Origin of the sequence: Streptomyces sp. NPDC020489 (assembly GCF_044386545.1) — a bacterium.
Classification (GTDB): domain Bacteria; phylum Actinomycetota; class Actinomycetes; order Streptomycetales; family Streptomycetaceae; genus Streptomyces.
This window is the reverse complement of sequence record NZ_JBIRUZ010000016.1, coordinates 1-114621: the sequence shown is the minus strand read 5'-3', so window position 1 is coordinate 114621 and position 114621 is coordinate 1. Positions and strand designations below refer to the sequence as shown.

108 protein-coding genes and 3 pseudogenes (1 of these 111 only partly in view) are annotated in these 114621 nt (G+C 70.1%); 22 read left to right on the top strand and 89 right to left on the bottom strand.

From position 1 onward, the window contains the following. From ACH41F_RS34575 to ACH41F_RS34500, 16 genes are all read right to left on the bottom strand, one after another. Positions 1 to 912 carry the 5' portion of a DUF2637 domain-containing protein gene (locus ACH41F_RS34575; protein WP_391238068.1) on the bottom strand. Its footprint begins 546 nt before the window's first position, so 912 of the gene's 1458 nt are visible here — the first part of the coding sequence; its start codon is at positions 910 to 912; its stop codon lies beyond the left edge, outside the window. A gap of 196 nt (positions 913 to 1108) precedes the next feature. Continuing rightward, positions 1109 to 4948, bottom strand: coding sequence for a LysM peptidoglycan-binding domain-containing protein (locus ACH41F_RS34570; protein ID WP_391238071.1), 3840 nt, complete (start codon positions 4946 to 4948; stop codon positions 1109 to 1111). 5 nt (positions 4949 to 4953) lie between these two features. After that, positions 4954 to 5391, bottom strand: a complete 438-nt coding sequence (locus ACH41F_RS34565) for a hypothetical protein (protein ID WP_391238074.1) — start codon at positions 5389 to 5391, stop codon at positions 4954 to 4956. Between the two features lie 12 nt (positions 5392 to 5403). Further along, the gene (locus ACH41F_RS34560; protein ID WP_024126723.1) at positions 5404 to 5841 is read right to left on the bottom strand and encodes a TadE/TadG family type IV pilus assembly protein; all 438 of its coding nucleotides are present in this window, start codon (positions 5839 to 5841) and stop codon (positions 5404 to 5406) included. Further along, on the bottom strand, positions 5838 to 6260 hold the full coding sequence (locus ACH41F_RS34555) for a TadE/TadG family type IV pilus assembly protein (RefSeq protein ID WP_024126722.1): 423 nt from the start codon (positions 6258 to 6260) through the stop codon (positions 5838 to 5840). The genes ACH41F_RS34560 and ACH41F_RS34555 overlap by 4 nt, the downstream gene beginning before the upstream one ends. Continuing rightward, on the bottom strand, positions 6257 to 6454 hold the full coding sequence (locus tag ACH41F_RS34550) for a hypothetical protein (RefSeq protein WP_024126721.1): 198 nt from the start codon (positions 6452 to 6454) through the stop codon (positions 6257 to 6259). The genes ACH41F_RS34555 and ACH41F_RS34550 overlap by 4 nt, the downstream gene beginning before the upstream one ends. 27 nt (positions 6455 to 6481) lie before the next feature. Next, positions 6482 to 7381: a type II secretion system F family protein gene (locus ACH41F_RS34545; RefSeq protein WP_391238080.1), complete on the bottom strand. Its 900-nt coding sequence runs from the start codon at positions 7379 to 7381 to the stop codon at positions 6482 to 6484. Then, positions 7378 to 8307 (bottom strand): type II secretion system F family protein, encoded by a 930-nt coding sequence (locus ACH41F_RS34540; RefSeq protein WP_391238083.1) that lies wholly within the window; start codon positions 8305 to 8307, stop codon positions 7378 to 7380. The genes ACH41F_RS34545 and ACH41F_RS34540 overlap by 4 nt, the downstream gene beginning before the upstream one ends. Then, positions 8304 to 9869, bottom strand: coding sequence for an ATPase, T2SS/T4P/T4SS family (locus ACH41F_RS34535; protein ID WP_391238086.1), 1566 nt, complete (start codon positions 9867 to 9869; stop codon positions 8304 to 8306). The genes ACH41F_RS34540 and ACH41F_RS34535 overlap by 4 nt, the downstream gene beginning before the upstream one ends. Continuing rightward, entirely contained in the window at positions 9866 to 10687 is an 822-nt protein-coding gene (locus tag ACH41F_RS34530) for a hypothetical protein (protein ID WP_024126717.1), read from the bottom strand. The genes ACH41F_RS34535 and ACH41F_RS34530 overlap by 4 nt, the downstream gene beginning before the upstream one ends. Next, entirely contained in the window at positions 10687 to 11373 is a 687-nt protein-coding gene (locus ACH41F_RS34525) for a flagella basal body P-ring formation protein FlgA (protein WP_062189818.1), read from the bottom strand. Before ACH41F_RS34525 ends, ACH41F_RS34530 begins: the two co-directional genes overlap by 1 nt. Before the next feature lie 19 nt (positions 11374 to 11392). Continuing rightward, the gene (locus tag ACH41F_RS34520) at positions 11393 to 12295 is read right to left on the bottom strand and encodes an ATP/GTP-binding protein (protein ID WP_391238090.1); all 903 of its coding nucleotides are present in this window, start codon (positions 12293 to 12295) and stop codon (positions 11393 to 11395) included. Positions 12296 to 12312: 17 nt separating this feature from the next. Next, entirely contained in the window at positions 12313 to 12891 is a 579-nt protein-coding gene (locus tag ACH41F_RS34515; RefSeq protein ID WP_062189820.1) for a hypothetical protein, read from the bottom strand. Between the two features lie 523 nt (positions 12892 to 13414). Further along, a complete protein-coding gene (locus ACH41F_RS34510; protein ID WP_024126712.1) occupies positions 13415 to 13945 on the bottom strand; it encodes a hypothetical protein in 531 nt (176 codons plus the stop codon). 309 nt (positions 13946 to 14254) lie between these two features. Continuing rightward, entirely contained in the window at positions 14255 to 15226 is a 972-nt protein-coding gene (locus tag ACH41F_RS34505; RefSeq protein ID WP_391238094.1) for an MBL fold metallo-hydrolase, read from the bottom strand. A gap of 68 nt (positions 15227 to 15294) precedes the next feature. Further along, a complete protein-coding gene (locus tag ACH41F_RS34500; protein WP_391238097.1) occupies positions 15295 to 16167 on the bottom strand; it encodes a helix-turn-helix domain-containing protein in 873 nt (290 codons plus the stop codon). Between the two features lie 98 nt (positions 16168 to 16265). Here ACH41F_RS34500 and ACH41F_RS34495 point away from each other — a divergent pair, with 98 nt between their 5' ends. The 3 genes from ACH41F_RS34495 (at position 16266) to ACH41F_RS34485 (ending at position 19411) form a co-directional block, all read left to right on the top strand. Beyond that, complete coding sequence (locus tag ACH41F_RS34495) at positions 16266 to 17135, top strand: helix-turn-helix domain-containing protein (protein ID WP_391238100.1); 870 nt, start codon at positions 16266 to 16268, stop codon at positions 17133 to 17135. Between the two features lie 43 nt (positions 17136 to 17178). Continuing rightward, a complete protein-coding gene (locus ACH41F_RS34490; protein WP_391238103.1) occupies positions 17179 to 17883 on the top strand; it encodes a 3-oxoacyl-ACP reductase FabG in 705 nt (234 codons plus the stop codon). Between the two features lie 283 nt (positions 17884 to 18166). Then, a complete protein-coding gene (locus ACH41F_RS34485) occupies positions 18167 to 19411 on the top strand; it encodes a hypothetical protein (protein ID WP_391238106.1) in 1245 nt (414 codons plus the stop codon). A 107-nt stretch (positions 19412 to 19518) separates the two neighbouring features. On the opposite strand, the gene ACH41F_RS34480 is transcribed toward ACH41F_RS34485, so the two are convergent. The 18 genes from ACH41F_RS34480 to ACH41F_RS34395 all read right to left on the bottom strand — a co-directional run bounded on the left by ACH41F_RS34480 (position 19519) and on the right by ACH41F_RS34395 (position 33081). Further along, positions 19519 to 19893 (bottom strand): hypothetical protein, encoded by a 375-nt coding sequence (locus ACH41F_RS34480; RefSeq protein ID WP_205383886.1) that lies wholly within the window; start codon positions 19891 to 19893, stop codon positions 19519 to 19521. Continuing rightward, positions 19886 to 20791 (bottom strand): hypothetical protein, encoded by a 906-nt coding sequence (locus ACH41F_RS34475; RefSeq protein ID WP_391238110.1) that lies wholly within the window; start codon positions 20789 to 20791, stop codon positions 19886 to 19888. Before ACH41F_RS34475 ends, ACH41F_RS34480 begins: the two co-directional genes overlap by 8 nt. Before the next feature lie 89 nt (positions 20792 to 20880). Continuing rightward, positions 20881 to 21018 (bottom strand): hypothetical protein, encoded by a 138-nt coding sequence (locus ACH41F_RS34470; protein ID WP_234315795.1) that lies wholly within the window; start codon positions 21016 to 21018, stop codon positions 20881 to 20883. Between the two features lie 102 nt (positions 21019 to 21120). Beyond that, entirely contained in the window at positions 21121 to 22101 is a 981-nt protein-coding gene (locus tag ACH41F_RS34465; protein ID WP_391238113.1) for a hypothetical protein, read from the bottom strand. A 126-nt stretch (positions 22102 to 22227) separates the two neighbouring features. Next, a complete protein-coding gene (locus tag ACH41F_RS34460; RefSeq protein WP_391238116.1) occupies positions 22228 to 22584 on the bottom strand; it encodes a hypothetical protein in 357 nt (118 codons plus the stop codon). A 168-nt stretch (positions 22585 to 22752) separates the two neighbouring features. Next, positions 22753 to 23202 (bottom strand): hypothetical protein, encoded by a 450-nt coding sequence (locus ACH41F_RS34455; protein ID WP_031062098.1) that lies wholly within the window; start codon positions 23200 to 23202, stop codon positions 22753 to 22755. Positions 23203 to 23315: 113 nt separating this feature from the next. Further along, entirely contained in the window at positions 23316 to 23705 is a 390-nt protein-coding gene (locus ACH41F_RS34450) for a hypothetical protein (protein WP_031062100.1), read from the bottom strand. 49 nt (positions 23706 to 23754) lie between these two features. Further along, positions 23755 to 24381, bottom strand: coding sequence for a TetR/AcrR family transcriptional regulator (locus ACH41F_RS34445; protein ID WP_051791945.1), 627 nt, complete (start codon positions 24379 to 24381; stop codon positions 23755 to 23757). A 181-nt stretch (positions 24382 to 24562) separates the two neighbouring features. Beyond that, entirely contained in the window at positions 24563 to 24706 is a 144-nt protein-coding gene (locus ACH41F_RS34440) for a hypothetical protein (RefSeq protein WP_391238121.1), read from the bottom strand. Positions 24707 to 24981: 275 nt separating this feature from the next. Next, positions 24982 to 25443 carry a hypothetical protein gene (locus ACH41F_RS34435; RefSeq protein WP_391238124.1) on the bottom strand — a complete coding sequence of 154 codons (462 nt, stop codon included), beginning with the start codon at positions 25441 to 25443 and terminating at the stop codon, positions 24982 to 24984. A 102-nt stretch (positions 25444 to 25545) separates the two neighbouring features. Next, positions 25546 to 27306, bottom strand: coding sequence for a hypothetical protein (locus ACH41F_RS34430; protein ID WP_391238127.1), 1761 nt, complete (start codon positions 27304 to 27306; stop codon positions 25546 to 25548). Between the two features lie 320 nt (positions 27307 to 27626). Next, positions 27627 to 28580, bottom strand: a complete 954-nt coding sequence (locus ACH41F_RS34425) for an SAV_2336 N-terminal domain-related protein (protein ID WP_391238130.1) — start codon at positions 28578 to 28580, stop codon at positions 27627 to 27629. A gap of 343 nt (positions 28581 to 28923) precedes the next feature. Beyond that, positions 28924 to 29583, bottom strand: a complete 660-nt coding sequence (locus ACH41F_RS34420; protein ID WP_391238133.1) for a hypothetical protein — start codon at positions 29581 to 29583, stop codon at positions 28924 to 28926. 75 nt (positions 29584 to 29658) lie between these two features. Next, on the bottom strand, positions 29659 to 30564 hold the full coding sequence (locus ACH41F_RS34415; protein WP_391238137.1) for an N-6 DNA methylase: 906 nt from the start codon (positions 30562 to 30564) through the stop codon (positions 29659 to 29661). Next, entirely contained in the window at positions 30561 to 31118 is a 558-nt protein-coding gene (locus ACH41F_RS34410; RefSeq protein ID WP_391238139.1) for a hypothetical protein, read from the bottom strand. The genes ACH41F_RS34415 and ACH41F_RS34410 overlap by 4 nt, the downstream gene beginning before the upstream one ends. A gap of 51 nt (positions 31119 to 31169) precedes the next feature. After that, positions 31170 to 31532, bottom strand: coding sequence for a hypothetical protein (locus ACH41F_RS34405; RefSeq protein WP_024126692.1), 363 nt, complete (start codon positions 31530 to 31532; stop codon positions 31170 to 31172). Between the two features lie 75 nt (positions 31533 to 31607). Further along, positions 31608 to 32180: a hypothetical protein gene (locus ACH41F_RS34400; protein WP_384995759.1), complete on the bottom strand. Its 573-nt coding sequence runs from the start codon at positions 32178 to 32180 to the stop codon at positions 31608 to 31610. A 730-nt stretch (positions 32181 to 32910) separates the two neighbouring features. Then, a complete protein-coding gene (locus tag ACH41F_RS34395; RefSeq protein ID WP_391366188.1) occupies positions 32911 to 33081 on the bottom strand; it encodes a hypothetical protein in 171 nt (56 codons plus the stop codon). A 283-nt stretch (positions 33082 to 33364) separates the two neighbouring features. Between ACH41F_RS34395 and ACH41F_RS34390 the strand changes: the two genes are divergently transcribed. The 6 genes and pseudogenes from ACH41F_RS34390 (at position 33365) to ACH41F_RS34365 (ending at position 45287) form a co-directional block, all read left to right on the top strand. Then, positions 33365 to 34519, top strand: coding sequence for a hypothetical protein (locus ACH41F_RS34390; protein WP_391238143.1), 1155 nt, complete (start codon positions 33365 to 33367; stop codon positions 34517 to 34519). Next, positions 34516 to 37752 carry a helicase-related protein gene (locus ACH41F_RS34385; RefSeq protein ID WP_391238146.1) on the top strand — a complete coding sequence of 1079 codons (3237 nt, stop codon included), beginning with the start codon at positions 34516 to 34518 and terminating at the stop codon, positions 37750 to 37752. The genes ACH41F_RS34390 and ACH41F_RS34385 overlap by 4 nt, the downstream gene beginning before the upstream one ends. Next, complete coding sequence (locus tag ACH41F_RS34380) at positions 37749 to 40469, top strand: DUF1156 domain-containing protein (protein ID WP_391238149.1); 2721 nt, start codon at positions 37749 to 37751, stop codon at positions 40467 to 40469. Before ACH41F_RS34385 ends, ACH41F_RS34380 begins: the two co-directional genes overlap by 4 nt. Before the next feature lie 49 nt (positions 40470 to 40518). Then, a complete protein-coding gene (locus tag ACH41F_RS34375; protein WP_391238152.1) occupies positions 40519 to 43521 on the top strand; it encodes a DUF499 domain-containing protein in 3003 nt (1000 codons plus the stop codon). Between the two features lie 347 nt (positions 43522 to 43868). Next, positions 43869 to 44132 (top strand): hypothetical protein, encoded by a 264-nt coding sequence (locus ACH41F_RS34370; protein ID WP_030589949.1) that lies wholly within the window; start codon positions 43869 to 43871, stop codon positions 44130 to 44132. A gap of 34 nt (positions 44133 to 44166) precedes the next feature. After that, positions 44167 to 45287 (top strand): annotated as a pseudogene (locus tag ACH41F_RS34365) (IS630 family transposase). Positions 45288 to 45414: 127 nt separating this feature from the next. Here the strand turns inward: ACH41F_RS34365 and ACH41F_RS34360 are convergent. The 28 genes and pseudogenes from ACH41F_RS34360 to ACH41F_RS34225 all read right to left on the bottom strand — a co-directional run. Next, the gene (locus tag ACH41F_RS34360; RefSeq protein WP_391238156.1) at positions 45415 to 46083 is read right to left on the bottom strand and encodes a hypothetical protein; all 669 of its coding nucleotides are present in this window, start codon (positions 46081 to 46083) and stop codon (positions 45415 to 45417) included. Continuing rightward, complete coding sequence (locus tag ACH41F_RS34355) at positions 46080 to 48647, bottom strand: tyrosine-type recombinase/integrase (protein WP_391238159.1); 2568 nt, start codon at positions 48645 to 48647, stop codon at positions 46080 to 46082. Before ACH41F_RS34355 ends, ACH41F_RS34360 begins: the two co-directional genes overlap by 4 nt. Beyond that, a complete protein-coding gene (locus ACH41F_RS34350; protein WP_398838964.1) occupies positions 48644 to 49690 on the bottom strand; it encodes a tyrosine-type recombinase/integrase in 1047 nt (348 codons plus the stop codon). The genes ACH41F_RS34355 and ACH41F_RS34350 overlap by 4 nt, the downstream gene beginning before the upstream one ends. 240 nt (positions 49691 to 49930) lie before the next feature. After that, entirely contained in the window at positions 49931 to 50224 is a 294-nt protein-coding gene (locus ACH41F_RS34345) for a hypothetical protein (protein ID WP_391238165.1), read from the bottom strand. An 86-nt stretch (positions 50225 to 50310) separates the two neighbouring features. Continuing rightward, positions 50311 to 51069, bottom strand: a complete 759-nt coding sequence (locus tag ACH41F_RS34340; RefSeq protein ID WP_391238168.1) for a DUF6884 domain-containing protein — start codon at positions 51067 to 51069, stop codon at positions 50311 to 50313. After that, complete coding sequence (locus tag ACH41F_RS34335) at positions 51066 to 51428, bottom strand: hypothetical protein (protein ID WP_391238170.1); 363 nt, start codon at positions 51426 to 51428, stop codon at positions 51066 to 51068. Before ACH41F_RS34335 ends, ACH41F_RS34340 begins: the two co-directional genes overlap by 4 nt. Next, positions 51425 to 51874, bottom strand: coding sequence for a hypothetical protein (locus ACH41F_RS34330; RefSeq protein ID WP_166630412.1), 450 nt, complete (start codon positions 51872 to 51874; stop codon positions 51425 to 51427). Before ACH41F_RS34330 ends, ACH41F_RS34335 begins: the two co-directional genes overlap by 4 nt. A gap of 315 nt (positions 51875 to 52189) precedes the next feature. After that, the gene (locus ACH41F_RS34325; RefSeq protein WP_391238174.1) at positions 52190 to 52876 is read right to left on the bottom strand and encodes a hypothetical protein; all 687 of its coding nucleotides are present in this window, start codon (positions 52874 to 52876) and stop codon (positions 52190 to 52192) included. Between the two features lie 128 nt (positions 52877 to 53004). After that, on the bottom strand, positions 53005 to 53613 hold the full coding sequence (locus tag ACH41F_RS34320) for a hypothetical protein (protein WP_391238177.1): 609 nt from the start codon (positions 53611 to 53613) through the stop codon (positions 53005 to 53007). A 161-nt stretch (positions 53614 to 53774) separates the two neighbouring features. Then, positions 53775 to 54770 (bottom strand): DUF4007 family protein, encoded by a 996-nt coding sequence (locus ACH41F_RS34315; protein WP_391238180.1) that lies wholly within the window; start codon positions 54768 to 54770, stop codon positions 53775 to 53777. A 13-nt stretch (positions 54771 to 54783) separates the two neighbouring features. Beyond that, positions 54784 to 55137, bottom strand: coding sequence for a hypothetical protein (locus ACH41F_RS34310; protein ID WP_391238182.1), 354 nt, complete (start codon positions 55135 to 55137; stop codon positions 54784 to 54786). Positions 55138 to 55186: 49 nt separating this feature from the next. After that, the gene (locus ACH41F_RS34305) at positions 55187 to 56203 is read right to left on the bottom strand and encodes an N-6 DNA methylase (RefSeq protein WP_391238184.1); all 1017 of its coding nucleotides are present in this window, start codon (positions 56201 to 56203) and stop codon (positions 55187 to 55189) included. A 144-nt stretch (positions 56204 to 56347) separates the two neighbouring features. Next, positions 56348 to 56713: a hypothetical protein gene (locus tag ACH41F_RS34300; RefSeq protein WP_391238317.1), complete on the bottom strand. Its 366-nt coding sequence runs from the start codon at positions 56711 to 56713 to the stop codon at positions 56348 to 56350. A gap of 134 nt (positions 56714 to 56847) precedes the next feature. After that, entirely contained in the window at positions 56848 to 57150 is a 303-nt protein-coding gene (locus ACH41F_RS34295) for a hypothetical protein (protein WP_391238187.1), read from the bottom strand. Between the two features lie 60 nt (positions 57151 to 57210). After that, entirely contained in the window at positions 57211 to 57678 is a 468-nt protein-coding gene (locus ACH41F_RS34290) for a hypothetical protein (protein WP_391238190.1), read from the bottom strand. A 147-nt stretch (positions 57679 to 57825) separates the two neighbouring features. After that, the gene (locus ACH41F_RS34285) at positions 57826 to 58059 is read right to left on the bottom strand and encodes a hypothetical protein (RefSeq protein WP_391238193.1); all 234 of its coding nucleotides are present in this window, start codon (positions 58057 to 58059) and stop codon (positions 57826 to 57828) included. A 92-nt stretch (positions 58060 to 58151) separates the two neighbouring features. Further along, complete coding sequence (locus ACH41F_RS34280) at positions 58152 to 58355, bottom strand: hypothetical protein (protein ID WP_391238196.1); 204 nt, start codon at positions 58353 to 58355, stop codon at positions 58152 to 58154. Between the two features lie 45 nt (positions 58356 to 58400). After that, positions 58401 to 58826 (bottom strand): GNAT family N-acetyltransferase, encoded by a 426-nt coding sequence (locus ACH41F_RS34275; RefSeq protein WP_391238199.1) that lies wholly within the window; start codon positions 58824 to 58826, stop codon positions 58401 to 58403. A gap of 156 nt (positions 58827 to 58982) precedes the next feature. Continuing rightward, positions 58983 to 59540, bottom strand: a complete 558-nt coding sequence (locus ACH41F_RS34270) for a hypothetical protein (RefSeq protein ID WP_166630422.1) — start codon at positions 59538 to 59540, stop codon at positions 58983 to 58985. A gap of 287 nt (positions 59541 to 59827) precedes the next feature. Then, positions 59828 to 60982, bottom strand: a complete 1155-nt coding sequence (locus ACH41F_RS34265) for an Eco57I restriction-modification methylase domain-containing protein (protein WP_391238203.1) — start codon at positions 60980 to 60982, stop codon at positions 59828 to 59830. 24 nt (positions 60983 to 61006) lie between these two features. After that, the gene (locus ACH41F_RS34260) at positions 61007 to 62368 is read right to left on the bottom strand and encodes a hypothetical protein (RefSeq protein WP_391238205.1); all 1362 of its coding nucleotides are present in this window, start codon (positions 62366 to 62368) and stop codon (positions 61007 to 61009) included. A gap of 66 nt (positions 62369 to 62434) precedes the next feature. Beyond that, a complete protein-coding gene (locus tag ACH41F_RS34255; RefSeq protein WP_391238208.1) occupies positions 62435 to 62893 on the bottom strand; it encodes a hypothetical protein in 459 nt (152 codons plus the stop codon). Further along, positions 62890 to 63876 (bottom strand): hypothetical protein, encoded by a 987-nt coding sequence (locus ACH41F_RS34250; protein WP_391238211.1) that lies wholly within the window; start codon positions 63874 to 63876, stop codon positions 62890 to 62892. Before ACH41F_RS34250 ends, ACH41F_RS34255 begins: the two co-directional genes overlap by 4 nt. 61 nt (positions 63877 to 63937) lie before the next feature. Then, positions 63938 to 64543, bottom strand: coding sequence for a hypothetical protein (locus tag ACH41F_RS34245; RefSeq protein WP_391238213.1), 606 nt, complete (start codon positions 64541 to 64543; stop codon positions 63938 to 63940). Continuing rightward, on the bottom strand, positions 64540 to 64890 hold the full coding sequence (locus tag ACH41F_RS34240; RefSeq protein ID WP_391238215.1) for a hypothetical protein: 351 nt from the start codon (positions 64888 to 64890) through the stop codon (positions 64540 to 64542). The genes ACH41F_RS34245 and ACH41F_RS34240 overlap by 4 nt, the downstream gene beginning before the upstream one ends. A gap of 188 nt (positions 64891 to 65078) precedes the next feature. Then, positions 65079 to 65849, bottom strand: a complete 771-nt coding sequence (locus ACH41F_RS34235) for a hypothetical protein (RefSeq protein ID WP_391238217.1) — start codon at positions 65847 to 65849, stop codon at positions 65079 to 65081. 14 nt (positions 65850 to 65863) lie between these two features. Further along, positions 65864 to 66604: a hypothetical protein gene (locus tag ACH41F_RS34230; RefSeq protein WP_398838956.1), complete on the bottom strand. Its 741-nt coding sequence runs from the start codon at positions 66602 to 66604 to the stop codon at positions 65864 to 65866. 171 nt (positions 66605 to 66775) lie between these two features. Beyond that, a pseudogene (locus ACH41F_RS34225) lies at positions 66776 to 67234 on the bottom strand (HU family DNA-binding protein); the annotation flags it as partial. Positions 67235 to 67541: 307 nt separating this feature from the next. Between ACH41F_RS34225 and ACH41F_RS34220 the strand changes: the two are divergent. Further along, positions 67542 to 69137 carry an ADP-ribosylglycohydrolase family protein gene (locus ACH41F_RS34220; protein ID WP_391238222.1) on the top strand — a complete coding sequence of 532 codons (1596 nt, stop codon included), beginning with the start codon at positions 67542 to 67544 and terminating at the stop codon, positions 69135 to 69137. Positions 69138 to 69441: 304 nt separating this feature from the next. Here ACH41F_RS34220 and ACH41F_RS34215 read toward each other — a convergent pair whose 3' ends face one another. The 22 genes and pseudogenes from ACH41F_RS34215 to ACH41F_RS34110 form a co-directional block, all read right to left on the bottom strand. Continuing rightward, a complete protein-coding gene (locus ACH41F_RS34215) occupies positions 69442 to 70656 on the bottom strand; it encodes a hypothetical protein (RefSeq protein ID WP_391238225.1) in 1215 nt (404 codons plus the stop codon). 404 nt (positions 70657 to 71060) lie between these two features. Beyond that, entirely contained in the window at positions 71061 to 71834 is a 774-nt protein-coding gene (locus tag ACH41F_RS34210; protein ID WP_391238228.1) for a hypothetical protein, read from the bottom strand. A 407-nt stretch (positions 71835 to 72241) separates the two neighbouring features. Further along, positions 72242 to 72688 carry a hypothetical protein gene (locus ACH41F_RS34205; protein WP_391238230.1) on the bottom strand — a complete coding sequence of 149 codons (447 nt, stop codon included), beginning with the start codon at positions 72686 to 72688 and terminating at the stop codon, positions 72242 to 72244. A gap of 316 nt (positions 72689 to 73004) precedes the next feature. Then, entirely contained in the window at positions 73005 to 73412 is a 408-nt protein-coding gene (locus ACH41F_RS34200) for a hypothetical protein (RefSeq protein WP_391238233.1), read from the bottom strand. Between the two features lie 183 nt (positions 73413 to 73595). Then, complete coding sequence (locus ACH41F_RS34195) at positions 73596 to 74066, bottom strand: hypothetical protein (protein WP_391238237.1); 471 nt, start codon at positions 74064 to 74066, stop codon at positions 73596 to 73598. A gap of 20 nt (positions 74067 to 74086) precedes the next feature. Next, a complete protein-coding gene (locus ACH41F_RS34190) occupies positions 74087 to 76330 on the bottom strand; it encodes a hypothetical protein (protein WP_391238239.1) in 2244 nt (747 codons plus the stop codon). Then, on the bottom strand, positions 76330 to 78948 hold the full coding sequence (locus ACH41F_RS34185) for a hypothetical protein (RefSeq protein ID WP_391238242.1): 2619 nt from the start codon (positions 78946 to 78948) through the stop codon (positions 76330 to 76332). The genes ACH41F_RS34190 and ACH41F_RS34185 overlap by 1 nt, the downstream gene beginning before the upstream one ends. Further along, complete coding sequence (locus ACH41F_RS34180) at positions 78948 to 79349, bottom strand: hypothetical protein (RefSeq protein WP_240204735.1); 402 nt, start codon at positions 79347 to 79349, stop codon at positions 78948 to 78950. Before ACH41F_RS34180 ends, ACH41F_RS34185 begins: the two co-directional genes overlap by 1 nt. A gap of 79 nt (positions 79350 to 79428) precedes the next feature. Next, positions 79429 to 80544, bottom strand: a complete 1116-nt coding sequence (locus ACH41F_RS34175) for a DUF4417 domain-containing protein (RefSeq protein ID WP_024126644.1) — start codon at positions 80542 to 80544, stop codon at positions 79429 to 79431. Next, on the bottom strand, positions 80541 to 81884 hold the full coding sequence (locus ACH41F_RS34170; protein WP_391238246.1) for a ParB N-terminal domain-containing protein: 1344 nt from the start codon (positions 81882 to 81884) through the stop codon (positions 80541 to 80543). Before ACH41F_RS34170 ends, ACH41F_RS34175 begins: the two co-directional genes overlap by 4 nt. 36 nt (positions 81885 to 81920) lie before the next feature. Beyond that, complete coding sequence (locus tag ACH41F_RS34165; protein ID WP_234048908.1) at positions 81921 to 82955, bottom strand: replication-relaxation family protein; 1035 nt, start codon at positions 82953 to 82955, stop codon at positions 81921 to 81923. After that, entirely contained in the window at positions 82952 to 85438 is a 2487-nt protein-coding gene (locus ACH41F_RS34160; RefSeq protein ID WP_391238251.1) for an ATP/GTP-binding protein, read from the bottom strand. The genes ACH41F_RS34165 and ACH41F_RS34160 overlap by 4 nt, the downstream gene beginning before the upstream one ends. A gap of 31 nt (positions 85439 to 85469) precedes the next feature. After that, positions 85470 to 85955 (bottom strand): hypothetical protein, encoded by a 486-nt coding sequence (locus ACH41F_RS34155; RefSeq protein ID WP_391238253.1) that lies wholly within the window; start codon positions 85953 to 85955, stop codon positions 85470 to 85472. 222 nt (positions 85956 to 86177) lie between these two features. Continuing rightward, a pseudogene (locus ACH41F_RS34150) lies at positions 86178 to 87599 on the bottom strand (peptidoglycan DD-metalloendopeptidase family protein). 28 nt (positions 87600 to 87627) lie between these two features. Next, a complete protein-coding gene (locus tag ACH41F_RS34145) occupies positions 87628 to 88308 on the bottom strand; it encodes a hypothetical protein (protein ID WP_391238256.1) in 681 nt (226 codons plus the stop codon). A 92-nt stretch (positions 88309 to 88400) separates the two neighbouring features. Then, on the bottom strand, positions 88401 to 90833 hold the full coding sequence (locus tag ACH41F_RS34140) for a hypothetical protein (protein ID WP_391238259.1): 2433 nt from the start codon (positions 90831 to 90833) through the stop codon (positions 88401 to 88403). After that, positions 90830 to 93433, bottom strand: a complete 2604-nt coding sequence (locus ACH41F_RS34135; RefSeq protein WP_391238261.1) for an ATP-binding protein — start codon at positions 93431 to 93433, stop codon at positions 90830 to 90832. The genes ACH41F_RS34140 and ACH41F_RS34135 overlap by 4 nt, the downstream gene beginning before the upstream one ends. A gap of 42 nt (positions 93434 to 93475) precedes the next feature. Next, positions 93476 to 94039, bottom strand: a complete 564-nt coding sequence (locus ACH41F_RS34130) for a hypothetical protein (RefSeq protein WP_391238264.1) — start codon at positions 94037 to 94039, stop codon at positions 93476 to 93478. Then, entirely contained in the window at positions 94036 to 94377 is a 342-nt protein-coding gene (locus ACH41F_RS34125) for a hypothetical protein (protein WP_391238267.1), read from the bottom strand. Before ACH41F_RS34125 ends, ACH41F_RS34130 begins: the two co-directional genes overlap by 4 nt. 16 nt (positions 94378 to 94393) lie before the next feature. After that, positions 94394 to 95518: a conjugal transfer protein gene (locus tag ACH41F_RS34120; protein WP_391238268.1), complete on the bottom strand. Its 1125-nt coding sequence runs from the start codon at positions 95516 to 95518 to the stop codon at positions 94394 to 94396. Further along, positions 95515 to 95781, bottom strand: coding sequence for a hypothetical protein (locus tag ACH41F_RS34115; RefSeq protein WP_031048149.1), 267 nt, complete (start codon positions 95779 to 95781; stop codon positions 95515 to 95517). The genes ACH41F_RS34120 and ACH41F_RS34115 overlap by 4 nt, the downstream gene beginning before the upstream one ends. Before the next feature lie 183 nt (positions 95782 to 95964). Then, the gene (locus ACH41F_RS34110; protein ID WP_391238271.1) at positions 95965 to 96918 is read right to left on the bottom strand and encodes a hypothetical protein; all 954 of its coding nucleotides are present in this window, start codon (positions 96916 to 96918) and stop codon (positions 95965 to 95967) included. 302 nt (positions 96919 to 97220) lie between these two features. Here ACH41F_RS34110 and ACH41F_RS34105 point away from each other — a divergent pair, with 302 nt between their 5' ends. Then, positions 97221 to 97352 (top strand): hypothetical protein, encoded by a 132-nt coding sequence (locus ACH41F_RS34105; RefSeq protein WP_391238274.1) that lies wholly within the window; start codon positions 97221 to 97223, stop codon positions 97350 to 97352. A 1060-nt stretch (positions 97353 to 98412) separates the two neighbouring features. On the opposite strand, the gene ACH41F_RS34100 is transcribed toward ACH41F_RS34105, so the two are convergent. The 3 genes from ACH41F_RS34100 to ACH41F_RS34090 form a co-directional block, all read right to left on the bottom strand. Beyond that, positions 98413 to 100065 carry a hypothetical protein gene (locus ACH41F_RS34100; protein WP_391238277.1) on the bottom strand — a complete coding sequence of 551 codons (1653 nt, stop codon included), beginning with the start codon at positions 100063 to 100065 and terminating at the stop codon, positions 98413 to 98415. Positions 100066 to 100782: 717 nt separating this feature from the next. Beyond that, positions 100783 to 100911 carry a hypothetical protein gene (locus ACH41F_RS34095; protein ID WP_391238280.1) on the bottom strand — a complete coding sequence of 43 codons (129 nt, stop codon included), beginning with the start codon at positions 100909 to 100911 and terminating at the stop codon, positions 100783 to 100785. Positions 100912 to 101092: 181 nt separating this feature from the next. Then, positions 101093 to 101869 (bottom strand): GntR family transcriptional regulator, encoded by a 777-nt coding sequence (locus ACH41F_RS34090; protein WP_391238283.1) that lies wholly within the window; start codon positions 101867 to 101869, stop codon positions 101093 to 101095. Between the two features lie 146 nt (positions 101870 to 102015). Here ACH41F_RS34090 and ACH41F_RS34085 point away from each other — a divergent pair, with 146 nt between their 5' ends. The 11 genes from ACH41F_RS34085 to ACH41F_RS34035 all read left to right on the top strand — a co-directional run bounded on the left by ACH41F_RS34085 (position 102016) and on the right by ACH41F_RS34035 (position 110733). Continuing rightward, entirely contained in the window at positions 102016 to 102654 is a 639-nt protein-coding gene (locus tag ACH41F_RS34085) for a WhiB family transcriptional regulator (RefSeq protein WP_391238320.1), read from the top strand. Next, positions 102651 to 102938, top strand: a complete 288-nt coding sequence (locus ACH41F_RS34080) for a hypothetical protein (protein WP_391238286.1) — start codon at positions 102651 to 102653, stop codon at positions 102936 to 102938. Before ACH41F_RS34085 ends, ACH41F_RS34080 begins: the two co-directional genes overlap by 4 nt. Then, positions 102935 to 104479, top strand: coding sequence for a DUF2637 domain-containing protein (locus ACH41F_RS34075; RefSeq protein WP_391238289.1), 1545 nt, complete (start codon positions 102935 to 102937; stop codon positions 104477 to 104479). The genes ACH41F_RS34080 and ACH41F_RS34075 overlap by 4 nt, the downstream gene beginning before the upstream one ends. 61 nt (positions 104480 to 104540) lie before the next feature. Then, complete coding sequence (locus tag ACH41F_RS34070; protein WP_391238293.1) at positions 104541 to 104714, top strand: hypothetical protein; 174 nt, start codon at positions 104541 to 104543, stop codon at positions 104712 to 104714. Continuing rightward, positions 104711 to 105757, top strand: coding sequence for a hypothetical protein (locus ACH41F_RS34065; RefSeq protein WP_391238295.1), 1047 nt, complete (start codon positions 104711 to 104713; stop codon positions 105755 to 105757). The genes ACH41F_RS34070 and ACH41F_RS34065 overlap by 4 nt, the downstream gene beginning before the upstream one ends. A gap of 8 nt (positions 105758 to 105765) precedes the next feature. Next, entirely contained in the window at positions 105766 to 106206 is a 441-nt protein-coding gene (locus tag ACH41F_RS34060) for a hypothetical protein (protein ID WP_024126623.1), read from the top strand. Then, complete coding sequence (locus tag ACH41F_RS34055; RefSeq protein WP_391238299.1) at positions 106203 to 107030, top strand: hypothetical protein; 828 nt, start codon at positions 106203 to 106205, stop codon at positions 107028 to 107030. The genes ACH41F_RS34060 and ACH41F_RS34055 overlap by 4 nt, the downstream gene beginning before the upstream one ends. Before the next feature lie 278 nt (positions 107031 to 107308). Then, entirely contained in the window at positions 107309 to 107545 is a 237-nt protein-coding gene (locus ACH41F_RS34050) for a hypothetical protein (RefSeq protein ID WP_024126621.1), read from the top strand. 218 nt (positions 107546 to 107763) lie between these two features. Next, positions 107764 to 108345, top strand: coding sequence for a hypothetical protein (locus tag ACH41F_RS34045; RefSeq protein ID WP_024126619.1), 582 nt, complete (start codon positions 107764 to 107766; stop codon positions 108343 to 108345). Between the two features lie 32 nt (positions 108346 to 108377). Continuing rightward, on the top strand, positions 108378 to 108902 hold the full coding sequence (locus tag ACH41F_RS34040) for a hypothetical protein (RefSeq protein WP_024126620.1): 525 nt from the start codon (positions 108378 to 108380) through the stop codon (positions 108900 to 108902). Between the two features lie 841 nt (positions 108903 to 109743). After that, entirely contained in the window at positions 109744 to 110733 is a 990-nt protein-coding gene (locus tag ACH41F_RS34035) for a hypothetical protein (protein WP_354755221.1), read from the top strand. 1413 nt (positions 110734 to 112146) lie between these two features. On the opposite strand, the gene ACH41F_RS34030 is transcribed toward ACH41F_RS34035, so the two are convergent. After that, positions 112147 to 112530 carry a hypothetical protein gene (locus tag ACH41F_RS34030; protein ID WP_024126615.1) on the bottom strand — a complete coding sequence of 128 codons (384 nt, stop codon included), beginning with the start codon at positions 112528 to 112530 and terminating at the stop codon, positions 112147 to 112149. A 504-nt stretch (positions 112531 to 113034) separates the two neighbouring features. Next, complete coding sequence (locus ACH41F_RS34025) at positions 113035 to 113661, bottom strand: hypothetical protein (RefSeq protein ID WP_391245519.1); 627 nt, start codon at positions 113659 to 113661, stop codon at positions 113035 to 113037. Between the last annotated feature and the right edge of the window lie 960 nt (positions 113662 to 114621).

Sequence of the window (114621 nt, the reverse complement as noted above, 5' to 3'; positions counted from 1 at the left end):
CTGCGGCGTGATGGCCGGCGCGGACGCCGAGGCAGCGGGTGGGGCCACTGCGGCCACCGGAGCCTCTTCGGCCTTCCCGACGGCGATCTTCGGGGCGCTGGCCAGCGCGTTGACCGGCACCGCGCCGACTGCGGCGGTGTCCACGATGGCGGCCGAGTCGGCGCGCTCCACGGTCACCTCGGCCGCGGCGGCGACCGGTCGGGGGCGCTGGGAGCCGATCACGCGGACGTTGTCGACGGTCGCCAGGAGCTCGGTCCGCCACGCCTTCCACATCTTGACCGGCGCGCCGATCGGCCAGGGCAGCCACAGCAGCAGGCTGTAGGCCCGCTCGCTGTCGGCCTTGCGGCGCTTCTGCCGGCCCATGATGACCTGCTCGATCTTGTACAGCAGCATCTCGAGCAGGATCGCGTACACCAGCGGCGGGACCACCGCGAGGAACGCACTGCCGGCTCCCGACCCGGGGGCGTGGAGCAGGTTCATCGCCGCCGAGGCCGACACGAAGGCGAGCAGAAGGATCCGCGTGATCGCTGAGGACCGCAGCGTCAGGGCCTCGAAGAAGCGGATGAGGGAGAGGCTGAGGGCACCGGCGTCCAGGAGCAGCGCGAAGCCGGTTGCCGCGTCCCAGTCGCCGCCATTGTGCGCGTGGGCGTACTCGCGCTGCGCCCCGAAGGAGAGCCAGGCAGCGATACCGGCGAGCACGAACATCATCAGGCAGCCGATACCGAGCGCTATCACGGCGAGGCGGCGCTGCCAGGCGTTGCGGCGCTGGAGGGCGAGCGCGGCGCGCTCCTCGGTGGTGGCGTTCTGCTCCGCGGCCCTGCGGCGGCTGCCCAGCAGCAGGGCGACGGCTGTCGCGGTCCCGATCCCGGCCACGGCAAGACCCGCGGACAGCGCCCACTGGAAGGTGGTCATCGGCGGCCCCCTTCCCTGGAGCGTGCCGCGGGGATGGCGGGCCCGGCGGGCGGGACGGCGGCGTGCTGCCGACGGCGGCTCATGTGCGCGGTCTCCTTCGTCGGATGGTCGGCCGAAGAGGCCCCTCGCTCTCTACAGGTGTGATCGAGCGGTGCGGTGTGACACCGGAGGTCGGTGAATTTCGAGCGGGTCGTGGTCATGAGGCCGCAGACCCCAAAGTGGGCTTGTTCCTCTCGCCCTTGAGGAGCGTGCGCAGCAGGCCACGGGTCTCGGGCGATGAGTCGACGCCCTCCTCGGCGTTGATCCGGGCCAGTTGGGCGGCGGCGCGCTCCAGGCCCTCGCGGTCGCCCATCTCGTGACAGATCGTGAAGAGGTCCCGGTAGAGCAACTCGCTCTGGGAGTCCACGAGCATGCCCTTGGTGACAGCTTGGGCTGCCGCCCGGTAGTCGCGGACCTGGCGGCGGCGTTCGGCGAGCTCGTGGGCGACGTCGACGATCGCGCTGATCATCTCCTGGATATCGGCCTCCGCCCAGGCGTACTTGGAGGGGTCGATGTCCGCGAAGGGCCGGCCGCGCACGAGAGCCAGGGCGTGGGCGAGGGCGACGTCGGCGTCCTGCCCGTCGTGGTGCATGCCCTGCTGGTACAGCTCTTTGAAGCGGTCCCAGTCGGAGGTGACGGCGGGGCCGAGCCGGTAGATGCCGTCGGTGACCGCGGGAAGATAGGCGCTGCGGGGGTCGTCGGCGGGGACGTGAGGGTTGGGGCCGAGCCAGGAACGTAGCCGCGACATCGCGGTGTTGCGGGTGCTGGAGGTCTTGCGCAGCCCGGGCCAGATCGCGTTGTCGAGGTCCTGGCGGCCCAGGCCCGGGTGCAGCACGAGCCAGGCGGCGATCTCCATAAGGTGGTTGCGCCGGTTGCTGCCCACCCGGCCCTGCGCGCCGGCCAGTGTCACCGGGCCGAGGACCTGGATCTGGGGGTCTTCGGGCTCGGCCGGCGGGGTGGCCAGCGCGGCCAGCACGGTGGAGGTCGCGGCGCTGGGACGGGGGATGATCCGCGCTTCGGCCGCTGTCGCGGATGTCGTGGTCTCGCCGAGCGCGGCCGCGGTCAGGCCGGACGCGTCCTCGTCCTGGTCGCCGGTCATGGCCGAGTCCCCTTCCTGCGTCTCCTCCTCGTCCGGGCCGTCGCCGAGCGCGTCGGCGGACAGACCAGAGCCGACCTCTTCTTCGTCGGGCTGAAGCGGCGAGTCGTCATCGCGCTCGCCGAGCACTTCGTCGAGGACCTTTTCGAAGTCCTGCTTCGGTTCGGCGGTGTCCCACACCTCGGCACCCAGCGCGGACGCCTCCTCGGGGTCTTCTTCCTCAGCGGGCTCGGGCGTCTCCCAGCCGGTGGGCTCGCCAGCGGAGTTGCTGTCGGTGTCGTCGTCGACCGGCTCGTCGAGGGCGGGGGAGCCCGCGACCGCGGGGGAGAGGGCGCTGCCGTCCTCCTCCTGCCAGTCGTCGCCGCTGCCGGTCAGGGCGTCGTCGGGCGTCCGAGCGGCGGAGAAGCCGGTGAAGCTCGGCACAGCGGTCGCCAGGCCGCTGCCCTGGGCGGCGACCGCGGTCACCGCGGGAACGGCAGAGGTCTCCGGAGCGAGCGCGGAGCCCTCGCCGACGGTGAAGGCGGGGCGGGGACCATTGGAATCGGCCGGGCCGGTGTGACCGGTCCACGCCGGCGGGGGGACGTCGTCGGTGCGGCTGGAGGTGGCGATCAGTTGGACGAGCCGGTCGTAGGAGTCGGCGTCCAGGTGCTGGAGCTTGACCGCGAGGTCCAGGTCGGGCAGTTCGACGAGGGTGCCGGGCTGGGCGGGCAGGGTCCAGGCGCCGGGCAGGTCGAGTTCGCCGCCTGCGGCGGTCACGACCGCGACCGAGGTGCGGGGCCGGGAGGCGAGGAGGTCCTCGAGTTCGGCGGCCGCCGCGCCGGTGGGCGGGGCGGTGGCGATGAGGATGCGGGGGATCCAGGTGTCGCCGCCGTCCTCGACCAGCCGGGCGGCCCGCAGGTGGTCGTGGCCGCCGTCGGTCAGTGCCTGGCGCTGGAAGGCGTCGTGCGCCTGGAGGTCGCTGGTGGCCGGGCCGAGATCAGCGTGGTGCTCGATCTGGTCGGGGTAGAGGTGGTGCAGGTCGCTTCCGGCGCCGGCGAGGAGGACCTGGGTGTCGGGCGCCAGCTGGGACGAGGCGAGTTCGACGGCGAGGGCGAGCATGACCGCGCGAACGTCGGCCGGGCTGCCGGCCAGACGCAGCAGGCCGATGGCCTCCAGGTTGACCAGGACCGCGTCGCCGTCCTCAGTCTCGCCGAGACTGACCAGGGCGGGGTAGGGCACCGTGATGTCGGCGGCCTCGTCTTCGTTGAGGAGGGCCGCGTCGCGGGCGGGGCACACCCACACCGTCGGGTTGTCCTCATGCTCGGTGAACGGCGCGACGGGCGGGGTGACGGCGGCCAGGTGGAGCTCGATGCCGCGCGCGGTGATGCGCATCGCCTCGACCTCGGGCAGAGGCCGGCCGTTCTGGCGGCAGTTCGCGGCCAGGGTACGCAGGGCGCGGTCGGCGAGCGCGGTGCCGGTGATGTCGGACGCCACGCGCAGCTGCTTCTCGAAGTCGGCGGTCGCACCGGAGGGCATCGGGATGCGCCGCTTGGGGCGCCGTCGGCGCTGCTGGTGCGCCCGTCGGGTCGCGACGACCGCGAGGACGGCCGCGGCCAGGATGCTCCCCGCCGCGGCGATCGTCCGCACGCTCGTGTCGGCGCTGTCGGCGGCCTCCGCCGTGTCGTGCGCCTCGGGCGCCTGGGTGGGCGTGCCGTGCTGCTCCCGCTCGCGGTCGGGCGCCGGGCTCTGCGCGGCCGGCGGCTCGCTCGGGGTGTCGGGGCGGGCGGTCGGCTGCCCGCCGTCCTGCTGGTCCTTGTCCGCGCCCTGGCCGCCGGGGGCCTGGTCGCTCTTCTCCCCCTTGTCAGCGCCCGGGCCCGAATCGTCCTGGGCGGGTGGCTGCGTCTGCTCGGCGTCGGGCCGCTCCTCGGCCTTGTCCTGGTCGGCGGGCTGTTCCTGTGGCGGCTGCGCCTCGTCCGGCTTCGAGTCGCTCCGGTCGCTGCCGGCTGCGGTGGGGATCTGCAGCTTCCAGCCGGGATAGATCTCGTCGGGGTCGTCGAGGGCGCGCCCGTCGTCCTGCTTGACGCCCTTGTTCGCCTCGACGATCCGGGGGTAGGCGTCGGCGTTGCCGAGCTCGTCCTCGGCGATGCCGGACAGTGTCTCGCCAACGCGGACGGTGTGGGTCTGGGCTGCGGCTTTGGAGCCGGCGGTCTGTGCCCGGGCTCCGTCCTGGTCGGCTGCCGGGTCGGGGGAGGCGTCGGCGGGCAGGCGCAGGGTCCAGCCGGGTTGCAGAACGGTGGTGTCGGCGGTGACGAGGGAGCCGTCCGCCTGGCGTACGCCTTCGTTGGCGTCGATGATCCGGTGCCACTCGATGCCGGCGCCCAGGCGCTTTTCCGCGATGTCCCAGAGGGTGTCGCCGTCCTGGACGTGGTGAACGGGGCCGTCCCAGGCCGCAGAAGTAGAGGACGCCGCTTGGGCTGCAGTGGCCGTCGCGGAGTGGGCGTCGGCGGTCACACTGGCCGTGGCCACGGTGGCGGGGGCTGCGCTGGCGGGGCTAGCCATCGCGGTGCTGGTCGGCAGCAGGACGAGGATGCCGCCGACGAGGGCGCCGGCGAGCTGCTGGGATCCGCCCAGCATGCGGATCCGGGGGGCCCGGACGTTGCGCAGCGCGGCGCCCGTCTCCAGGACGACCGAGACCACGAAGCTCAGCCAGCCGTACCAGCCGATGAGGGTGATGGCGCCCAGGAACAGCTGGCCGGAGTCGGGGCTGGTGAGCGCGGTGGTGATCTCGTCGAAGCCGGGGACGTGGTCGGGCAGGACCCCGATGCCGAGCAGGACGGCGGGCACGCCCGCCAGGAGCACGACTAGGGTCACCAGGGCGAAGAGCGCACGGACCAGGGTGGCGGCAGCACTGCGGTTTCTCATGATCGTCACCCCTTGTATACGAGGTCGGCGCTGCCGTGGCCGGTGACGGACCCGCTGGCCCCGCTGAGGAACACGGCGCGGTACGACTCGGTCACGGTCACCTCCAGGGACCCGCCGTCCTCGCTCACCCTCACCGTGCCGCTGACCCCCGCGTGGCTGAGGTAGGTCCGTGCCGCGGCGACGGCCGCGTTGCGGTCGACGGTGATGCCCTCGCCGGCGATCGCCTTGCCCGCATCGACGGCCTGGCCGCCGGCTCGGGCTGCCTCGTGCGCGACGCCTTCGGCGTGGGTGAGCGCTCGCAGCCTGCCGGCGCCGTCGTAGACGAGCGCGGCCACGGCGAAGAGCGCCACGATGGTCACGAGGGCGAACACGCTCATCGCACCCCGGTCGTTGCGCAGGGCACGACGGATCCGTTGGGTGAGGGCGAAGCGGGCGGGTGGCATGCGGTGGTCCTGTCAGCCGCGCTGGCGGTAGGAGTCGATTGACGAGGTAAAGCTGCTGGTCAGAGTCTTGGATCCGGGCAGTCCGGGCAATCCGATATCCGAGAGGTTCACCACGCAGGTCACGGTGGCGGTGGTCGTGGCGGGCTCACCGATCGGCGCGGCGAACCCGCCGGTGGAGACGGATATCGAGGTGGACGTGCACTGCAGTCCCTGCTGGCTGAGCACGCTGCGCGCCATTTCCGAGCCGGCGGAGCTGGCGGCACCGCCGGTGCGTTCCAGCGAGGCTGCGCGCGCTGCGTTGCGGGCCGCGGTGTCGACGGCGTTGTCGGCGGATCCGATCCGGCCGAACGCGATGACCAGCAGCAGCACCAGAATGAGGACGGGGAAGAGGATGACCGCTTCCAGCGACAGCGCGCCGCGGTCGTCGCGGAGTCGTTCGGCGATGGTCACCGTGCCTCCGTGATGCGCTCGGCGGCCGCGTCGGCGTGCTGGTCGATCTTGAGTTTCAGGCCGGGGATCATGGTGTCGACGTAGCCGGTGACGCGGATGGTCACCGTGGCTCCCTTGCTCCCGCTGACGGACGTGCCGGAGATGCTGCTGCCGGCCCTGGAGAGGAATTCCCGGGCCTCGGCGGTGCCGGTCCCTGCGGACGCTCCTCGTACTCGGGCGGACTCAACTCCCAGCTGCGCGGCGGACATCGCCACATTGCGTGCGTGCCACCACAGGCCGACGTGGACGACCAGCAGGATGATCAGCAGCACGACAGGGAAGACGATGAGCATTTCCAGGGACACGGCTCCGCGGTCCCGCACGTCGCGCTCGGCGAGCGCGCGGGACCAACGGCGCAGAGTCCGGCGAAGGCGGATCACTTGATCTCGTTGGCCTTCTCGTTGACCTTGGTGAGGATGACAGCAGCGGCGATCGCGGCGACGACGACGAGGCCCGCGACGATCATCATCGTCTCGATGGAGACGGAGCCTCGGTCGTCGCGGACGTTGCGCAGCCGCTCGATCCGGGCGCTGAAGAAGGTCTTCAGAAAGGTGAAGTTGGGGTCGTTGCCCATCGTGGATTTCCTTGTCTCTTCAGGGAGTTAGCTGGCCATGATCCGCGCGATCGCGGGATAGCCGATGTATACGGTCATGATCAGGACGAGCATCGCGACGGGCATCACCATTTTTTCGGAGGCCATGTTGGCCTGTGCCTTCGCTTTGGTTACCAGGGCGCCGGAGAGCGACTTGGCCTGCGCGCCGAGGGTGTCACCGACGGCTGCGCCCTCCTCACCGGCGATCGCGATGATGTCGGCCGGCGCGCCGAGTTCGGGGACGTCGAGTTCGAGGGAGAGACGCTTGAGGCCCTCCCACGGGCTGATGCCTTCGAGCTCGGAGCGGGTGATGGTGTCCCGGATCTTCGCGAAGACCCAGCCCTCGCCGACTTCCGCGGCCCGTTTCAGGGCCTGGGTGGGGGCGGCGTCCGCGGCGCGTTCGAGCTGGACGAGGCGCAGGTAGGCCTTGACGGCGTACCGGAAGTCGTCCTTGGCTTCCACGGCCTGCTGCTTGAGCTGCAGGTCCGGCAGGAGCCAGAAGACGATCGCGAGGCCGAGGCCCGCCATCGCCGGGATCGCCACGGGGAAGGGGTAGCCGGCCAGGTTGGCCAGCCCCACCGCCAGCACGGGCAGCAGCAGCCCGTACAGCGCGAGGGCGATCTTGCGTCCCAGGTGCGCGGCGGGAGACCGGCCCACGAGCTCCAACTGCTGGCGGGGCAGGCGCAGGGTGCCTTCCCCGACCGTCCGGAGCAGGAGGGCGCCGGCCTTCTCCATGAGGGAGTTGGGCTGGCTGTCGCGGTTGCGGTCGAGGTTCTCGAGCCGGGTGGCATCCATGCGGGACAGCACGTCGCCGAGGTCTGGCCGGCCGGGCAGGATGCCGCGGGCGGCGATGACCAGGCCGAGTCCGGTGACGGCGCCGCCGACAATGGCATAGGGGGAGAAGATCACGGCGCCTCCTTGGCGATCTGGCCGCCGGAGCGGTCGGCCGGCGACAGGAACCGGGGCGCCGGTTCGAGGATCGCCATGCGTCGCATCCAGATCTTGACCAGGACGAAGGCGACGGCGACGAAGGCCAGGACGAGGTGCCCGGCAACGGTGTCGTAGGGCTCGACGTAGGCGCCGGAGAACGCGGTGATTCCGAAGATCGCCAGGCAGAAGATGGTCACCCAGCGGTCGTTGGTGCGGGGCTTTTGCCGGTCGGCCTCGACCTCGCGCCGTGAGAGCACTTCATGCTGGAGGGCCTCGGCAAGTTCACGCAGCGCCTTGCTCAGCCCGCTGCCCCGGTCCTCGACGTGCAGGATCAGCAGGGCGGCGACCTCGTCGACCATCGCGTCGTTCAGCTCGTCGGCGAACGCGCGGTAGGCGTCCTGGGGCACCCATCCGGCCTGCTGGCGCGAGACGAGGAGGCGGACCTCCTCGCGGATGGCGCCCGGGACGGTCTCCAGGCTGCGCTGGATGGTGGCCTCCAGGCTGACGCCGACGGTGTGGATGTCCGACATGCGCCGCATCCACTCCTCGATCGCCTCCAGCTTGTCGATCTGTGCCCTGCCGGAACCGGAGGTGTTGAGCAGCCAGGGCAGGCCGATGACGACGGCGACGGTGACCAGGCCGCCCATCAGCCAGCCGGTGAACAGCCACACGCCAAGGCCCGCCACCGCAGAGCCGACCAGGCGTGTCTGGCCCCGGGCCCACCAGGAGGTGGGGGTTCGGGCGTCCTTGACGAAGACTGCCCGGATCTTGCGCTCCAGACGGCTGCGGCGGCGCACCGTCGTCGAGGGTGCCCAGCCGACGCCGCCGGCGACCGCCAGGGCGAGTCCGCCGACGGCGGCGAGACCGCCGAGCGCGGCGAGCAGGGATTCGAGGGTGAGCGTCACAGCGGCACCACCGTTTCCAGCGGCGCGCCCCAGCTGCCCCACGGCCGCTGCAGGACGGTGCGGTCCAGCCCGGCCCGGACGAGGTCTTCCAGGCAGCTCTGGGAGATGTTCCCGTGGGGCACGGCCCTGGGCTCACGGCGCCCGTCCTGCTCGCGGGGAGCGAAGACCATCTGGTGGGAGGGGCGGCCGCCCTCGCCGATGCCGGTGATCTCCATGACGTGGCTGACGAACCGGTGCTTGCGCCCCGGCCTGCCGTCATGGCCGACGAGCTCGGTCTCGTCGACCAGCCGTACGTAGACGACGAAGTCGACGGCCTGGGCGATGAGCCGGTAGGCCAGGGCTTCGGTCATGCCGATTCCGGCCTCCAGGCACAGGGTGGCCAAGCGCTCGATCGACAGCTGGGGGCTGCGGGCGTGCAGGGTGGCCATCGACCCGCCCTCGCCCTCGTTCATCGCGTGCAGCATCGGCACGACCTCTTTGGAGCGGACCTCGCCGACGATCACGCGCCGCAGCGACATACGCAGGAGCTGCGGGAAGAGGTCGGACAGGTTCAGCTCGCCCTGGAGCTTGCCGTCCGGGCCGCGCTCACCGTTGGACTCGCGTCCTTCGTAGGCGACGACCTCCGGGCCCTCGGGGTCCTCGTGGAGATGGAGCTCGTACTCCGACTCCAGCGTGCCCACGCGCTCGGTGCTCGGGATCTCCCGGGCCATGGCGCGCAGCAGGGACGTTTTGCCCACGCCCTGGGAGCCGACCACGATGATGTTCTTGCGGCCCTTGACCGCGGCGGTCAGGAAGTGCGCGAGCGAGGCGTCGATCGTGCCCCAGCGCACCAGGTCGTTCAGGCCCTGGCCGCGGGTGCGGTGGCGCCGGATGACGATGCTTGGCCGCGGTGTGACGTATGCCGAGGCCGCCAGGCGCGATCCGTCGGCCAGCCGGAGGTTCAGGTTCGGCGTGGCCGGCGTCAGCGCCCTTTCGCCCTGCCCCTGCATGCGCGCCAGGTGGTTGATGAGGTTGATCAGGTCGCGGTCGGTCTTCGCGATCGGGTCCCAGGTGCGGGTCGGACGGTCGGCGTAGTCGACGCGCACCTTGTCGCCGTAGATGATGATGTTCTCGACGTTCGGGTCGTCCAGGAGAGGCTGGAGACGGCCGGCGCGGAACAGCTCATCGAAGACCGCCTCGCGTACGGCACGCTCCTGCTGGGGCGTCAGGTCCGAGCCGCTGGCCGCGTACTTCGTCGCCCATTCCGAGACGACCTGCCTGATGATCGACTGTCCGCGCTGCCGGCGGTCCTGCTCGGTCATGGAGGCGTCGGCACCGGCGGCCTCGCCGATCTTCATGCTGGCCTGTGAACGCAGCTCGGCGAGAACCTCGTGACCGACCGGAAGCGCGGTCGGCGCCGCGGTGTCGGGGACCCGGACGAGGCCCTGGGGGATGCCGGCCGGAGAAACCTGCGCAGGGAAGGGGCGAAGAACCGGCGCGTCCTGCGTGGGGCTCTCCTGGAGCGCCTGGGCGAAGAGGGCGGTGTAGTCGGGGGCTGGGGTCTCCGGCCTGGTGTCGGTCATGATGCCCTCCCGGTGACCACCTGCATTCCTGCCGGCCGCAGCTGCACGCGCCGCCTGGTCACCAGCTCATTGATCGTTTGGTGGGCCGTGCGCGCGGACCGCAGAAGGGTGCGCGGCATCTTCTTGTAGGCCCCGTGCGTGAAGACGTCGGCGGTGTCGGGATCCCACGCGAGCATGCCGACGACCGGCGCCTGCAAGTGCTGCTGCACCTGGCTGGAGTTGAAGGACCCCTCCTCGATCAGCAGCAGCCCGAGCGCGTCGGAGCCCGTGCCGTGGTGGGCCAGTTCCTCCCTCAGGACCCGGATGGCGGGCGCGGCAGCCGCGATCGAGGCCTGAGTGGTGCGGACCACCATGAGGACGGCGTCGGCGCGGTGCAGCAGCGGCGTCGGGTAGCGGGTGGTGGACAGCCGGGTCTCGGACTCGGTGAGGATGCGGCCCGCGTCGATGATCACGTCGTGGCCGGTCTGGTCCATCACGCCGAGCAGCCGGGAGATGGGGTCCCAGGTGCGGTTGAGGGATGCGGCCTGCGTGGGGTCGGTCAGTCCGGGCAGGAGCATGCGCTGGCCGGTGTTGTCGCGGTCCAGGCTGACGAAGTGATGGGAGAACTCCCGTGCGAGGGTGCCCTGTCGGTCCGCGGCCGCCAGGCGGTGCAGTCCGGTGGCTGCGCTGCCTTCTCCGCCCAGGTAGCCGGCCCGGATCGTGCCGCCGGCGGGGTCGGCCTCGACCAGCAGGGAGGGCTTCGGCGACGAGAGGGCGAGCGCGAGCGCCGAGCAGGTGACGCCGCTGGACTTTCCCGATACCAGTGCGATGACCGCCATCAGCTCGTCGCCTTCAGGACGATGGCCACGTCACCGCTCGCTGCCCAGGCGGCGAGTGACGTGCTGTTCACCTCGGGCGCGGCAACGTCGACGACCACGGCGCCGTTGGCGTCGGGCGCGCCGACGCGGGACACGACGGCAGGAAGACTGTCCGGGGTGGAGCCGGCCTTGCTGGAGGAGGCTGAGGCGCTGCCGTCCTGCGGGGTGTGGACGATGGTGACCGCATCACCGGTGCGCAGCTTCTGGATGGGCAACTGGCCGGGCTTGGCGAGGATGCCCACCACCGACTTGCCCTTGGTCACGCTGGATCCGTCGCTCACCGAGTCCTCGGTGACCAGCACGCCGGCCGGCAGGTCGGATACGGCCTGCTTGCCGATGATGTCGGAGGCGTGGGAAGCGGGCAGCGAGCGCAGCTCGGTGCCGTGGGATATCTCGGTGGCCACCAGGTCCGACGCCTTGATGCTCTCGCCCGCCGCAATGGGGTGCCGGGTGGCAACGACCGAGACCTTGTCACCGGCTTCGTCGACCAGCCACACCGACACCAGGGCGCCCACGGCGGCGAGCGCCAGGCCGGCGCCGACGACCACCGGGCGTCGGCGCCGGCGTGGGGCGTCGTTGGTGATCGGCAGCAGCACAGGCGCGGAGCCCGGCTCGGAGGGTGCCGTCGGCTGCTTGGTTCGCGGCATTGTGATGGTCTTCCTTGCGCTAGTTGACAACCTGCAGCTCGCCGACGCGCGCTGTGGTGTTGGACGTACGGATCTCGTCGGGCAGCGTCCCGCTGGCACCGTTCGACGCCTGCCAGGTGACTTCCCAGGAGCTGGTCGCGGTGACGGTGAACTTCCCGCCCGGCTGGCCGGCGGAGACCTTGGTGTAGCGGTAGCCGCAGTCCGGCGAGGACTTGTCCCCGTAGGCCTTGGAGTACTTCGTGCCCGCGGTCGTGCACGTGACCGAGCCGCCGTCTCCCATGGAGTAGGTGATCTTGGTGACGCGCGCCGTGGCTGTCACCGACAGTCCCGGGACGGCGGCCGTCGCGCTGTTGGGACCCCAGGTGGTGTCGCTCTTGTTGTTCCACAGCCAGACGGGCATGCCGACGAGACCAGGGGCGTCCGGACCGGGCGAGCTGCCGATGTTCGCACCCAGCAGAGTCATCTTGTCCCGGGCCTGACGCGCCAGCACTTCGGGGTCGGGGAGGAGACCGGCGGGCGGTTCCGTCAGCCAGACGATGCCGCCGACGTCGTTGACGATGCAGTCCCTCATGTAGAAGGCGCCGGGACCCGTGGTGTCTGCCCCGTTCATGTCGGTGTGGCCCGGGCCGGACGGCGGCTGGGGATCCATGAGCTCGTAGAAGCAGCGGTCGGCCGGGTTGTACCCGGGCGCGCAGGGGATCTCGGTGTCGTCGACGAGCTTGCACATCCCGTTGCCGCTCCCGCCTCCGTCGCCCCCGCCGCTTCCTCCGCCGGTGCCGCCGCCTCCGCCTCCGCCTCCACCGGGCTTGCCGGGTGTTCCGACGTCGACGCACACGTCCACGTCGGAGCAGTGGCCGGCGCCGTTGCCCGCGTACGCGAGGCCGGCCGGCGTCAGGGCGGTCAGTACCGCAAGGACGCCCACTGTGCGGGCAGAAAGGATCAGCAGCCCTTTGTGCGATCGGCTGTGATCTTCGTGACGAACCATGTGTCGCCCTCCAGCGTGGCTTGGGACGTGACGGGGTACTTCAGGCGCTGCTCGGCGAGCTTGAGCTCCTTGCCGGAGTCCTTGTAGACGGGCTTCCAGCTGGTCGCGTCGAAGCAGTCGGTGACCGTTGCGGTCTTGCCCTTGGTGTTCACGGCGGTGACCTGAGGCTTCATCTCCGGACGGCCGGTGAACTTGATGCCCATCGACTCGTTGCGCAGGACCGACTTCTTGAGGTCGGTGGCGGCATCGCCCCTGGCGTACTTGGCCAGTTCCTCGGTGTGCAGATCTCCGTCCGCGGCCATCTTGATCTGGATCTCGCGCATGTTCGTGTACGCGGCGAGGACCTTGTCCTTCGCTGCCTGGTCCGGATCGTTGGACGGCGTCGAGGAGGCAGTGGCCGAGGGCGAGGAGGCCGTCTTCTTCTTGGGTGTGTCGGAGCCGCAGCCAGCCAGAGCGCCGGCTGCAACGGTGCACGTGAGGACGGCACCTGCGAGTCGCAGGACGTGGGTGCGGTGGTGGGTGGTCGAAGCCATCGGCAGATCCCCTTCAGGAGTCGGGTACGGGCGCTGACGCGCGCTCAGGGCGGACAAAACGCGGCGAGGTGAGTCCTCTACCGCGCTTCGCCGGCTCTGGAGATGCACGCCAGGCCAGGACCCGGCGAGCCTACGGCCACGGCGCAGGGCCAGTGCCTGGCTCCCAGCCGCGGCAGGGGCGTCGCGCCGTGGGTGAGCCACGGATGACGAGGTGCCAGCGTGTGAACAGGGCCGCTTCGCACCGAAGCCTGGATGGTCGACTCGGTCATCCACCCGGTTCCCGACCGGAGGTCGGCCGGTCGTAGCAGTGATGCGGACCCGGATGGCACGAGTCCAGCTTGTAGATGTCGCAACGCGATTTCCCCCTCGCGGTCACGGACGCCGCGTCTCCCACAACGTGATCAGTCCGAGCCTGATTCTGGCCAGAAAGATCAAGTGCAGCCAGGCCCCGTTTTTTCCGGTAGCAGCACTTCCGGTATATGCCTCTGGCGCGGGCGATTTGGAAACGCTGTGGCCAAGGACTTCACGGCTTGATCAGCAAGGCTGGCCCCGTGGCCCGCAGAGCATTCCGGGCAGCCTCCTGGTCGCCGCCGGTAATGGCGTTAAGTCGACGTTTTACGAACGGGGTGGAGGGGTGGTTCTTGCCGTAAACCGACTGCAGCAGCGTCAGCAGGGCCGTTCCGGTCCGGACGGCGTCGTGCGCGTCGGTGACGGTGAGCCAGGAGGCCGCACCGTTGCGGGCCTGCCGCCGGATTTGGTGGTGTGTGGCATCCAGAAGGCGCTGCCAGGCCGCTGCGGTGTACACCGAGACGTCGGTGGCCATGGCCGGGTATCCGGCGATCTGAGCGCAGAAGGCGACGAGCTCGAGGGCATGGAGCGTGTAGTTGTGCAGGGGGCCGTGGCTCTCGGCGAGCTCGTCGCTGATGGTCCGGGCGGCCGCCAGGGCCTCTTCGCGGCGGCCGGCGCGGAGGGTGTGGCGGAGGTCCTCGATGCGGTGGCCGAGGAACTCGGGGACGGCGGCGGGGACCGGCAAGACAATGGCTGCGCGGCTCATGAACTCTCCCTGGAGCGAGGCGGCTTCGAGTGCCGCCGCCGGGGGGCCGGCGGCGGCATCCGGAATCGAGTGCAGCAACGGCGTGCTGCTCGACCGCGCACGTCAACGGGCGTGGGAGGGCCCTCGGTGCCTGAGCGGCGCTCCCCCGTGCTTACACGGCGCGCCGACGTCGGTAGTTGACTGCTTGGGCGAGCTCGGGGGCAAGCCCCCGAGCTACGCGGGCGGTTCCTATTTCAATGATCGGAACGGAGTGGCCGCGCTGTTTCACCAGCCGGAATTCGCGCCGTGCACGGCTGCCAGGTGAAGAGTTCAGGGTGCGAGAGGGCCGGTCGACGAGCGGTCCCAGGCAATGCGTGCCGCGTTGTCCATCAGCTTCAGCAGGTCCGGGGCGGTGGTGTCCTGGTCGAGGTGGCGGTACTCCGTGCTGAGGGTGATGGCGAGCCGCTCGGGCAGGCCGAGGCCGGCGTAGCGGTCTTCCTTGATCAGGATGCGTGCGGCATCGACGGCCGTCCGGCCCTGGCCGTGCATCACATACGCCTGGTCCGCGAGGTCGTCGAGGTAGGAGATGTAGCCCCGGAGGTCGTCGGGGGTCATGAGCGGTCCGTGGCCGGGGACGATCCACTCGGGGTCGAGGTCCAGGATCTGTGCGCAGGCGGCGGCGACGCGCTCCAGTGGGCCGGCCCAGTGCGAGGGGTGGTCCCCCGCGAAGACGATGTCGCCCGCGAAGACAACGCGCCGCTCGGGCAGGTGGACGATGAGGTCGCCGACGGTGTGGGCCGGGCCGACTTCGAGCAGCTCCGCGGCTATCTCGCCGACTTCGAGGTCATGGCGTCCGGTGAACGTCGTGGTCGGCGGGAGAACCTCAATGCCCGCGAAGTCGAACTTGCCGAAATGCTCCCGGAAGTACCAGCCGAGGGGCTGGCCGGGGTCCGTGTCATGGATGAGGGTTTGCAGCTGTTCCGGTCTCGGCTCCAGGCACTGGTGCTCGAGGGCGGCGTGGGTGGCGTAGACGTCGGCGCCGGGAAGCTGCTGAAGGCCCCAGGTGTGGTCGCCGTTGGCGTGGGTGACGGCGACCCGGTCCAGCGGGACGTCCGGGCCTGCGGCTGAGCGGACCGCGGTGAGGAAGGCGTCGGTCAGGGCGGGTGTGTAGGGCGTGTCGATGACGAGGGCCTGGCCCTTGGAGACGACGAGACCGCAGTTGGCCAGGCCCCATGTTGCCTCGTGGCCGGGCTGCCAGGCGAAGACGCCGGGCGCGATCTGCTTCAGGTCAGTGGATGCCATGGGCATGCATTGTGCGTGCCGCGGCCGCCCGGAGGAAATCTCTCCGCCGAAGCGGCCGCGCGGCAGCGTCAGATGTGGGGCACGAATGGCAGGAGGAAGAACCGGGCGCCCGGGCTACCGAACGGCTGGGCGGCGCACATGGTGACGGTGCCCAGCTGGGACGGCGCATGCCGGTCGCAGCACCGGGTGCGGTGGTCCTCGGTGCCGCGCGGGGTCACGTAGCCGGCGTGCCGCATCGGCCGCGCGTCGCCGTCCGGGTGGATGTACGCGAGGCTGTGGTCTCGGTAGATCGGCCCCGCCACCGGGTCGTCGTTGACCTCCTTGTCGAGCTGCCGGAGATCCGCGTTGTCGGGGTGCGCGGCGACCGCCGTGCGCAGCTGGGCTGCGACCTGCGGTGCCCAGCGCGTGTCCCAGTCGACCAGGTGGTGCTCGCGCGCGTCCTCGCGCAGCAGCATCCACCGGATCAGGTTGCGTTCAGGCAGCTTGGGGGATCTTCCCTCAGGCTGGGGGAACATGAGCTTGAAGTCGTCGTTGGCGGCCAGCACGTTCCAGGCCACGTCGTTGATGTAACAGGGCTGTCCCGACACGCCGTTGACAGCCACCTGCCACGCCGGATCCACGTTCGTCCCAGCCATCGGGTCCATGGGGAACGGCGGCTCGTAGCCGATCGCGTAGACGTAGAGCGCGGTCCGCTCGCGCTCTTCCATGTTGAGCACCTTGGCCACGTTGTCGAGGAACTCGGTGCTCGGCTGGGACGTGTTCCCTCGCTCGAACTCGGCGTAGGTCTTCTCCGTGACGAACAGCGCCTGGGCAACCTGCGCCTGAGACAGTCCCCGTGAGCGCCGGCCCCGGCCAGTGCGCTTGGGCCAGCCGAGCTCGACCGGGTCTATCTCTCCGCGCTTCCATTGCAGCAGCTGCTGCAACGCCTCCTTCTGATTCAACTTTGCACCCTTCCCCGTGTTGCCGTCCCCGTGTCGACCCCGCGATATACCGGAAGCGCTCGCTCCTGAAATTCGAGGACCGGAAAATTCAGAGCCTGGTGAGCGGGATCTTGGCCGGGAAGAATCGCGCACTGGATCGAACCCGCGTTGTGGGAGACGCGAAGGTCCTCGACAACCGCGAGGGGGAGTTCGCGTTGCTGCATCCCGTTGCCACCCCGTCCGACCGCACGGGCGGTGCCGTGGCACGCACCATGGCGGTGCTCGGCGCGCTGATCCGTCTCGGACCGGGTGAACACCCTCTGGCTTCGGTCGCCGAGTCCGCGGGGCTTCCCGCGCCGACCACTCACCGGTATCTGCAGGCCTTGATGCGGGAGGGCGCCGTCGAACAGCGCGGGCCGCGTGCTCGCTACGCGCTGACTGACGCGCTGCACGGTCCCCCCTCATCGACACCCGCCCAGCCCCTCCAGGCCGGCCCGCCCTCTCCCGCGGTGAGGGCAGAGATCGTCACACTACAGTCGAGAACTGGTCAGGCCGCATTTGTTTACCGACCGCATCTGATCGGCACTCCGATGAGAATCTGCGCGGAACGGGCATACGGGTCACACGTTGATGAGATCCTTACATCACCTCAGATCGCTTTGCGATCTCTTGAATCAGCACCTCTGGAGGCCGACGCGGCCGGACTGGCGATCCTCGCCTGCCTCGGCTCCGTCAGCGACCACAAGATCGACATTGCCCACGTCCGTGAGGAAGGTCACGCCATCGGGCCGTCCCCGCTCCAGGGGCGAACCATGATCGCCGCGCCCATCTGGTACGGCTCGGCCGTCGCCGGCTCGGTCGCACTGCTGGCCAAGGACGCGCCCATGCGGCGCGCCGCCACCCGCGCCCGGTACGTAACTGCCGTGATGGACACCGCCGCGGCGATGAGCGGACACCTCACCCGTTCCGGCACGCGCCGGGCCAGCTGATTGACTGCAAACCCCCACGAGCACCACAGAAAGGCGCCACCCCGTGTCCCGTTCAGTCCTGATCACCGGCGGCAACCGCGGCATAGGCCTCGCCATCGCCCGTCACCTCGCCGAGGCCGGCGACCGCGTCGCCATCACCTACCGCTCGGGCGAACCCCCCGAGGGCCTGCTCGCCGTCCGCTGCGACATCACCGACACCGCCCAGGTCGACGCCGCATTCAAGGAGGTCGAGGCGCAGCACGGCCCCGTCGAGGTCCTCGTCGCGAACGCCGGCATCACCAAGGACCAGCTCCTGATGCGCATGAGCGAGGACGACTTCACCTCCGTCCTCGACACCAACCTCACCGGCGCCTTCCGCGTCACCAAGCGCGCCTCGCGCGGCATGCTCCGCGCGAAGAAGGGCCGCGTGGTGTACATCTCCTCCGCCGTCGCCCTGCGCGGCGAGAGCGGCCAGGCCAACTACGCCGCCTCCAAGGCCGGCCTCGTCGGCTTCGCCCGCTCCATGGCCCGCGAACTCGGCTCCCGCGGCATCACGTTCAACGTGGTCGCCCCCGGCCTCACCGAGACGTCCATGAGCGAGGCGCTGAGCGACGAGCAGCTCGAGAATCTCAAGACCCAGATCCCCCTCGGCCGCCTCGCCCGCCCCGAGGAGATCGCCGCCACCGTCGCCTTCCTCGCCTCCGAGCAGGCCGCCTACATCACCGGCGCCGTGGTGCCCGTCGACGGCGGCGCCGGCATGGGCCACTGACCACCGTGACCGCCCGCCACGCTGGAGTCCGATGAGCACATGATCTGACAGTGGGCAGTCCCCCGTGGGCTGCCCCGCGGCAGCAAGACCTTGGTGTGTCCAGCACCTCGGCCCGCCCGCCGCATCTCTGCCACCACCCGGCGAGTGTCCAGCTCGCCTGGTGAAGAACCCGGTCCGCAGACCGGGCAACACCGCCCCTGCCAGGGCGGATCACTTGGTTCCGGAAGAACCGCCCCACCGAAGAGGGGCTCACGCATGCCCGAAAGGAGGGCGTGCCCTGCCCATGATGCAGCATGCCCGCGCGCCGGTCCACGCCGCCGCCGCTCCACCGCGCCTTCCGCACGGACAACACCGAATATCCACAAACAACCGATACATCCTGGTCCGCGACCACGCCGACCAGGAAATCGGCACCACCGCGTCCCGCCGCACCCGGCGCGGCGACTTTCTGCGCGCCGCCACCTGGGCCATCACCCAGCGCCTGCACCCCAAAGCCGGCAACACCACACTGCGCGTCGCCCGCGACCTCGCCGCCCGCCTGAACGCCGACGGGCACGTCGCCTACTGCCGCGACACAACGTACAAGCGCCTCGGCATCAGCCGGCGCACCTTGGAGCGGCACATCGCCGTCCTGCGCGAACTCGGCCTCCTCGTCTGGGCCGTCCACGGAAGCCGGACCAACACCCGACCCGCCGGAAGCGGCGAATGGGCCGGCACCGCCACCATCTACGCCGCCGTCGTCCCGCGCGCCTGGGACGACGCCCTCGGCCACCGCGTGCGCGGCCACGGCTATCACGCCCGCCACGTCGGATTCACCGAACACGGACGCCAGTTGGCCATCACCGAAGCCCGCCGCCGCACCCGCCCCTCCCGCCGCCGTGACACCCCTTCCTGTAAGACCAACCACCCACGTCCTACAGCTGAGATGAGAGGGAAGAAGAACAACACCAGCGCGCCCCACGGCGCGAGGCCACGGCCCCGCCGCCGACACGCAGTGCCCGAGCCATACCGAGCCAGCCCAAGCCAGGCCGCACACGCCGTCTCCGTCGCCGCCTGGATACGCCCCCGGGTGCCATGGACCCAGGGCGAGGGACTGCGCCGCCTCGCCTTCGCCCTGCGGCCCTGGATCGCTACCGGCCTCTCCGCCGCCGACCTCGCCGCCGACCTGTCGGTCTGGCGCGTGCCCAGGCGGCCAGCCTCCCCGGCCAGCATGATCATGGCTCGCTGGAGCGAGACCACCGGCCACGACGAGCCCGCTGCCGACCCCTGCCGCGGCGAGGACACGCCTTGCGGGGTCCCGCCCAACGCGGCCTTTCGGGAGGCCATGGACGCAGTCCGCGCCCGCCTCACCAGGCTGTCGCCGCCCGTCGAACCGGAGCCCGAACCGCCCGGCTTCGTCATCCGCGACCGAATTCTCGCCTCGCTCGCCGAGGCGGACCGGGCCCGCCGCACGCGCACCGCCGAGCAGTGCCTCACCTTCGCCGAGTGGGAGGCCGTCTGCGACGCCAGGGAACGAGCCCCCTGGTGACCCCGCGCCGACCCAGGCCACGCACGTACGGCACGCACCAGGCCACGGCGCCGACGAGGAACCCGACCGCGAAGCTCTCGAACCGGAACACGGCGCCCCCTGCCCGTTCAGGACCCCGCCGCCGGGGCGGCATCGGGCACGGACTCCTCGACGGTCTCCCCCTGCGCCGCGCCCTCGGCGCCGCGCCGGCGCGTACGGAAGACTGCCCGCACCGACCGGAACAGGGCACGGACCAGCCGCCACAGACCGATCGCGCCGCAGCCGACCGCTGCGCCGCTGGCGCCCAGACGCGCAAAGGTCTCCAGCCAGCCGGGCCAATGCAGGTAGCCCAGCGTCAGCGACGTGCCGATCAGGCTCAGGCTGAGCACCATCAGGACGCTGCTGTGACCGATCACCCCCCAGGTACGCCTCAGTTCGGCGTAGGCCTCCGGGTTTGCCTCCCGCCACGGGACGCGCCGGTCGGTCCGCTCGTGCTCACTCATCGCTCTCTCCGCTCCTTGCAGACTGAGTTCGGTCGTCGTGAGCCCCGCCCAGGACCTCCCGGGCATGGAGCAGTCCCTCTCCCAGCTCCTCCAGTTCCAGCCGTGCGTCGTCCAGCAGTTGCCGGGGCAGCAGCCCTTCGGGCAGCGCGGGCCTGACTGGCACTACGGCCACGCGGTCGTCGCGGATCGCCGACTCCACCGCTTCCTCCCGCCGTCCGACCTCGACGGCCTGGTCGACCAGGAGCGCGAGCGACTGCGCGTATCCGAGGAGAAGGTCGCGGGCTTCCACGTTGTCCGCCGCCAGCGGCACGAGACCGGCCGCGTCCCACACCAGCCGCGGCAGCACCGCCGCCGCGCGCGCCAGCTCGTAGCGCCCGCTGCGCTCGGCGAGCATGCGCAGGCGCTGCTCGTCGGCCAGCAGCCGGTAGAAGACCGCCGCGTACGCCTTGCTCGTTTCGACGACGCGCACGCGGCGCCGGGTGCAGCGCTGGACGGCCGCGGGCACACCGGCGGCCGCGGCCATGCCGGCCGCGCCAGCCGCCAGGAGACCGGTGGCCGCCGGCAGCAGGGAGGTCGCCGGACCCAGAGCGGCGAAGGCAGTCACGGTGAACAGCGCGGTCCGGCCTACCGGGAGGGGGCGGGGAAGCTCGAGGCCTCCCAGCGTCCAGATGTACTGGGGCGGGCGGCGTCCCCATACGCTCCGGCACACCCAACGCCCCAGCCGGTGCTGCTCCGGGTCGAAGAAGCCCGCCTCGCGCAGCACACCCGCGGGGTGCGGCCCGAAGATGTCCCAGCGCAGCCACCCATCCCGGGTCCGCTCCCGTATCAGCAGCAGCGCCTCCATGGCGCCCCGAGCAGCGGCGGGGGTCGAGGCCCGGATGGCCAGCTCGGCGCGCACGGAGTGATGGAGCCGGGCGGCTTCCTGGACGGTGTGGGTCCACCGATCCCGGTCTGCATCGAAGGGCTGAGGCTGTGCGGCGGCCGGCCTCATCGCTGGCCCGCCGCAGCCGGGGCGTGAGCGGGTGCCGCGTTTGCGGTGGAGCCGGGGACGGTGAGCGGGCCGCAGGCGGAGGCGGCGGGCGCACCGGCGAGCACGAGACCGGCGGCCAGGAGGCGAGGGGCCATGTGAGGAAGTCCTGTTCGGGTCGGAGAAGGCACCGTTCACCTGCTACAGGTGCGGCCGAGGCCGCCGGTGTGACACTCCGCCCGAACTTTTTGTGGGCTCCTTCAGCCGAGCGTGCCCTCGAAGGTGACCTTGGAGCCGCCCGCGTCGATGGCCTCGACCGTCACCGGGCCGCCGGCGGCTGTCTCGGGGACGCGGAAGGAGACGGTCTGTGTGGCGGTGCGGTACGGGGCGATCGCGGCGTCGCGGTACCCGTACACCGGACGGACGGTGGCGGCCAGGTGCAGCTCCTGGCCGGTCAGGATCCGCAGGGTGGTGCCCAGGCCGGCCATCGGGTCGCCGGAGCGGTTGACCACGCTCAGCTCCAGGCTCCCGGTGTGCGAGGCACCTTCGCCGCTCACCGTCACCTTGCCCACGCGGACCTGGCCGTTCCACTGCCCCAGCGGCGTGACCGACTGCCCGGCCGGCGCACCCTGCGGCGCCTGCGGGTCCGGGGAGGCGGCGGTACCGCCTGGCAAGGTGCCTTCGAAGAACAGCAGTTCAGGCTCGGCCAGCCCTTCCTCGGTCGCCTCCACGGTCACCGTGACCGGCAGGCCCGGGGCCTGGTCGGGAAGCACCAGCTTCACATCCCTGTCGACGGAGCCGTTGGGGCGCACCTGCTGCGGCTCGTCCGTGGAAGAGGACGCGCTGCTGTCGGTGGCCTCGGCAGCGGTGCGGCCGAGAGCTCCGTAGCGGGCGGTGACGGCGGTCTGCGGCGCGGTCGCGACCTGGGCGCGCTGGTTGGCCACGGTCACCCGCGCCGTGTACGCGCTTGAGCCGGCCGGCACACCGGGCACGGCCCCGGCCGGCTGCCGCTCGAAGCCCTGCAGCGTCACCGTCCACGCCCCGTCGCCGACCGGCAGCGGCGTTCCGGGCTTCACGATGCCGTCCGGCAGCACTGTGGAGGGCGAGGGCCGTGCCGCGGGGGTGCTGCTCGTCGTCTGCCCGTCGGCCTTGGGCTTGCTGTCGGAGTCGGCGCAGCCGGAGATCAGGACCGTGCCGGCCAGGATCACGGTCGGAAGGACGTGGCGCAGGCGCGCGGGCATGGTTCCCCCTTGTCAGGTACCGGATCTCGGTCGAGGGGATCATGCCAAAACGCGTCCGGCCGGGGCCGGACGCGCTGGTGAAGGGTGTTGGTTTCCGGCCGCCCGCTCTCTGCGGAGAGCGGAAGGTCACAGGGTGATGGGGATGGGGACCAGGAAGTACTCGGTGTCGCCTACGCGGACGCGCAGCGGGTGCCCGGGCGGGAGGGTGAACAGCCGATGATGGACGGTCGCCGGGGAGTTGTGCTCGGACAGCGCGGGCTCCAGGGCGGTACGGACGGCGGCGCGGGAGGTATCGGACAGCGGGTTGCGCTCGGCGATCTCCGCGCAGTGGTCGAGCTGGGCGTCGGTCAGGTCGGGACCGAGGCCCTGGCGGAGGGCCTCGACGGCGACGGCCGGGGCCAGGACCGCCCGGTTGTGGTCGCGGCAGATGTGGCCGGGCGTGCCGTGGGGCTGGAAATGCCGGGCGGTACCGATGGAAGTCATGGGGATTCCTTGGGGAAGAGATTGTGGCTGTGCTCGCGGGTCGTCAGGTCTCGGCGATGGTCAGGGCGGGCGTCGGGGGCATCGGGGACTTCCGCTCTCACCTGGAGCGGGCGGCGGTCTGTGCCGACGACGAAGAAGAGGAGTGACGGGAGCCCTCGCACCCCGGGGCTACGCGTAGTAGCTCGCCATGATCCACTCGGGCTTGCTGGCGCGGGTCCGTAGTTCCAGCACGGACAACGCCCGCTTCAGGGCCTCGTCGTGCTGGGATGCGGCGCTCATCGACGCGGGGTCGAGCGTGAGGGGCCCGCTTTTGGGCTGGTGGACGACGGCCGCCAGGATGTGTCCGTCTTCTTCCCACCCGATCGAGTACGTCCGAAGGAGCAGCGACCCCAGGCCGTTAGCGGCCAGTCGCTCCTCCGCGGCGGCAGCGAAGTAGTCGGGGTGGTTCTCCTCGCGCATGTCCTCTGTCTCCCACGGCACGCGCGGCATCAGAAAGGATGAGCCGTCGACGTCGTCGGTGTACCGGACCAGCTCGTTCGTCAGGCCCTCCCAGTTGTCGGCCGGGCCTCCCAGGCGGTACCCGTACATCAGGGCTTCGTGATTCTCGATGGCGCCCATGGCGTTCTCCTCGGTTCGTGCCAGTGGTGGTTGGCCGGCGCTCTCGGGTCCGTCGAGGCGGCCGGTTGGGGCGCCGCCCCGGGGGGAGTGAGCCGGGGCGGGCGCGGGCCGGGTCAGTGCAAGATGAGCGGGATGACCAGGACGCCGACGTGGGGCAGGCTCATCTCGGCCAGCAGCCGGGCCGTCCTGCCGCTGGCGCTGCTCGGGTCTGTGGAGTCCAGGCGCATGGCGCCCCGGTGGGGGCCGCGCGCGGGGTAGAGGTGCACCGTGCTCTGCGGTGCGTTGCGCTCGAAGACGCTGATGGTGGCGTAGTCGAACCCTCCGAGGTTCGGGTACCGCTCGGCGACAGCCACAGACAGGGCGGCGATGAGCTCGGGGCTCGGCGAGGCGACTGAGAGGGGGAGCGGGGGGCGGCGCGGACGGATGCGCAGAGCAAGGGCGCGTATCAGGACACTGAGGACGCCGAGGCCGAAGCCGATGGCGAGGGAGACTGGCTGGATCAAGGTGGTTTCTCCGTGTTGGTTGCGAAGGGGCCGGTGTTCGGAGCGCGGGTTAGGCGGTGGTGCTGGCCACGGCGGCGTGGACGAGGCGGGCGAGTCCCTGGCGCCTCTGGTACTTGGTCAGTCCCTGGACGCTTCCGGCGCTCTCGTGCCCGGCGGCGGCGGTCAGGCCGGACACGAGGGCGTGCACGAGTTCCTTGCCTGCGCCGTCGGGTGTGGTCGTCTGGGTGGCTGCCGTCAGTGCACGGGCGATGGGCCGGGTGGCTGCGGCGTACGCCTTGACGAAGCGGGGCTCGCCCTCGGCCGCGACGGCGGTCAGCACGCGCACGACCGGAAGGTGCCCGCTCCACCCGTCGAGCACGGCGTCGACCATCCGGGCGGCGCCGGGCAGTCCGTCCGAGGACCAGGAGCCGTCCTTGAAGTCCTTGAGCGCCGCTTTCGTCTCCTTGGCCAGGAGCCCGGATGCTTCGAGGACGACGCCCTCGATGTCGGGGAAGTACTGGTAGAACGTCGCGGGCGACGTGCCCACCGCCTGGGCGATGTCCATCACCTTGATGTCGCGGTAGGGCCGGGTGGCGAGAAGCTGGATCGTCGCGTCCATCAGCTTCTGCCGTGTCTGGAGGCCGCGCTGGCTGGGCACGCGGCGGTCGGGGGTGCGGGTCACGACACGGGTGGGCACAGTCGTCTCCTGAGCTGGAGGAAGGAAGGGGGGTGGTCCAGGTCTGGGGGCGGTGCCGCCGGACCCGACGTTCAACCACATTACACATTGAAGCACGAATAAGCAACGCTCCGAGTGTGGGGCGTCCTAACGTTTCCGCCTGACCTGCACCCGCGCGGCCCTGGCGGCTGCGTCCCCGGACTCAGCGCGGACGGTGTCGGCCAACGGGAGAAGTCGGGTCGTCGCCGTCCAGTTCAACAGCGGCAGCGGCATGCTCGCTCGGAATGACGCCGACCATCAGCAGCGCGTCGGCGCAGTCGTACCGCAGCCCGAAGACGGTGAACACCTCGCCCGTGCCAGCCAGCTCGACTTGCGCAGGGGCCGGCCGGATCCAGGCCGAGGCCGACGGCCATGTCCTCCACGGCGTCGGCAAGTTTCGCCGCCTCCGGCCTGCGCCCGGGACCGGCATCGCGCAGGAAGCACCACGTGCGGAACAGGAACGCCACGGCCGAGCCGCTCGTGGTGGCGGGGGCGAAGCGCAGCATGACGGTCTCTCCTAGGACTTGCGGGGGAGGGACGTGCCGGGTGATCGCCCGGAACGGCGCGACCGCGGGGGACCTGCTACGCCTCGGACTGCGGCGGCTGCAGGGCTCGGGCGGACATGCGGTGAGTGAGGGCATGCGCGCCGGCGAACGCCGTCCCTGCGCCGAGGGCCAGGTAGTCCACCGCCCTCCCGCGTGGGACGAGTTCGTAGCCGTGGCCGTGCAGCAGCACGGTGCAGACAGCGAAAGCTCCCGCCACCAGGGCGGCGTCCAGACCGGCCGCGGCAGCGCTCCACACCCAGCGGGCGCGAGCCGGGGCGGTCTTGCGCGCGTCCCGCCTGCGGAGGGCGGCGCAGGCCCCGCTCCGGGCGAGCCGGCGCGCCTTGACGACAAGGACAGCCAGCGGGACGACGAACAGCCACATGACGGGCTGTTCCATCAGGAAGCCGCAGCCGGCGAGCAGCGCCACCAGCCCGTAGACGGTGTGCAGTGGCTGACAGCGGCGGTGCTGGACGCTGCGGGGACGGAGGTCGTCGGACATGGCTCTCCTCGGCTGAAGACGTTCGGGAGGTCGGCCCGGTGTACGGGCCGTGGGACCTGTGGCACGGGCGGGACGCGGCCCACCCGTGCCGCACGGGGACTGTTAGGCGTTCGTGTCGTGCCGGGGCGTCGCCGAGGGGCGGAGGCGGGCGCGGCGCAGCCGGTCGGACCACGGCGCGTCGGCGGGCCCAACGGGGTGCTCAGGGATGGTGATCTCGTAGTGCGGGCAGCTCCCGCGCTTTTCGGTCTCCAGGGCGGCGTGCCGGTGGGAGTTCGGGCACTGCTGCCGCTCGTGTTCTTCCCTCCAGTAGCGGACGGCCAGCGTGCGGCCGGTTCCGCCCTCGCGCGGCTCACTCGGCTGCTGCTCCCGGAAGCGCTCGCCCGCGTCCGGGTCCACCCACCAGTTCTCGACCTGGCCGGAGTCGGAAATGCCCCGCCGCCGTTCGGCATCGCGCTTGCTCGGCTTGAGCGGGTGGACCTGGTGGGCCAGGACCCGAACCGTGGACCGCTTGTGCTGGGTCAGCAGCTCCCACAGGGCCCGCACGTGGCGGAGCATCAGCTCCTGGCCGCCCTGGCGGCCCGATCCGCTCCGGTACCGCTCAGGGTTGTCCGGGTCGCGAAGTCGGGTCTCGGGATCCAGGATCTCGCCGGGGCGCGCCAGCAGGGTCTCGTAAGGCGAGAACGGCAGCTTCAGCAGCGACTCGTCGCACGTCAGGGCAGTGACCCAGGTCCAGGGGGCGTCATCGCACGCGGCCTCCACCGGCTCCAGAAGCCGGTCGGGCCGCAGAAGGAACCAGCCTTCCTCCGTCCGGGGCGACCACGGGCCCCACACGTAGCCGACGATGCGTCGCCCGTTGGGCAGAGCGAAGGGGGTGTCCAGGAACAGCATCCCGCGCGAGGCGGGGAGGTGGGCGCGATCGAACGGGGTCGTCCTTTTCTCCGCCCGCCGCACCACGCGGCGTAGCGCCATCTGGCCGAGGGAGTCGCCGATCTGGAAGAGGCGGGCGGAGGAGGCCCGGTCGGCTTCCTGCCGCAGCTGCGTCACCACAGCCGCCTCAAGGCCGTCCGGATGCCCGTAGGGCGCCAGCCGCTCACGTTCCCGCCGGTACACCTCCGCTTTCGCCCGGGCCCAGTCCAGGCTCTGCCTGTGGGCCTCCACGTACCGGCGCCGCCACGTACGGATGTGGTGCTGGTCGGGAGATTCCCAGGCCGCCTCGACCGCGCGTGCAAGACACCGGCCCGGGGTAGTTTCACCGGGGTGCAGCCCCAGCGCGCGGAACCGGCGGACCTCGGCGTCGACGTCGTCAACGACGACGTCCGGCGGGTCAATGATCATCCGCTGATGCCTGTCGTCCGGATCGAGCGCCCACTCCATGCCCGCGAGTTGGGCCAGCACCGCGCGCAACGTCTTCTCGTCGGCGCTTTTCAGGAAGTCAACTACGAGCATCTGCACCGTGTTCGCGTACGCGTCGGCCGCCGCGAAGCGCAGCATGCGCTTGACGAACCCGCCGACCGGGCCGCGCTGGCCGCTGGACAGGGCCAGCATCTGATCCGCGACCCGCTGGTCGCCGAGTGCCGCGTTCGCCAAGTGGTCGTAGATCTGGCGGAAGACGGCCATCTCCTCCTCCTCGGCGAGGACGTTGTCGATGGCGCCCCGTACCCGCGCCGAGGATGCCGGGGAGACTTCCGCCGGGACCGGCGGCCGGACCAACTGACCGGCAGCGGCATGCAGTTCCCGGTACAGCTTCAGCTGGAGCTCGCTGAGGATGAGGAGATCATTGGGCTTGACCGGGGTCCGCTTGGCGGCACGGGCCGCGATGGCCAGAAGCTCGGAATCCGACAACTCGGGCATGTTCGAGTGCATGTCATCCCTACTTGGACGCGGAGGGTTTGGGGAGAGGTCGCGGGTGCCGAGCACCAGGCGATGAAATGACAGTACACATTGGAATACGAATAAGCAACACAGCCCGGGCCTGGCCGGTGTGATCAGCGAACGTGCGTCCCGGGCTGGCCCTTCCACCCGTTGGGCGCGCAGGTGGCGACGGCCGGCGTCTTCGCGCCGGCGCCGCTGCCCGCTTTCTCGAGCAGGGCGCTCATCTCGGACCGCCCATCCGGCATCAGACGGTGCTGGATGGGCGGGGCGCGGCGAACGGCGGCGTCGATATGTGGGCGCGGAAGCCGCGCCTAGCGGAGGCGCCGCGAAACCTCCGCGGCCACGAGGGGACGCCGCGCCGACGGTTCGGCTCGCCGCAGCAGAGCCACCGTGCGGGAGAGCGAGGAACGCGGCACCGTGCGCAGCAGCACGGATGCAACGTCCTCTCGGAAGGAGTAGGTCCCGGGGGGACCGGGGACGGCACGGAGCAGGCCGCTCAGAATCACCTCGGCCAAGTGGCTCGGGCACGGGGCCGTCTCCACCGAGCGGTGCACCTGCTGCATCACCGGCAAGTGGGGGACGCCTGCGGCCAGGTGGCCCGCGAGACGGAACGCTTCGGGGGAGGCGGTGGCACGGAAGCGGAGGACCAGTTCCTCGGCAGTGAGTCTCGCCGGGGAGGCGGTCTCTTCGGCCGGGAGCGGCTGCGGAATGAAGGCGACCGCCGCAGGGACCTCGGTGCCGCCGCTGCCCAGGAGCGTGAACCAGTTCTCCAGCCAGACGGAGGAGGGTTCCAGAACGGGAACAGGGATGCTGTCCGCTCCCGCATGGGGTGTGCCGTCGTACGCCGTGAAGATCAGACCGGAGTTGGCGGATCCGGCGGCCGGGGCGTGGACGCGGCCGGGCGTCCCGGGCAGCGCGGTGCGCCGCCACATGCGCTCGGGCAGTGGCTGTGCCACCGCCACCGGTCGCACGCGCGCCCAGCTGCGCAGAGTCTCGTACCAGCGTTCCCCGGCCGGGCCGGGGTACCACTGGGGGCCGGAGCAGTCGCTGAGTACGAGGGTCACCAGCCGGTCGTCCTCGACCTGTCGCCCTCGCACCGTGCCATCGGCCGTGAGCACGGACACCGTCGCACCCTCGAAAAGGCCGTTATGGGCGAGAGACTGGCGCAGCCTCCGCAGCAGCGGCCGCCACATCGACATCGTGGGTCCGGCATCGAAGATGATCTGGAGGCGGTACGCCGGTCCGGTGTTCGTCCGTATGGTCACGTCGTCTCCTTGGGGCCTCTGTGAGGGGGCGAGGCCCGGACCGGGCGGAGGGAAAGTCGGTCCGGGCCTCGCGTCCCCGGCCGCCGGGGGGAGTGCGGCCAGGGCGAGCCGCGGGAAGCGGCTCCTTCGGAATTGGCTTGGACGGGGGCGGTTTCCCGCCCTCATGGAAGTACAGTACACATTGAACACTCATTACGCAACAAAATGCGCGCCCCATCCACTGGCGAGTCCGCCTCAAGTCCCGGCCACCGGGACGCCGTTGGTTTCATCCCTCCCGGCGACACTGGTCGCCGACGATGCCCACGAGCGGTGCGCACTCCCGCGCGCCGGCCCCTGCGGCTGGCTAAGCCAGGCCGTCCTGGGTCTGGCTCTCGATGCGGTGCAGCACGTGGGGGGCGACGAGGTCGGCTCCGCCGTCGTCCCAGCGCACGGCCTGGTAGGCGTACGAGGCGGCGCCCTCCGCCATGCCGAAGGTGCGCCCGGAGCGTTCTGTCCCGCGGGCCCGCATCACCACATGTGTCCCGTCCGCGTAGTAGGTGAGCGCGGGATCGAACATGGTCGCGGGTCGAGTCACGTCCGAGGCCAGGGGGCGGGCCCGGATCACGATGTCGGCGACCTTGTCGGCGTCGACCCCCGGAATGTCCATGCGCCGGTCAGGCTCGACCTTCCAGGACAGACCGGGGAACAGGCGGGTCACCTGTGCGCGCACCCACTGCCACGCCTCGTCCGAGGCCTCCTCGGTGGGCCCGTTCGCAGAGGAGTGCCAGCCCTCGGCACAGTCCGCGCCCTGCGCGCCGAGGAGGGCCATCACCTCGGCGCGGGTGATCTCGTCCGGGAGCTGGGTGTCGGCCTGCAAGCGGTGGACGTACCGGTGGAAGAGCTGGAAGGCCAGGGTCTCGCCGTCCAGGTGGTGGGCGTAGACGATCCGCAGGACCGTCCCGTGTCCCTCGGAGTCAGGGACCAAGGCGGCGATGGCGGGCGGCGGTGTGGTGTTGATGGCCATGAGAAGGCTCCGTTTCGTGCAGGGGTGAGGGGAGAGCGGCGGCCGGCCGCTGGATGCGGCACGGCCGCCGCGCGGTCAGGAGGGCGGAGTGAACTGCCACGGCCAGAACGGCGGGCGGGTCATGGTGGGGTACAGCACCGGCCGGGCCTTCTGCTCGGATCTCGCCCGCTCGGCGCGCTCTCGTACGGCCTCCTCCAGGAGCCGGGGACGGTTGAGGGCGTCGCCGCAGGAGACGGTCACCTGTCGGCCGAGCCTCCACAGTTGGGCGTTCACGGCGCAGCACGCGGCGTTGAGCGGGTCGAGGTCGTTGAGCCACCAGTGGTAGAGCGCGGGGTCGGTGCCGAAGAAGCGCAACGTGGCGGCAGCTGACCGGGCCATCGTCCCGGTGCCTGCAGCGGGTTCGAGGAACAGGTCACCGGGCTTGCGGTCGGTGGAGAGCACCATGTCGCCCATGAAGTTGGTGACGACGGCCGGGGTGAAGAACTCACCGGTGCTCTGCCGTTCGCTGTAGCTGCGCATCCGGGTGATGAGCAGGCCGAGGACATCGTCGGACTCGGCGCGGGCGGTGTCGGAGCAGTACTCGAGCAGCCCTGCGCGCAGGAGGATCCGGGCGTAGTCGGCCAGGCCGCGGATGTCGTTGTCGGTGGGGTGGGAGAGCCAGTCGTGGAGCGGGCGGGCGGCCTCGGTCAGGTCCGGGTCGTAGGTCCAGAACGAGTTCCAGCCGGCTCGCAACGTGTCGGCGAGCTGTTCGTCGTCGAGGGGGAGAAGGAGCGGGCCGTAGTCGGGGCCGTCCGGCCGTGAGGGCGCGGAGAGGGCGAGGGCGGCTAGGGTGCCGACCGCGATGGCCCGGTCGCTGGAGCCTCCGCGGTTGGCCGTCCACCAGGCGTGTGCGGCCTCGGCGATGGCGTGGGCGTGGTCCCGCCCGCTTTCGGGCGCCATGGCGCGGCGCATTCCGGCGGGCGGGATGCCGAACAGGGTCACGTCGCGCTCCCCGGCCCCTGCGCGATGAGGCGGTCGAGCTCGGCGACGAACGGCGGCGGGAGGGTCCGCTTGCGGCCCGGCCGCCGGGAGCCGAAGGGCCGCAGCGTCCCGGCGTGGCCGCTGGGCTGGAAGTCACTGTCGATGATCCAGGTCGGGTCTCCGGGCATCCGGGACAGGCGGTAGGCAGCCTTGTTGAGCAGCGTGCTGTGCTCGAAGAGGAGGAGCTCGGCGTACCACCCGGTGACGGCTCCGGCTTGGCGCTGCTCAAGGACCGGCACGACGCCGGTGTGCTCCAAGGAGTTGTCCTCGTCCGGGACGGTGGTGGTGAACGTCCGGGCGGCGTGCAGCGGTGCCAGGACCCGTTCAGCGGCCTGGTGGGCTTCGGGGTAGCCGATCGGGTCGGCGATCAGGCACCGTGCGGCGAGGGCGAGCGGATCCTGGGTGGCGGAGGCGGGGAGCTCCAGCGGTGCGAGCTCTCGCAACAGCGCCTCGTGACCGAGGGTGGCGAGGTACCAGTGCTGCTGGGCATGGGTGTCCGGGGGCATGGTGTCCATGGGGCTCTTCCTGTGGCGGTGGGCGCTGGCGGATGTTCCGCGCCGGGCGGGTCAGTTCGGGGGTGCGGCGTGGCGGCGGGGCCGACCGCGGTGAAGGACGATGACGGTGCCGGTCTCGAAGCCGCGTGCCAGGCCGAAGACTTCGCCCATACGCCTGCGGGTCTCGGTGCTCTGCCGCTCACGTCCGGGCACGTAGAAGCCGTCCTGGGTGAGGAGGCTGATGATCTTGGCGGTGACCTCGGCTCGGGTGACGTCGAGTGCGGCGACCCGGCCGTGCGTGGTGTAACGGCGGCTGTCGAGGCCGACGAAGGCGTCGTCGGTGCCGATGGTGAGGATCTCGTCGGGGTTGGTCCAGTTGTAGTCCGTGGCGGACACGCGGTAGTGCTGGTCGAAGGCGGGGACGATCAGTTTCATCAGGTGTGCTCCGTGGCGACCCGGCCGGGAGCGAGCGCGGCCACCGGGGCCGAACTCCTCGCTCCCGGGCGGGGCTCAGGCGCGCGCCGCCTCGGCCTCCTCGTCCTCGGCCTTGAGCTCTTCAAAGTAGTCGCGAGCGCTTTCGACCATGCCGGGGACGTCGCACCCGAAGGACTCGGCCGCGTCCAGGAGCGCCGCGAGCATGGCGGCCTCTCGCTCAGCCCCGGCGGCGGCGACGGCGCACAGGACATCGAGCTTCACGGGGTACGCCTCGCTGCGAAGTCCCTCGGCGGCCTGGTGGAGTTCATGGGCGGTGACCCGGCCGTCCGTCAGGCAGAAGACCTGAGCGACCAGATCACCGATTACGCGATCGGCGCTTTCCTGGTCGTCCACGACCTGGTCGCCGGGCAGGTTGAAGGCGATCTGGGCCATGGCCTCGGCCGCGAGGACGCCGAGCCGTACGCGCTCGGCCAGCTCGGGAACGGGCAACAGGGCCTTGGGAGCCTGCCTGTTGTAGGCCTCCAGCGCCGCGTCGGCCCATGCTGCGCGGTCCGCGAGGGTGCACTCACGTGCGGGGGTCATGTTGACGCCGGATTCCGCGGCTGCGGTGAAGCGCGCAGCCTTGCGGTCGGGGATGGACGTGTCCACGGTCGTTCCTCAGGGTGAGGTTCCAAGATGGCGGTGGCCGTGAGAGCAGCGGTACGCCGCTCGATCACGAACACCACACTACATATTGATACGTGGATACGCAACACGCTAGATGCGGGGACGGGTATCTGCCCACTTCGGGTAGGGGAGTGCGGGCATGCCGAAGACCGCCCTCGACCGCTCGGCCCGCGTACGGCCAACGGGCAGGGCGTACCTGTGAGTCCCCGGGTGCCGCTGGCGCCTGGCCCCGATCTGCTCCAGTGCGGTGCGCAGCCAGGCACGCCGGTCGGACCCCGCAGGGCGCGGCGATGCGCCCAGCGCCGCGATGCGCCGCTCGAACCCGTCGGCACCACGGTCTCCGGCGACGAACTTGGCGATCGACCGAGCCGGGAGCACCTGGCCGTCCGGCAGCACGACGATCGTCCTCGCTGTGCTGCGGCCCGTATAAGTTGCGGAAAGGGCCTGGTAGATGACCCCTAGGTGCCCTCGGGGGGAGCCGGCCGTGCGCCCGTCCGGCAGGGTCCGAAGCCGGGCGACGGGGTCCGCGTAGGTGACCACTCCCCGCACGCCGTGGCCCGCGGCCAGACGCAGTGCCCCCGCGACCGTGAAGCTCTCCCCGTTGCTCGCCACCGAGGGGGACAGGCACACCCTCGACATTTCCAGTGCCTCCGTATACGGGGTGTTCTGTGCACCGGGCGTGGCCGTCGTCGCAGGTCACATTGCGCGCCATCTATGAGTCAATGCATTGATGGATTGGGAACGTCTTCGGCCGAGCTTCGATCTCGGGCTTCCAGCCGTGGGTTTTACTCCTTCGGGTGGTCAGGTCGCCGTTGTCGTCCGCGTCGTCCTGCGAGCTGGTGACGTCGGATCGCTCGAACTCGCTGCGGTCGTGCGCGGTCACCAAATCCTCGCTGCGAGCAGAGGCGCTGGCGGCCCCAGCTACCTGCGTGGACGTCCTACCTGGCGCTTACGTCGTTATCACCAAGTCTGAAGTGAGGAGCGTGCGCCCTCGTTCGCCGGTGCCGCTATGCCTGTGGCCGGAGTGAAGCGACTGTCATATGGCCCTCGCGGCCTGCGGGAGGGGCGTCGACGCTATCGGCGAATCACGTTCCGGGGCCGATGCGGCGGATCGTCAAATACGTACGCCGGCGGCGTACCGGACAGGTACGCTGTCGGCGTACCTTATGGAGATCTCCGCGGCATACATCTTGGAGTCGGCGATGCGGGACACCGCGAGCCCGTTCGAGTTCGACGGGCCAGTCCCTCTTGACTGCATGATCAACCGGCGGGCGGAGGCCGACATGATCAGGGCATGGACCCACGAGAGCCAGCTGATGGCCCTGGTGGCTCCGCGGCGCTATGGCAAGACAAGCCTGATCCGCAAGATCGCGTCCGAGGGTGAGAAGGTCGGGCTGATGGTCGTCACCGCCGACCTCTTCGAGGTTGCCAGTCTCTCCGATCTGGTGCTTCGTCTGGAGCGTGCGTGGGCCCAGCACACACCTGAGGAGCTCCGACCCGCGGCAGGCAAGATCCTCAGCAGCGCTCAGGCCGGCGTGTCGATCTCTGGGGCTGGTTTCGCGCTGACCATGGCCGACAAGCCCACCACCGACCCGGAGCCGGCGCTGCACGCGCTGCTGGAACTGCCCGCCCAGCTAGCCCAGCACAGGCCTGGACGGATCTTGATCGTGCTGGACGAGTTCCAGTCCGTCGCCGGGGTCCCGGAGGCGCAGGCTCTGATCTGGCAGCACGCGTGGCAGCAGCGGCAGTCGGTCTCCTACCTCTTCGCCGGCGGCGGACCAGGCATGCTGTCGAGTGCGCCGGACGACAGGGAACGCTCCGTAGGGCAGATGCGGACGCTTCAGTTGGACCGGCTGCCGGCCGCGGAGCTTCGCGAAGTGATCAAGGACCGGTTCGCCGCGAGGAACCGGGACGTGTCCGATGTTGTGGACGGACTCGTGGCGGCGGGCGAGCGGCATCCCCAGAGGACCATGCTGCTGGCCCACCTGCTGTGGCAAGAAGTCCCTGCGGGGGAGCGGGCCACTACCGATGATCTCGAGGCAGCAATGACCGTGGCCCTGCGACAGGTCGACGCGGAGGCCCGCGCCACGATGAGCGGGCTCACTGTGGGGCAGCGCAAGGTATTGCGGGCGGTGGCCGAGTACGGCACGCCCATGGCGGCCCGGGCCTTGCGGGCCCTGGGGCTCCCCAAGACCACGGCCCAGAAGGCGGCCCCGCACTTGGTCGCCACTGGGCTCATCGAAGACACAGACCAGGGGTGGCGCGTGATCGATCCGCTGTTGGCCCGTTGGATCCGGACGAACTACGGGACACGCGCATGAGCATGCAGCCTGACCACGAGGTGGTGTTCGAACGCGGACAGCGAGTGCGAGTCCGGGCCGCCGGAGTGCCCGAGTTCGCTACCATCCGCTTCGCCCTTCCGGGCGACGAGCCGGGTTCATGGGACCTCATCCTTGTCGACGACCAGGACCGTCGGCACGAGGTGAACCTGACGGCCGGAGACACCCAGACCGTGCGCCCGCTGGTCAGTGATGGCCGAGCCGACTCTGCCCGGGTGCTGGCCGCCATGTGGACCCAGTGGATGTATGCGGCGGCCACGAACGCAGAGTCGAGTGCCATGGCGGCCACGCCGCTGAAGCCGTATGCCCACCAGACCACGGCCGTGTACGGCGCGATGCTGCCGCAACCGCTGCTGCGCTTCCTGCTCGCCGACGAGCCGGGCACCGGCAAGACGATCATGGCCGGTCTCTATATCCGGGAGATGCAGCGGCTGGGCCTGGTCAAGCGCGCCATCATCGTGTGCCCTGCGAACCTGGCCACGAAGTGGGTGGACGACTTCGAGCGGCTGCTGGGCGGCGGGCTGCGGCAGCTCACCTCGGCGACAGTCCGTGAGAACGCGCTGAACTCCAACGACCTGTGGGTGACCTCCCTGGAGCTGGCCGCGGTCAACCCTGCTGTGCAGGACGCTATTCGGCCGGACAAGGCCGGCTGGGACCTGGTGGTCTTCGACGAGGCACACCGGCTGACCCCGACTGCGGCCGGGTTCCATCAGGTTGGCCGCCTGCTGGCCAAAAACACCCCGCGGGCCCTGCTGATGACCGCGACCCCGCATCGGGGCAAGGAGTGGCTCTTCCGGCATCTTCTGCATCTGGTCGACCCGGAGATCTACCCGGACCCGGGTAGCGATCCCAACGTCGAGCTCAGCGCGCTCCGGCCGGGCCCGATCCACTTCCTGCGACGGATGAAGGAAGACCTAGTCGATTACGACGGCAAGACGCGCCTTTTCAAGGGCCGTACCGCCCACAACCACAGCGTTGCCCTGTCGCAGACCGAGTACGGCTTCTACCAGGCTGCGCTGGACATGGTCGACCGGTACTTCGCGCCCTCGGCCCAGCCGCTCGCCCGCATGGTCTACGGCAAGCGGGCGGCGTCCAGTCTGTATGCGCTCGCTGAGACGCTCCGGCGGCGCCACGACCACATGGGCGCCATGAGCGAGGCCGAAGCGGCCCTCATCGCCGACCGCGAGGGCCAAGGTGACGAGGCGGAGATCGACGAGGCCAAGGTCATCCACACGAGCTCGACGTCCACGCGAGCCGAGCGGGCGGCGATCAAGAACCTCGCGGACCAGATCAACGCCACGATCGGTAACCCGGCGTGGACGCCGTCGAAGTGGAAGCGGCTGACCGAGGACTGTCTAGCCAAGCACGGGATTCTCCCCGGCAACGGCGAGCAGGCCGTGGTGTTCACGGAGTACGCGGACTCCGCCGAGTGGATCGCCCGGCGCCTCGAAGCTGAAGGGTTCACCGCCCGTCTCTACTCCGGACGGCAGAGCAAGCCCGAGCGTGACGAGGTGCGCCGGGCCTTCATGCGCGGCGAGTTCCAGGTCATCGTCACCACCGACGCCGGCAACGAAGGCATCGACCTGCAGGCCGCCCACGTACTGGTCAACTACGACATCCCCTGGTCACTGGTTCGCCTCGAGCAGCGCATGGGGCGCATCCACCGCGTCGGCCAGCTCCGAGACGTTCACCTGTACAACCTGGTTGCCACCGACACACGCGAGGGCGAGACGCTCCTGCGGCTGCTGGACCACTTCGTCACCGCGGCGAACGAACTGCGCGGGCAGATGTTCGACAGCCTGTCGGCCGTCGCCGAGATCACGGGCATCGACTACGACAAGTGGCTGTCCGACCTGTACGGCAACGACGAGATCAAGAAGCAGCAGGCGATCGATGCCGCCCGCGCCGTCAAGGCGCAAGAACTCACCCGGGCGGCCCGGCAGGTGCGCGACAACGAGCGTCGCCTGGCCAGCCAGGTCGACGCAGTCGCCGCGCTGACTCTGCTCCAGCGCGACCTGTTCGCCCGGATCAACCCCGCCATCGTCGAGGCGTATCTCGACCGGCTCGCCGCCGCCGGCGTGCTGCGATCCGCCCCTACCGCGGCCGGCACCGGATTCCGGAGACTGTCGCTGACTGGCGGGGCACGGTTCCCGGCCACGCTCGGCAGCACGAGCGAGGTCCACATCGCCACCAGCGGCGACGCGGTACGCGAGGCTGCGGAAAGCATCGACGTCGGCGACACCATCACCCTCGGGCCCGGCGAACCGGGCTTCGCTGACCTGATCGGCATGGCCGAGCACGCCCTGGCCGAGGACCTGCACCAGTCCGGCGCCGCCGCCGACCCCACCAGCCTCACCCCGTACGACCTGTACGCGTACACGGCGACCATGACCGAGAGCGACGGCAAGCGCGCCAGCATCTGGGCGAGCCTGGTCAAGGTCGACGACAGCGGCAACGCCCGTCCGGTGCGGTGGGAGACCCTGGCCAACCTGGTGCCCACTGAGCACCACGGGACCGCGCCTCATCTCGCACGTGAAGGGCATGCGCTCACGACGGCCCGCGAGGTGGCCGCCGCCACGGTCACCGAGCACCGGCGGGTACGGGCCGACTGGTTCGCCCAGGCGCGCCGGGACCTGACCAACCTGCCACTGAGCCTTACCGAGGACATCGACGACCGGACCAGGCGGGTTGAGCTGCGGCGTCGTCTTCAGGCCCAGACCGCCCAGCGGCTTGACGAACTTGAACGGCTCGCGGACGTGCAGCTGACCGACCCGAAGCTGATCGGCCGGATCCGCGTCTTGGCCGCGGCCGACGTCACCGTCCAGGCGGAGATCGATGCCGAACTGGTCTCCATGCGGCACGTCCAGAACCTCCTTGAAGACGACGGGTGGACCGTGGAAGACGTCCACACGGAGAGCCGCGGCTACGACCTGGAGGCCCGCCGCAACAGCCAGATCCGGCACGTCGAGGTCAAGGGCGTGCTGGGCAGCGCGGCCAGTGACGGCATCCGGATGACCGGCAACGAGGTCCTGATCGCCACCCAGCACCGCAAGGACTACTGGCTCTACGTCATCGACCAGTGTGCCGACGGCCGGGGCCGCTTCTTCGGCGCCTACCAGGACCCCGCCACCCTTTTCGCCAACGACATGACCGGGAACGCGGTCTTCCGCGTCCCGGGCAGCAGCCTCAAGAACGCACCGGGGAGCAACACATGACCAGGATGATCGAACGATGGTTTCCCAGCGCGGAGGTGTCGGCCAACAGCGACAAGGGCTGGGGCTCCGGCAACAGCGAGATCTCCCTGTTCATGTGGTTCGCCAAGCGACCCACCGCCCAGGCCAAGGCCGCCACCATCTGCTCGCTGCTGCCGTGGCCCGATGACGCCGAGCAGCAGACTCGGCTGCAGAATCTGGTCCGGGAGGCGATGACAGGCCGCTACGCCGCTTGGAACGAGCTGCAGGCCGAGATCGCCAAGACGAATCCCGAAGGCGCGACCACGCTCGACCCGTTCTCGGGGCGGGGCATGATCCCCCTGGAGTCCGCGCGCCTGGGCGTCCAGGCGTCGGCCGTCGACTACAGCCCGATCGCGGTACTCGCCAGCCACCTGCTCACCTCCGCACCGTTCGAAGACTGGAGCGAGGAGCCCGAGCTTCCCTTCGGGGAAGAGCGGGACCACCTCCTGATGTCCCGTACCGACCGACTGCTTGGCGACCTCGAATCGCTGTTCGCGGAGATCCAGACCCGGCATGCGGCCGCCATGAGTGACGTCTACCCCCGCCACAACGGTGCCCTGCCGTGGGGCTATCTGTGGTCCGTCACGATCCCCTGCCAGGAATGCCACCACCGGTTCCCGCTCATCGGGTCCTACGAGCTGATGCCGGCCCGCGGAGACAGGGAGGCCGTGTCGTTCTACATCGACGCGGACCGGGCAACCGGCACGTGGGAAGCGGTCGTGACCCCCGGAAAGCCCACCCGCACGCCCACGCTGACCAACGCCGTGGTGAACGGCAAGAAGGTAGCGGGCAAGAGCGCGATCTGCGTGTTCTGCAACCACGTCCACCCACTCGCCGTGCACCGCCGCCTGCTGCACGAGAGACAGGGCCAGGACGCTCTGGTCCTCGCTGCAGACATCGACGCCAAGAGCCAGAAGACCTTCCGCCAGCCCACAGACGCAGAACGCGAGGCCGTCACAGCGGCCGAACGGGCACTGGCCGCGGAGCCGGCGTTCAGCCCGTTCCTGCCCGCTGTCCCGGACGAAGGCATCGCACCGGGCAACAACAACATCATCGGCCCGAGCATCTACGGGGCGAAGACCTACGGCGACTTCATGGTCACCCGCCAGACCCTGTCGTACGTACGGCTCGCCCGCATCATCAACGAGCTCGGCGACGAACTGACCGCCGCCGGAATGTCACGAGACTACGTACGGGCCCTGACCGGCTATGCGACCGCGGTCGTGGTGAAGAAGCTGCGCCGCTCCACACGCGGCGCCCGGTTCCAGAGCTCGGGTGGTGCCCGTGTCGGGGATCTGTTCGTCAACGAAGGGTCGATCACCTTCTCCCACGACTTCTTCGAGGCCGGCATCGGAGACGGTCCCGGAACGTGGAAGTCCATTGCGGACAACGTTCTAACCGCCTGCCGCAACCTGTTCTCCGACCTTCGCGGCGCACCGGCCTCCGTGCAGCGAGGAACCGCCACCGCCCTGCCCTTCCCGCCCGGCACCTTCACCGCGGTCGTCACCGACCCGCCGTACGACCAGATGATTGCGTACGCGGACGCCTCCGACGTCTTCTACACGTGGGCCAAGCGGTGCCTGCACAACACCTGGCCTGAACTCGCCATCACGGCCGATCCGCACGGCTGCCAGGACAAGAGCCAGGAGATCATCGTCAAGCGGGTACGGGGTGAAGCCCCCGACGAGCACCGCACCCGCGAGCACTACGACACCCTCATCGCCGATGCCTTCGCCCAGATGCGGCAGGTCGTCCGGGACGACGGTGTGGTCACGATCGTCTTCGGCCACGGGGAGCCCGAGGTGTGGCAGCGACTGCTGCACTCAATCGAGCGAGCCGGACTGGTGATGACCGGCTCCTGGCCGGCCAACACCGAGTCCGGTGGCCAGCAGGGCAAGGCCAACATCGAGACGACCCTGACCATGGCCTGCCGCCCGGCCCCGGCAGGCCGCCCTGCCGGCCGCAAGGGCGCCGTCGAGGCGGAGATCAAGACGGAGATCAAGCAGCGCTACCCCGACTGGGAGCGATGGGGCCTGGCGCCCGCGGACATGCTGATGGCCGCCGCCGGCCCTGCCATGGAAGTTGTGGGGCGCTACAACGAAGTCCTCGACGCCAAGGGCGAGCCCGTCGACATTTATACGTTCCTGCCGCTGGCGCGAGCCGCGGTCCAAGAGGCCATGGCGGTTGAGGTCAACCGTCAGCCGCTGGCAGCCTTCGACGCCCGCACCCGGTTCGCCCTGTGGTGGATCAGGCTCTACGGCCGTCAGGTCCAGGCGAAGTCCGAGCTGCGGTGGCAGGCGCTCGCGTCCTCCCTCGACCTGGCCTCGGTGCGCAACCTTGTCGCAGACGCCGACAAGGGCGTCCGCTTCATCACCTCCCGCGAATACAGCGGCAAGGTCGACGGGGATTCCGCTTCCATCGACGTCGCCTTGGCGCTCGCCGCAGCATCCGGCGAAGGACTGCAAGCCATGGGCCACGTGCTGGCGGCTTCCGAGCGAGGAGTCGACGACACCTACCTGTGGTCGACCGTGCAGTTCCTCGCCGACCGGCTCCCCGACAACGACCCGGACTCCATCGCCTTCACCCGCGTCCTGCGCACCCGTCCCGGAATCGGCAGCGCCGCCGAAGCCGCTGCTGCCAGCGTCCTCGAGAGCGCCCGCCGTCAGCAGGAGCAGGACGCACAGTTGAGGCTGCACTGATGACGAACACCGTACGAGCATCCATGACCACCAGCCCAGGAGACCAGCAGTGACGACGAGCGTGACACCGTGGTGGAAGGCACTGAAGATCCGCCAGGAGATCCTCAACGCCTCCGGCCAGATCGATGACGTGCAGATGTCACTGTTCCGGGCCGTCCACGCAACCGGTGCGGACCGGCCGCCGTACGCGGACGCCAGCTACTACGGCGACATCACCCACCCCACCGAACGCCTCATCGACCTGCTCACCGAGATCGCGGTCCGTGTCGGCGGCGGCGAGGACTACCTCAAGGCTCGGGCCGTCACCCGTCTCGACCAGGGCATGGGCGGCGGCAAGTCACACGCCTGCATCGGTGCCTTCCACCTGGCCTCCTCCCCTGAGGTCCTGCTGGCCACAGAACTCGGCGAGAAGGTCGCCGAGCGTGCACGTGCAAAGATGGGGCGTCCGCTCGCTCGCGACCTCGGCCAGCCGCATGTCGTCGTTCTTCCCTGCGACAACATGACCGCAGGCGCCGGAGTGAAGGAACTCGACGGGCCGGCTGTCAGCCTGCACGAAAGGTTCTTGTGGCGGCTGTTCTCCAAGGACTACGCCCTTTACGAGCGCTATCAGCCCTTCTGGAGCGACAAGCACAAGATCGCCGAGGCAATCCGGGCTGTGAACCGGCCTGTGCTGATCATCGTCGACGAGATCCTCGACTACATCGGCAACGGCCTCGACGGCAGCAACAAGCCCGACCTCGCGGCCCAGGACATGGCCTTCCTCCGAGCCCTGCTCGACACAGTCAACGACGTGCCCCACGTAGCCATGCTCGTGGTGATGATCGCTTCCGACACCGACAAGACCGCCCTGTCGGCTGCCGCCAAGGAACGCCGCGACGACCTCAACAGCCAGCTTGAACGCAACGGCCTCCCGGCCACGGTCACCGAGGTGGGAGACTTCGCCGACATCTTGCGCCGGCGACTGTTCGACACCGAGCCCGCCCGCGAGGTCCTCGCCGCGACAGCCGCACTCTACGAACCGGTGCTCACCGACCGGGCCTGGGCCAAGCACGTCTGGGAGCAGATCGGTGCTGACTGGCGACGCAACTGGTCCGACGAGGTCGCTGCCTGCTACCCCTTCCACCCCATGCTGATGGCCTTGGCGAAGGACGAGTGGAGCAGGGTCACCGGGTTCCAGCGGGTCCGCTCCACGATCCGCATCTTCGCCGCCACGGTGTATGCCCTGCAGCAGCGCGGCAAGGCCGGTGAGTGGGCGCCAGCGCTCATCGGCCCAGGCGACCTCCCGCTCTCGGACAGCACTGTTCGCGAAGCGCTCCTGGGCAGCGGCCTCGTCGAGGACGACCGCACGATCGCGAACTACCGCAGCCTCGCTGAGATCGAGATCGTCAACCACGACGGATCCACGGGAACCGCACGCCGACAAGATCTCGAGCGGTCTGAAGCCCCCTGGATCGAAGCCAATCCGCACGCGGCCGAGCGCGCGGCCACCTTCATCTTCCTGGCGAGCATCGTCGGAACCCTGCGCCCTGGACGCGGACGCGGCGCCAGCGCACCCGAGGTCAAAGCCGTCACCAGCGTGCCGGACATGCGCTACACGATCACGGATGCCGACAGCGTGGTCGACGAACTCGTCGACCAGGGCCGGGGCATAAGCGCCCTCGACATCGTCCGCGGACAGGGCAACAACAAGCCGGCCCGGTACTTCCTGTCCACCCGGCTCACCCACCGGATGCTCGTCACCAATATCCGGCGCACCATCACCGAAGACGAGCGTGACCAGGTCATCTCTGAGTTCGCCCAGAAACTGGCCAGCAACGGCCCGTTCCGCGAACTCAAGTTCCTGCCCGCCGACCTTCAGCGCACCGCGACCGAGGTCATGGCCACGAGCGGCCTGGACACCGCCCACACGACCCGCCTCATCGTGCTCGACCCTGCGCAGTTCAGCCTGCGCAACGGCATGGAAAAGTCGACCCTTGAGGCGCTCACCGTCGCGATGGGACTCGGACAGGGCGCACAGCGACTCCCCGTCCAATGGGCCAGCAGCGCGGTCTACGCGGTAGCGAACACTCAGCGCCGCAGCCTCGTACGCAGCCTGGCCGTCGAGTACCTGGCCCGGCAGAGGGCCCTGGCTGCACCCGAAGTACAGAACGACAGCGAACTCAAGACGACCGGAACCAAGGAGCTCGCCGCCGCGAAGGACCAGCTGGAGAAGGCCCTCAAGCGGGCCTACCAGCACATCGTCTTCCTCGCCCAGCCCGACCCGGACGGAGAACGCTACCTCGACGAGCTCACACACGACGACGACAACTTCACCGCCCTCAACGGCACCGCCGTCTGGAAGGCACTCGCCGCCCGGGACAAGGTCTTCGACGTAGGGGAGTTCACCCCCAGGGCCCTGCAGCACAACCTCCGCGACCAGGACTACGGCAAAACCCTCTCGGACATCCGGGCCGCGTTCTACAGCGCCCCGCGGCTGCCCTTGCTCTACGGCGGCGACCGTGACCTTCAGCAAGCCATCTACGACGCCGTCAACGAGAACCTCGTCAGCATCGTCGACGGCACGGGCACGGAAGTTGCTGTCACCGCACCCGGACAGGTCAACCTCGCGAGCACGAGCCTGCGGCTGGCGAAACCACAGCCTCGGGCATGCCCTGCGTGCAGCGAACCAGCCCACGAAGGCCCGTGTGTGACGAACAGCGCCCCGGAAGCCCCGGGTGAGGCGACCCCGAGCGGCGCAGCTAGCCCCGGCCCGTCGAACGGTCCGACTAACGACGACAGCCGAACAACTAACGGCGGCCGTTCAGACGCCGACACCCCTCCACCCGCCAAGGACAAGCAGGCGGCGTTCTCGTTCACCAGTAACCTGCTGGCCAGCGCTGACAGCGCCGACGGGTTTGCCGCACTGTTCCGGGCGTTCTACATGGCCCTGGACGAACGGCAGATCAGCTATCTGCAGGGAACGATCCAGGTCGTCCTCAACGCCGATGCCGCCGAGCAGATTCAGCAGCGCCTTCAGGAACTGGGCATCGCGGCCACCTTCAAGGAGATCTAGGCACGCGACCCGGGCGCGCCACCCAGTAACAAGGGCTGGCCATTCCAACTGCCGTCGGCAGTCGAACGAGGTCGACTGCCGACGGCACTGGTCCTGGAAATTGCCGAGGTCCCTCCGGAGGAGGGGCCTCACCTGCTATGCGGGCGGATCCGAGCCGGACTCCGTCCGCCGGGTTCGAGACGGCCGTGGTGTCGGTCAAAAGACCTCGATCAACAGCCAAGAGTTGTGGATGGTGTCTTCCGGCGCGGTGATCTCGGCGGCCGCGAGCCGGGCGTTTTCGCACACCTTGGAGGCGGTATTGGCGGACAACGGCGCGGCGGTAGCCCCCAGTGTGACAACATCAGCGCATGGGCATCTTCGACGCCATCGCGCGTGGCCTCGGTAGCCTCCGCCCGCTGTCCGACGCGGAACTCGAAGACGAGCGCGAGGCGCTGCGACAGCGTTACGTATCTAGCGGGGATGTCAACGAGGCGGACAAACTCTACGACGAGCTGCACCGTTACGACGAAGAGATGACGCGCCGTGCAAACGAGGCCTATGCCCGCGAGAACCCGAACCCACCAGAGCCCAGGCATCGCGAGCACGGGTGGTACCTGCCGAACGACGACTAGTGTCCTGCGCCAGTAGTTGATCGTTAGTAGTTGTGTGACTTCTGCTGCTGGTGCGTCAGTTCCCCGTCGGGGCCCGAAGCTGGAACCGCTGCTGCTGTCTGATGACGAGCGGGCGGAGTTGGAAAGATGGACGCGCCGGGCGACATCGGCCCAGGCCCTGGCCCTGCGGGCCCGGATCGTGCTGGCTTGTGCTGGGCCGGAGGTACCGCCGATCGTCGCGGTCGCCCGGGATCTTCAGGTCACCGCGGACACCGTCCGCAAATGGCGGCGGCGCTTCCTGGCCGAGCGGCTGGACGGGCTGGCCGACGAGCCGAGGCCGGGCCGGCCGCCCACCATCAGCGTCGACCAAGTGGAGGCGGTAGTGGTCACCACGCTGGAACAGCTGCCAAAGAACGCCACCCACTGGTCGCGCAAATCGATGGCCGAGCACAGTGGCCTGTCGAAGTCGACCGTCGGCCGGATCTGGCGGCAGTTCCAGCTCAAGCCGCATCTGGCCGACACCTTCAAGCTCTCGACCGACCCGCTGTTCGTGGAGAAGGTCTACGACGTCGTCGGTCTGTACTTCAACCCGCCCGAGGGGGCGGTGGTGCTGTCGGTGGACGAGAAGTCACAAATCCAGGCCCTGGACCGGTCCCAGCCGGTGCTGCCGATAATGCCGGGCATGCCCGAGCGGCGCACCCACGACTACGTCCGCAACGGACTGACCACCCTGTTCGCCGCCTTCGACGTCGCCACGGGCGAGGTCATCACCGCCCTGCACCGCCGGCACCGGGCGGTGGAGTTCAAGAAGTTCCTGATCCGCATCGACAAGACGGTGCCCGCCCACCTGCAGATCCACCTGATCGTGGACAACTACGGCACCCACAAGACACCCGCAATCAGAGCTGGCTCGCCAAACACCCCCGGTTTGAACTGCACTTCACTCCGACCGGCTCGTCCTGGATCAACCAGGTCGAGCGGTGGTTCGGCTACCTCGCCCACCAGATGATCCGCCGCGGCGCACACAAGACCATCCATGCCCTGGAAGCCGACATCCGGTCCTGGGTCAAAGAGTGGAACGACAACCCCAAGCCGTTCATCTGGACCAAGACCGCCGAAGAGATTCTCGACTCCCTCGCCCGCCTCTGCCGACGAATTACTGGCGCAGGACACTAGGCGGGCGTTTTCAGGCGGCGAGTAGGCGCTTCTGCACACTGATTGCCCTGGCCGAGGGTCTGCGGGAGTCGACCGAGTCGTGGGCCGGCCTGCTGCGCGACTGCCGCCGACCCGGCATGCGCGACCCTCAAGGGCCGGGAGGCTTGGAGGCTGCTGAGGCTGTTTGGGCTGGCCCCGGAGCAGCTGCGGCAATCAGCCGGCTGTTCTCGACCATCAGCCGTTGGTTGACATTGCGGAGTGCCTGCATGGCGGTCTCAGCTTGGCGGCCGGCCGCGAGTGCCGTGTCTCGTTGCTCGCGCAGTTCCTCCATCTCCGTGTCGCGCATGGAGCGGGCGTCCAGGCCGTCGCGGAGGCGGGCGCCCAGTTCGCGGGCGCGTAGCGTGCGTAGCTCGTTCTGGACTTTGTGAAGGGTCCGTTGCAGGGCGGCGTTCTGCTCCAGGAGCATGCGGTTCTCGACTTCGAGGGCTGCCTCCTTGCGTGCGGTCGCCGCTGCCGCCGCCCGCGGCCCATCTTGAGCAAGGTGCGCACGGACGGTCTCGGCTTCCGCTTTCAGGTCGCGGTGGCGTTGAAGGTACTGCGGATTGACGGCGGCCCGCCGGGTGATCTCCGCGTCGGAGAGGACCTGGCGGCTCTTGCGCATCGCGGCCAGGACGTCAAGGACCCGCTGTCGGCACTGTTCGCTGTCGGTACGCCGCCGTTGCACGGCGGCCGCCCTACCAGCATCGAGGACCTCGACCCGAGCGGCGGAGATCATCGCCTGGCCAGGCTTCTTGCGTGGGGCGGCCGGGCGCGTCATCCGGTCGTCCTTTCGATGACGATCGGGTCGACTGTCGGCTCGTCCAGACGCTGCCGTCCGGCCAGAACCGCCGCTACAGGGATGACTGTGAGGAACCGGTCCCTGGTGTAGAGCCAGGACTCCACCGTGGTCCGTTCCTCGAAGGTGAGGGAGCCGATGTCGGCTTCGCATTTACCGACGAGCTCGTCGATCTGCTGGATCTCCCTGCGCAGCAGCTCCAGGTTCGCCGCGCTCAAGGGCCCCGCGGTGAGTACGGTGCCGTAGGCGCTCTCCAGCGCAGCGAGCTGTTCCGCTTTCCCGGCGCGTAATTGGCGCAGCTCGGGCAGGTGGGTGAAGTCTGTGGTGTAGAAGGTGCAGGAGAAGCAGCGGTTGTACACCGGGCAGCCGTGCCCGTCGGCGCGGACGTTGTTCATCTCGTGGCAGCGTCCCGCGGGGACGGGCACCGAGCCGACGCCCGCGCGGATCCGGTCGGCCATATCGTCGTCGGGGGTGCGGGCGCGGATCCGGCCGCCGGTGAGGTCGAACTGGTACTTGGCGGCGATGGCGCGCACCGCTTCCACCCGCCGGGGGTGCGAGGGCCGGTAGTAGACCTGGGTGGTGGAGGGGTCCTGGTGGGCCATGAGGACTTGCAGGATGTCGAGCGGGACGCCGGCGTCGGCGCGGAGCTGGGCGTAGGTGTGCCGGAAGGCGTAGGGGAACACCCGTGCCGGGTCGAAGGGCTTGCCGTGTTCGTCGGTCACGGCGAACTGGTCGAGCCAGGTCTGAAGCCAGTAGCCGATCGTGCTGCTGTCGTAGGGCCGCTCGCCGAGCGCGTTGGCGCGGGAGCGGCGCGGGGTGGGGAACAACACCATGGAGGTCGAGCGGGGCCGTCCGTCTTCGTGGAACAGGTGCGGGGATTGGCGCCGCAGGTGGTCCTGTTGGCGGGTGATGACCTGGGCGTCGCTGGGATGGAGCGGGAGTTTGTGCCGCCGGCGGACCTTTTGCATCCAGTACGCGAGGAAGGGGTAGGACCGGCGGCGCGCCGTCCCGTCCGGGTCCTCCACGTCGATGTCGTGCCACTGAAGGCAGTCGAACTCCAGGTGGCGGAGTTCCCAGGGCCGCCGACCCACGCGCATGGCCAGCTCCACGCAGTTGCGGCGGGTCCCGGCCGGGAGCAGGGCGAGGTGGCGCTCGTCCATGAGCTGAAGGAAGACCTGCTCGGGTAAGGCGTCCTGAGAGCGCCCCTCCAGCTCGCTGGCCGTGTCGTCCTTCTCCGGGTACGGAGGCACGTCCATCTCCAGCAGATGGACATCCGCAGCATGATTGTCCGTGAGCCACGCCCGGCCGTGTTCGAGGACCTCGCGCAGCGTCTTCACCAGCTCGTAGTGGCGCACCGGGGTGACCAGCAACGGTCCGGCGCTGCGGCGGGAGGGCAGGAGGCGTTCGGCGACGATCTGCCGGACCGGGTCGTCGTCGTTGAGGAGCTGGTAGTCGCTGGTGTCGCGGGCTCGGTGCGTCATCCAGCGCAGGTAGGCGAGCATGCCGTCGCGGCCGACGTCGCCCGGCCGTCGGCCCTCGCCGGGAAGGGTGCGAAGGAACATCGCGAACCACCGGGCCGCGAAGCCGACGAGCATCAACCGTGCCGAGGAGGCGCCGCCGGCGGCGAGGCGCAGGAGGTACTGCTGGGCGAGGTGCGTAACCCAGGGAGCGTGGACATCCCCCAGATCGACGCTCCCGCCCTCGTAGCGGGGGTTGAGGATGTGCAGCCTGACCAGGGTCCGGGTGTGCTCGGTGGCCGGGTCGGCCTCCAGGAGCGGCAGGGTCCGTTGCCACAGCCGCAGGTACGTCGTCTTCGCGCCCTTGGACGGCAGTTCCGCGGCGGCCAGGTCATCGACCGCGTTGTCGCATAACCAGCGCACCGCCGACTTGACCTGGGCGGGGTTGATCCGGCCGCCCTGACGCAGCTGGGCCTCGTAGCCGCGCAGCACCTCCCGGGACCACGTCGCGACGGACGTATAGACCGCTGCTGCCGTCAGCGCCCACGCCTCGCGGTCAGGCGTCCCCGCGTTGGACCACTGCTTCTGATGGGGCAGGCATAGCCGGCTCCGCCGCACCACGGCCATGCGCGGACACACGCGGACCAGGCACTTCCCGAAGCCCGGACGAGGGGCGCGGCCCCGAGCGAGGTACTCCTCGACGGTCAGCCGGAGCATCCGGCGCTCGGAGGCGCAGCTCTTGCACAGGCCGTGGACCTCGGCGGCACGGTCGCAGCCCACCCGGCACCGGTGCTCGGCGTAGGTGCGGCGGGCGAGCGGCACGGGCGCGCTCGCACACCAGCTGTCGATGTCGCTGGGGGCGCCGGCCTCCCGCCAGTCGGACGCGCAGCGGTGGCACAGCCACGGCCAGCTCGTAGCCGGCCGGTCACACCCGGTGTGCCGACAGAGGCGCAGCGAGTGCCAGTCGGCGCCCAGAGGGAAGCGCAGCTGGAGCGGGGAGCGGTCGAGGCCATGCCGGGCCAGGTAGTCCCAGTCCGGTTCCAACCCGGCCACGGGGGCTGTGGCGGGCAGAGATGCGGAAGTCGTCATGCTGGTCCGAAGATCTTGTCGTTCACAGCCCGAGCGGCGTGGGCGACCCGGACGTCGGAGGGATTGCGGTAGACGTTCTGGCTGGCCACGTCGCGGTGGCCGAGCAGGCGCTGGAGCACGTCGCGCGCGACGTCGAGGTCGGCTGCGGTCTCGCCGAAGGTATGCCGCAGCATGTGCGGATGGATGTGCCGAATGCCCGCGTCCCGGGCAAGATCCGACACAAGATCCTGCACCCGCCGTGTACCGAGGACCTGCCCGCCCGGCTCTCCCGTGGGACCTGGGAACGACACGAAGGCCCAAGAGGCCTTGCCCGCCCTGGGGATGGTGAGACGTTCGCGCATCCAGTCGGCGTAGAGCATCACCACAGGCTCGGGCACGGGAACAACAACGGTGCCGCGGTTCTTGTTCGCCGCCCCGCGCGGATGACCGTCACGCTTCTCCAGGTGCAGGTGGGGACCCAGGCTGTATGGACAGCCCGGGACGGTACTGCCGACCGGCACGAGGTGAATGTCCTCACGCAGCAGGCCGACGACCTGGCCGACGCGCAGCGCGCACGCACCGAGCAGAGCGACCATGCAGCGGTCACGGGCGGTCTTCGCGGCACGCAGGAGGGCGGCGAACTCCTCGTGGCTGGCGGCCGGTGCCCGGCCGGAAGCATGACTCGGCCGCGGATCGACGCGGATACGCGGCTCAAGTAGCAGTTTTCCTGCCGCCGGGTGCGAAGCGGTGACGAACAGGGCGTCGACCGCCTTCGCGCTGATCCGGCGGAGGTCGGCCAAGTGCTGGTAGAAGCCGTGGATTGCCGCCAGGGCGGGGGCGAGCGTGGAGTCCTGTGGCAGCTGCCCCTGGCCACGGCCGCTCGTCAGCCGGGGCGTGGTCCGCAGCTTCATCAGGTAGTGCGGGAGCTCGGCGGCCGCGTGCTCCCGCGACAGGCCTTGTTCACCGCACCAGGCGTGGAAGCGCTTGAGGTGACCTGCGTACGCCTTTGTGGTCGATTCCGCGCGGGTCCGGCCGAAGCGCAGGTGGCAGAGGAAGCCGTCCACGTCCTCGACGACCCTCAAGGTGGGCCCGGCAAGAACCGTCCAGTAGGCCAGCGTGTCAGTGACCTCGACCCGCAGGATCTCGGCGGTCGGCCTGCCCGCAGCGAACACAAACGGAATGTAGCAGCTCGATCACTCAAAGGCATAACCGGTGGTGGAACCGTGCGCGAGTACACCAAGGGGCGCATGGATGATTCGACTCACTGGACCGCCTGCCCGAGAACGGAACGAGTCAGTCGACGCTCAGACCCGGTTCGTAGAAGGCTCCAGCGACGGGAAAACCCTGGTCAAAGCACGGCGGCTCATTGGGACGCCCAGGACGACGACACCCACCAGCAGTTGGCCGTCGACCACCTGGCCGTCGTCGCCCCCTGCGGGCTCGAGGTCCACCAGCCCGAACCGGTGGACTGCCGGCGGCCACCCCGACAGGTAGTGGTTGGCCTGGATGTACTCCCGGGCGGGCGCCTCCGCCAGCTCGACCACCTCGTAGCGGCGCCGGTCGAAGCCGCCTTGCGACGTATGGACCCACGTCGGCACACCGCGGCTCCACCGCTGAGCCCAGCCCTCGGCGCTGCCGGCAGCCATGGCCTCCCACCGAGCCGGAGCGGGCCCGAGCGGCGCGCTCACCGCTCCTGCCCGGCTTCGGCCCGCGCGGCGAGACGGATCTGGGAGAGGCGTTGTTTCATCTCCCCGATCCCGCCGGCTCCGGCGAGCGGCGCCTGAAGGTCCGGCCAGGAGTGCCGGGCGAGGGCCACGTACTTGCTGCCGGCCAGCACTGTCACCTCCGCCGACTCGATGCCGCGTTCCCGGACCTGCGCCTGCACGAAGTCCGCGCTGACGCTGTCGGGGTCGCCCACGGTGATGTCGTACGGGTCGATCTGTGTGGACAGGTCGAGGAGCCCGTGGGCGGCGGAGAGGATGTACTGGCGGCCGCCGTCCTGGAGCAGGGCTTTGGCCGTCTCCCGGCAGGAGCCGTGGAAGGTGCCGACGTACATCGCGCCGGCGGTCACGCGGCGGTCCTGCTTGGCCTTTCCGCAGCCGACGACGACGATCCGGAACCGGCCCGCGCCCTCGGCGCGGGCCCGCTGCCAGCCGTCCTCGGTCAGAGCACCGCCCCAGACGTCCAGCGCGTCCCGCGTCGCCTCCTGTCCACGAAGGACGTCGCGGCTCTGGTCCAGGCCGACGTAGCCGATGTCGGCGAGGGACGCCAGGGTCCGCAGGTTGACGGACTTGGGCAGCAGCCCGATCGGGTCCCTGGCCCCGGCGAGGAGGGCGCGGCGCTGGGCGGGGGTGATGCGGGGTGTGAAGGATCCGGCCGTACGCGGCCGGTCCGCGGCGCCTGACGTGGCCGTGGCGCTGTTGCGGGGGTGGTCGATGGTCATCGTGTTCCTCGTGATGGGGTCGGAGCCGGCGGGGTGTCGGCCCAGCGGGCGGGCAGGGTGGTGTCGCCGTCTTCCTCGCGGCGCTGGTCTTCCAGGTCGGCGGCGCGGACGCGGCTGCGGTGCCACTGCTCGGCGGTGTGGCCGCTCGGCCGGCGGCACCTTTGTCGGGGCGTGGCCTTGCACGTGGGGCAGGTCAGGGACGCCGGGCAGGTGTCGCCGATGTCCTCGCCGTCGCAGAAGCCGCAGGGCGGGGCCGTGGCCGGCAGTACGCGCCCGGCCACATCGACGAGGAGACCGGCCGCGCGCCAGGCGCGTTCCTCGGCTCTCGTCGACGGCGGCCCGAAGCTCTGGCGGTTCACGCTCCGCCTGTCTCGGCTGCCGGATCCGCGCGGACGAAGGACTCGCCCTCGGGCCAGATCGCGATGATCTTGTGGTGGGACAGGAACTCCTTGGCGACCGAGCCCGGCTCGGCGGTGAACAGCAGTGCGCGGCGGGCCGGGGAGAAGAATCGCGCGCAGTCGCTGATCACTCCGTACGCGGCGATGAGCGCCCGGTAGTGCGATCGGTGACAGGCCATCACCACCTCTCCGGCAGTCGCGTCGAAGAGGTCGGTGGACGCCAGGACGGGATCCGTGACGACGCGGTGCCGCAGGACACGGTGTCCCTTGGCCGTCAGGTGGAAGAGGTAGGCGGTCAGGACCGAGTCCTCGAAGCGGTCGGCCTCCTCGTCGTTGTCTCGGCCGGGCTGGGGGCGGGCCGGATCGGAAGGGGCCAGGTAGGCGACGTGCGGACTGTCGGTGGTCATGGTGTGGGCGCCTCCGGAGTCGGGTGAGGCGGCGCCGCGGCGACGGCGCGGCGCAGCATCCTGAAAAGAGAGGGGCAGTTGGGCGGCACGCCGTTGGTGGGGCGCATCCGCCGCGGTGCTGGGGCCAAGGGGTTCCCGGCACGGGCCGCGGGTGAGAAGACCTGAACTGGCCGACGCCATCGCGGTGGGGAACCGGCCGCGAGAGACGAGCGCTATCCCGGCGCCCACCTGCGGATGGGGGCGGGATCAGCCGCGACGGTACGTGCCCGGCCTGCCCAGGACTGGTTGAGGTCAGGCCGTAGCCGTCTGCTTCGATCACCCACCGCTCGACGGCAGCGGTGCCGCCCGGTCGAGCTTCGAGTACCGCTGGCTGACCTCGCGCGCCGAGTACGTGACCGGACGCCGGTCCTTCTCGTGGACCGTGACGACGATTCCGTCCGGAGACTCATCGAGCCCATCGACCCAGACGTACTGGAAGTACCCGCCGGCGGCGCTGTAGTGCATGAGGCGGTCCCCAGGGCCGACGGGGGCCTGGACTGTGCCGCCGGTGTACCGCTTGTAGGGCACGAGGACCTGCGGAACCCCTTCCGGCACCGCCAGGGCGCGATCGGTCAGCATGCCGGTCACGTGCTCCCTGATCAGCGCGTACAAGGCCCGGGGCGGCGGGTTCTCTGTCGCGAGTGCCACGAAGGCCAGTCGGAGCCCTTCGTCGTCTTGGGCAGGCGGGCATGCGCGGGTATCGGCGAGGGCGAGGACCTCTTCGGCGTACCGATGGGCGATGCGTCCGCAGTGCAGCTGTGCGGTGGCGGGGGAGTTCGCGGCGACGCACTCAGGACAGGTCAGGGGAGCGTCGGTGACGCGCGCCGGGTCGAGCTTCTCGTAGTGGTGGACGACCGCGTACCGGCCCGCGTCGCAGGCCACGTCAATCATGAAGCCGGTGTGGCTGTTGAGCAGGCCCTCGTGAACGGCGCCGTCGTGGCCGATGAGGTTCTTGTGGTCCATCTCGTCTCAACCGCCCCCAGGGGCGGCGTCCTCGCCTTCGGTGGGTACGTCGGTGGTTGGCTGGACGACTTGTGGTCCGGCGGCACGGGCGCGGTGCGCGCTATGGCCCCGCGCCCGTGCCGTCCGGCTCATTCGCTCAGGTAGAAGGTCACGCCACGGCACACGAAGCGGACCGGCCCCGTCGCGTTGATGGCCAGCTGGTGCGCCTCCTCCTCGGAGACCGAGCCCGGCTCCGTCACGATCTCGTCGAACCGGGTCTGGCCCTGGAGGTAGCGGATCAGCTCGTACTTGGCCTCCGGCCCGTCGAGCGGGAACGTCGACCCGCGCGGGGGGTGGTAATCGGTCAGGCCGCGCCCGACCCATCCGGCCGAGAGCCGGACCGGCGCGGGGAAGGGAACGCGGTGCGCGAGGTGCCGGGCGACGGCCTCGTGGGCACGCTGGTCCCACATCCCGTTCCAGACGTCGCTCGCGTTCTGTGCCTCCTCGTCGTACGCGGCCAGAGCCCGGCGCATGTTGAGGTACTCGTTGCCCTCCCGGAAGTGCCGGGACGTGGCCCAGTTGCCGTCCGCGTCGAAGCCGTCGTCCATCGATTGCCCGTCGTGCTGGCGGCCGACCATCCAGTGCCCCGTGGACTCCTCCACGCCGAGCCACACGCCCTCGAAGGAGCCGCGCCACGCCCGCCGCGCCTGGTGGACCACGGTCCAACCCTGGTGCTGTCCACCGGTCTTGATGCGCATGCGTGTCTCCTGGGCCTGTCTCGTCGGAAGGGGAGGGCGCGGGGCGCTCAAGCCGGGAGGCGAGCACCACCAACAAGAATCACAGTACACATAGAAACGCCAACAAGCAACGTGGCTTGTGTTCGTCTGAGCGATCCGCGCCCGCGGGAATCCGGAGTCCGTCAGGACAGGGACGAAGAACTCCCCTCCTCCGCATCACCGCTGGTGGCCGGCCGCAGGGCGGGATAGGCGCCGGCCAGGACGTCCTCGGCGAGAAGGACGGGCGGGCGCGAGTAGACGAGCGACTCCTCGCCGTCGCCGGACTGCACGACGGCCAGATCCGCATGCCTGTCCGCGACTTGATTCAGGGCACGGCGGAGGTCGGCGGTACCGGTGAGAAGGAGCCGGCCGGGCCCCAGGGGGTCGGAGGCGAGCCGCGCCAGGCTGATAGAGCCGGCCGCGGGGCTGGCGGTTCGGGCCGCGAAGTCCAGGCTCGCGTACGCCTGGACGGGCGCGGGGCAGTGGCGGCCGGCCATGCGGCGCAGGGCCACGAGGTGGCTGCGGTCGGCTGTGCGGTCGGCGGGCGGCTCGGGGTCGAGCAGGTGGAGGGTGCGGAACGGGTTGGAGAGCTCGTCCTCGATGTTCGCGGCGGTGGGGTTGCCGGGCGCGTACATGCTCACCAGGCAGGCGGTGTCCGACGCGAGTACCGACGCGGCCGGGGTCCTGTGGCCGGCCGCGTCGGCGGCGGCCGCCAAGCGCCCCTGCAGTTCCGCGCGGCTGGACCGGCTGAACGGGGAGTACCCGAAGAGATACCGCCAGGTGGGCACGTGACACGGCTCGGAGCTCACCAACCACCAGTGCAACAGCCAGAGACTGGCGTCGAGTTCGAGGTAGGGGTCGGCCCCGGTTTCCTCGTCCAGGAGCCAGTGGGCGCGGTTCGTCGGCACCAGGTCCTGGCCGTTGCGGGCGGCCAAGCCGAAGGCCTGGGACCAAAAGGCCATGGACGGGACCATGCTCTTGCCGACGCCGAGCACGACGGTCGCGTCGGGGCGGCGCAGGGCGGTCGGGTCCTGGCGCAGGGCGTCGTAGACCTTGCGGAGCCACCCGTAGCGCGGTGGGTAGCCACGGTGCCGGCCGAAGGCAGGCAGGCAGCCGGTCAGAGGAGTGCGGTTCGACACGGTGGTCCTTTGCTCAGTCGAGTGAGAGGGGGCTGCGGTCGGAAAGGGTGAGCCGGGCGACGAGACGTGCGAGGGAGTGCGCCCAGTCGGCCGGGGTGTCTGGAATGAGGAGGTCCTCGCTCCAGACGGTGCCGTCGCCGATAAGCGGCCGGCTGGTCAGCCGAACCTGGCTCGGACCGGCCGCGGCGCGGGAGAGGTCGAGTTCGTAGGACCGGGTTTCGGTGTCGATGTACCAGGACAACAGTCCCTCGGCGTCGGGACATCCGCAGGTCAGCACATACACGCTGGTACGGCTGGGTGCGGGCATGACGGCGCGCAGCGCCCGGGCTACGGCCTGGCTGTCGCTGTGGTCGTGGGTTTGTGCCACGGTTCCTCCTTCGGGCCCGGCCCACGAGGCGTGGGCCGGGGCGGGGCAGCTACCTGCTGGCCGTGAGGGCGTCCAGCAGCTGCTCGGTGGTGCGAGTGGCGATGGCGAAGCCGATCAGTTTCATGACGTCGTCGCGGTGGCGCGCCATGTCACGCTGCCGGGCAAGGGCTTCCTCGGCCAGGTCGGGCTGTGCGAGGACGTCTCCGCATCCGACGACCGCGCGGGGGCCCAGTTCCCAGACGAGGGTGTTGACGGCGGCTCCAGCGGCGGCCAGGGGGTCAAGTTCGAGCATGACCCAGCCGCGCTCTGCCGGGTCCTCGCCGTTGCGGCGCAGGTCCTGCGCTGCGGAGCGGAAGAGCCCTCCGGTTCCGGCGGCCGGCTCGAGCGCCCACTCACCGCGGTGGTGGCGCTTTCCTGTGCCGCCTTCGTCGGCCAGCATCGCGGCGATCAGATCGCTGATGTCGGGCGGAGTGTGGTACTCGCCGAGGCTGCGCCGGGAGTGATGGTGGCGTAGGGCTGTGATGACCCAGGACATCAGGTCGATCCGGGACCGCTCGGCGGGGTCGGTGTCTCCCGTGTGCCGGAGGACTCCGTGGCGCAGCGCGGCAAGGGCCACAGCACGCACGCCCGCGAGGTGGGTGTCGTGCAGGTCCTCCCTGGTCCAGTCGAACAGCGGGCGGGCGGTGGCCCAAAGGTCGGGGCGAAGGGCGTAGTAGTAGTTGGCGCTATCGGCCAGGCCGCGGACCAGGACGCGCGGGGGTTGCGCGGCGATGTACGCGGCGATCGTGTCGGCGGCCGCCGCACCGGGGGACTTCTGGGGCCACAGGGCGAGGGCCGCGACGACCCCTGCGGGGATGTCGAGACGACTGCCGCCGGCGGCGTGCCAGGCTTCGGCGACCGCTTCGCCGAGGACGGAGCCGGCGCTACGGCTGACGGTGATCGGAGGACAGTCGGTCGTACCGGCGTGCCGGGCGCAGCTCGGGGCGGTGCAGTTCCGAGCCCTGTGGGTGAGCACCTGGTCAACGGCTTCGGTCACGAGGGCGGCGGTGGAATCAGCAGCGGGCATGAGGGTTCCAGGGCATGGGTGGGTGGTGTGTTGTGGTCAGGAGCAGGAAGCCGGTGCCGGGGCCGCGAGCGGGAAGGCGTCGTCCGCAGCCCCGGACCTGCACGTTGTGGTGATGGATGGCGTAGGGGCGCCAGCCGGCTCGTTTTAGAGGACTCCGCGGCGGGCCAGCTCGGGCTCGCACAGGGAGCACGTCCCGCACGGCGCGCTTTCGGCGCATCCCGGCTGCGGGAGGGCGTCGCCCTTGTCGTCCCCACGACGGACGAACTCGGGCCACTCGCGCTCGTAAAGGAACTCCCCGGCCCACTCCCGGGACTGGAACCCGGGGATGCGCGAAGCGTCGTTGGCCGTGTCCGGCTGGGCGACCCACGTGGTGGTGCCGTCCGGGAGGGCGTGTTCCCACACGTACCCGTACGCGGTGGTGCGGTCGGCCTTGCTCACCACGAGGAACCCGCGGGTGTAGTCGTTGTGGGCGGCCTGGAAGTCGATGTGCTGGGCGAGGCCGGGCAGCATGATCACGTCTCCGGGGTGAGGGGGGTGCGGGTGGTGGAGAGGGATCCTGACCACGAGCCCGGGGCCCGCCGCCTCTTGGCGTACGGGACCGCGTGGGTTCCGGCGGAAGGGCCCCGGGCGCGTGGTCGGAAAGATCAGGTGTTCTGCGGTGCGGCGGAGGCCGCGGCGTACTTCACGCACGCGGGCATGGACTCGCGCAGATCCGGGCCGCGCAGTCCGCGGCTTCCGCGAGGCAGAAGCCCGCACTTGAGACGCTCTCGACCGTCACCGAGCCGCTTCAACACGGTGTTGGCGCAGCCTCCGCAGACGGCGGGCGGGTTGTCGAGATCGGCGCCGAGGAGCGGCACCCGAGTCGCGGGGTGTTCCCCGCGGTCGAGGTGCATGCGTATCGAGCCGCGGCCCGATCGAGCCGGGGCGGGGATCAGGGGCGTGGTCATGGTCAAGGTCCTTCCAGGTGGGATCGTTCGTGGGGGCGGCGGCACCGGGGCAGGGTTCGGCTACTTGGCCTTGCGCTGGTCGACTCGGTGGGCCTGCGATGCCGCGCGCATGACCTCGTCGAAGTCGAAGCCGAGGTTCTGGGCGTAGGCGCGCAGTTCGTTGAGCAGCACGTGCAGCGCCTTCGAGAAGGTGGGGTAGGGGTCCTCTGCCATGTGCACGCGGAGGGCGGCAGCGGCGTCGCTGGCGTGCACGTACACGTCGAAGAGGTGGTCTGCGGCGGCCGAATCGTCCGTGTTGTGGATCGGCGCGACGGACGGGTCGAGGTTCGGCATGGCGGCCAGGGGCCGTTCGTCGAGTCGCGCCTTCGCGTCGCCGTCGAGGCAGCGTTCGACGTCGGCGCGCATGTGACTGGCCAGGTGCATCAAGTCGGTGGTGACGTCCACCAGGGTCAGCCAGGCGTCGGCCCAGCCCCTCCGGTAGGCGAGAAGGGCGGCGTCTACCTCTGCCTCGTGGGCGACAGCAAGCATGGGAGGACTCCAGAGCAGTGAAGGGGTTTGTGCGGCGTGGACTCGGAGGCCCGCCAGCGATGTAATCAATCTACATACCGAAACGCGAATACGCAACATAGCGGGGAGTTGTAAACGGCGGCGCACCGGCCGCCTTGCTGGAGCCTTCTACCTGCCGGCGCCCCTGCGCGCCCGCTGCTGGGCCGGCAGATGCCGACGGGGCATCGTGCCGACGAAGACCAGGAGCGCCGTCAGTGCCACCCCGGCCGCAATGACCGCGCCGACAAGACTGGCGGGCTCCAGCACCCACACGCTGACCAGGGCGACGACTGCGCTCGGCGCGCCCCATCGCAGCGCCCATCGGACCCACGGGCTCGGGCTCTTGCCGTCGACAACCGGCATCAGTTCCTCCTTGGTTCTGGATGCCGGCTGATACCTGCATCCGTGGGTGAGTTCTGTCGCCCGGGAGGGCAGACACCCGGGCTGTGATCGGCTCAGGCGCGGAACTGCTCCCCGTCGAAGTACACGCCACGGGGCATCCGGGTGTTGGGAAGGACGCCCGAGACGACCGGGGAGGTGAGCCCCGGGACGTCGACGAAGGTCGTGTATCGGTCCAGGAGCCGGGCGGCCACCCGGGTATCGCCCCATCGGTGCCCGACCGCGTTCAGGGGGCCGAGGGCCACGTTCAGGCCGTCCATGATGGAGAAGCCGAGACCTTCGTAGTAACTCTCCAGCTCCGGGAATCAGTTGAGGGTCAGCAGTCCATAACCGGCGCGCGTGAAGCGGCGTACGGAATGCCGAATGAGTTCGGCCCCGATGCCTCGCCCGCGCTGCCCGGGATCCACCGCAACCGCGGTGACGATCGCGGTCCGTTCCGCCAGAAGGTGCGCCAGCGGCACGTCGATGCCGGGATGGTCGAAGAGCCACAGCGGAACGCCTCCGATGAGGACGCCGAGCGTCTCGCCTTCATCGTTTTCGGCCACGATCATCAGGGCCCGGAAGTGGGAGAGCGGCTCTTCCTGCGGCAGGGACAGGTTCGGCCGTACGTCCTCGAACGCGTCGGGATCGTCGGGGTTCACGTCGGCGAGGAGCCGCATGACGGCGTCCGCGTCGGTGGGCACCGCGTCGCGGAGGGTGATGCCGGGCAGGCGTGTGCGGGTGCTACGCATAGGGACTCCTGGGGCGGTATGAGGCGCGGTGCGTCGCCTCTGGGGTTGGCGGAAGGGAGGGCTGCCGGAGGGGCCTCAACGGCGGTTCGGGCTCTGAGGCCGGGCCGACCGGAGCTGAGAGCTGCCCGGGCGGCCCGGAGTGCTGTGCGAGGGACGTCAGTAGATGTGGCGGCCGTCAGGGACTGTCCGGCCGATCAGGCGCCAGGGCGGGCCGTCGTTCAGGACGCCCATCGGGCACCGATCCGGCTGGTGCGTCGACAGGTCGGCCTCGATGGCCGTGTACCAGTGCTGGGTGAGCGGGCACCGCGTTCCTCGTGCGCAACCCGGCCGCTCCGCGACGAAAACGTGGTAGACGTCCGTCGAAGTGGGGAGGGACCGGCGGAACGCGCCCGAGATGCGCTTGCCGTAAGCCGACGGGCTCTCGCTCCGGTACCGCCCCCATACCTGGATGCCGTAGACGAACTGCGTCTGGCCGCCGCGGTCGAGCCGCCAGCGCAGCACGGAGCCGTAGCGCGGGTTGTCGGGCCTGGACTCGTCCGCGCCCGCGGGCACCGCTCCGGTCATGTCGAGGACGGTCTGGCCGGTCCCGGTGAACGCCTGGGGTACGGCCAGCGCCCAGTACGAGGAGGCGTGCTTTCCCCACGGATGCAGCCTCCGCCGCCGGTACTGCGTCCCGGCCTTGCGGCGCTTTATCAGCGGCTTGTTCCGCTTCATCTGTATCAGTCCCCCGGATGTGCTGAGACGGGCGCGACGCCCGGAGCGGCGCTCGTCAAGTGGGTTGGTGTGGCGGGGCGTTGGCCCGAACTGAGAATGACAATACATAGTGAATCATAAATACGCAACATCTCAGGTGGTGGTGTCCCCGCTGCGCCGTGCGAGGTCCGCACCTGCTTGAAACCGGTCCCAGGCAAGCCGGTTGTCGACCGCGTCCTCGATCGCTCTCCAGACCAGCCCTCTCGCGGGGTCCTCCGGAACGTGGGGCTCTCCGCGGTTGCCCCGGATCACCGTGACCGTGTCGCCGACCGGTGGGCGGGCCCGTGGACGAGGATGCAGGTGGGTGTTCCGTGGCCGGGGATGTAGGCCCCGGAGGTGTCGATGATCCAGCGTGCGTCGAAGCGGGGGAGGAAATCGGTGATGTACCGCTTGCCGAACTCCCGCTTCATGAACGAGTTCGCGGTCAGCTGCGCCACGAAGCCGCCCGGGACGGCCAGGTGCTCGAGCATCAGCGCGGTGAAGGGCAGGGCCAGCGAGTACTTGCCGGCCGCCACCTGCGGGTACGCGGCGCGGACCTGGTCGCGGACGGCAGGGTCCTTCGGGGTGATGTACGGCGGGTTGGCCACGCACGCGTGGTAGGCGCCGGCGGCGAGCAGGGGCTCGGTGCGGTCCAGCAGGGAGTCGGCGGCGGCCACGTTGACGGGCCACGACGCCGGGACCTGGTCCAGGCTCACGCCGAGGACGGACGCCGAGCACGCCAGGAGCCGGTAGGCGGTCAGCGCGGCGGCGTACGCGTCAAGGTCCACGCCCGACACCGCTGCCAGAGCCCGCTCGACGGCCCGCGGCCCGTGCCCGACCGGAGCGGAGCGGCGGCCGCGGATCGGCGGGACGCGGGCCATGTGGAACGCAGCGACCGCGATGTGCCCGGTCCCGCAGGCGGGGTCGATCATCCGGACGTCGGCCGGCCCCCACTCCTCGATGGCCGGCTCCAGCGACAGGCGCAGCAGGAGGCGGGCGACCCAGGGCGGGGTCTGGCACAGGGCGCGCCCCTTGCGGGCTTCGTCGGACAGCAGCTGGTAGGCGTCACCCAGTGCGTAGCCGTCCACGCGGCGCCCGTCTTCGAGGGCGGGGTGCCGGTCCCAGAACTCCTCGATGGCGTTCCAGGCGGCGGAGCCGAGCGGCTGCTCCCACAGCGGCAGCACGGCCGGATCGGCGAGAGGGGCCAGGGCGGGGTGGCAGCCGGCGAGACTCTCCAGGGACTTCAGCAGGCCGTCCGGACCCGGCGGGCGTTCGTCGGCCGGAGCCAGGCCGTGCTCGTGGGCATGCCGGACGAGGGCCGCGGCGTGGCTCCAGAGGGCGGCCGTGCGCCGATCGCCGGTGTCGCGCGCGACCGCGGCGGTGAGTCTGTCGTAGGCGGCGGGGGGCAGGGTGCGTGTGGTCATCTCTCCTCGCAGGGGGATCGGGGACTACTGGCCGGCGGTCATCGCGGCCCAGACACCGGCGAAGCCGGAGCGGGCCTTGTCCTGCACGCCGGCCGGGGCGGTCACGTAGAAGTCCTCGACCGTGCCGTAGGTCTTGGCGTCCGGCCGGACGCGGGTGCGCACGCGGTCGATGCCAGCGCCGTGGGCTTTCGTGGAGTGCTCGACGGGGCGGTCCAGGGCCGTGGCGGCGTTGTGCAGGAAGGTGCCGACTTCGGAACGGCTGCCGGTGCGGACGGTCTTCACGGACCGGTAGACCGTGCCCTTGAAGCTGCTGTCGCGGCACTCGGGCTTGGAGCAGCGGTCGCCGTGCGCGGTGTGGCACTCGGGCCGGCGGCCGGCGGTGTAGGCGCGCTGCAACCGGTAGACCGCCCACGGCTCCTCGTCCAGCCGGGCGTTGAACTGGCCGAGCGCCTCAGCGTTCTGGTCGTCGGTGACCCGCCTGAACAGGGTGTCGTCCTTGTAGAGGGAGCTGTTGTCGTTCAGGGCCATCGACAGGTACTCAAGACGCAGCACGCGCGCGGCGAGGTCGGGGTACTTCCGCAGCCGCTTCAGGTGGTCCGGCTGGGGCGAACACACCCCAGCAAACGGGCATACCGGGCAATACGACTTGGACATGTCGATGCCGAGGCGGTCCTTGACGTAGCCCTGCACGTCCTCGCGGCCCCAGCCGAGCCTGAGCAAGGGGTAGTCCAGGGCGAAGGTCTCGTAGCCGGCCTTCTTGTTGCGCTTGGCCTGGAACTTGTTCGCCTTGACCGCGCGCTTGTACTCGTCCGCGTTGTAGCCGAAGAGCTTGCCGACGGTCTGCCCGCCCGCTCGCTCGAGCTGGAGGCGGTCGATCGTCCAAGCCTTGTGCTTCTGGCTGCATACGTGACCGCCGGCGTACTGGGGAACCGTGCCGTTCTCCTCCAGTTCGTCCATGAGCGTCCATGGACCCCGGCTGAACACCTTGCCGGGGTTCTTGGTGTCGGAGAGGACTTCGACACCTGCCGAGTCGGGGCGCCCAGCCCGCGCGACCTGCGTGTATCGAATGCCCTTCTCCCGCAGCAACGGCAGGACGTGGTTCTCGACGTCGGCGATCGTGTCGGGAAACTCGAACCCGGTCATCGCCGTCACGATCGAGAAGTCGGAGAAGTCTTCGGCGATCCCGAAGGCGGTCGGATCGTTGATGATCGCCAGGGCCAGCGCCGTCGAGTCGACGCCGAGGCCGAAGTTGAGCGACTTGTGCTTCGTCGCGCGGAAGGATGCCAGAGCCTCCGCGGAGGCGACCTCGGCCGGAGCCGGTCCGCCGGACGACGGCGTTGCGGGGACGGCATCGAGGTCGGGTTCGAACAGCGTGAGGGAAGCCATGGGCGTACCTGTGGGGGAGGGGCAGGTGCGGCTGGGAAGGGTCGCACCCGCCGGCGGACAGGAGGGTCAGGGCTGCGGCTTCGCGGCGCGTGCGGCGTCGAGGCCTGCGGGAGTGAGGTAGGGCCGGTGCTTCGGGCCGGTGCGGCCGTCGTCGCCGTCGGTGGGCTGGGGGACGCCGTCGGCGTCGCGGTACTCGACGATGGCGAGGCGGGCGAGGGCGGCGGCGGTGGGCCAGGTGACGTTCCTCAGCGCGCCGTCCTCGTCGGCGGAGTCGACGGCGGCCAGCTGGGAGTCGTTCAGGATCGACCGCCGTCCGGCGCCGGTGATGACGTACGGTCCGACGCCCTGCGCCTGCGCTGTCTCCGGCGGCAGCCGGTAGCCGTCGCCGTCGTTGCGGTAGACCAGGCCGTCGTCCAGGTAGACCTGGAGCGTCGTACGGCTGCCGTGCGATGCGAGGTGCCCCGAGGGATGTGCGCACGCGGCGCGGAGATGCTTGGGCGCCGGCGGGTAGGCGTTGCTGGTCATCGCGGGCCCTCCAGTGCGAGGACCGGTGCCGGGGCGAGCGCTGCGGCCCGCGGGTTGATCGCTGCCTTGACCTTGCGCCCGCAGCCGGGGCGCTCGCACTGCTCCGTCGCCCGGGGGTTGTGCCACTGGCAGATCGGGCAGCTCCACATCAGCCCCGCCGAGACCGCCACCGAGGAGATCACGGCCCGCTGCTCCGGGTCGGCAGCGTCCAGGAGCTGCTCCAGTACGGGGGGATGCGGGGCGTAGTGGTTGCTGTCGTCGAGGATGACGGTGTCCTCGACGACGACGCGCAGCGGCACGGTCCCGTCCGGCCGGACGACGTGCTCGGGGTCGGCGCTGTCGAGGTGGACCGAGACCCGCACCACGCCGTCCTCGGCGTCCAGGTAGCCGAAGACGAGCACGCCGGCCACCTCGATGCACGACGGCCCCTGGTCATCGGCGGCGTAGAAGACCGCGGCGCGGTTGAGGCCCTCGGCCGTCACGGCGTCGGGGAAGACGAAGTTCAGGGGAGCAATGCGGGAGCGCTGCGCCCGCCCGATCTCCTCGCAGTACAGCTCAAAGCCCTGATCGGGCACCGCATCGCCGTCGGGACCGTAGTAGAGATCGACCGCTTCGGCGTCGTCGGCCGGGGGCTCGTCGGGCACGTCGCCCTGGCCGCCCACGTTGGCCCAGCTGCCGCGCACCTGCGAGGCGAGCTCCGCGAGGGCAGCGCCTTCCGTGGCGTAGGGCGCCGTGGTGTCCTCGTGGCGGGTCCAGATGCGCAGCATCCAGACCTGCTGGCCCGGGCGAGGCCCCAGGATGGCGGAGACGGCCGGGGACCGGCCGCCGGCTGCCTCGGCGACGATCTCGGCGTGAGCGCGCTGGGCGAGTTCACGGTACTGCGGGGGCAGTTCGGCGGCGGCCAGTGAGGGGGCCAGGGCCCCTGCGATGCGCACCAGACTCTCGATGTCGGAAGGGCGGAAGCGTTCAGCGAGCACGGTCATCCTCATCGGTGGCAGAACGTGGCGGGCAAGGTGGCCCGCCAGGCGTGGAAGGGGGGAAGGGCTAGGCGCCCAGATCAAGGAGCGCCGCGACCAGGGCGAGGGCGCGCTTACGCTCGGGGGAGACCCGCACGCGGCGGATGCGCTTCGGGTCGGAAGGGAGCCGGATGCCCACGGCCGCGCCGTGTCCGTCACGGTGCAGCTCGTACTGGTCCGCTGAGAGCATCCAGGCGTCCCAGTCGTCGGCCTTGCGCCCGGCGCGCACCAGGGATTCTGCGGTGGGTGCCGTCGCGGGGCAGGAGCAGGCCGGGTCGTCGCACGGACGGCCCGCCGGATGCCGGGAGATGACGCCGCCCGAACGGTAGGTGGCTCTGGTGCCGTTGAGCATCGGGCACGCCTTCTCCGAATACATCAGGCAGGGCGGGTGGAGTCCCGGTTCCGGCGCGTACCCGATGGCCACGTCCTGGGGGCGGACCAGCACGTAGAACCACCGCTCCAGCGGCCGTTCGCAGATCTGGCACAGGCCGTTCTCGAAGGCTCGGGTGCGTTTGCCCGGGTCGAGGCCGCCGAAGACCGGCAGACCGTTGTGCTCGAACGAGACGTACGGGACGACCAGGCCGCCGTGCGTGGGACGGTGCGCGCACGCCGCGGGGATCGCCGGGGCGCTCACTGGGAATCACCGCCGGAGAGCTCCCAGGAGGGGCGGGCGAGCTCGACCAGGAAGGTGTAGGCGGCGTTGCTGGCCTGGAGCTGGCGGACGACGGGGAGCTGCCGGTACCGGCTGAGGAACTCGCCGATGGTCAGAGCGGTGTTGTGCGAGTCGTCCGGGTAGCTGCCGTGGTCGAGGGGGACCAGGCGGTCGCCCTCGTACTGCGGCCACGTGTACGCGGCGAGGAGCACGGCCTGGCTCCAGTTGTGCGGGTTGGCGCGGATCTTGACGAGCTCGGCGCCGGGCGCCAGTTCCCTGAGCGAGTCGAGGGGCGGTGTCCGGCGCGGTTGGGGGGTGCTCGGGCCCATGACGGTCTCCCAGTTCGAGGCGGGCTTCGGCGGCCCGGGGCGGTGAGATGGAGGGCTGCGGGGTTCGCCACGCAGCGGTGCAGTGGCCTGGCGGCCGCCCTCACGGCGCCGACGAGGGGCGGCGTTGGGGCTGTGGGGGAGGAGAGAGCGGCCGATCAACCAGACACGAGTACAGTACACATGGGAATCTAAATACGCAATATCAGGGCGTGGGGTGTCCGCTCATCCCCTTCGGGCACGGTGAACCGGGCCGACAGCAGCGCCGCACAGAGGTGCCGGATTCCTCCCTGCTCCCACATCGCCAGGGACTCGGGCACTGCGGCCGGCCACCACTGCACCGACACTCCGTCGCGCACCACGTCGACCGCGACTCCGTACCCGTCGTCCTTGCTCCAGTCAGCCATGCGCACGTGCGGGCTCAGCACCTCAACTGCACCCTCATGAAGGCGGATCGCCTCCTCCTTCGCGCTGCGGGCCGCCTGCCGCAGAGCCTTCGCCTGTGCGGCGGACACCGGACGGTAGACGGTGCTAGCTCCCTCGTCCTCCGCGAGGATGACAAGGGCTCCCCCCTGCGCCGCGAGCACACGATCCCGGCCGACTTCGGCGACCAGCTCGAGCAGTTGCTCCGCGGAGACGACCGTGTCGAGTCCGCTCTCGGGAACGGCGGAGGCCCGGTAGTGCCCGTTCCGCACCAAGTCCAGGGCGTGCTTGACGTCCAGCATGGCGCGGGCGAGCTCGGCGGAGCCGGGCCGCCCGTTCGCGGCATAGCGGGTCAGCCGCTGATGGACCAGGGCCGCTTCGCGCTCGTCGGGCTCGTCGAACTGGTTGGCGAGCACCTCACGCACGGCAAGGTCGATCACCTGCGCCAGGTACCCGGCGCTGAAGGACCTGCGCCGGAGCATGCGAAGCGCCGTCTGCTTGGACGAGCCGGCAGGGACGACGGCTGATGCCTGGGACACGAGGTGACTCCTCCTCAATTCGCCGGTCGCGAGCCGGGCTGGCCGATGTATGTGGTCCACGCCTCGTACTCGGCGGTGGTGAGAATCGGCGGCGGGACGATGGGGGCGCGCCCGAAGCACTGGTCACAGGCGTGTACGTCCGGCTCGGCGCCGGTGGCGTCAGTGCCGCGGCCCGGCAAGGCGGTGCCGCAGATGGGCAGGTTCGCCGGGACGGACGGGTCCAGCCGCAGATGCAGTTCGTGGCCGTGGAGGACCGGACGGACCGCGGCGACGGGCTCCGGTTCGGAGGCGGGGCCGAAATGTTCTGCCAGGAACCGCACGACAAGGGCGTGAGCTGCCTGAGCCCGCTCGTCCAGGGTTCGCGTGTCCGCCGGCGGCAGCTCGACGACCCGCAGGGATTCCCGCATCTCTGCGGTCAGGCGGTCGACGAGGACCCGCCCCTCGGCGAGGAACTGCGGGGCGTCGCCGCGGGGGTCGTCGCTGCGCTTGCCGACCCAGATCCACGACAGGGGTACGAACGCGGCGAGCTCGCTGAGGAGCCCGTACCAGCGGCTCACCGCCCACGTGGCGTAGGTGCCGCATGGCCTGTGGTGGCAGGAGCCGGCTGGCGCCTGGCAGGCGCGCAGTTCGAAGCGGAAGCCGAGCTCGGCCGCGTCCGTCCGAAGGATGCCGAGCTCCGACACACCGCCGTTCTGCCGTGTCCACCAAGCCGGTTCACCGCCTAGCAGCGGACCGGGCGCGGTGCTGCGCCCCATCCCCTGCGCCTCCGCTGAACGGGCAGAGGCCAGAGTCCGATGGGCAGAGACGACGCGGGTGCCGTCGATCACGAGGTAGTTCATCAGAAGTCTCTCCGGTCCGGCCGGGCGCGCCAGCGCCCGGCCGTCGAGCTGGGAACGCCGGGATGGAGGCCCGGCAACGGCGGATCAGGCGAGCGACTTCTTGGGGGTGGCCTTGACGGCCTTCTTCGCCGGGCCTGTCTTCTTGGCCCCCGCTCCCGACTTCTTCGTGGCGGCCTTCTTGGCCGCCGCCTTCTTCACCACGGCGGAGGCGCCGGTGAGGCTTCCCTTGGGGGCCTTCCTGACGGAGACCTCGCCGCCCTTGGGCAGCTTCTTGTCACCGCTGACGAGGTCCTTGAAGCCCTGTCCGGCCCGGAAGCGGGGGGTGGAGGTCTTCTTGACCCGCACCCGCTCGCCAGTCTGGGGGTTGCGGGCGTAGCGGGCCGGTCGGTCGACCTTCTCGAACGAGCCGAATCCGGTGACGGAGACGCGGTCTCCGGCGACGACAGCGCGAACGATGGCGTCGAGCACGTGGTCGACAGCGTCGGCGGCCTGCTGGCGACCGCCCATCTTGTCCGCGATCGCGTCGACGAGCTGGGCCTTGTTCATGGCAGAACTCCTCTAGGTGAGCGTGCACTTCGATGCCGGACGCGCGGCCGCTGATGTCCAGGGGGCGCGGTGCCGACGAAGGGAAGCGGGGCGCGTCATCCAGGACGGTCGAGCGCCTCCGACGACAGCTAAAGTACACATGGAAATAGAAACACGCAACGCTAATCGTCATGTTGACGAAAGTAGTTCGGTCGTGTCACTCTGACGTAGCGACAGCGGGTTTGAGCGCACGGCGAGTTGACGCCGCGCTCCCCGCCCCGCCCCCCCTCAGACCACGCACGCAGCACATGACCTCGGGAGAACACCCGTGAATGCCAAGCTCGTTGACCCCACGATCCCTACCCTGACCCCGGCGGCCCACCCGCTCGATGCCCACGCTACCGACCGCGCAGCCGGCGTCCTCCTCGGCGCCGCGTGCGGCGACGCCCTCGGCGTCCCCTACGAGTTCGCCCGCCGACTGGGCCCCGACGAGCAGCCCGCCATGATCGGCGGCGGCCTGGGCCCCTACAAGCCCGGCGAGTACTCCGACGACACCCAGATGCACGTCTGCATCGCCGCCGTCGCGTCCACCGGCGCCGACCTCACCAGCCCGACCGCACTCGATCAGATCGCCCGCAACTTCCACCGCTGGCGCGACGGAGGCGCCAGCGACATCGGGAACCAGACCAGCAGCGTGCTCCGCGCCGCGAAGAACCACAAGACGGGCACGCCCGCCCAGGCCATGACGGCGGAAGCCGACGCCTACACCGCCCGCACCCGGTTCAGCGCGGGCAACGGCTCGCTGATGCGGACCGGCATCGTCGCCCTCGCCTACCTGGACGACGCTGACGGAATGGTCCAGGCCGCCACCATGATCAGCTCCCTCACCCACAGCGACCCCGAGTGCGTCGAAGCGTGCATCCTGTGGTGCGCGGGCATCCGAACCGCCGTGCTGGAAGGCCACTTCGACGGAGTCCGTGACGGCATCGCGCTGCTCCCCGAGGACCGACAGGAGATCTGGCACGCGAGGCTGGACGAGGCCGAGGCGAACCCGCCCCACCACTGGACCCGCAATGGGTACGTCGTCACGGCCCTCCAGGCCGCGTGGTCCGCCATCACCAATACGCCCGTTCCCGAGCTGGCCCCGGAGCGTGGATCGTTCCCCGCCCAGCACTTCCAGCTCGCCACCGAAGCGGCGGTCCGCGCGGGGGATGACACGGACACCGTGGCCGCTATCGCGGGCGCCCTCCTGGGAGCGCGCTGGGGCGTGTCCGCCATCCCGCTCGCCTGGCAGCAGGCGGTGAACGGCTGGCCCACGATGTCCGGCCCCGATCTCGTCCGCTTGGCCGTCCTGACCGCCCGCAAGGGCATGGACGACGGTGACGGCTGGCCCTCGGCCCCGCGCGTCAAGATCCCCGGCTCCGCCGGAAAGGGCTACGTCGCACAGCACCCCGCCGACGCCGGAGTCCTGCTCGGCAACCTCCCCATGACCGAGTTCGCTGGCACACCGCCGGTCGATGCGGTCGTCTCCCTGTGCCGCGTCGGGCAGGGGCCGATCTTCTCCTCGACCGACATCGAACACGTCCGCGTCTGGCTGGTCGACAGGGAAGGCGAGAACTCCAACCTCCACTACGCCCTCGACCAGGCGGCCCGCCAGGTGCTCCGGCTCCGCAAGGAAGGCAAGCGGGTCTTCCTCCACTGCGTCGCGGGCCGCTCGCGCACCCCCGCCGTGGCAGCGACGTACAGCACGCTCCTGGGAACGGACCCCCGCACCGCCCTGACGGAGGTCTGGGCGACCCTGGGCAAGCACTGGACCCTCCTGGCGCACCCGCAGCTCCACGACGCCGTGTACGAACTGGCCGGGCAGCAGCCGTACCGGCCGCAGTCCCGCCCTCGCCGCCGCTTCTTCCGCAAGCGCAGCTGACCCGGGCGACGCGCCACACCGCTGAAGCCAGAAGCGCGGCCTCCATCCGGAGGCCGCGCTTTCGTCATCGTGAGCATGAAGAACTTGACGCCCTCGTCGCCACGGCGGACAACGCACCTGGGAACACCCGGCAGATCTCACCACGACGTGCGAGACCCCAGCAGGAAAGCCGAGAGCCCGCCGGTCGCCTGACCGGCGGGCTCTCTCGTTTCCAGCGACCGTCCGCCCAACCGTTCCGTGGGCTGGCCCATCTGGTCGGTCAAGAGCCGGGAGCCGCTCGACAGGGCAAGGCCACCAAGGCCTCCTAGCGCCTGGGACCGAAGCGGCCGGATCCCCTGCGGCTGAGGACGAACTCGTAGACCGTCTCGCGATACCAGTGATCCTGGAAGACCCGAGGCTTCTTGCCGTCATCGGCAGTCCGGTCTGCGAACGGGACCTGTCCGCGGGCGTGGTAGGCACGGATGGTCTCGCGCGCGAGGGCCTCGCCACGGGTAGTCATGCCCAGCACCTCGGCGAAGTCGTAGATGTCCAGCAGGTCCCGCGGATCTCCTTCGGGCAGATCGTGGACCAGGGCCGGCCCGGTTCCCTTGAAGGCCGCCCAGACATGCGGACGGTGCTTCTCCACCCACGCGTCGACCTCGTGCTGGTCATACGTACGCGGCTGCGTGCTCCGCGGCGCAGGGAAAGCCCGACGAACGACCTTGTCGCCCTCGCGCTTCTCCTTGACCTTGGTCCACTGGAGACCGGTGTACTCGGAGACGCCGTACCGCGGACCAATCATCTCCGCAGTGAGCTCCGCCTGTTCGCCCTGCGCCTCGGCGGCCGGCTCCGCCGCCGGCGCCCGGTCGGCGAGTTCCTTCTGGGCGCCGGCGTCCTCGTCGGTTGCCGACGAGTCGGCCCACGCACGGCTGGACAGCTGAGCGCGTCGTTGAGCTTTGGCCCAGGTACTCCGGCGATTCTCGCGCACCCACTCGTCGACTTCGGTCGCGCTGTAGCCGTGCTCGCCGGCCTCAGGGAACCCCTCAGCGCGGATCCATCCTCGGGCTGTCTGCCCGCTGACGCTGTACGTGGTCGCGATTCCCTGGGCGTCCAGGTGCTCCGTGCGCGCGATGGTCGAGCGGCCCGGAAGCTCGCTGCCGGCTGCAGGGGCATGCTCGCTGGCCACCGGTTCCTCGGCTTTCGTCTGCCGGCGCATGCGCCGCGGACGGTTCACGAACTTGTAGGCCGTCTCGCGGTACCACTTCCGCTCCGTGACCTCCGGCTTCTTCCCGTCACCTGGCGTGCGGTCGGGGCCGGGCAGGACCTTCCTGGAGAGGTACCCGCGCAGGGTGGCTTCCGGCACCGGCTCCGTCCGCCCGAGGGCCTGGCCCTCCCAGGCGCAGATGTCCGACAGCGTCACCAAGTCCTTCGGCCTGCCGGCGGGCAGGCCGAACGGGTTGTCCGAGTCCTGCCCCTTCGCCCAGTGGACCGGGAGGTTTTCCTTCAGCCACGCGTCCACCAACGCGGCGTCGCGGACCAAGGTCCGTCCGGGACCAGACGGCCAACCCTCCGGGAAACCCGGGAGCGTGGTCCAGTAGGCCACGTTGCCTTCGTTGGCCTCGTACTTCTCCGCGATGTCCTGTGAGGTCACGAGTTCATCAGCGTCGGCGGGAATCACCGTTACTCCTTGTCGGACCGGCAGTGAACCCGCAGGCCGTGGTCGAGGTCCCGCGGGTGGGGGCCTGGTCGGTCAAGCTCGAGGTGGAGCCGGCACCGCCGGCTCCACGGCTGCGTCGGCCCCGATCGCGCAGGGGCAGGCGCTAAAGTACATCACGGTAGAACAATACGCAACGCACGCTCGAGGTGGTGCCTCCGTACGCCGGCGGGGGTGTCTTCGGGGCCGGGCGTGTGTCCGCCCGGCCCCGAAGTCACCCCCGCGAGTATTCAGTGCGCCAGCGCGAACTTCTGGCCCGCGCGCGCTTTCTTCGCGCGCAGCTTCTCGTCGCGCGCTCGCTGAAGGCTGCCGAATGTCTCCTGCCCTTGCTTCTTGAGGAGATGCGGAATCCGGTTCGCCGGGATTCCGACGAGAGGGGACTCGCTGAGCACCGCCAGAAGGTCCGATTCTGTCTGGTCGGTGTAGTCGGCGGTGATCAGCGCTTCGACATTGGGGAAGACGTCCGCGTGCCTTTCAGTGCTCAGGTCGATGAGGTGGTCCTCTTTTCCTCCGAGGCTGTAGCACCAGAGGAAGTTCTCGGGCGGATCGTTGGCGACAAGCCGCTTAAAACGGCTGATTTCCTTGGTGTAGCAGTAGAAGCGAACGCCCGGTGAGCTGCGCATGATGCGCAGCCAGGTGAGAAGGTATTCGTCGGAGAAGAACTCGCCTGAATCGTGCACGCGAATCCACTTGCCGACGTACCTCTTGTGTGTGAGTTCCTCCGTCATCTGCCTCTCGAATTCCTCCGGGTTGTCCCGGCAGAGGAGGAGATTCCGAATGTGTGCTGCGCGGACGTTTTTGAACCGGTACGTGCCGACCCGGGCGTAGCACAATTGTGCGCACACGCCGGCCTGAGGGCAGACGTTGAAATGGCTTCCATCGGGCATTTCGATCACAAAAGCTGGCAGTGTCCAGTTGAATATGCCGATCCTCCTCAGATCCGAGTTCTGGGTGAGGAGCCGCTTGGTGGCGGTGCGGCCGGTCGCGTTGGAGCTCTCAGACATCTCGTTCCTTGTGTTCCGAAGGGGAGGGCGGGCGGGTGAGGCGCCGGGCATCCCGCGTGCGGGCGCATGCGTGCGTGGATCCGAGCGCGATCACGCCGCAGTCGGCTCTCGTGAACACGGCCGGTCCTGGCGATGGCGCTGGCGGTGCGCGCTGCGCTGGTGGTGGCCGCCGAACTGGGCGTCGTCACCGTGACTGGCGATCAAGCCGGTGGGCCGTGGTGAGGTGCGCTTGGTCTCGGGCTCCAGGAGGCCCTGTGACTCGGCGACGTCGACGACGCGGACGTCGCACTGTCTCCCCGGGGTTACGGCGACCCGGCCGAGCGGAAGCCGGCGTGGTGAGGTGTCGCTTCACGCAGGGCGCCCCCGGCTGATTCAGCCGGGGGCGCCCGTCGGGGAGGGGAGCGCGATCAGTTGCCGCGTGCGAGGCAGCCGTCGGCGTGCGCGGGGGAGGTGCGGAGGCGGGGAGATCCCCCGAGGCCGTCGCGGGTCTGGAGGAGGTGGTCGCCCAGGTCTTCCAGGGAGTTGATCTCTTCGACGGGCACCGGCTTGCCGCACCGGTCGCACGGGCCGATGAGGTCGAAGGTGAGGCGGCGGCGGTCGTCGTAGGTCGCGAGGAAGTTCAGCGTTCTGTCCGCGAAGGGGATGGACAGCGCCACCGCGGGGAAGTGCTGGCCGTCTGCGACGAGGGGATGGGTGTCGTCGTCCTTGGTGCGGATGCTGACCGGGCGGCCAAGGGAGTTGAGCGAGAGGCGGTGGCGCAGTACCGCCTCCACCCAGCGCAGCTCGGCGTCGTGGCTGTGGAGGGCCGGGTCCGGACCGACCCGGCTGGCCTGTCCGGTTTGTGCGCGCTTCACCGCTGCCTGGATGGCTGCGGCCTCAATGGGGTTGGAAGGCGTCCTCGTGATGCTCGGCATCGGATCTCCGAGAAGAAGGATCGGGTCCGTTATCGGCACGCTTGCGCGCCTCACGGACACCGGGGCTGGAATCGAAGGCCGCGGACAGCGGCTCCGGCCGGCGGAATCTCCCGCCCGACGCCAATCACAGTACCTATTGAAACAAGAATACGCAACATGAGGGTTGAAGGGACGGCCGACCAGCCGCTGCTCCCAGGGAAGACGTACGAGTGGGGGCAGCGGCACGGCCGGCCTGTGTGCTGCGGACGTGGCCGGCCTATGCCGGCGCGGTGGTGAGCTGACCGACCTGGTCAAGCAGGAGTTGGGCCCGGGCGAAGGCTGCCGCCTTGTGACCATACGAGGGGACGACCAGGTGCATGGTCTCGTGTGCCAGGGCGCGATCGGCTTCCTCGCGCGTGGTCACCAGCCCGAGGTTGATGGCCATCAACGGCACCTTCAGCCGTGCGGTCTTCGGGCCCAGATACACCTGGGCGGCATAGTGCGAGAGGTATGGCATGCCGCTGATCGAGGCATATGCCGCAAGATCGGTGACGAGGTGAAAGTTGCGCTCGGACACCGTCGCGAACAGCTTGGCGCGCCGACGCAGCCAGCTCACGTCGACGGGGAGGTCGCGCTCGTGCTCCGGCAGCGGGCTCCGCAGATCAGCGTGCCGCTGTTCGGTCACCGGATGTGCTCGATCTACCATGTGCTTCCTCCTCTCGAGTGGGGTCCTGCTCTTCCGCCAGGGCGTCCGGCCGGCCGTAGCCATCCCCCGGGCTGGCCAGTGGTCGTCTCGCGGCGGTCGGGCCGCGGGGACATCATGCCAACACGTCCCGCGGCCGCCCTTCGGCACCGGCGACGGCGCTGCTCACGCATAGCGTCCGTGCCATGAGTCCGCGTCCAGCCGCTCCAGTGCGGCGTCCTCCTCTGGGGTGAGGCGGTTGGTGAAGTCGTCCCAGCGGTTCAGCTGCTCGAGTTCGGGGCCGTCGGCCGGCTCGATCCGTGCCTTCTGCCCCGTGGTCAGCTCCATCTCCACGCCGTCGTCCACGAGGTCGGCACTGGCTACCGAAAGAGATCGTCGCCGAGCCAGGTTGAGGTTGAACAGGTAGCCGCCGCCCTCGGCGTCCTGGCCACCGACCAGAGGCCTGATCCATATGACCTGGTCGCCGTCGTCCTCGAAGCGGTAGTGGCGGGCGAGAGCAGCGCGGAAGACCTCCGTCCCGTCAGGGCCCGACACGACCAGTCGCGCGCCGGCATCCACCGGGTCCCCGGTCGCACTGTGGTTGCCTGCGACGAGGTCCGCGAACCGCTGGCGCCACTGCTGCTGTGTTGCTGTCATCGAATCGCTCCTGGTCAGCCCTAGTAGTCGGATTCCGTGCACAGGACATCCTCGACGGGTTTCCCGCCGAGCTGGGTGATGCCCCGCGCGGTGAGGGAGGCAAGGATGCTGCTGCGCTCCGCGGCGGTGTGGCACACGATCCTGCTGGGAGCCTCGGCCCCCAGCAGGTCGATCCCGTTCCGGAACATGATTTCGTTGCTGCTGCCGGTGAACTTGGCGATCTTCATCGGGTCCCGTGTGATGGCCCCCGCGTTGTAGTTGTGGTGCGCGGGGTTGATGGCGCCGTAATGGTCGCCGTTGTAGGCGTAGTAGTCGCTGCGCTGCATGAGTACGCTCGGGTCGTCCCAGATCAGCCGACCCCCACCGGGGGAGCTGGGCGTCTTCTTGACCCGCAGGAACACGCTGTTGGCGCCGCCGGTCATCTTGTCGGCCTGCTCGCTCAAGCCCAGTCCCCCGCCGATGCCCATCACGGCCCGCTTCTCCGTGGAGGCCAGGACCCCAACGCCGAGGAGACTGGCGAGATCGCCGCCGTTGAGGTTGTGGCTCAGTGACCGGCCCTTGAATGCACTCTGGATCTCCGCCTTCTTGCCGGTCACATCGAAGCGGGACCAGGTCAGCCACTTCCCTCCGGTCGAGGGCGTCGGCTCGTAGCCCGGGCTGGCCGCGAGTTCGGCGCCGCTGGAGAACCCGGAGGCCTTCGCGACGGCGTCTCGGACGACCTCGACCTTCATCGGCAGCACCTTGTGGGATGCCTCCAGGTGGATTCTCTTCATGGCCGTCTGCAGCGCGTCGCTGTCGAGCCCCATGAGGGACTCCATGCGCTGGTGCACGATCTCCTGGACCTGGAGATCCTGGAGTCCCTGGGCCGTCTCCATGGCGGCCTTCATGCCGGCGGAGCCCTCCAGCCCCTGGGCCTGGATGTTGTTCGCCAGGTACGTCCACTCGCCCTCGGCCGCGGTCATCGGCTTGTTCATCAGGTGCAGCTGTTCCAGCCGATCCACGAGGTCCTTGCCGTGGCCGGCGCCCGCAGGGGCGTGGACTTCAAGCTGTCCCCGCAGCGAGAACTCTGTGTTCGCCGGGTCGTTGTCCTTGTACGGGCGGTAGACGGCCTTCCAGCCGTCGCCCATGTCGATCTCGTACTCCGTGCCTTTGGCGGAAGAGCGGCTGACACCGTCCCAGGACGTCTGCCCGGTGGCCGGGTCGAGGTTCGCCTGGATCCTGCTGGCCTTGCGGACCGTCGCGGCGAGCGTGCCGGGCTCCGGATCCCCGTCGGGCACCGGTATCTGCTTGGTGACCATCTTGGTCGCGGTGACCTCGTAGGCGTCCATCCACGGCATGACCGACCCGCCGTTGTCGATCTTGTCCTTCACAACGTCCAGCTGGTCCATGTAGTGCTGGGCCATGGCTTTCTCGTCGTCGTTGATCGACGGGTCGTTGAGGACGGCGGAGACCGCGTCGACAGCCGCCTGGTGCTTGGCGATCGACGCGTCCGACATCGGCAGGCTGCCCTTGAGCTTGTGCTGCACGGAGGTGATTGCGGTCTTGGTCAGCTCGGCCAGCTTCTTCTCCTTGTCGAGGTCGAGGCGCTCCTTGACCTCTTCCTCGACCTGGATCTCCTCCATGTGCGTGCCGGGGATACTCAGCGCGTCGAGGAGCTTCTCCTCGGCCTCCTCGGATATGTGCGTCAGCAGCACCTCCCGCGGCCCGTCCGGCGAGTCGTAGGCGACCAGGGTTGCTTCGGAGTTGATGAAGTCGTCCCCACCCACCAGAATCGGCGTCCCGGTGGGCTCGCCCACCGGAGGCGCCGCCGGCACCGGGGTCAGCGGGGGGTCCGTCTCCTCCTCTTCCTCCTCGACCTCCTCGATGTCCTCGGCCTGGAGCAGCACGTCTTCCTCCGCCGACGGCTCCTCACCGCTGCTCTGCAGCTCCCCCTCGGCGGACGCCTCCTGGGCCTCTTCCTCAGACGGCGCGGCGGCCGCAACAGGCTCGGGCTCAGATTCGGTGCCCAGGAGCCCATCGAGCTCCGCCAGCGGGTCCTCGTCGACAGGAGGTTCCGCAGGGGAAGCCGGCTCGACAACAGGCTCAGGCAGCTCGGGCACCTCGAACGCCGCCTCCCCCGAAGCCCCCGCGGACACGCCCGCCAGGTCGGCCCCTTCACCTGCCACCGGCGCACCGGTGATGTCCAACGGGGCGGCAGGGGCCTCGGCGAGCGCGGTGGGGCTGACCGCGTAACTCTGGTGGCTCGACTTCGATCCGGTTCCCATCAGCTACCACCGCCGTGCTTGAGGGAGGCGCCGGAGGGCAGGCCCAGCTGCTGGACGAAGAAGTCGGAGAAGTTCTCGCGCAAGTTGTTCTTCCTCTCTACGGCGTGGTCCAGGAACGCCGTGGCGATCTGGTCATGCGTGACCTGGGATTGCGGGATCTTCAGGGCTTTGGCCGCCCGGCTGCGCATCTGCGGGACCCAGGCCACACCGGATTTGGCGCCCTCGTACGCGGTGGAGTGCAGGACGGAGCGCAGCTGTGCGTCCGGCATGGACTCGAACTTCTTGATCACCGGGTGTGCGGCGGCTGGATTGATCTTGACGCCGTTGGCAAGGCCGCCCGAGAGCGCCGCCTGATAGAGCTTCTGGTGGATGGGAGTGACCCCGTTGGGGTCGTAATTGACCGAGAGCTTGTCCGCACCGAAGAACTTGTACGACTGGCCGTGATCAATTTGCACCAGTCCTCCAGATGGCGTCTGGAGCCAGTTGTCCTGGTAGCCGTCGTGATCGCTGATGAGCCACGAACCCACGTGCGACCGCACGATGGTGTCCACCTGGGTCTGTGTCCACTGGCTCGGGCTGGAGGTGAACGGCTTGGCGCCCTGCAGCAGCGGCTGGACAGAGCCGGCTGTGCCGTCCTTGGTCTTGTGGTGGTAGACCGGCACCGACGGGACGCCGCTCAAGGCCAGGATCTGGGATGCGGCGGCCTCGGTGTGGCCCAGTGCGCCGCCATGGTTGTGATCGGCCTTGAACATCCACGGCGATCCGTCCGGGGCGGCATGGATGGTCTTGGCGTGTATCCCTCCGAGGTGGGACGCCGTCGTGCCGGCGCCGAAGGTCCAGCTGGCGACCTCCTTGGCGTCGACGCGGGCCGGCAGGTCCTGGTTGGTCGCCTTGGCGTGCTGGACGGCAGCCATCATGGCCTGGACGTTGGCGTTGAACGAGCCCGGCTTCGGTGCCTTCACCGGCTTCGCCGCAGGCGCGGCCGGCTTCGCCGCCGAGCCGGTGCCCTTCGCCGGCAGTTTGCTCGCCAGAGCCTGGACCGCCTCGTCCGACGCCAACCCGTCATCGGGCTTCGTCGAAGGGGCCGCGGCGGCTGCCGCCTTGGCGGCCTTGGCCGCCTCCTTCTTCGCGACGTCCGCGTTGACCTTGTCCTTGATGGCCTGCTGGTCGTACTTCTTGTTGAAGCTCGCGGCTATGTAGTTCTGGACCTGGGCACGAGTGGCCTTGGCGTTGTTGTCCATGCCCAGCTCGCCCGCGACGGTGCGCAGGTCGGAGAGCTTCTGCTTCGCGGCCCACGACTTGAAGTCGCTGGTCAGATCGCCGGGGTGAAGGTACTTCCCAGGTCCGAGAGCCGGGTGCTCTGCGTACGGGGTATCGCTGGCACCGCCTTGCTGGGTGTAGGGGTACCAGGCGTTCACGTCCGTCTGCATGTCCCGGACGTCGCCGGCGTTCTTCGCCCACGCGGCGATCGCCTGCGGCGCGCCAGGGTCGCCCGCCGGCGGCAGGTTCAGCGGCTGGTCGCCACCGGGAGCCATCGCGACGTGGGCGGCGTAGCCGGCGTCGAGGTTCGCCAGCTGCTCCTGCCGCTTGGCCGCAAGGGCCTTCAGCGACTGCACTTCGCTCTCGGGTGTGCTCGGCCGCATCAGTGCCACGAGCTGGTGACCACCGAGGTGCATCGCCTCGGTCTCGCTCAGCTGCCCCGAAGCGAGAGCCTGCTGCACCAGAGGCTGGACGTCCTTCGCGTGCACGTACGTGTGGTTGAGAGCATCGTCGACCGCCGACTTGGCCTCGGCCTTGGCCTTGGTCAGGTCCTCGCCGAGCTCGGGACAGTCGGCCGACGCCAGCTTCTGCTCAGCCGCGAGCATCGTGTGCAGGGCCTCGGCCCTCTGTTCCTGAGCTTGAGGCCCGTAGGTCTTCTTCGCCTCATTCCAGGCGTCGATCGACGCGGTCACTGCCTGGGCGGAGGAGGCGACCTCGTCCGGCGTGGCCTTCCATACGCCGCCGCTGACGGGCGGCTCGGTGCCCTCGATCTCGTGCAGGTCGGGGAGCGTCATTCCGCCGACCGTCTTGCCGGCGAGCAGCTCGTTGTACCGGCTGAGCGCGGCGGCCTGGATCTTGGCCTTGGACGGAATGTCGCCCGGGTACGCCGGGTCGAGCCAGTGGACCAGGGGGTGCTGGCCCTTGCCGGACAGGCCCACCAGCGCGGGGTGCTCGAAGCCCTTGGCCTCGGCGATCTCGCGCAGGTCGTCCTCGTCGAGCGAGTTCAGATAGGCCAGCGTCTGCGCCTTCAGTGCCTTGGTGTGGGCCTCGATCTCCTCGTCGGAGGCGCCCGCCTCCTTCAGCTTCTCGATGGCCTCCTGAGCCTGCTCGACCTGGCCGACGAAGAGGTCGTAGCGCTCGACGGGATCCGTCGGGACCTCGTCTTCGGGGTCGACGGCGAACGGCGGGTCGGCGATCTCCTCCATGAGGTTCATCGCCACCAGGAGGTCGGCCTTGGCCTGGACCTCCTCGTCGGACATCGGCTCCGCGGGCGCCTCGGCCACCACGTCGTCCGCTTCGGACGCCGTGGTGGGCCCGACAGCGTAGGAGGCGTGCGAGGACTTGCTGCCGGTGCCCATCAGCCGTCACCCCTCGGTGGGAGCGCAGGGATGACCTCGGCGAGCAGTCCGTCCAGAACGAGGTCGGCGGCGTGCGTGAGGTCGAGCGCACCCTCTGGAACGTCGGCGGGCTCGAGCGAGCACGCGCCCCCGGACTGCGCGATCCAGCGCTCGATGTCCTTGTTGGTCGTGGTCTCGCCCAGGCGCTCGCGCCAGGGATCGGCCTGCTCGTAGACAAGGGGGACCCAGCGCACGACCCGCTCGGCCGGCTGCCGGCCCTCGTCGAGGCCGAGCACGGCGACGGGGTCGACGGGGAGGCCGAGTCCGGGGTGCCAGACGAGCAGGATCCACAGTCGCCAGGCCGGAGCGGCCGGTGACGGCTCCGCCGTCTCGGCATCGGTGGGGTTGGGTTCAGTCGTCACGGAGGCTCCTCCCGAAGGTGCTTTCACCTGCTACAGGTGTGGGAGGAGCCGCCGGTGTGACAGTGCGGGCGAAGAAGTTTCAGCGGCTGGGCAGGAGCGAGGCCATGTACTGGACGGTCGCGGCGAAGGCGTCCTCGGTCCGGGCGTGGACGTCTTCGCGCCCGTTGGCGGTCATCACCGCGCCGTGCAGGGCGTATTGGTGGGGGTTCTGGGAGATCAGGGTCAGCCTGGGGCCGAAGATCTGGGCCATCTCGGCGATGCGGTTGGCCCGGGACAGGCCGGTGAGGATGACCGGCATGTCGTCGGGGAGGTTCTCGGCCAGGAAGTGCAGGCCGGGCCGCTCCCAGCTGTCCCAGTCGGCGTTGTCGCGGACGGTCTGCACGTTGATGGCGATGCCGGCCGGCTGGGTGTCCTCGATCCAGGAGAGGTAGCGCTGGAGGTCCTCGAGCCGGAACCAGTACACGTTCGGCACGACGTTCACGCCGGCCTCGGCGAACTCCTGCGCGAGCAGGAGCGATCGGCGCATGTTGAGCAGGTGCTCGGTGCGCGGCCAGTCCCCGTAGATGCTGTAGTTGCACGAGAGGACCAGGTCCCATTCCTGCTCCGCGATCCGCTCGACGAGCCTGTCGCGGCCGCGGCGGGTCCAGAAGGCCTCGACGAGCGGGTCCTCGCCGTAGCCGACCAGCACGGCCTTCTGGTGGTCCCCGAGGGCGAGGGCCTGGCGGGCGGTCTGCTCGGTGAACCGCTTGTAGAGCGTGTGGGTGTCGGGCGAGAACACGCGCCGCAGACCGACTCCGTAGGCAGGCCAGTTCAGGCTGGCGTCGAGCTTGGTGACCGCGGAGCCGTCGGTCATGGGGATGAAGGCGGGCAGGCCGTCGGGCAGCGTGCTGTCGACGGTGATGTCGTCGAAGGTCAGGGTGCCGCCGACGTCCGCCATCCACCCGGCTATGTCGGTCCGGCTCCCGCACCGGATCGGGCACTTGCGGGTCACGCACGCGTTCGCCGGAGCGTCCGCCTCGGCCGCCGAGCACCCGCAGAACCGGCAGTCGGAGTTCTGGCCGGTGCACAGGGGCTCGACGGTCGCCGGGCCGCCCCGGCCGTCGGGCCCGGCGTAGAAGGCGCAGCTGTTGCAGTCGCAGCCTCGGCCCGGAAGGGGCACGCCGACGGTCGGGATGGGCAGGGAGACACTGGTCATGCTGCTTCGCTTCCTTCGGTGGTTGCATCGTGGTCCGTCGCGCCGTCGGCGGTGGCGCCTTCGAGGTGGTCGTGGAGCTCGCGCAGGGCAAGGCGCAGGGAGCCGCGGTCGTACCGCGCGATCTCCTTGCCGGCCCGGACCTCGGCCAGAAGCCCGCGGATGCCGTCCAGGGCGGTACGGATCGTGTTCGACTCCACCGCCGGACGACTCGGGGCGGTGTCGGCCGGCATCGCTTCTGCGGCGGCTTCCGCTCGCGCCGTCGGCTGCATCGGATGGCCCAGCTCAGCGATCTCTGCCCCTTCATCCGCGCCGAGGGCCGACGGAACAGCAGCGTCATCGCCTTCGTCGGTCTCCTCCTGGTCCTCAGCGCGGGTGGGGACCCGGGTGAGCTTCGCCCGGCGGTCGGCGTTCGCCGCGTCCTGCCGTTCCTCGGCTTCGGTGATGATCTCTTCTGGTCCGAGCTCGGGCTCCTCCAGGCCGACGTTCACGGCGGTCGGGAGCAGGTGGAGCCGCTTGGAGGACTTCAAGGCTGCCCAGATGCCCTCGGCAGCCTGTGCCCGGCCATTGCGGAGCTCGGCGAATCTGATCCTCGTGTTCAGGCGGATCGCGGCTTCGTCCATCTCCTCGGTGAGGTCACGCGGCAGCGCGCGGAAGGCCCGTACGAGTTCACTGGCCTTGCGCTCGTTGAGCTGCAGCCCCAGGCGGTCCAGCACCTCGCTCCAGGGGGCGGCGCAGGAACTGTCGGTGCCGCGGATCTTCTCCAGGGCAAGGAAGCGTTCGGCCGGGTCGGGGATCGCGTAGACCTCTTGCGGCACGGGCTTGCCGGCCTTGAGGAGCTTGCCGACGAGGATGGCGCACCGCTGGTACAGCAACGCGGCGGCCTGCTCCCCGGGCCGGAGGGGCTCGCGGGCGAAGTTCTCGACGAAGCGCCACATGTGACGCTCCTCCTCGGACAACGGGCCCGGGCAGACCACGGCCGGCAGCGCCTGGAAGTGCGGGTTCTCCGGCCGGTTGACGGCGCCCCAGCGCATCGCGCGGAGGCGGCGCTCCCCGGTGACCAGGCGGATTGTCGGCGCCTTGCCGTCGACGACGATCTCCTCGGCCAGGACCGGCTCCAGGAGGCCGATGACGGACATGGAGGAGATCAGGTCGGCGAGTTCGGACGGTGGCAGGGTGTCGGAGGGGTTGCGGGCGTGGGGCTCAGTGAAGGGGGCGCCCTGGCCACGTAGCGGCAGCATCTCGAATCGCCGCTGCCGCAGCTTGACGCTGCGGTGCAGGATCTCGGTGAGCCGGATCATGCTCCCGCCGTCCGGCGGAGCCTCGAACGAGGTACTGGTCATGGCGCTGCTTCCTTCAGGGCCGCGGGGAGCGGCCGGTCACTTCGTGGCGAGGTAGAGGTCGGTGGGGGCGGGCCGGGTGGCCGGAGTGCCACGCAGCAGCGGGGTGAAGATCGGGGCGAAGGGCCCGTGTTCCTGGAGCTGCTGCAGGGTGGTGACGCCGATGTTGATGTCGCCCTTGAGCCGGCTGAGGCGGACGTCCGCACCGGCGCGCGTGTAGAGGTCCTCGGTGCGCGCGGCCAGCCGTTGCGGGCGCCGGTCCGGCTCCCCGGCCTTCGGCGGCGCCGCGTCGAGAACAACCAGGACCCGGGGAAAGACCGGGTAGTTGTACATCCACGCCGGCCTGGTCGCATTCGGGGTGCGTCGCGTGCGATCCGCGCTCTGCGGGACGTACTCGTACAGCCGGCCGTACGCCTGCAGCTTCGCGGCGAGCCGCGCGGAGGTCATCGTGGCGCGGTCGAGTTCGACGAAGAAGCTGAGCATGGTGCGCCGCCCGTTCTCCACGTGCACGTAGTTGAGGACGGCGTCGCTGATGACGTGGTCGTCCTCGAAGCGTCGTTGGCCGTCGCGGATCCGGTTGGCGACTTCGGGGGTCCAGTCCAGCGGCCCGCACTCGTGCCCCAGCCGACGCGCCCACTCGACGAAGGCGACCCCGACCTCGTTCACCGCGAGCGTGTGCGCCTGCCGGGCGCCGGCGACGGACTCGGGCGTCACCCGGTACGGCCGCGCGGGCAGTTCGCCGGCCTCCTCCACGGACTCGGCGCCGGCTTCGGTGAGGAACCACAAGAACGGCTGGCTCTGCACCCGCCCGCGGCCGCCTGGCCCTTGGGCCCGGATCCGGTCGACCAGTCCGGCCTGGAGCAGCTCGGCGAGCTGCCAGCGCAGGTACACGGGGCGGGCCGGCCGCTTCTCCGGCAGGGTCAGCAGCACGTGGAGCTGGTGGGTGGAGAGCACCCGGTGCTGGTACAGCAGCTCCAGGACCTCGCCGCCGATCGCGTGGAAGCTGCGCGTGGGTGACGCGAAGCTACGCGTAGGCGCCGCCGCGGCGGCCGCTTCGACAGGGGACAGAGTCATCCGAGCCTCGACTGGTTCTGGTGGGGGTTGATCGGGTGGACGTTGTCGGGGGCTTCTTCGGCCGGGTTCGGCTCCGCGCCGCTGATGACGGTGCCTTCGCTGTCGTGGACTCGCGGCCTTGCCGCTCCGCTGTCGGACGCGGTGACGTCGACCGGTCCGTCCGGACCCTCGGGGTCGGGCGGTGCGGCCTCTTCGAAGTCGGGCTCGTCCGGCGGCAGATCGGCGCCGGCCGGTTCGTCGTCGTCCGGCGGGACAGGGAGGGTGACGATGAACCGGCGCAGCCGCGAGTCCAGGCGGCGCAGGTCGGTGAGGATGTCGCGGACCGAGCGCCGCTGCAGGTTCTCGTCGATGGCCCGCGCCAGCCGCTCCTCGTTCTGCGGCCGGTAGTAGTCGCCGTACAAGTCCTCCACCGAGGCGCCGCGGACCCGGAACGGGTCGGTCGTGCCGCCTTCGAGCGTCACGGACATCACGTAGCTGTACCGGTTGAGCTGGACGATCGTGTCGGGGGCGACCTTCTTGCCCCAGCGGCGGGTGACCAGCGTCGCCTCGTCGACGTCGGACGCGGTCGTCGACAGGATGGACAGGTTCTGCAGCAGGCCCTGCCTGGTAGTGGCGCTCAACCGCTGCGCCATCTGCGTCATGGCGAGCAACTTCACGTTGTACTTGCGCAGCTGCTCGGTGATCTGGGCGAGGGTGCCCTTCGATGCGCCGTCCACGCTGGTCAGCTCGTCGATGAAGGTGTAGAAGTCGCGCCGCTGGTCGGGCGGGGTGTCCCGCCGCGAGAGGCCGGCCCGGAAGAGGTCGTAGATCAGCAGGGAGCTGATGATGCGGTCGACGTCGCCGGTGCCGGCGGGGCAGACAAAGACAATCTTCCCAGTATCCATGGCGTGCCGGATGTCGTACGTCGACCGGCTTGACCCGAGGAACGCCTTGATCGCGTTGGAGGAGGACAACCGCTCGATGATGTTCGTGACGACCGGGATGGCTTCCTTGCTGTAGCCCGGGAAGACGTTCTCCCAGAAGTCCCGGATGTCCTTGGGCAGGTACGGCAGCACGTTGGTCCGCCAGACCGCGTCCGTCAGGATGGTGCGGATCTGGAAGACGGTGGGCGCCAGGTCGGGCCGGCCGGCGCGGCAGACGTGCCACGACAGGTACACCAAGGACTCGACCGCGCGCGTGAGGATGGTCTTCGCACGGCCGGCCGAGTCGGACCAGTTCAACGCCGCGGCGAAGCCGGTGACGATGTACTGGACGATGTCGGGGATCTCGGACTCGCGCCGGCGCTCCATCGACAGCGGGTTCCAGGAGCCGACCATCTTGTCGAGCTCGGGGCTCGTGAGGTCGATCTCCCAAATCCGGTCGGCCAGTTCCTTGTGCGCCAGGTACGGCCGGGCACGGGTCCAGCCGTCACCATGGGGATCAAGGAAGAGGACGCCGAACCCGCCGTGGGCGATCGCGATTGCCTGCACGAGCGACATCTCGGTCTTTCCGAAGCCGGACTTGCCGAGGAACAGGGCGAAGAGCAGGTACTTCAGCGGGACGCCGGCGAGGCGCTCCCCGCCTCCGGACTTCGCCACCCACCCGAGAGGCAGCAGACCGCGCTGTCCCGTCCACGTCGGCAGTGCGGCGGGCGGCGGCGGGACGACTCCGCCCGAGCGGGCGATGTTCGGGGCCATGTTGTGCTTGGTGGGCGGCTTGAGCAGCCCGGCGATCTCCTGGGCGGTCACCCAGGAGTGCCGGCGCGGTACGAAGAGCCCGGTCTCGAAGCGGCGGTCGAACCTGCCCCGGTAGATCCAGTGGTCCGCCCGGACGCGGGTGACTCCGAGGTGGAGACCGACGGGGCGCAGGTGGTTGTCGCCGGACCACGGCTCCAGGGCGGCGAGGACCTGGTCGAGCAGCATCCGGGCCCGGTACTCGTCGCGAGCGCAGGTGCGCACGAGCAGCTGCATGGAGAAGACGGGCTCGGCCCCGGGGACGAGCTTGCCCATGGCGGCCTTCATGTCCGTGATGCGGTAGGTGGTGCGCTGTTGGTGGTGTTGCCGCTGCCGTGCGCCGCCGCCCTGGTTGCCTTTCATCTCGGTGGCGATCTCGGACATCAACGCGCCGAGGTCGAAGCCGAACCGGTTGGTGCGCTGCTGGGGCATGCCGGGTATGGCCGGCCCGTCGGAAGGGTTGCGGCGGGCCTGTGCCAGCAGGCGCCGGCGGCGGCTGCTGACACGGTTTGGGGAAACGGGCACGAGGTCCAGGACGACGTCGGCGCTCTCACCGAGGTCCTCGCGGACGTCGGCTACCGCGTTGGCCAGGGCCTCGAGCGGATCCGGGGTGAGCGGCACTTCGCGCAGGGCGAGGTGGTCGGGGAGGGCCAGGGCGAGCTCGGCGCGGGCGTAGTGCATCTCCTGGGTGGCCGGCCTGCCGCGGCCGTCTGTTTCCGGCTTGGCGAGGTCGACCGGTTGGGCGACGGTCGGGTCTGCTGCGATGGTCATGATCTACCTGTCTGTGGTGTGCGTCGGGGCGTCAGGAGCCGAGCTGGATCTGCGGCCGTTCGCGCGTAGCCCGGCCGTCGGCTTCCACCGGCCGCATCTCCACCTGGGCGTAGCCCTGGTGGCGCAGCACCGACATCGCTCGGTCCGGGCCCTCGACCTTCATGGACAGCGATCCGTTGGAGCAGGTGAAGCGGACACGGAGGGCGCTGGTGCGGGTCGAGGAGACGAGCCAGCGCGACACGCTCTTGTGCGCGCGGGCCATCTGGTGCCCGAAGCGGATGACCTCTTCAGGCTTCGGGTCGAAGCCCGTGGTCGGCAGCAATTCCAGAGCCGTTCGCTTGGCCATCGGGCCGCGGGACAGGGCCCAGCGGACTGCGGCAGCGCCGCCGCTGGCAGCAAGGGCGAGCAGCGCGACCCACCAGGCGTTGGCCATCACCGAGTCCGCCAGCCGCTCGGCGTGATCCGGAAGGTCCCCGATGAAGCCGATCGCGCCGTCGACGAGGTCGTTCGTGGTCACCGCCCACCGCCCGAGGACGAGGCGCGCGGCGGCGCCGCGGCGGCCGGAGCGGGCACGGGGGGAGTCGGGAGCACGGCGGCACCTCCAAAGAGCAAACGGGCCTTTCACCTGCTACAGGTGTCGGGATCCGGCTCGGTGTGACACTCCGCTCCGAATTTCTTCGCGGTGTTGCCTCGGTCGGCGTCACGACCCCTTGCAGGGGCACGTGACGCCGACCGAAGGTCAGATGTCGACGCCGTGACCGCGGAGGTAGGCCAGCGGGTCGATGTCCGATCCGTACTCCGGTCCGGTGCGGATCTCGAAGTGGAGGTGCGGACCGCTGACGTTGCCCGTGGCCCCGGAGTATCCGATCCGGTCGCCGCCCTTCACCTTCTGGCCCACGGAGACGTTCAGCGAGGACTGGTGCGCGTACTGCGAGTACTTGCCGTCCCCGTGCTTGATCACCACCTGGTAGCCGTACGCGCTGTTCCAGCCGGCCGTGACCACGGTGCCCGGGCCCACCGCGCGGATCGCGGTCCCTGTGGGCACCGGGAAGTCGACCCCGGTGTGGTAGCCGCTCGATCACATCGACCCCGAGACCCGGTAGCCGGTGCCGATGTGCTTGTCGGCGACCGGCGCGACCCACGAGCCCGACGTGCTGCCCGAGCCGGGCTCGGTGTAGTTGGGCCGCTTCATGATCAAGATCCGGTCTTTCCAGAACGAGAGGGGCTTGATCCGGACGCGGGCACCGGTATGTGGCGCGTCGATCACCTCCCCGCCGCCGATGAACATGGCGACGTGCTCCGGGCTGGAGGCGCTGCCGCCCGAGAAGAGCAGGTCGCCGGGACGCAGGTCCTTCTGCGCGTTCACCTTGGTTCCGATGTCGACCTGGTCGTAGGTGACCCTGGGGAGGTTCACGCCGACCTTGCTCCAGGCGTACTTGACCAGGCTGGAGCAGTCGCACCCGTTGGAGCCCTGGAACGGGGGCTTGCAGTTCCCGCCCAGGACGTAGGGGGTGTTGTAGGCCTCCTTGGCGCCCGCCACGACCTTGGCCAGACCCCCGGACGTCTTGCCGTCCATCGGTGCGGACCACCGCTCGGCCCGGTCCCGGATCTCGCGGACGTACTTGCGCGTCTCCTCGTACGGCGGGATCCCGCCGTACTTCTTCACGTTGTTCCCGCCGGCGTTGTAGGCGGCGAGCATGTTGTCGACGACGTCGCCGGGCACGCTGCGGATCTCATCGGCGAGCTTGCAGTCGTAGGCCACCATCGAGGGAACCGCGTCCTCGGGGTCCAGCGGGTCCGCGCCGCCCTTGTTGTTGGCGTCGATGCCTTCGGTCGCCCAGGTGGAGGGGATGAACTGCGCGATGCCCAACGCGCCGGCTCCGCCGTCGGGCGGGTTCTTGCGAAAGTTGGACTCCTGGTAGAGCTGGGCGGCGATCAGCGAGGGAGTGACCTCCGCACAGCCGTACCTCGACACGGCATCGAGGATGATGGGGCGCAGCCAGTCGGGTATCTCTTTGGTGTCCGACAGGCCGCCGCCGAATCCCGCGTTCTCCAGTGCGTCGCTCGTGTTGTCCTCACCGATCGCCGACGACAGTGCCAGTACGGCGCTGATGATCAGGCCGAGTCCGAGCAGGGAGGAGACAAGGCCCGCGATCAGCACCCGTCGCAGGACCTTGGACTCGCCCTGCTCAGACATTGGGCAGCCCCACGACACGCCAGCTGCCGTCGGTGCCGCGGCGCAGCTTGAGGGCCACCTGCTCTTCGGACTCGGTGGCGGGCCCCTTGGCCGGCGACTCCTTCAGCTTGTAGATCACGCGCGCGAAGCTGGAGTCCTCGCTGGGGGCAGGCGCACCATCTGGCAGCGACACCCGCAGAACCGTCACGGTCACCTGGATCTGGCGGTCCTTCCAGCTCAGCCACTGCTGCGTGCCGGCACTGCCGCTGGTGTGGGTGCGCAGGTCCTCGGCGAGGTCCCCGGCGGCGTAGGCGGCGGCGCGCCTGGATGCGTCGTCGAACGACGAGTCCCGGCCCGGCCGGGCGTCGTGGCTGGCCCAGGCGGTCGTGAAGGCCCGGGCCACCTCGTCGACCGGCGCTGGAACCGGCGCCGGGTCCGGGCCCGGTACGTCATGAGATCCGGACGGTTCGGCATTGGGCGAGGTCTCGGCTGGGGGTGTGTCGTCCTTGCCGTTCCCGACCGCTGCGCTGGATGGTGCGGTCGTACGCGGAGCCGATCCGGAGTCGGCGGGACTCTCGCCTCCACCGAGCCCGAGGAGCAGGGCGACACCAACAGCTGCCAGGACAGCCGCAGCGACGAACAGCGCGATCGTCCCGCGCTGAGCACGGACACGCGTGGCATCGGTTTTTGGCATGGAGGTCCCCCGTGAGGTGGTTCTGGTGCGGTGATCTGGGCGGCCGGGACCTTGGAGGTCCCGGCCGCGCCCCGGCTACGGCCGCGCCCCGGCTACGGCCGGGGCCTGGGCGGCCCGGGCGGCCGGGTGGCTCGCCGGATGGCCCGAGGCGGACCAGACGGCTTGGCCGGCGGTGTCGGTGGTGCAGGGGTGGGCGGGGTCGGCATCTTCGGCACCGCAGTCGGCCCGGCGGCCGGGGGCTTCACCGAACCTGGCGTCTTCGTGCCGGCTGTCGTGGTCGCGGGCTTGCCGGGTGTCTTGGCTCCGGCCGCCGTCGGCGTGCCCCCAGGAGTCTTCGGCGCGATGGCGCCGGCTCGCGGGCCGGGAGGAGTCGCGGCCCTGGGGTTCGACTGGATCTGTGCCAGGCCGAGGTTGACCTGCGCCTTCGTGCCTTGCTTCGCGACGAACTTGCCGGCCGTGGCGACGTTGCGCTTGTACTCGGCGCCGAAGTCCTTGGCCTCCTGGACCTTCTTGTCGATGGTGCGTTCCTTGACGGCCTTGAGCTGGTCGCGCACCTGCCCGGCCCGGGCGGTGGCCGCAGCGGCGCCCCGCTTGGTCGCGGCGACGCCACGGGGAATGCCCACCGGCGCGCCGACGGTGGCCATGAAGGCGAACTTCGTTGCCTTCGCGCCGTACTTGGCGGTGGCGGCGGCCGCTTTGCCGGTGGCCATGGTGGCCCTGCCGCCCCGGGTCTGGGACATCTTGTTCGCGGCGGCCGTGGCCAACCGCTTCTTCAGGGTCTGCTTGGCCGCCTGCTGTGCCGCGACCTTTGCGGCCGCGCTCGCGCCGCCGGTGCCCACGGCTGCGGCGGCGTTGGTGGCGAGCCGGGCCGCGGTCCGCAGTCGGCTGGCCTTGCGGTTGGCCTGCGGCGAGCCGACCCAGGCGTTCTTGGCGGCCTTCATGCCCTGGCCGACGGGCCTGCTCACGCGCCGGGCCTCGCCGCGGGCCTCGCCCCACATCTGCTTCAGGCCGGGGGCCGTCTCGGCATAGCGGCCGGGGCTGTTGAACACCGAGCGGCGGGATCCGCCGACGCGGGCGTTGACGAGCTTGCGGTTGAGGTTGACCGCGATGCTCTGCGCGGTCTGCTTGATGCGCTTGTGGCCGGCCAGACCGGCGACGGCGGTGACGTCGATGACGATGAACTTGACGGCCAGGACGTCGCCGGTGTCCGCGTCGATGAGGGCCAGGACGATCAGGATGAAGATCGCCAGGAAGAGGATGGAGATGATGACGCCGAGGACTGCCTTGGTGATCGCGGAGAACCAGCGCCACAGGGTGGCGCGGCCGCCGCCGGGCAGGATGCCGGCGGTGAGGGCCCAGTGGCCGCGGATCGCCTCGAAGGCCAGCCAGCCCTGCGCGGTGAGGAACGTGCCGGTGACCAGGATCATGAGGATGGCCACGATGACGGCGGCGATCGCGACGAACAGAGCGGAGAAGGCGAGGTCGGCGGAGGCCCGCTTGGCCTTGGGCTTCACGTCCCCGCACGCGGCCTCGAACTTCTTCGAGTTCTCGGTGAGCTGCCCGATGAAGTTCGTGTCGTAGATCGAGTCCATCATCGCGGCGTCCCAGTAGTTCATCCCGAGCTGGTCGAGGTTGAACTCGGCGAGCTTGAACTCGCGGAACGCCTTGTCGCACTGTCCGTCGAAGGTCTGCCCGTACACCATGAGCTGGTTGGGCTTGACGATGAACGCCTCCACGAGGGCGTCAGTGATCGGCTTGGCCACGTTGTTGGGGTCGGCGCTGCCCTTGGCGCTCGCCGGGTCGTCGGCCAGCACGATGGAGGCGACCTCCAGAGTGAAGTCTTTCGACTTCCCCACCAGGCCCCCCTCCGAGAGCAGCATGGTGGAGCCCTGCGGCTGCGCCTGGTCGTGCTGGCCGAGCAGCACCTGGGCCGGCGAGACGAGCACGGTGGTGGTCAGCGCGGCGACGACGAGGGAGACCCCGATCTCGGCGAAGCCACGCGAGCGCTCCTTGAAGAGGATCAGCCAGCCGCAGTAGAACCCGGCGAACGTCAGGAACAGGCCCGGCAGGCCGAGCCGGTTGATGACCTGGTTCTTGATGGTGCTGGAGATGTCCTCGACGGGGCCGACCATGACCTTGGCCAGTCCGAAGTTCAGTGCCCACTTGATCAGCCAGCAGGTGAAGCCGATGACCCACTTCGAGACGCCGAAGAGCAGCTGGGCGACGATGTTCCAGATCTTGAGGTCGATGTCCTTCCAGCCGCCCGTATCCGTTTTGACGGTGTAGGAGCTGATCGGGACGCCGTCCTTGTCGGTGACGTTGAACGGCTGAAGGAGGCCGTCGCTGCCGTCCTTCGGCTTCTGGTTCAGGTTCTTGCCGGCCGGGCCGGCAGCCGGCGCGGAGGTGCTGGGCGAAGGCGACGGGTCTGCTGTGGCCGCAGGGGCCAGCACCACGCTGAACAGGGCTATCAGGACGGCGATCAGCCCGAGGCGTCCCTTGATCCCCCCTCGCTGTATGCGGCTCATGCGAGGGCTCCGTCCGCCTCAGCGAACTCCACGGCCTCGTCGTCCTCCTCGGCGCCCTGCCCCGGCGTCGTGGTGATCGCGGCGGCGGCGTTCTCGTCGGCCGGGATCAGCACCTTGATCCCCGCGATTCGCTTACGGAGGTCGCGGTAGAGGCCCTCGCCGGCCCGCAGGGCGCGCTCGGTCTCGCTGACGTTGAGCGGGGAGAGGTTCTCGGTGATGACCTTGAGCATCTCCTCGTCGGTCGGGTCGAGATCGAGGAACTCAAGGCACCTGGCGGCCAGCGCCTTGCCGCGGTGACGGAAGACGAAGATGTGGGACAGCAGCGCCCGGATCTTGTCGCCGATCTCCGACTTCGGGCCGATGTCGTAGGGGTCGTGCGAACCTGCGAAGGCGCCGGCGTTGTGCTTGCGGCCGTCGGCGATGAGCTCGAGCAGCAGGTTGGAGCCTTCCGCGGACGAGGTGAGCCACCAGCACTCGTCGAGGAAGACGCCGGCGAACTCGTTCGGGTCGGCGAACGCGATCTCCCGGCAGAGCGCCGTCATCAGGTACATCAGCCGCCAACCGAAGCGCTTTTCGACCTCCAGGCTCGGGAGGCGGTGCTCGGAGAGCTCCTCCTTGGTGGGCAGGCCCAGGCGGTCGACGGCGAAGACGATGCTGTCGGCATCGGTGATCCGAACGACCGGCAGCGTGGGGTCGAAGATGACGCGGCCGAGGTCCTTCTTCGCCAGCGACCGCAGCTTGCGGACGAGTTCGGAGGCGGCGGCGCGCACGGCGCCGTCGTTCGGCTCATCCGGGTCGGGCGTGCGGGCCCGGTCGGCGAGCGTGTCCATCAGCGCGGTCATGCTGGGCTTGGGCCCGAGCCGGGTGGCCTCGATCGCCTCGGCGAGGGTGATGCCCTCGATGCTCATCGAGCCGATGTCCAGGAGCGGGGTGAGGAAGGACTCGGTGTAGCGGGCGGCGCGCGGGCCGCGGAAGACGCGCAGGGGGTCGAGGGAGACGCCAGCGTTCTCGTCGACGTTGATGATCTGGGTCGTGCCGGGGCAGGCGTTCGCGAAGCGCGACCACTCCTGCTGCGGGGTGCGGTCGATGACCAGGGCGCGGCCGCGGGAGTTCCTCTGGCCGGCGCGGTGGCCGGTGGTGAGGATCGAGTACATCGCGCACTTCATCGCGACGGACTTTCCGGAGCCGAGCTCGCCGACGAACGCGGCGGACGCGGAGGCGTTGACGCGGGGGCCGTGGGAGAAGTCGACCAGTACGGGGCGGACGCCGCCGCCGTTGAGCTGGAGGCCGAAAAGGCTGCCGGAGTCGTCGCCCAGGCCGGCACCGCAGAACGGCATCGACATGGCGAAGTCCCGGGCCAGCAGGTACTGGGTGTAGTCGAGCATCGGCCCCGGGGTCTTGGTGCCGGGCAGCATGCCGTGGAACAGCGCGACCTGGTCGCCGGTGGGCCGCACGAGCGTGTAATCGTTGCCGCCGAAGTGGTTGGCCAGCGACGTCGCCTTCTCGTCGGCCTCCTCGGGGGTGGTTCCCCACACGCAGGTGGCGACGGTGGCGCGGATCTCGACCTCGGTGCTGGAGGCGGTGAGCCGGTCGCGGTACTCGTCCAGGGCGAAGGACGCCTTGTCGAGGGAGGCCGGCACCCCGGATGTCTCCCCGTCGTATTCGCCGCGCTGGTGGGCGAGCTCGCGCTGCTGGCGCCGGCTCTTCGGCTCGGCCTTCGAGCCGGACTCGACGTGCAGCCGGACGGCCCAGTCCACGGGGAAGTTGAACTCGTCCAGCGCCGCCAGGTACTCGCTGCCGGGGAAGCGGAAGGCTTCGGGCATCTCGCTGAGAACGCAGAACGCCTGGTAGGAGTCGCCGTGTTCGCTGGTGGCGCGCAGGTAGCGGCGCTTGAAGGGGTTGGTCGGGCCCTTGGAGGCCCGGGTACCGCGGCCACCCTCGTCCAGGATCACCTGGGTGTGGGCGGTCACCGTGTGGCCGCGGCCGCGCAGGGCGCGCGGCGCGCCGTCCTCTGGAAGGAGCGGCTCGCTCAGGCCTCGGCGGGCACTGTGCCCGTAGATCCACAGGATCTCCGCCTCGGTGGCCGGCCGCATCTTGATGCCGGAGGGCCAGCCGGCCGCCAGGCGGGTGGCCTGCTCAAGGCGCTGGCGCTCCTCGGAGAGGGAGATCGGGGCGACCGGCAGGCCGAGCGCGCCCATGACCTCGACCTGGAGGGAGGACAGGACCGCCCGGCTGCTCTGCTTGAAGTCGAGGTGGGGCAGGGGGACGGCGAGGAAGTCGACGCGGCCGGTGAGTTCGAGGTCCTGGAGCTGGTCGAGGACTTTCAGCGCTAGGTCGACGTACTCGGGGGAGGCGTCGAGGTCGACGCCGGCGGTCATGCGGGTCACGACCGACGCGGCGTCGACGCTCGGGCACAGGCTGAGCAGGAGGGCCTCGCCCCGCAGGGACTTGAAGAGGGCCTCCAGGGAGTCCAGCCGCTCACGCTTCGTGGACTTGCTGGCGTGGGTGTAGTTCTCGGTGTCGACGCGCCACACCGCCCACACGGTGGCGGCAGTGGTCCAGATGAGGTGGCCGCTGATGTGCCGGACGGGGAGACGCATGGGTTCTTCCTTCTGTGCTGGTGGTGATGACGAAGCGGTTGGTCACTGCTCGTCGAGGGAGGCCAACAGGGCCTGCAGCCCGGTCTTGGGCTTCGCCCGGGCCGCCGCAGCTGCGGCTGGCACCGGTACCAGGCGGGCTGTGCGCCGGGCCACGGGAGCGGGCGCCGGGGCGGGCTGGGCGGCGGCCGCGGGGGCGGGCCGCTCGGCGGACCGGACGCGCACCGTGCAGGTGGCGGTCGCCAGTCGCGGTCGAGCGACCCGCTGCGGCTTGCCGGCCAGGCGTCCCTGGGCCGGAGTGGAGGAGTAGATGAGCAGGCTGCGCACGGCGCGTGCCGGGTCCCGGCCGTCGAGCCGCGCGTACCGCAGCACCCAGGCCAGGCCCCAGGGGATCAGTGCCATGAGGATGAAGTTCATGGCGCCGAAGTGGGCCCACAGGTCCCTGGTCATGACGAGGAGCCCGAAGCTGATCACCATGGTCATGACCTGGGTGATCGTGTAGGGCCCTCCCGGGAGCCGGCCGGCTCCCGGGAGCTTGCCGATGACCAGCGGGTGCTTACGGGCTCGCGTGTACGAGTGCCCGATCAGCTCCTCCTCCGAGGCGCTCACGAGACCCGCCAGCCCTCACCGGCCAGAGCGGGGGCGTCGCCGGTGACGTGGGCGACGGACACCGACGCCGCGGTGTCGTCGATCTCGGAGCCGACCTTGGTCTTGAGGACGTTGAGGTTGCTGATGCCCCAGAGCACGAGGGCTGCCAGGACGAAGGCGACGAGGGTGCCGACGAAGGACCGCGTCTTCCACCAGGCCATCAGCACGGCGATGATCGCCATGAGGGTAGCCACGGTGAGGACCAGCGTGCGGACCTGGCCCGTCTTGGTGTTGGCCCAGTCCAGGACGTCGCCGGCGAGGACGACGTGGTCGGGGTTGGCTGCTGCCAGGGTACGCATGAACGATTCCTCTTTCTCAGGAGTTCGACGGCGACGGCGAGTCAGATGCCGTGGCTGCGTCGGGGCTTGGGGTGGTGGTGTGCGGCGCCGCCGAGGGCGGGCTGCTCGCGCGGATGGCCGGGGCGTCGTCGACGGACGCGACCTCCCAGCGGCCGGCGCGGGACTTGAGGGTGAGCGCGTAGCTCAGCGAGACCGGGCTGCCGGCCTGGTCCGTGGCATCGACCTGGACCAGCTGGTGCAGCACCGTGCCGTCGGCCGGCACCTTCTGCTGGCCCGAACCGGACGAGTCGTCCTGGACGCCAGTCACCTTCACCGCGGCGTACGGCGCAGGGCTGATCGGCTGAAGCCGCGTGCCAGGCGAGGTGTAGCGGTCGAGCTCGGTCGTACCGGTCAGGTAGGCGGCCAGGAACCCGCGGGCGGTCTCAACCGACGGGTCCGCGCTGCTCGACCCGCGGTCGGTCTCGTACGCCAGGCCGCCCGGCTTGAGCGCGGCCGGTGCGGCCACCTGCGCCGGCAGCGACGTCGCCGCGTAGCCGGCGGTGGCGCCCTGCTCGGTGCCGCCCGCGCCGGCCGGGCCGGTCGCCTGGATGCCGACGCGGAAGTACTGGACGCCCAGCCGCGTGGACTTGCCCTTGTCGTCGTGGGCGGTGACGTCGGCGGCGACGGTGACGGACCAGTAGCCGGGCTGGACCTCGCGGGAGGCGATCACGGTGGACTGCGTGGCCGTGCGGGTCCCGGGCTTGACCGTGAGCGCGACGGAGCCGGAGTAGTACGGCGCCAGGTCCCGCTCGGTGCCCTGGCCGGCCTGCAGATAGGCAGAGACGAACAGCTCGGCGAAGCCGGCCGGCCCGACCGGCGACGCCGGCGTCGCCGCGGCGGCCGGCTTGGCCGCGCCCTGGGCGGGAGCGGACGAGGAGAGGAACGCGAGCGCACCGAGGACCGGGCCGGAGACCACGAGCGCCCAGACACCGGCACGGACCAGCCGGGAAAGGCCGGCCATCTGGGCCGTGCTCGTCGTCCACCCGGTCTCATCAGGCTCGTCCGTCGGCGTCTCCCGGGGCTCGTCGACCTCCTCGCCCCAGGCCTCCGCCTCGACGAGCTGCTTCTTGGCCGCCTTGCGCGGCCGGCGCTGCCGCTTCACGACGCCGTCCGCAGGGCCTGGACGGTCAGGACCGTCGAGATGCGCTCCTTGAGCTGGTCCGGCGTGCGCTGCAGCAGCACGTCCCACGACGCCAGAGAGGCCTCCGACTCCTTGTCGAGGAAGGCGCGCATCTGCTCATGCAGGTCACGGTCCATCGGCCGGCTCACCAGAGCGGCAGCGATCTTGGTCAGCTCGCGCGAAGCACGGGCCACACGGGCCTCGTCGGCGTCGAGCAGCTGTCGGCCGGTGCCGGCCGGGGACATCCTGGTCACGTCGGTTCTCCCGGAGTCGAGAAGGGGCGGGGACGGGGGTGTTCAGGTGGGGCGGGACCGATCTGGCGGCCCTCTCGCCTGCTACAGGTGTCGAGAAAGCGCGCGGTGTGACAGTCGGGCCGAGGTTTTTTCAAGCAACTTCTGCGGCGCCCGATCCGAGGGGCGCCAGCGCCCTCAGGCCGCGGCGCGGTACTGCGCGAGGTCCGACTTCGCGCGCAGCGTGCGCACGGCACGGCTGGCGTGCTGCCGCAGCAGGTCTCCCTCGTGGCCCATCGACCGGGTGGTCATGTGGCGCTGGTCGGGGCGCTGCGAGGTGGACAGGTAGTACCGGGCGATGCGCTGGGCTTCGAGCTCCTTCAGCGCTCCGACCTCCACCGCCCACAGCAGCAGGTCGAGGACCTCCGTCCGCGTCTCGTGACGCGACAGGGCCGGCTCGTCGACGTCGACAAGCTCCATCTGCGCGGCCCGCACCAGCAGGTCGGCGAGCTCGACCGTGTGGTGCGGGGTGTCGGGGTCCTCGCTGGCGACGACGTGCGCGTACCGGGTGTGGGACTCGGCTTCGGCCAAGGGAGCGACGCTGGCGGCGAACTCCTGGACGTCCTCCACGTCGTCGAGGCAGGCGGCCAGGGTGCGGCGGGTCAGCTGCAGGGTGTCGAGCGCGAGGTTGTTGAAGATCCGCCGCGGCCGCCGGTCGAGCGGGTAGGTGCGGACGACCTCGAAGGCGGCACCGAGCACCGTCGCGCAGACGTCGTCCCACGGAAGGCCGTAGGACCTCCGCTGCGTCTTCGCCATCAAGACCGCCTTGGGCAGCAGGACCCGCACCGCCACCCGCCACGCGAGGTGGGCGTCGAAGCCGGTCCCGCCAGCCCGCTCGACCAGCAGGTGCATCACGCGGTCGTGGCCGTCCAGGTCACCGCGGCGGTGGAACGCGGAGATCTTGTCGACCACGTCCTGGGGACCGGCCGCTCCGGCGAGGTCCGGGTGTTCCCCGGCCCATGCGGCGACGCCATCCGCCGCTCGGAGGTCGCGGCAGAGCGCGGCCCAGTCGCGGTTCATCACGGTGAGCGTGTCGTAGCGGGGCGTGGACTCGGAGAAGTTGAGTGCCGGGGTGTGCTGGGTGGTGGCCACGTCCGTGTCCGTCCTTTCGCGCCATCTGGTCTCGATGGCGCTCACACTCCCGACGGCCCCCTTGACCGCCGTCTGACCGCGATTGCGACCTGACGAGGTCAAGGGGAAACCGGCCTTGCCCACCTGGGTGGCCCAGCTGGGCAAGGGGCCCGTGGTCAAGGGGTGGGTGGAGTGGTCAAGGGGGATGGACGGCCGCGCAGTGGGGTGGATGGGCGCGCCCCACTTCCACCGAGGGCGGGAGTGGAGACCACTGGCAGTGGATGGACTGCGCCGCACCGGCTCGGCTCCATCCACTGGATTGGATGGAGCACACCGAGTGGATGGACATGCCCCGCCGCGGGGCGCTCCTGTCCACCCGCACTCTGGCCGCCCGGTGGGTCACCGTCTCCACCCATCCGCCCATCGCGATGGACGCCACCGCGTACTCGGCCTGATGCCCGCGGGCTGCCATCGCCTCCGCACGGCGCCCTGTACGACTCCGACGCGCGCTCGGGAGAGGACCCTTGTCCGGCCGCGCCGCCCATCCGCCGACCAGACAGCGCCTCTCAGGTCCGGCTGCCGCTGGCGTCGGTGCAGCGCCTCAGCTCACCGGGTGATGCAGGGTGAGCAGCCGCTGGGTTTCCCCTTGACCCGGGCCGAGGTCAAGGGGAAACAGCAGGTGCCCCGGCACATGGTCAAGGGGGGGAGGTGAGGCCGGTCAAGGGGGGAGCAGCTCGTGCGGTGAACCTGGTCAAGGGGTAGATCGGAGAGAAGGGGGCATCGCCCGAAGGTGTTCGCCGGCGGACACCCCGGGGTGGGTGACACGCTCCGCTCCACCACGACCGGTCCGTGCCTCGGGCTGACGGCGTCTTCCGTCTATCGCCCGTCCTTCATCGGTGGGTTGAGAGTGGGTGCCACCGGTGTAGTGCATCGGGGCATCGAGTGGAGTCCACCGTCTGGGTGGACCATGGCCGATCCATCGGGTGTTGCCCATCGAGTGGAGTGGGCCGGTGGGCGCCACTCGGTGGCGGAGGCCGGGCTCTACTCCACTGAGTGGGCTCCACCGTGTACGCGGTGGAGCCGGATGGAGCCCACTCAGTGCGCGGCGCTGGCGATGGATGGTGGGCTTCGCGAGTGGGCCGGGGTGGAGGAGGCCGTCGCACTGGCCCCGGTGGCGTCCACTCATCGGGTGGCCGCCACCCCCGGCCCCACTCCGCGCCGGCGTTGTCCGATGCCGCAGCGCTGGACGATGCACAGTGAGGTTTCCCCTTGACCCGGACTGCGTGTCAAGGAGGAACCCGGGCGCCCGGGGAGGCCGGTCAAGGGGGTCTCGGGCCCGGGTCCGGTTCATGGGCGTTGACCACGCCTGCGCCCCGTTGTCCGGGAACGGCCGCTGAAGCAGCGGCGCGGTTGGTGGCCGAGCTCTGCCCCATCGGCGCGCAGCGGAGCGCGCTCCAGTGGAGTTGATCCGGCCCCACCCGGCAGTGGCGAGCCTCGACGGGTGGAGTGGGCGGCTCATGATGCGGCCCACTCCATCCGGCGGGTCCGGCACCGGACACAGAGGCCGACGGAGCCGAGCGCCGGACGGGTGCATCCACTGCCGTCCCACCCCGCGCACACCTCGGGGTGTTCCGACGGGGTTGGACCGCCGGCACGTCCACCCTCGTGCTCCTCTCGGCACGGCTTGCACCGGGGGGCGGCTGAGGCGGCGGGGTTCAGCACCAGGACGGCGCAGCCGCACTCAGGGCACCGGCCCCGCGGAGCTGCAGGAGTCGACCGCGGGACCGGAACCCGAGCGGGGGTGGGGCGGACGATGGCGAGAGTGGAGGCGTCGGACCGCGCGGTGCCCTGGCGCCGGTCGCGGACGATCTCCTCGCACACTGAGCACCGGCGGCCGCTGCTCCACAGGACGCCGGCCTCGCAGTCGAAGATGCCGCAGCCCCAATGGGGCAGGCCGACGCCGAGGATCCACCGGCCGGGGTCGCGGATCTCGTTGGTGAAGGTGCGGCAGACCCGCGTCTCCAGGCGCTGCCGAAGCCGGGCGTCATCGATGCCGGAACGCAGCTGGCTGCCGACTTCCCGGGCAATGCGCCGCTGCATGTAGACGCTGGTCTGCCGATAGAGCCGGTGCACCGGCTCGAGGACGGCGTGCACCCGGGCGCTGATGGTCAGCCCGGGCCCGCCGTAGGCGCCTGCGCGGTTGGTCAAGGGGGTACCCGAGGGCTCGGTCAAGGGGGTGGTCAAGGGGGTCTGGTGGTCATCCGCGCGCAGCGCGAGCCCACCTTCGCCGGTGCCGTGCTGCGGCTGCGCACCGCGGTTTTCCACACCTTCACCTACCTGTACCTCGCCTACGGCGGGTGAGAAGAGGGCGCGCTCGTCATCAGGTCGGTCAGTCCTAGGTTCTTCCATAGTCGCGAGTGATCCCGCACCAGCCGACGAACCCGATCCCTCACCAGGACCAGAGGTGGAGGACGTCGCGACGCCCGTGGAAGACGGCTGTCCACAGGCCGCGTCCTGAGCGGCGGCCGGGATGTCGTGAGCGACGAAGTGGTGGCGGCCGCGCACTCCCGCACGCCGCTCCACGGTGATCCACCGCGTCGCCTCCAGCTCGTCGACGATCTCGCCGGCGGCCGCGGTGGTGAGCGGCTGACCGGCCCGCTGGCCGCTGTGGTGGTGCAGCGCCCCTGCGATCTCCGACTCGGTGAGCGGGATCTTCTGGGCCTGGGCATAGGCGATGAGCGCGTACGCGCGCAGCTGGCGCGGGGTGAGGTCCTCGGAGGCGGCCACCGGGATCCATACGAACCGCTCCGTCGCGGACAGCGGCCGTGTACGGCGCACCGCCGAAGTGCCGTTCCCGCCGGGCAGGGAACGCCGGGTCGAGGACAGCTCGACGACGCCGTCGGGTCCGGGGCGCATCAGCTGCGTCATCCCGCGCTCGACGGAGGACTTCGATAGGCCGAGGTACTCCGCGATGGTCACGGTCGCCGCCGTGCACCCTTCCGGACGCGACGCCAGCGCGGCGATCTTCACGTAGACGGTCACCGCGACGTCGGCGTAGTGCGGGTTGGCGACGAGGCGCAGGGGCACCTTCACCCGCTGGCGGCGCTGCGGGCGCGCCTGAGCGCCCGCCGGCGGCGGGCTACTGGGAACTGCTGCTGTGCGGGGCACGCTTCTCCTGGCGCACCGGTGCCGCGGGGCGGCGAGTCGGGTGCGCTGGGTCTCGACGGCGTCCGGCAAGGACGCGCGGTCTGGGGTCTGGCCAGAGGCACTCGGGCGGAAGCTGAAGGAACGGGTCCTTCAGCTGCTACGGGTGTTGAAAAAGCCGACGGTGTGACAGTCCGGCCGAGAAAATCCCTGGCGAGCCTGTGACCTGCGGGTCAAGGGGATGTCCGGGGCGGCGGCAGACCCCCTTGACCAGCCCCCTGGCCGGGGCCGTGAAGGCCCGTCGGGCAGGCGTGGGAAGCGAGGTGGTCAAGGGGTGCTGGCTGCAGCGGGTCAAGGGCCGACCACCGGGCCGCGCTGCGCTCCGGCCGGTCCCGGCGGGAGCGCCGGTCGCGAGAGCGGGTACGCAGCGTGGCGCTGAGGTCACGGACGGGCGAAAAACAGCCGTGATCGGCGTGCTTCGGTGGCGTCCGAGCTGACAAAGGGCATGCGTGTACTGCAAGATGGACCCCGTTCTCCCGGGTCGCCCCGGGAAACGACAAACCCCCTCGGGGGGATTGCTGCTGGAGGGCAGTGATTGCCGGACCATTCGGTCTGGCCCTCGCTCAAGCTGGGCCGCTAACCCAGGACTGAGCGGTGACGGTCGGCAGAGGAGCTGCTAACTCCGAAGCCGGCGGAGAGGGGCGAGGAGCAGCCTTTGCTAGAGGCGCCCGCCCGGAAGACCTACGACATCCTCAACTCCCCCTTCCAGGGGGCTTTCGCGTTTCTGGGCCCGGACACGCCGGGCAGCGCCCACGGCAGCTCCGCGCCCGGCACGGTGGATCCGCTCGGGGCCTGTGCGGTGCTGGTCATGGGAGAACCGCCTTCTCGGTTCGCCGGGCTCGGCGCCGTGCGCCGGGGGCCCGAGGGGAGGCGTATTGGATCAAGCGGAAATCACCCTATCCCCTGACGCCCGTCGTGCACACGCACTCGGCGCGTTGTCCACTCGACGTCGAAAAGTGCCGCCAAAAGGGGCAGTTGACGCGCGATGGTGCTAACTGGCGCTTCCCATGCGGATAGTCACGCGATCGGCCCGTACTACCGTCAAAAGGTATGAAGTTGGGCGCTCGTCTGTAAATCCGATTCTTCGAATCTCGAACACCGTGGTGCCGACCTTGCACTTGAGGAGCGAGCACTCCTCGGTGGTGGCCGGCCTCGCGCCCCAGCTGCTGGTGTGGCTGTCCTCGCGTCGCAGCGGGCCAACCGTGAACGGCGCGACGGTTGCGGCTTCGGCCGCGGTCACCGCGAGCGCGTCCGGGGTGAAGAGGGTCTGCAGCGCCCACGGAGAGCCGGCCTGCAGCAGCACCGTCTGCCGGACGGACAGTGCGGCGTCCGGCGCGACGTCCAGGGCCTCGACCGCTGCGGCATCGGTGCCAGGATCCCCGTGCCTCATGTCGTTGTGGCCGCTGTTGCCGGAATCTGCGGGCCGGACCAGCCCGTCCTCCTGTAGCCGGGCCTCCATGGCCGAGGCCGGCTGCAGTACCCGGCTGCGGCGGCGCGGGGCTGTCTCGACCAGGCCCTCCTCCTCGAGGAGTCGTAGGGCCTGGGCCACGGTGTTCGGTGCGACGCCGAGCTTCTCACCCAACTCGCGCTGACCGGGGAGCTTCTCGCCCGGGGCCAGTCTGCCGCTCAGGATGTCGGCGCGCAGTGCGGCCGCGACCTGCTCGTGCGGGTGATGGGACGTCATGGGCATGGGCACATCTTGCCGCACCCGCCAGAGCTCACGGCTCATCCGCTGGACCTTCTTCCTTGACGTGATCGCCAACAGCATGCATCATCTGACGCAACTGCATTAAGGCAGTTAAGGCAGATGGCGCGTTGGAAAGCAAGCGACCCCCGGGGCTGGTCCCCCCGGAGGCCGCGAACGCGCCTCACCACCCACCAGAGCGTCACAGGAGATGAGATCGCGTGAACACCATGATGGCAGCCCACCCGCCGACGCCGGCCCGCCCCCGCGTGACTACCGAGGACGGCGTCGCCGCGTACATCGCCGAGACCGTGCCGGTCGATTCCCTCGTCGCCGGCGGATACCTGGCTGGCCACGACGGCCGCCTCATCGCACAGCAGCTGCGGGCCCCGCAGCTGCGCCGGGCCATGGCCCACTCGGTGTGCCACACCGTCCAGCCGGACGTCGACAACTTCTACCAGGAGGACGGCGAGCCGGACACCGACTGGCAGCAGCGCCGCACCCGCACGGTCCGCGACCACTGCACCGTCTGCCCGGTACGCGCCGCGTGCGCCGAACTCGCGCTCCGCGACGAGGACACCGTCGGGGTCCGCGGAGGCCTCGCCCCGGAGAAGCTCAACCGCCGGCTGGCGGCCGAGACCACCCGGCTCGAGCGCGCCCGCGCCGCCGACGAGCAGGCCGGCGAGCAGCAGCGCGCCCGCATCGCCGCGGGGGCGGAGCTGCAGCGGCTCGCCGGCCAGTACCTCGGCACCTCCGGGAAGCCCGAGAAGCGCCTGGAGAACATCGAGAACATCCGTGCGGCCGCCCGTCACCGCGACGAGCTCGTCGCGGCCCACCGCCTCTCCGCCGGCTGGACGGCCGCCGCATGAACCCCGCCGGCGACACCGACGCCCTCAACCGCGCCCTGGTCAGCGCCCTCGCCCGTCGCGACGACGTCCTCTTACTCCCCGTCCTCGTACCGGCCGGCACCGACGTACCGCCCGTCAACCCGCTCACCGTGCTGCTCCTGGCCCTGCTCGGCCAGGCCAGGGCCGAGCGCGACGCCTTCAGGGACTGGATCACCCAGGACCCGACCCCGCCGCCCAGCGACGACCAGCTGCGCGCCCGGGCCGCCGAAGCGGCCAGCAACCTCGCCCGGAGGGACTCCCCGTGACACCCGACCTCGCCCCCCACGGCGCGGCCCTTGCCGAACTCCTCGGCAGCTGGCAGTTCATCCTCGGGGCGCTCGTCCTCACCCTCGGCCCGGCGATCGCCTTGCGCCGGCGCCGCATTGCCACGGCCGCGCTCACCGACGGCGAGCGCGCCGAGGCCGCCGCCCGCCGCGGGCGCCGGGTCGAGGACCTCCTCACCGTCGTCATCGCCGCCGCCGCGGCCGCCCTGTCGGCCACCGGTCTGCGCCGGGTCGGCCACCACCAGATGGGCCTGGACGCCCCGTTCGACCTCCTGCCCTTCGTCGCACTCGACGTCGCGGCGATGGTCTGCGGCCGCCGAGCCCGCCGCCGCGCCCGCGACGGCGACGGATCGGGTCTGTCCGGCGCGCTCTTCTGGATCCTCGCCGGCATCAGCTCGGTCTTCTCCGCGTCCGAAGCCGACTCCCTCCTCGGCGGCGCCGTCCGCGCCGTGTGGCCGGTCCTGGCCGCCGTGCTCTGGGAGATCGGCTCGCTCGAGGAGCGCCGCGCCGCCCGCAACAAGGGGGGACGCCCCGACCGCCGCATCGCGCTGGTGCGCCTGCTCCACCCCGTCGAGGCGTTCCGCGTCGCGCTGCTGCTCGCCGCCCGCCAGGACCTGGCCCAGGAGGAAGCCACCGCCGAGGTCCGCATCTCCCGGGCCGCCTACCGCTGGTACCGGCTGCGCCGCGCCCAGGACGCGGTCAAGCGGGCCGGCGGGATGACCCGCTGGGCATACCGCCTCGCCGAGATGCATGCCGACGGCCGCGCCCAGGATGCCAGCGAACGAGCGGGATGCTCCGACCCCGCCATCCTGAAGCGCGTCGTCGCCCGGCTGCAGCTGCGCGTACGCCAGTCCGACATCGCCGGGATGAACCTGCGTAATCCCGTCGCGTTCGAGGGCATCCTCAACACCCTGATCGGCACCATCCCGGCCATCCCATCCCAGACGGCCGACCCCCATGCCGCCGCCTCATCCCACTCCGGCGACGAGGAAGACCAGCAGGTCAAGACCGGGATGGGCGAGGGAGACGAGCCCGGGGAGAACACCGGCGACGAGGACACCGCCTCGCCGGACCCGGACGTCGACGCCGGGCAGGATGACGACGCGGCCGCAGGGCGGAAGACCGACGAGGAAGTCATGGCCGCCTTCGTCGAGACCGTCCCGCGCAAGGATGACGGCACGTTCGCCTGGGGCATCAACAAGATCTCCGCCGCTCTCGGCATCGGGAACGGCCGGGCCAAGAAGTTCCTGGACACCCAGGCCGAATGGCTGCCCAAGGCGCTGGCCGCCCATCCCATGTCGCACGGCGCCGACGGCGAAGAGCCCGACCACTTCGAACAGGCCCTCGCCCTCGCGAACGAGCCGCCGCAGCCGGCCGTCGGCCCTCAAGACCCCCAGCCCGCCCCGGCGCCGGCCGGCCAGCAGCCGCTCGAAGAGCTCCTTCGCCTCGACCCGACCGTGGGCGACCACTTCGAGGAGCACGACAGCGGCCTCCTCGTTCCCGCCGTCGGCAGCCGACCCTGACGCCCCGCTCCGCAGGGCGCCCCCGAAGGGCTGCCCGCGAGCACGACCGTGAGGACCACACATGTCCGCCACCACCTTCGACCAGCACGTCAACGAGGCCCTCGCCCTCATCGCCCCGGCCCGCCGACCGGTGACCGCCACCCGGCCGGCCCGATCCGCCTGCGCCCTTCAGCACGGCCGGACCCGCCTCGCCCTCGTGCGGCACCCCGCCTCGCACGAGGGGAGCGAGCAGTGAGCACGACCCCTTCCACCCGCGGCCGGATCAACCAGACACACACCGACACGCCCGAGAACCAACCGCCCCAGACCCCGGACACGGGCAACGGCATGCAGGACGACGAGACGCGGCTGCGCCGCCTCCTGTCCCGCATCGGCGTCCGACCGCTCGGCCACGCCGAGCAGCCAGTCGAGGACGAGCCCGAGCCGGGTTCGGACCGCCCCGACCAGGACCTGGAGTCCGCCGGTGCCACCCGACGGATCTCGATGTCGCCCGGCGGACGGCTGCCCGTTCCCGGCCAGACCATCGACCTCGCGGACCTCCCCGAGCAGCAGGACCCGGCCGACGAGCCGAGGCCCGCCGAAGACCAGGACGCCACGGCTGACCCGGCCGGGCCCCCGAAGGCACAGCCTCCGGAAGGGCCGGCGAAGAGCGCGTGGCCGCCTCGTGTCTCCTCGCGCCGGCGCAAGGACGACGACCAGGCCGAGGGGACGGACGCCGCGGACGCGGACGAAGACCTCGCGGGTCCGGAGGGCGAGGGGCCCGACTGGTTCCGCGTACGGAAGACCGCCGATCCGCAGGCACCGGATCCGGACCCCTACGAGGTGCACAACCACTACTACGGCACCGGCCAGGAGCCGTCGGCCCCCGCAGGGGAGGGGACCGGCCCGGCCGGCCCGGGCCGCAACCGCAGCTCCCTCACAGCCTGGTGGGCGTCGCTCACGCCGCTGCAGCGGTTCATCCTCCACAACGGAGCCGCGGCAACCGCCGGCGCCTGGAGCTGGGGCGTCTTCACGGCCCAGTGGAACACCGGCCTGCCTCAGTGGACGCTCGCCGTCATGCACGACGCTGCGGCCAGCAGCAACGAGCCGTCCACCCCGTTCATCGTCGGCGGCGGCGTGATCCTGCTCGCCGCTGTCGTCGGCGGCGGCATCTCCGCCTTCGTGGAGAGGTGGCTGTACCGGCTGCCCTCGTTCTGCGCCGCGGTCCGCTTCCTCACCCACATCCCGGTCGCCTCCGCCGGCATCGCCGTCCTGCTGTTCTCCGCCCCCACCTTCTAAGGACACCCGTGACCACCCTGCTCGCCGCCGGGGCCGGAACCAGCGCCCTCGGCCCGATGTCCGCCACAGCCGTCAGCGTCATCCTGATCGTCACGCTCATCTACGGCATCTGGGGCAAGGGGAAGAAGAAGCTGGCCCGAGGCCCGGCCCAGGCCATCGGCTTCTTCGCCGAGCTCGCCTTCCTGCGCGCCGGCTCCTGGCCCCACGACCTCGGCACCGCCGTCCAGGACATCCCGCGCCAGATCGCCGAGAACCCCGACCTGGGATCCATCGGCATGACTGCCGTCGTGATCATCCTGCTCGTGCTGTCCGCCTTCGCCCCCATCGTGCCGTTCACCGGCGCCCTGTGGGGAATGCTCACCGCGGCCGCCATGTCCGCAGCACAGGGCTCCATCTGGCGGGCGGTCATCGCCGTCGCCACCGCCGGGCTGTCCCTGGTGGGGGCATGAGCGGGAAGCCGGACACGACGAACACCGCCAAGCAGGGCCGGCGGAAGATCAGGCTGGAGCACATCCCGTTCGTGCGCGAGGTGCCCGTGGTGGCCAGCGCCACCATGGTCGCCCTGCGCTACGTGGGAGCCTGGCTGCGCGCCGGCGACCAGGAGAGCGGGGGGTTCCTCGTCCGCCTCAGTGCTCTCGGCACCGCCGGCTACATCGCCCTCTACTTCACTCAGAAGCACCCCGGCCTCTGGTACGCCTACGGCGCAACCGGACTCGTCATCGTCACGACCGTCGCCGTCCGTACCGGACTGTCGGTCGGCCGCACGGTGAAGGACCTGGAAGACGCGCACACCACTGCCGAGGAGGAAGCGCCTCAAGGGACCGACACCCTAAACGATCATGAAACGGCGGGGGAGTGGGACCCCGAAGCGACGCAGGCCCAAGCCACTTCGGCCGACGCCGACGCCGCCTTCGCAGCGTTCGTCGAGCACAGCGTCGCCTTCGCCGTCCGCCAGGGCCGCAAGGGCGTCCACACCGACACTCTCCTCGAACGGATCCACCGGGAGAGGATGCTGGCCGACTGGACGGAACCCATGATCAGACAGAAGTGCAAAGCCCTCGACATCCCCGTCCGAACCCAGATGGGCATCCAGGGGAGGAACTACTTCGGCGTGCACATCGCCGACCTCGAGCAGGCCCTCGGCAGGGCCCTACGGATCCCCGCCCAGCTGGTCCCCGACCTCACCCCGAACGCCCCCGCCGCACCCCCTGCCGAGCCCCCCGCTCCACCCCCCGAAGTCGCCTTCCTCGAGGCCCCTGCGGACAGTGCCTGAACCATCCGCCCGGGAGCTCTCCCCGGCCGCCGGCCAGAGGGAGCTCCCGGGCGCCCGAAACCCCTCTCGGCCGGCCATCACTCCCCTCCCCCGCGGAGGCGCCACCAGCCATCTATTGGCGACATCTACGACCGTCTGACCTGCGCATCTATCCCAACGCTAGAAGCATCTACCGCCCCCATCTACCGTTCCCTATCGGCTTGTTCCCATCCCGTAGGGCGCGGCACCCCGGTACCGTCGAACCACATCCGACAGGACCGGCGGAAGAGGAGCCCGCAGTGGCATGGCGGTACGAGTGCGGCCCATGCGGGATCACGACCGGGTGGCTGCCGAAGGATCAGGCAGCCGCCAAGCGGGATGAGCACAGGGACACCGTCCACCCCGGCATGATGCCGACGGCTGAGGTGTTCGAGTCCAACGCCAAGTCGATCGCTAAGGATCCGGCCGCCCTGCGCATGTGGGCGGTCATCGCCGGCATCTGCCTGCTCGCCTGGATCATCCAGTCCATTAGCTGACGCGCAAGCACTCACACAGCGCTCAGACGCGCCCAACGCCGGGGCTGCCCAACGCCTCATGACGAGGAGACGGATCGACACCTCAACTATGCGTTGCGTATTGAGAATTCAGTGTGTACTGTGATCTTCGCGGAGAAAGTTCCGCCTCTGTGTCACACGCCGCTCGCGCACAACACCTGTAGCAGACGAGCGCACCCACACACCTCCTGGAGCCCAACGTGCCCACGCCCCGCACCCTGACGCTCGGCACCGCCCTAACGGCCGCCGCGCTCCTCGCCCTCACCGGCTGCACCAACGAGCCCATCAAGCACGGCGAGGTCATCGACAAGCGTGGCTACGCCGGTCGCTGGATCACCGACTACGAGGACGTGTACCGCCAGGACTGCTCGACCATCCGCACCAGCTCGTTCACCACTACCACCTTCGCGGGCCGCAGCGGCGGCTCCAGCGGCAGCAAGTCCAGCAGCGGCAAGTCCAGCTCGTCGGGCAACACCGGCAAGAAGAACAACGACACCACCCCCGACGGCTCCGGCGGCTCGTCCGGCGGTACGCAGCCCGGCAAGTCGCTCACCAACGGAGGCACCTCCGGCACCACCCAGCCCGGCTCCTCCGGCTCGACCACAGGCGGCAGCAGCCAGCCCACCAAGCAGTGCCATCGGCAATACGTCGGCCGGAAGCAGACCGGTCAGCACTGGCAGCCGGGCAAGTGGGAGCTCCAGCTCCGCGACGGCGACCGAACCGGCTGGATCACGGTCTCCGCGACCACCTACAACGACACCGATCTCCACGACCACATCTGACCGACCCCGGAGACCCACGAGGAAGATCCGTCATGCCCGACGCACCCAAGTACACGCCCTACAGCATCTACATGCTGGAGCCACACGCTGATCATGCGACCGCCGAGAACGGCCACATCCCGATCGAAGCCATTGCCGAACGCGTCTACGGCAAGCCGTATAGCTCGCTACGCGGATGCCAGCGGGACGACGAGCACATCGGTAATGACAGCGTGAAGCTGTACGAACTCACCTCCGACGACGACTACCTGGAAGCACTCGGAGACCTCGACGACGCCGAGCTGTACCTGGGCTGGGACTCCCGTACCGGCGAGAGCGTCGTCAAGACCGGCATGACTGAGCTGGATTACTGGCTGAGCATCCGCGTCGCTGACGAGAACACGCCAGCCACTGTCGAGGCGAACCCGCCGGAAACGCAAGACCTTGAGAACGCCGTGTTCGAGGACCGATTCTTCGCCGATCGCGCTTTCTCTCCCTCGCTGAAATTGGTCCTGGCCGATCTCATCCGGCGCGGCGAGATCCCGCGCGGTGACTACCTGTTCCGGCACTGGTGGTGATCGAAACGGAACGAGGACCGACGCCACGGAGCCCCGGCGAGTCACGACTGGCCCTCCTCCCTGGCGATCCGCTGCCACGCGACCAGTTACCCACCCCCAGCACACCCGTCCCGACTACCTCCGATGCGGGGCCACCACCCGGTGGCCCCGCATCATCCAGTGGGAGACACCAGATGCACCCCTTCGTTCTCGGAAAAGTCCTCCGAGCCGCCGTCACCCTGCTCGCTCGCCCTCAGCCGGCGCCTGACCAGGCGACCGCACAGCACCTGGTGCGCCACAGCCTCGGCGTGGCCCACCTCCCAGCACGACCCCCTGCACTGCCGCGGCTACGTACAAGGACGACGCCGCGAGCGCCTCCGCGACATCGCACACGACGCCCAGTCCCGAAACCGAACCCCTGGGGCCACGCGCACCTCCTCGACGAAGAACGGTGCTAGCCGCAGCCCAGGCTCCGTCCCCGCCAACCCGGAGCCCCATACAGCCACTTCACCCAGCCCACCAGATGAGGACCGATGGCCCGCTGCCCCGCCACACTCCCGACGGATCACACCACCTGCGCCGGCCCCGTCGCCGTGACCGTGCTCGACGCGGACAACGCTGGCGCCGATGGATGCGAACATCACGCCGCACGCCTCCTCGCCGTCCTCGACCGCGGCCGCGTCTTCGCGCTGCCCCACGCCCCCGCCGGAGCGGCGCACCGCGTCTTCAAGGCTGCAGCTCCGCAGGGCGACAGCCTTCACCGCCTAGCCGACGCCATCGTGACCTCGCCTGCAACGACCCGATGAAGCCCGGGCCGACCAGGCCCCGCTAACCCGCCACCAGTCACCTGAAGGGAACCCTCGTGCCCGTCGGCCACCACCCCGAACACACCGTAAAGGCGTACCACGATGAACGCCCGTCCATCACCCGGCTCATCCTCGAAGCGCGTTGGGCCCACTATCGCCTCACCGACGCTCTCGAATACGACCCCGACAGCGACGCCGTCCCCGCCCTGCGCCGCTTCAACCTCCTGCACGCCGGCGCACTCGTCGACGTCCTCGCCCTGCGCACCCGAGACCCCGACCTCTACGAAGCCGCCCGCGACCACGGCGCCCTCCTCCGCGAGGTCGACGGCCTGGCCCTCGACGACCACCCCCACAACGGTCTCGACCACCTGCGAGCCCAGTACGCCCGACTCCACCAGCACACCCACGGCGACTCATGCCTAGCCCCCCAAGCCACTGACGACTCTCTGCCACCCAAGCGCCCCTTCCTCCGACCCGGCCCCCGGCTGGTTCGCCAAATGCTCGACACCTACGCCTGGGCCAACCTCGGCCTCACCTCCCGCTTCCCCGCCGTCGACGTGGCCAGCGAACAACGGCGACACCTCATGACCCGCGGACTCCTACTCGACTGGGCCGCCACCGCGGCACCGGCCGACAGCGCCGCAGCGGTGGCCGCGGCCACCGCCGGCCACGCCCTGCGGGCCCTCGACCGCCGGCCAGCCCTGAACGATCTGCGCGCCCGCGCCTACCTCCTGGACGCCTTCCGCGACTTCGACGACCAGCACGAAGACGAGGACCCGCACCCCCACGACTGTGCAGGGCGCTGCGACGGCACCGGCGAAGTCCTCACCGTGCTCACCTGGGAGCACCACGGCGACGACAACTACACCGCCGTCCACCAGGAGCCGATTCTCTGCTTCGGCGCCCCCACCGCCCACGCCCCGGACTGCGCCACCTGCGGCGGACACGGCTTCACCTACACGACCGGCTACCGCGAGCTCTGCCTCGAAGGGCGCATCTGCGACGGCGAGCCCATCGCGGCCACCGTGACGTCGCAGGGAGCATGACCCCGCCGCGTCCCAGGCAGCCAGAACAGCCAGCGTCGAGCGGCACGCCCCACATGCGCAGGCGCCGGCCGTCCCAGGGCCGGTCCCTTGGACTGTGATTTCTCTCCCCCGACCTGATGGGGAGAGAAGTCTCTCCCCCCAGCGCGGCAACTGAGAAATCTCCCCCCTGACCTGAAAGGAGGGAGATTTCTCCTCCCCTTCCCAGGGAGCCCAACTGCAGGGGGGGTGATTTCTCTCCCCTCCGTGAATGCCGGAGGGGAGAGAAATCACCCCCCGCGAAAGACGGGACTTGGCCACGCAGACCACCGCCAGAAGCCAGCTTGCCTTACAACTTGCCCCACAACATGCCCTACAACTTGCTCTACAGCTTGCCTTTCAACTTGCCCTACAACTTGCCCCCAGGCTGCGCCCTCGACACGGAAACCTGCACTTCAGGGCGACGGTCAAGGGGGTTGGAGTGCGCCGACTACTTCTCTACGAGACCCCCAAGGGCACTGAGGACATCAGCGAAGAGCCACAGGCGAACGACAGGAAGGAGGAAGCCGGCGGGGAGTGAGGAGGAAGGGAGACGGAAGGGGAGAGCAGCAGGACGGGAGGAGCGAGGGAGAGAGGAGCAGCGAACAGAGAGAACAGGCGGACCGGCAACGGCAAGCAAGACGAAGAGGCCGAGGAGCACAAGAGCCGAAGAGACAGAGGAGCAGCCGAAGCACACAACGACAGACGAGACACAGACAGACCACGAAGCACGGAGCCAGACAGGGAGAACGGAAGCGGGAAAGCCAGGGACCGTCAGCACGAGGCAGAACCGAGACAGGATCGAGAGTGGCGGGGAGTTGAGCAGGTCGCGACGAGGGCTGCGGAACGCAAGCGGCCCCGCCCAGCGAAACGCTGAGCGGGGCGCGAACAAGGGAGGCGGGGGAGGGGGCGCCGGAAGGGGGCGCGGCGCGCGAGATTAGGAGGCTGTCCGGAGCATCCGCCGTGCGGCCGCCCGGCCGCTGGCGCTGACGCGTTCCGCCGCGTGGAGTCGCAGTGCTCGCGCTCGCACGAACGCGGCGGCCGCCTCAGAGTCGCCACCCGCTGCGCGGGCAAGCAACTCCGTGATCTTGCTGTCAGTCATCAGGGGTCCTTTCGGGGCGCAACAGCGCGAGCCGTTACCGGCAATGCGGCATGGTCTGAGACTCGGCGGCGGGGTTCGAGAGCGCGCGCGAAGCATCCATGGAGATCTTGAAGCAGAACACGGTAAGGACGATCGCGGAGACACCCAGCAGAACACCCAGGAAGATTCCAGTCCTGCGCCCGATCCTGCGGCCGATCCTGTGGTTCATCATTGCTCCCACTTTCCTAGCTTGTGAGGGTGGCGCGGAGATGTGCGGTCGGATGGGTGCCGCCCCCACCGGGGGGCGGCACCCGGCGTTAGAACCAAGTCGCCTCACAGCCGAGGTCGTGCCGGGCAAGGTCCCGAAGCGCGGACAGTTCACCGTGCGCCCCGCACTCAACACATGTGCCGCCGCGCCGGTCCCCGTCGGATTCGAAGTCGCCGATGCGAAGGATGTGCGGACGGGCTATGGGGGTCTTGATGTTGGACACGACCAGGCCGGACTCGGGGCGCGCGGCGGCGCGTGCCGCGAAGTACTCCATGCGCTCCTGGATGTCCTCCAGGTCCTGCTCGGCGAAAATCCAGGTCAGTCGCTCCACGGAGCCAGGCTCGCCGTACGGGAGCCCAGTCGTGGGGCACATCGCCGACTTCTCGGTGACGGGCGTAGCGACCTTCGGCGAACGGCGAAGCAGGGCGAGCATGGAATCTCCCAGGAGTTTGGCGCTGATGGCGACCGGCTGATGTGATTACAGTACACAACGAAACGAGAATACGCAACAACACAGTAAGGCGGGCGGCGGGGCGGGGCGGCCCGGCCCCGGTGGGTGAGGGGGGCCGGGGCCGGGCCTGTGGCGGGCGCGAGCGGCCCTTGGAGGGCGGGGCCGCCCGGCCCTGGTCTGGGGTCTACTGCCGTCTCGGGGAAGGGCTACAGGGGGATCCGGGGGGATTGCGCGTCCAGCCGTCCCATGAGGCAGTCAGGGCAGAGGTCGGCTCCCCTCTCCGTCTCGTTGCCGCACTCCTCGCCCCATCCGGGGCAGGTGGTGGGTATCTCAGGCTGGCTGTTGCGCTGCGTCATCCTCGGCTCATCCCTACTGGTGTGGGTGTCCGGGGCCCCGTGGGGGCCCCGGGCGGGGTGTGGTGGGGGGTGTGGGGGTTCGGCGGCCCCGTGGTGGGGGGGTTGGGGCCGCCGGGTGGTGGGTGGGGGTTCAGGCGGTCTTGTAGCCGTTGAGCTTCTCGACCAGCTCGGCGCGGATGAAGGCGAGTGCCTGTGCCTTGTCGTCGAGCTTGTTGATCTCGGCCTGGACGGCCTCGGCGCGCTTGCCGTTGAGGAACTTGGTGTACGCGGCCTCGCGCTTGGGGGTGGCCTTGTCCGCCTGGTAGGTGGTGACCAGGCCGGTGACGAGGTCGCGGACCTTCTCGAAGGTGTCCTGGCTGGCGTTCTCGGCCGGGGAGTTGGTCTCGAAGGCCGCACCCATGATCCGCTTGCGGAACGTCAGCAGCGGCGCGGCCCCGTTGTCCGTCTCGGCGGTCAGGTCGGCCGGGTTGACCAGGTGGCTGCCGACCACGTACGGCAGCTCCATGTTGCCCAGCTTCGGGGCGTCGGTCCGCTCGTGGCGGTCGGTCGCGCTGCCCTTGCCGAACTGGACGTTCAGCAGACCCGCGACCTTCGGGAACAGCTCCCAGTTCGGGTGGACCACGACCGTGCCGATCGGGAACACCCCGTCCTGGAGGACGCGGGACAGGTCGTAGACCGCCTCGCCGTTCTCGCCCGTCTCGACCGCGTACGAGTAGGTGTTACCGGCCGGGGTGGTGAACGTCTGGGTACCGGACATGAAGATCCCCTCCAACAGGGTCAGTAGGTGGTTTCTCGGCCGGTTCTTCGTTCCCCCGACCTCGTGATAACTACAGTACACACCGAACCACGAATACGCAACATCGGAACGGGATCACCCCCACACGCTCAACCAAACCCACCTCCAACTAGAAACCTCACCCCCTCCCCACGCCCCCAACGACCACCCCCACCCCCATCCGAACCCACACCGCCAACCCGCCCCGAACCCACCGGAGCCACCCGACCCCACCCCCGCGCAACCCCGGATCTAACACCCCCACCGACCCCCGACCCGAATCTAACGACACCCCGGAACCCCCCACCAACCCAACCGGCGAATCTAACACCCGCCCCACGCATGGCGATTGGAGCGGCCCCGGATCTAACACCCCGGTCCGCCGAATCTAACAACCCGCCAATTCCCGGAACGCGAATCTAACGCCACCCTCACGCACGCCCCGGATCGCCGCACACGGCCCCCTGGAGCCTCACCCCCCGCTATCCCCTTCCCCGACTGCCAACACCCCTGTAGGCTGCCGCCAGAGCCGCACAGGGGCCGCCCGGCCGGACCGGAGGCACCCCCGGGGCCGGAGGAATGGAAACCCCGTCAATTCCCGTCGCACAACTTGAATTTCGGGGCCCTCAGCCCTTAGAATGATCAGACCGCACGAGAAATCAGGATCACCCGCAGAGAAACGCCACCGGGACAACCTGAAAACCCGTCGAGAAACCACAGAAAAGGCCCGCCAGGACCACGAGGGAACCCCCTCCCACCTAGCCAGCCATTCTCTGACTCCAACCCCCGGAAAGAGGAACCGAATTCGAGGCCGAGCCACCCGCCGGCCTCCGGCCCGCCCCGCGGGCCGGCTCCACGGCCGGCCCCTTGGCCGGCCGGTCAGCGCTCTGCGCTGACGGTCTGTCAGAGGGCGCTCTGCGCCCTCTGTACCCGCTCCGCGGG

Coding starts and splice junctions, on each gene's coding strand:
- ACH41F_RS34570 (WP_391238071.1), bottom strand. CDS start 4,948: ATGAGAAACCGCAGTGCTGCCGCCACCCTGGTCCGTGCGCTCTTCGCC.
- ACH41F_RS34565 (WP_391238074.1), bottom strand. CDS start 5,391: ATGCCACCCGCCCGCTTCGCCCTCACCCAACGGATCCGTCGTGCCCTG.
- ACH41F_RS34550 (WP_024126721.1), bottom strand. CDS start 6,454: ATGGGCAACGACCCCAACTTCACCTTTCTGAAGACCTTCTTCAGCGCC.
- ACH41F_RS34535 (WP_391238086.1), bottom strand. CDS start 9,869: ATGACCGACACCAGGCCGGAGACCCCAGCCCCCGACTACACCGCCCTC.
- ACH41F_RS34530 (WP_024126717.1), bottom strand. CDS start 10,687: ATGGCGGTCATCGCACTGGTATCGGGAAAGTCCAGCGGCGTCACCTGC.
- ACH41F_RS34525 (WP_062189818.1), bottom strand. CDS start 11,373: ATGCCGCGAACCAAGCAGCCGACGGCACCCTCCGAGCCGGGCTCCGCG.
- ACH41F_RS34515 (WP_062189820.1), bottom strand. CDS start 12,891: ATGGCTTCGACCACCCACCACCGCACCCACGTCCTGCGACTCGCAGGT.
- ACH41F_RS34510 (WP_024126712.1), bottom strand. CDS start 13,945: ATGAGCCGCGCAGCCATTGTCTTGCCGGTCCCCGCCGCCGTCCCCGAG.
- ACH41F_RS34505 (WP_391238094.1), bottom strand. CDS start 15,226: ATGGCATCCACTGACCTGAAGCAGATCGCGCCCGGCGTCTTCGCCTGG.
- ACH41F_RS34485 (WP_391238106.1), top strand. CDS start 18,167: ATGATGCAGCATGCCCGCGCGCCGGTCCACGCCGCCGCCGCTCCACCG.
- ACH41F_RS34480 (WP_205383886.1), bottom strand. CDS start 19,893: ATGAGTGAGCACGAGCGGACCGACCGGCGCGTCCCGTGGCGGGAGGCA.
- ACH41F_RS34470 (WP_234315795.1), bottom strand. CDS start 21,018: ATGGCCCCTCGCCTCCTGGCCGCCGGTCTCGTGCTCGCCGGTGCGCCC.
- ACH41F_RS34465 (WP_391238113.1), bottom strand. CDS start 22,101: ATGCCCGCGCGCCTGCGCCACGTCCTTCCGACCGTGATCCTGGCCGGC.
- ACH41F_RS34460 (WP_391238116.1), bottom strand. CDS start 22,584: ATGACTTCCATCGGTACCGCCCGGCATTTCCAGCCCCACGGCACGCCC.
- ACH41F_RS34455 (WP_031062098.1), bottom strand. CDS start 23,202: ATGGGCGCCATCGAGAATCACGAAGCCCTGATGTACGGGTACCGCCTG.
- ACH41F_RS34435 (WP_391238124.1), bottom strand. CDS start 25,443: ATGTCCGACGACCTCCGTCCCCGCAGCGTCCAGCACCGCCGCTGTCAG.
- ACH41F_RS34430 (WP_391238127.1), bottom strand. CDS start 27,306: ATGCACTCGAACATGCCCGAGTTGTCGGATTCCGAGCTTCTGGCCATC.
- ACH41F_RS34420 (WP_391238133.1), bottom strand. CDS start 29,583: ATGGCCATCAACACCACACCGCCGCCCGCCATCGCCGCCTTGGTCCCT.
- ACH41F_RS34410 (WP_391238139.1), bottom strand. CDS start 31,118: ATGGACACCATGCCCCCGGACACCCATGCCCAGCAGCACTGGTACCTC.
- ACH41F_RS34405 (WP_024126692.1), bottom strand. CDS start 31,532: ATGAAACTGATCGTCCCCGCCTTCGACCAGCACTACCGCGTGTCCGCC.
- ACH41F_RS34390 (WP_391238143.1), top strand. CDS start 33,365: ATGGAGATCTCCGCGGCATACATCTTGGAGTCGGCGATGCGGGACACC.
- ACH41F_RS34385 (WP_391238146.1), top strand. CDS start 34,516: ATGAGCATGCAGCCTGACCACGAGGTGGTGTTCGAACGCGGACAGCGA.
- ACH41F_RS34380 (WP_391238149.1), top strand. CDS start 37,749: ATGACCAGGATGATCGAACGATGGTTTCCCAGCGCGGAGGTGTCGGCC.
- ACH41F_RS34370 (WP_030589949.1), top strand. CDS start 43,869: ATGGGCATCTTCGACGCCATCGCGCGTGGCCTCGGTAGCCTCCGCCCG.
- ACH41F_RS34360 (WP_391238156.1), bottom strand. CDS start 46,083: ATGACGCGCCCGGCCGCCCCACGCAAGAAGCCTGGCCAGGCGATGATC.
- ACH41F_RS34355 (WP_391238159.1), bottom strand. CDS start 48,647: ATGACGACTTCCGCATCTCTGCCCGCCACAGCCCCCGTGGCCGGGTTG.
- ACH41F_RS34340 (WP_391238168.1), bottom strand. CDS start 51,069: ATGACCATCGACCACCCCCGCAACAGCGCCACGGCCACGTCAGGCGCC.
- ACH41F_RS34330 (WP_166630412.1), bottom strand. CDS start 51,874: ATGACCACCGACAGTCCGCACGTCGCCTACCTGGCCCCTTCCGATCCG.
- ACH41F_RS34325 (WP_391238174.1), bottom strand. CDS start 52,876: ATGGACCACAAGAACCTCATCGGCCACGACGGCGCCGTTCACGAGGGC.
- ACH41F_RS34320 (WP_391238177.1), bottom strand. CDS start 53,613: ATGCGCATCAAGACCGGTGGACAGCACCAGGGTTGGACCGTGGTCCAC.
- ACH41F_RS34305 (WP_391238184.1), bottom strand. CDS start 56,203: ATGCCCGCTGCTGATTCCACCGCCGCCCTCGTGACCGAAGCCGTTGAC.
- ACH41F_RS34300 (WP_391238317.1), bottom strand. CDS start 56,713: ATGCTGCCCGGCCTCGCCCAGCACATCGACTTCCAGGCCGCCCACAAC.
- ACH41F_RS34295 (WP_391238187.1), bottom strand. CDS start 57,150: ATGACCACGCCCCTGATCCCCGCCCCGGCTCGATCGGGCCGCGGCTCG.
- ACH41F_RS34290 (WP_391238190.1), bottom strand. CDS start 57,678: ATGCTTGCTGTCGCCCACGAGGCAGAGGTAGACGCCGCCCTTCTCGCC.
- ACH41F_RS34285 (WP_391238193.1), bottom strand. CDS start 58,059: ATGCCGGTTGTCGACGGCAAGAGCCCGAGCCCGTGGGTCCGATGGGCG.
- ACH41F_RS34280 (WP_391238196.1), bottom strand. CDS start 58,355: ATGGACGGCCTGAACGTGGCCCTCGGCCCCCTGAACGCGGTCGGGCAC.
- ACH41F_RS34275 (WP_391238199.1), bottom strand. CDS start 58,826: ATGCGTAGCACCCGCACACGCCTGCCCGGCATCACCCTCCGCGACGCG.
- ACH41F_RS34270 (WP_166630422.1), bottom strand. CDS start 59,540: ATGAAGCGGAACAAGCCGCTGATAAAGCGCCGCAAGGCCGGGACGCAG.
- ACH41F_RS34265 (WP_391238203.1), bottom strand. CDS start 60,982: ATGACCACACGCACCCTGCCCCCCGCCGCCTACGACAGACTCACCGCC.
- ACH41F_RS34260 (WP_391238205.1), bottom strand. CDS start 62,368: ATGGCTTCCCTCACGCTGTTCGAACCCGACCTCGATGCCGTCCCCGCA.
- ACH41F_RS34255 (WP_391238208.1), bottom strand. CDS start 62,893: ATGACCAGCAACGCCTACCCGCCGGCGCCCAAGCATCTCCGCGCCGCG.
- ACH41F_RS34250 (WP_391238211.1), bottom strand. CDS start 63,876: ATGACCGTGCTCGCTGAACGCTTCCGCCCTTCCGACATCGAGAGTCTG.
- ACH41F_RS34240 (WP_391238215.1), bottom strand. CDS start 64,890: ATGGGCCCGAGCACCCCCCAACCGCGCCGGACACCGCCCCTCGACTCG.
- ACH41F_RS34230 (WP_398838956.1), bottom strand. CDS start 66,604: ATGGGGCGCAGCACCGCGCCCGGTCCGCTGCTAGGCGGTGAACCGGCT.
- ACH41F_RS34210 (WP_391238228.1), bottom strand. CDS start 71,834: ATGTCTGAGAGCTCCAACGCGACCGGCCGCACCGCCACCAAGCGGCTC.
- ACH41F_RS34195 (WP_391238237.1), bottom strand. CDS start 74,066: ATGACAGCAACACAGCAGCAGTGGCGCCAGCGGTTCGCGGACCTCGTC.
- ACH41F_RS34190 (WP_391238239.1), bottom strand. CDS start 76,330: ATGGGAACCGGATCGAAGTCGAGCCACCAGAGTTACGCGGTCAGCCCC.
- ACH41F_RS34185 (WP_391238242.1), bottom strand. CDS start 78,948: ATGGGCACCGGCAGCAAGTCCTCGCACGCCTCCTACGCTGTCGGGCCC.
- ACH41F_RS34175 (WP_024126644.1), bottom strand. CDS start 80,544: ATGACCAGTGTCTCCCTGCCCATCCCGACCGTCGGCGTGCCCCTTCCG.
- ACH41F_RS34170 (WP_391238246.1), bottom strand. CDS start 81,884: ATGACCAGTACCTCGTTCGAGGCTCCGCCGGACGGCGGGAGCATGATC.
- ACH41F_RS34165 (WP_234048908.1), bottom strand. CDS start 82,955: ATGACTCTGTCCCCTGTCGAAGCGGCCGCCGCGGCGGCGCCTACGCGT.
- ACH41F_RS34160 (WP_391238251.1), bottom strand. CDS start 85,438: ATGACCATCGCAGCAGACCCGACCGTCGCCCAACCGGTCGACCTCGCC.
- ACH41F_RS34145 (WP_391238256.1), bottom strand. CDS start 88,308: ATGCCAAAAACCGATGCCACGCGTGTCCGTGCTCAGCGCGGGACGATC.
- ACH41F_RS34140 (WP_391238259.1), bottom strand. CDS start 90,833: ATGAGCCGCATACAGCGAGGGGGGATCAAGGGACGCCTCGGGCTGATC.
- ACH41F_RS34135 (WP_391238261.1), bottom strand. CDS start 93,433: ATGCGTCTCCCCGTCCGGCACATCAGCGGCCACCTCATCTGGACCACT.
- ACH41F_RS34125 (WP_391238267.1), bottom strand. CDS start 94,377: ATGCGTACCCTGGCAGCAGCCAACCCCGACCACGTCGTCCTCGCCGGC.
- ACH41F_RS34115 (WP_031048149.1), bottom strand. CDS start 95,781: ATGTCCCCGGCCGGCACCGGCCGACAGCTGCTCGACGCCGACGAGGCC.
- ACH41F_RS34105 (WP_391238274.1), top strand. CDS start 97,221: ATGGAGCACACCGAGTGGATGGACATGCCCCGCCGCGGGGCGCTCCTG.
- ACH41F_RS34095 (WP_391238280.1), bottom strand. CDS start 100,911: ATGACCAGCACCGCACAGGCCCCGAGCGGATCCACCGTGCCGGGCGCG.
- ACH41F_RS34090 (WP_391238283.1), bottom strand. CDS start 101,869: ATGCTGTTGGCGATCACGTCAAGGAAGAAGGTCCAGCGGATGAGCCGT.
- ACH41F_RS34085 (WP_391238320.1), top strand. CDS start 102,016: ATGATGGCAGCCCACCCGCCGACGCCGGCCCGCCCCCGCGTGACTACC.
- ACH41F_RS34080 (WP_391238286.1), top strand. CDS start 102,651: ATGAACCCCGCCGGCGACACCGACGCCCTCAACCGCGCCCTGGTCAGC.
- ACH41F_RS34070 (WP_391238293.1), top strand. CDS start 104,541: ATGTCCGCCACCACCTTCGACCAGCACGTCAACGAGGCCCTCGCCCTC.
- ACH41F_RS34055 (WP_391238299.1), top strand. CDS start 106,203: ATGAGCGGGAAGCCGGACACGACGAACACCGCCAAGCAGGGCCGGCGG.
- ACH41F_RS34040 (WP_024126620.1), top strand. CDS start 108,378: ATGCCCGACGCACCCAAGTACACGCCCTACAGCATCTACATGCTGGAG.
- ACH41F_RS34030 (WP_024126615.1), bottom strand. CDS start 112,530: ATGCTCGCCCTGCTTCGCCGTTCGCCGAAGGTCGCTACGCCCGTCACC.
- ACH41F_RS34025 (WP_391245519.1), bottom strand. CDS start 113,661: ATGTCCGGTACCCAGACGTTCACCACCCCGGCCGGTAACACCTACTCG.